Annotated in this window: 112 protein-coding genes and 8 pseudogenes (1 of these 120 running past the window's edge); 46 read left to right on the forward strand and 74 right to left on the reverse strand. The window is 34.1% G+C overall.

Features of this window, described 5'->3' with window-relative positions:
- Window positions 1-915 (forward strand): annotated as a pseudogene (locus LMD38_RS27030) (DinB/UmuC family translesion DNA polymerase); the annotation flags it as partial.
- Window positions 916-1,136: 221 nt separating this feature from the next.
- Here LMD38_RS27030 and asnB read toward each other — a convergent pair.
- The 4 genes from asnB to LMD38_RS27050 all read right to left on the reverse strand — a co-directional run bounded on the left by asnB (window position 1,137) and on the right by LMD38_RS27050 (window position 5,766).
- Entirely contained in the window at window positions 1,137-3,035 is a 1,899-nt protein-coding gene (gene asnB, locus LMD38_RS27035) for an asparagine synthase (glutamine-hydrolyzing) (RefSeq protein WP_000334699.1), read from the reverse strand.
- A gap of 295 nt (window positions 3,036-3,330) precedes the next feature.
- Window positions 3,331-4,278, reverse strand: a complete 948-nt coding sequence (locus LMD38_RS27040) for a LysR family transcriptional regulator (RefSeq protein WP_000423355.1) — start codon at window positions 4,276-4,278, stop codon at window positions 3,331-3,333.
- A 238-nt stretch (window positions 4,279-4,516) separates the two neighbouring features.
- Complete coding sequence (locus LMD38_RS27045) at window positions 4,517-4,837, reverse strand: iron-sulfur cluster biosynthesis family protein (protein WP_001166855.1); 321 nt, start codon at window positions 4,835-4,837, stop codon at window positions 4,517-4,519.
- Window positions 4,838-4,854: 17 nt separating this feature from the next.
- Window positions 4,855-5,766 (reverse strand): pyridoxamine 5'-phosphate oxidase family protein, encoded by a 912-nt coding sequence (locus LMD38_RS27050; protein ID WP_000382294.1) that lies wholly within the window; start codon window positions 5,764-5,766, stop codon window positions 4,855-4,857.
- A gap of 642 nt (window positions 5,767-6,408) precedes the next feature.
- Between LMD38_RS27050 and LMD38_RS27055 the strand changes: the two genes are divergently transcribed.
- Window positions 6,409-7,047: an HD domain-containing protein gene (locus LMD38_RS27055; protein WP_001174224.1), complete on the forward strand. Its 639-nt coding sequence runs from the start codon at window positions 6,409-6,411 to the stop codon at window positions 7,045-7,047.
- Between the two features lie 177 nt (window positions 7,048-7,224).
- On the opposite strand, the gene LMD38_RS27060 is transcribed toward LMD38_RS27055, so the two are convergent.
- Both LMD38_RS27060 and LMD38_RS27065 read right to left on the reverse strand, forming a co-directional pair.
- The gene (locus tag LMD38_RS27060) at window positions 7,225-7,743 is read right to left on the reverse strand and encodes a spermidine/spermine N(1)-acetyltransferase (RefSeq protein ID WP_000154467.1); all 519 of its coding nucleotides are present in this window, start codon (window positions 7,741-7,743) and stop codon (window positions 7,225-7,227) included.
- Window positions 7,744-7,768: 25 nt separating this feature from the next.
- Window positions 7,769-8,221: a MarR family winged helix-turn-helix transcriptional regulator gene (locus tag LMD38_RS27065; RefSeq protein WP_000658979.1), complete on the reverse strand. Its 453-nt coding sequence runs from the start codon at window positions 8,219-8,221 to the stop codon at window positions 7,769-7,771.
- A 114-nt stretch (window positions 8,222-8,335) separates the two neighbouring features.
- Here LMD38_RS27065 and LMD38_RS27070 point away from each other — a divergent pair, with 114 nt between their 5' ends.
- Window positions 8,336-8,980, forward strand: a complete 645-nt coding sequence (locus LMD38_RS27070; RefSeq protein ID WP_016099827.1) for a YczE/YyaS/YitT family protein — start codon at window positions 8,336-8,338, stop codon at window positions 8,978-8,980.
- Window positions 8,981-9,072: 92 nt separating this feature from the next.
- Here the strand turns inward: LMD38_RS27070 and pdxR are convergent, their stop codons facing one another.
- Window positions 9,073-10,455 carry a MocR-like pyridoxine biosynthesis transcription factor PdxR gene (pdxR, locus tag LMD38_RS27075; protein ID WP_000789405.1) on the reverse strand — a complete coding sequence of 461 codons (1,383 nt, stop codon included), beginning with the start codon at window positions 10,453-10,455 and terminating at the stop codon, window positions 9,073-9,075.
- A gap of 105 nt (window positions 10,456-10,560) precedes the next feature.
- On the opposite strand from pdxR, the gene LMD38_RS27080 reads away from it, so the two are divergent.
- Together LMD38_RS27080 and LMD38_RS27085 are read left to right on the forward strand one after the other, a co-directional pair.
- Entirely contained in the window at window positions 10,561-11,172 is a 612-nt protein-coding gene (locus tag LMD38_RS27080; RefSeq protein ID WP_000275816.1) for an FMN-binding negative transcriptional regulator, read from the forward strand.
- A gap of 128 nt (window positions 11,173-11,300) precedes the next feature.
- A complete protein-coding gene (locus LMD38_RS27085) occupies window positions 11,301-12,176 on the forward strand; it encodes a dihydrodipicolinate synthase family protein (RefSeq protein ID WP_000795224.1) in 876 nt (291 codons plus the stop codon).
- 317 nt (window positions 12,177-12,493) lie between these two features.
- Here LMD38_RS27085 and LMD38_RS27090 read toward each other — a convergent pair whose 3' ends face one another.
- The 3 genes from LMD38_RS27090 to LMD38_RS27100 are packed head-to-tail and all read right to left on the reverse strand — an operon-like array spanning window position 12,494 to window position 16,102.
- Window positions 12,494-12,874 carry a DUF6262 family protein gene (locus LMD38_RS27090; RefSeq protein WP_000179341.1) on the reverse strand — a complete coding sequence of 127 codons (381 nt, stop codon included), beginning with the start codon at window positions 12,872-12,874 and terminating at the stop codon, window positions 12,494-12,496.
- The gene (locus LMD38_RS27095; protein WP_000823956.1) at window positions 12,867-14,972 is read right to left on the reverse strand and encodes a tyrosine-type recombinase/integrase; all 2,106 of its coding nucleotides are present in this window, start codon (window positions 14,970-14,972) and stop codon (window positions 12,867-12,869) included. The genes LMD38_RS27090 and LMD38_RS27095 overlap by 8 nt, the downstream gene beginning before the upstream one ends.
- Before the next feature lie 11 nt (window positions 14,973-14,983).
- Window positions 14,984-16,102 carry a tyrosine-type recombinase/integrase gene (locus LMD38_RS27100; RefSeq protein WP_001265876.1) on the reverse strand — a complete coding sequence of 373 codons (1,119 nt, stop codon included), beginning with the start codon at window positions 16,100-16,102 and terminating at the stop codon, window positions 14,984-14,986.
- A gap of 262 nt (window positions 16,103-16,364) precedes the next feature.
- Between LMD38_RS27100 and LMD38_RS27105 the strand changes: the two genes are divergently transcribed.
- Window positions 16,365-16,616: a YolD-like family protein gene (locus LMD38_RS27105; RefSeq protein WP_000588952.1), complete on the forward strand. Its 252-nt coding sequence runs from the start codon at window positions 16,365-16,367 to the stop codon at window positions 16,614-16,616.
- A 395-nt stretch (window positions 16,617-17,011) separates the two neighbouring features.
- Here LMD38_RS27105 and LMD38_RS27110 read toward each other — a convergent pair whose 3' ends face one another.
- The 5 genes from LMD38_RS27110 to tnpB all read right to left on the reverse strand — a co-directional run bounded on the left by LMD38_RS27110 (window position 17,012) and on the right by tnpB (window position 19,987).
- Window positions 17,012-17,290 (reverse strand): AbrB/MazE/SpoVT family DNA-binding domain-containing protein, encoded by a 279-nt coding sequence (locus LMD38_RS27110; RefSeq protein ID WP_000843054.1) that lies wholly within the window; start codon window positions 17,288-17,290, stop codon window positions 17,012-17,014.
- A 25-nt stretch (window positions 17,291-17,315) separates the two neighbouring features.
- The gene (locus tag LMD38_RS27115; protein WP_033679280.1) at window positions 17,316-17,507 is read right to left on the reverse strand and encodes a hypothetical protein; all 192 of its coding nucleotides are present in this window, start codon (window positions 17,505-17,507) and stop codon (window positions 17,316-17,318) included.
- Window positions 17,508-17,533: 26 nt separating this feature from the next.
- Window positions 17,534-17,767, reverse strand: a complete 234-nt coding sequence (locus tag LMD38_RS27120) for a hypothetical protein (RefSeq protein ID WP_000021283.1) — start codon at window positions 17,765-17,767, stop codon at window positions 17,534-17,536.
- A gap of 24 nt (window positions 17,768-17,791) precedes the next feature.
- Entirely contained in the window at window positions 17,792-18,232 is a 441-nt protein-coding gene (locus LMD38_RS27125) for a hypothetical protein (protein WP_000894490.1), read from the reverse strand.
- Window positions 18,233-18,868: 636 nt separating this feature from the next.
- Window positions 18,869-19,987 (reverse strand): IS200/IS605 family element RNA-guided endonuclease TnpB, encoded by a 1,119-nt coding sequence (gene tnpB / locus LMD38_RS27130; RefSeq protein ID WP_195743185.1) that lies wholly within the window; start codon window positions 19,985-19,987, stop codon window positions 18,869-18,871.
- Window positions 19,988-20,238: 251 nt separating this feature from the next.
- Between tnpB and LMD38_RS27135 the strand changes: the two genes are divergently transcribed.
- Complete coding sequence (locus LMD38_RS27135; protein ID WP_001043933.1) at window positions 20,239-20,511, forward strand: HU family DNA-binding protein; 273 nt, start codon at window positions 20,239-20,241, stop codon at window positions 20,509-20,511.
- Between the two features lie 491 nt (window positions 20,512-21,002).
- Here LMD38_RS27135 and ltrA (LMD38_RS27140) read toward each other — a convergent pair whose 3' ends face one another.
- The gene (ltrA, locus tag LMD38_RS27140) at window positions 21,003-22,649 is read right to left on the reverse strand and encodes a group II intron reverse transcriptase/maturase (RefSeq protein ID WP_001097732.1); all 1,647 of its coding nucleotides are present in this window, start codon (window positions 22,647-22,649) and stop codon (window positions 21,003-21,005) included.
- Between the two features lie 1,108 nt (window positions 22,650-23,757).
- Complete coding sequence (locus LMD38_RS27145; RefSeq protein ID WP_002081503.1) at window positions 23,758-24,315, reverse strand: hypothetical protein; 558 nt, start codon at window positions 24,313-24,315, stop codon at window positions 23,758-23,760.
- 1,019 nt (window positions 24,316-25,334) lie between these two features.
- On the opposite strand from LMD38_RS27145, the gene LMD38_RS27150 reads away from it, so the two are divergent.
- Both LMD38_RS27150 and LMD38_RS27155 read left to right on the forward strand, forming a co-directional pair.
- Window positions 25,335-25,817, forward strand: a complete 483-nt coding sequence (locus tag LMD38_RS27150; protein ID WP_001045585.1) for a thioredoxin family protein — start codon at window positions 25,335-25,337, stop codon at window positions 25,815-25,817.
- A 39-nt stretch (window positions 25,818-25,856) separates the two neighbouring features.
- Window positions 25,857-27,002, forward strand: a complete 1,146-nt coding sequence (locus LMD38_RS27155) for a DUF418 domain-containing protein (protein WP_001186865.1) — start codon at window positions 25,857-25,859, stop codon at window positions 27,000-27,002.
- Between the two features lie 258 nt (window positions 27,003-27,260).
- Here LMD38_RS27155 and LMD38_RS27160 read toward each other — a convergent pair whose 3' ends face one another.
- The 4 genes and pseudogenes from LMD38_RS27160 to LMD38_RS27175 form a co-directional block, all read right to left on the reverse strand.
- Window positions 27,261-27,440 carry a DUF8096 family protein gene (locus LMD38_RS27160; RefSeq protein WP_000428650.1) on the reverse strand — a complete coding sequence of 60 codons (180 nt, stop codon included), beginning with the start codon at window positions 27,438-27,440 and terminating at the stop codon, window positions 27,261-27,263.
- A 191-nt stretch (window positions 27,441-27,631) separates the two neighbouring features.
- Entirely contained in the window at window positions 27,632-27,862 is a 231-nt protein-coding gene (locus LMD38_RS27165) for a hypothetical protein (RefSeq protein ID WP_001288775.1), read from the reverse strand.
- 138 nt (window positions 27,863-28,000) lie between these two features.
- Window positions 28,001-28,327: pseudogene (locus LMD38_RS27170) on the reverse strand (HAD-IIIA family hydrolase); the annotation flags it as partial.
- Between the two features lie 365 nt (window positions 28,328-28,692).
- On the reverse strand, window positions 28,693-29,562 hold the full coding sequence (locus LMD38_RS27175) for a LysR family transcriptional regulator (protein ID WP_000405669.1): 870 nt from the start codon (window positions 29,560-29,562) through the stop codon (window positions 28,693-28,695).
- A 138-nt stretch (window positions 29,563-29,700) separates the two neighbouring features.
- Here LMD38_RS27175 and LMD38_RS27180 point away from each other — a divergent pair, with 138 nt between their 5' ends.
- Window positions 29,701-30,276 carry a LysE family transporter gene (locus LMD38_RS27180; RefSeq protein WP_001048818.1) on the forward strand — a complete coding sequence of 192 codons (576 nt, stop codon included), beginning with the start codon at window positions 29,701-29,703 and terminating at the stop codon, window positions 30,274-30,276.
- Between the two features lie 246 nt (window positions 30,277-30,522).
- Here the strand turns inward: LMD38_RS27180 and LMD38_RS27190 are convergent.
- The 23 genes and pseudogenes from LMD38_RS27190 to LMD38_RS27300 all read right to left on the reverse strand — a co-directional run.
- Window positions 30,523-30,747, reverse strand: a pseudogene (locus LMD38_RS27190) (HAD-IIIA family hydrolase); the annotation flags it as partial.
- Between the two features lie 27 nt (window positions 30,748-30,774).
- The gene (locus LMD38_RS27195) at window positions 30,775-31,482 is read right to left on the reverse strand and encodes a CPBP family intramembrane glutamic endopeptidase (RefSeq protein WP_000675655.1); all 708 of its coding nucleotides are present in this window, start codon (window positions 31,480-31,482) and stop codon (window positions 30,775-30,777) included.
- A gap of 49 nt (window positions 31,483-31,531) precedes the next feature.
- Window positions 31,532-31,924 (reverse strand): hypothetical protein, encoded by a 393-nt coding sequence (locus LMD38_RS27200; protein WP_000425107.1) that lies wholly within the window; start codon window positions 31,922-31,924, stop codon window positions 31,532-31,534.
- Window positions 31,925-32,116: 192 nt separating this feature from the next.
- Window positions 32,117-32,371 carry a hypothetical protein gene (locus LMD38_RS27205; RefSeq protein ID WP_001032086.1) on the reverse strand — a complete coding sequence of 85 codons (255 nt, stop codon included), beginning with the start codon at window positions 32,369-32,371 and terminating at the stop codon, window positions 32,117-32,119.
- Between the two features lie 130 nt (window positions 32,372-32,501).
- On the reverse strand, window positions 32,502-33,743 hold the full coding sequence (locus tag LMD38_RS27210; RefSeq protein ID WP_000886561.1) for a glutathionylspermidine synthase family protein: 1,242 nt from the start codon (window positions 33,741-33,743) through the stop codon (window positions 32,502-32,504).
- An 18-nt stretch (window positions 33,744-33,761) separates the two neighbouring features.
- Window positions 33,762-34,430: a hypothetical protein gene (locus LMD38_RS27215; protein ID WP_000784091.1), complete on the reverse strand. Its 669-nt coding sequence runs from the start codon at window positions 34,428-34,430 to the stop codon at window positions 33,762-33,764.
- A gap of 151 nt (window positions 34,431-34,581) precedes the next feature.
- A complete protein-coding gene (locus LMD38_RS27220; protein ID WP_000949089.1) occupies window positions 34,582-34,866 on the reverse strand; it encodes a hypothetical protein in 285 nt (94 codons plus the stop codon).
- A 31-nt stretch (window positions 34,867-34,897) separates the two neighbouring features.
- Window positions 34,898-35,200: a hypothetical protein gene (locus tag LMD38_RS27225; RefSeq protein ID WP_000949087.1), complete on the reverse strand. Its 303-nt coding sequence runs from the start codon at window positions 35,198-35,200 to the stop codon at window positions 34,898-34,900.
- A gap of 85 nt (window positions 35,201-35,285) precedes the next feature.
- On the reverse strand, window positions 35,286-35,591 hold the full coding sequence (locus LMD38_RS27230) for a DUF2325 domain-containing protein (protein WP_000426065.1): 306 nt from the start codon (window positions 35,589-35,591) through the stop codon (window positions 35,286-35,288).
- Window positions 35,582-35,965: a membrane protein gene (locus LMD38_RS27235; RefSeq protein ID WP_001237979.1), complete on the reverse strand. Its 384-nt coding sequence runs from the start codon at window positions 35,963-35,965 to the stop codon at window positions 35,582-35,584. The genes LMD38_RS27230 and LMD38_RS27235 overlap by 10 nt, the downstream gene beginning before the upstream one ends.
- Before the next feature lie 164 nt (window positions 35,966-36,129).
- On the reverse strand, window positions 36,130-36,705 hold the full coding sequence (locus LMD38_RS27240; protein ID WP_000720696.1) for a hypothetical protein: 576 nt from the start codon (window positions 36,703-36,705) through the stop codon (window positions 36,130-36,132).
- Between the two features lie 16 nt (window positions 36,706-36,721).
- Window positions 36,722-38,932: a lysozyme family protein gene (locus LMD38_RS27245; protein WP_000081402.1), complete on the reverse strand. Its 2,211-nt coding sequence runs from the start codon at window positions 38,930-38,932 to the stop codon at window positions 36,722-36,724.
- Window positions 38,929-42,909 (reverse strand): TrbL/VirB6 family protein, encoded by a 3,981-nt coding sequence (locus LMD38_RS27250; RefSeq protein WP_000884602.1) that lies wholly within the window; start codon window positions 42,907-42,909, stop codon window positions 38,929-38,931. Before LMD38_RS27250 ends, LMD38_RS27245 begins: the two co-directional genes overlap by 4 nt.
- A 30-nt stretch (window positions 42,910-42,939) precedes the next feature.
- Window positions 42,940-45,039 (reverse strand): VirB4 family type IV secretion system protein, encoded by a 2,100-nt coding sequence (locus LMD38_RS27255; RefSeq protein WP_000765113.1) that lies wholly within the window; start codon window positions 45,037-45,039, stop codon window positions 42,940-42,942.
- A 2-nt stretch (window positions 45,040-45,041) separates the two neighbouring features.
- The gene (locus LMD38_RS27260; RefSeq protein ID WP_000892015.1) at window positions 45,042-45,956 is read right to left on the reverse strand and encodes a hypothetical protein; all 915 of its coding nucleotides are present in this window, start codon (window positions 45,954-45,956) and stop codon (window positions 45,042-45,044) included.
- Window positions 45,957-46,307, reverse strand: coding sequence for a PrgI family protein (locus LMD38_RS27265; protein WP_001233525.1), 351 nt, complete (start codon window positions 46,305-46,307; stop codon window positions 45,957-45,959).
- A 66-nt stretch (window positions 46,308-46,373) separates the two neighbouring features.
- Window positions 46,374-46,709 carry a hypothetical protein gene (locus LMD38_RS27270; RefSeq protein WP_012477834.1) on the reverse strand — a complete coding sequence of 112 codons (336 nt, stop codon included), beginning with the start codon at window positions 46,707-46,709 and terminating at the stop codon, window positions 46,374-46,376.
- 234 nt (window positions 46,710-46,943) lie between these two features.
- Complete coding sequence (locus LMD38_RS27275) at window positions 46,944-47,132, reverse strand: hypothetical protein (RefSeq protein WP_000727316.1); 189 nt, start codon at window positions 47,130-47,132, stop codon at window positions 46,944-46,946.
- A gap of 208 nt (window positions 47,133-47,340) precedes the next feature.
- Complete coding sequence (locus LMD38_RS27280; RefSeq protein ID WP_000118205.1) at window positions 47,341-48,264, reverse strand: Rpn family recombination-promoting nuclease/putative transposase; 924 nt, start codon at window positions 48,262-48,264, stop codon at window positions 47,341-47,343.
- 106 nt (window positions 48,265-48,370) lie between these two features.
- Window positions 48,371-48,532, reverse strand: coding sequence for a hypothetical protein (locus LMD38_RS27285; RefSeq protein WP_000353863.1), 162 nt, complete (start codon window positions 48,530-48,532; stop codon window positions 48,371-48,373).
- A 160-nt stretch (window positions 48,533-48,692) separates the two neighbouring features.
- On the reverse strand, window positions 48,693-50,006 hold the full coding sequence (locus LMD38_RS27290; RefSeq protein WP_001108764.1) for a DUF3854 domain-containing protein: 1,314 nt from the start codon (window positions 50,004-50,006) through the stop codon (window positions 48,693-48,695).
- On the reverse strand, window positions 49,996-51,771 hold the full coding sequence (locus LMD38_RS27295) for an LPD1 domain-containing protein (protein WP_001048059.1): 1,776 nt from the start codon (window positions 51,769-51,771) through the stop codon (window positions 49,996-49,998). Before LMD38_RS27295 ends, LMD38_RS27290 begins: the two co-directional genes overlap by 11 nt.
- A 112-nt stretch (window positions 51,772-51,883) precedes the next feature.
- Entirely contained in the window at window positions 51,884-52,435 is a 552-nt protein-coding gene (locus tag LMD38_RS27300) for a hypothetical protein (protein WP_001027668.1), read from the reverse strand.
- A gap of 348 nt (window positions 52,436-52,783) precedes the next feature.
- On the opposite strand from LMD38_RS27300, the gene LMD38_RS27305 reads away from it, so the two are divergent.
- Window positions 52,784-53,599, forward strand: coding sequence for a hypothetical protein (locus LMD38_RS27305; protein WP_001165542.1), 816 nt, complete (start codon window positions 52,784-52,786; stop codon window positions 53,597-53,599).
- Window positions 53,600-53,873: 274 nt separating this feature from the next.
- On the opposite strand, the gene LMD38_RS27310 is transcribed toward LMD38_RS27305, so the two are convergent.
- From LMD38_RS27310 to LMD38_RS27420, 23 genes and pseudogenes are all read right to left on the reverse strand, one after another.
- The gene (locus LMD38_RS27310) at window positions 53,874-54,035 is read right to left on the reverse strand and encodes a hypothetical protein (RefSeq protein WP_000130911.1); all 162 of its coding nucleotides are present in this window, start codon (window positions 54,033-54,035) and stop codon (window positions 53,874-53,876) included.
- A gap of 111 nt (window positions 54,036-54,146) precedes the next feature.
- Window positions 54,147-54,770 (reverse strand): hypothetical protein, encoded by a 624-nt coding sequence (locus LMD38_RS27315; RefSeq protein WP_001088469.1) that lies wholly within the window; start codon window positions 54,768-54,770, stop codon window positions 54,147-54,149.
- Window positions 54,767-55,312 carry a hypothetical protein gene (locus LMD38_RS27320; RefSeq protein WP_000029927.1) on the reverse strand — a complete coding sequence of 182 codons (546 nt, stop codon included), beginning with the start codon at window positions 55,310-55,312 and terminating at the stop codon, window positions 54,767-54,769. The genes LMD38_RS27315 and LMD38_RS27320 overlap by 4 nt, the downstream gene beginning before the upstream one ends.
- 34 nt (window positions 55,313-55,346) lie before the next feature.
- A pseudogene (locus LMD38_RS27325) lies at window positions 55,347-57,272 on the reverse strand (WxL domain-containing protein).
- Between the two features lie 31 nt (window positions 57,273-57,303).
- Window positions 57,304-58,389 (reverse strand): DUF916 domain-containing protein, encoded by a 1,086-nt coding sequence (locus LMD38_RS27330; protein WP_000844611.1) that lies wholly within the window; start codon window positions 58,387-58,389, stop codon window positions 57,304-57,306.
- 70 nt (window positions 58,390-58,459) lie between these two features.
- Window positions 58,460-59,065 (reverse strand): WxL domain-containing protein, encoded by a 606-nt coding sequence (locus LMD38_RS27335; RefSeq protein ID WP_001212542.1) that lies wholly within the window; start codon window positions 59,063-59,065, stop codon window positions 58,460-58,462.
- 71 nt (window positions 59,066-59,136) lie between these two features.
- Window positions 59,137-59,343 (reverse strand): hypothetical protein, encoded by a 207-nt coding sequence (locus tag LMD38_RS27340; RefSeq protein WP_000879954.1) that lies wholly within the window; start codon window positions 59,341-59,343, stop codon window positions 59,137-59,139.
- 72 nt (window positions 59,344-59,415) lie between these two features.
- Entirely contained in the window at window positions 59,416-59,619 is a 204-nt protein-coding gene (locus LMD38_RS27345) for a hypothetical protein (protein ID WP_000900859.1), read from the reverse strand.
- 66 nt (window positions 59,620-59,685) lie between these two features.
- Window positions 59,686-59,889, reverse strand: coding sequence for a hypothetical protein (locus LMD38_RS27350; protein WP_000956355.1), 204 nt, complete (start codon window positions 59,887-59,889; stop codon window positions 59,686-59,688).
- A 42-nt stretch (window positions 59,890-59,931) separates the two neighbouring features.
- The gene (locus LMD38_RS27355; protein WP_000201160.1) at window positions 59,932-60,798 is read right to left on the reverse strand and encodes a hypothetical protein; all 867 of its coding nucleotides are present in this window, start codon (window positions 60,796-60,798) and stop codon (window positions 59,932-59,934) included.
- Window position 60,799: 1 nt separating this feature from the next.
- Window positions 60,800-61,732 carry a hypothetical protein gene (locus LMD38_RS27360; protein ID WP_000555803.1) on the reverse strand — a complete coding sequence of 311 codons (933 nt, stop codon included), beginning with the start codon at window positions 61,730-61,732 and terminating at the stop codon, window positions 60,800-60,802.
- Window positions 61,725-63,161, reverse strand: coding sequence for a TadA family conjugal transfer-associated ATPase (locus tag LMD38_RS27365; protein ID WP_000264621.1), 1,437 nt, complete (start codon window positions 63,159-63,161; stop codon window positions 61,725-61,727). The genes LMD38_RS27360 and LMD38_RS27365 overlap by 8 nt, the downstream gene beginning before the upstream one ends.
- Before the next feature lie 15 nt (window positions 63,162-63,176).
- Window positions 63,177-63,998: an AAA family ATPase gene (locus tag LMD38_RS27370; RefSeq protein WP_000442124.1), complete on the reverse strand. Its 822-nt coding sequence runs from the start codon at window positions 63,996-63,998 to the stop codon at window positions 63,177-63,179.
- Window positions 63,999-64,014: 16 nt separating this feature from the next.
- A complete protein-coding gene (gene cpaB / locus LMD38_RS27375) occupies window positions 64,015-64,875 on the reverse strand; it encodes a Flp pilus assembly protein CpaB (RefSeq protein WP_000804794.1) in 861 nt (286 codons plus the stop codon).
- 558 nt (window positions 64,876-65,433) lie between these two features.
- A protein-coding gene (locus LMD38_RS27380; RefSeq protein WP_085963576.1) for an IS3-like element ISBce15 family transposase occupies window positions 65,434-66,794 on the reverse strand; the annotation gives its coding sequence in 2 pieces (ribosomal slippage) (window positions 65,434-66,338 and window positions 66,338-66,794; 1,362 coding nt in all).
- A gap of 278 nt (window positions 66,795-67,072) precedes the next feature.
- Complete coding sequence (locus LMD38_RS27385) at window positions 67,073-67,234, reverse strand: hypothetical protein (RefSeq protein ID WP_000358425.1); 162 nt, start codon at window positions 67,232-67,234, stop codon at window positions 67,073-67,075.
- A gap of 130 nt (window positions 67,235-67,364) precedes the next feature.
- Window positions 67,365-69,716 carry a hypothetical protein gene (locus tag LMD38_RS27390; RefSeq protein WP_000695235.1) on the reverse strand — a complete coding sequence of 784 codons (2,352 nt, stop codon included), beginning with the start codon at window positions 69,714-69,716 and terminating at the stop codon, window positions 67,365-67,367.
- A gap of 117 nt (window positions 69,717-69,833) precedes the next feature.
- Window positions 69,834-71,303, reverse strand: coding sequence for an S-layer homology domain-containing protein (locus LMD38_RS27395; RefSeq protein ID WP_228920444.1), 1,470 nt, complete (start codon window positions 71,301-71,303; stop codon window positions 69,834-69,836).
- A 243-nt stretch (window positions 71,304-71,546) separates the two neighbouring features.
- Window positions 71,547-71,942 (reverse strand): DUF4320 family protein, encoded by a 396-nt coding sequence (locus LMD38_RS27400; RefSeq protein WP_001181745.1) that lies wholly within the window; start codon window positions 71,940-71,942, stop codon window positions 71,547-71,549.
- Window positions 71,943-71,967: 25 nt separating this feature from the next.
- Window positions 71,968-72,417, reverse strand: a complete 450-nt coding sequence (locus LMD38_RS27405; protein ID WP_001168866.1) for a hypothetical protein — start codon at window positions 72,415-72,417, stop codon at window positions 71,968-71,970.
- 16 nt (window positions 72,418-72,433) lie between these two features.
- Window positions 72,434-73,903, reverse strand: coding sequence for a hypothetical protein (locus LMD38_RS27410; RefSeq protein ID WP_000239317.1), 1,470 nt, complete (start codon window positions 73,901-73,903; stop codon window positions 72,434-72,436).
- Between the two features lie 19 nt (window positions 73,904-73,922).
- On the reverse strand, window positions 73,923-74,876 hold the full coding sequence (locus LMD38_RS27415) for a hypothetical protein (RefSeq protein ID WP_001002932.1): 954 nt from the start codon (window positions 74,874-74,876) through the stop codon (window positions 73,923-73,925).
- Between the two features lie 711 nt (window positions 74,877-75,587).
- The gene (locus LMD38_RS27420; protein ID WP_000557427.1) at window positions 75,588-76,724 is read right to left on the reverse strand and encodes a hypothetical protein; all 1,137 of its coding nucleotides are present in this window, start codon (window positions 76,722-76,724) and stop codon (window positions 75,588-75,590) included.
- A 900-nt stretch (window positions 76,725-77,624) separates the two neighbouring features.
- Between LMD38_RS27420 and LMD38_RS27425 the strand changes: the two are divergent.
- A pseudogene (locus LMD38_RS27425) lies at window positions 77,625-77,738 on the forward strand (transposase); the annotation flags it as partial.
- Between the two features lie 11 nt (window positions 77,739-77,749).
- On the forward strand, window positions 77,750-78,862 hold the full coding sequence (locus LMD38_RS27430; protein ID WP_000166221.1) for an RNA-guided endonuclease TnpB family protein: 1,113 nt from the start codon (window positions 77,750-77,752) through the stop codon (window positions 78,860-78,862).
- A gap of 330 nt (window positions 78,863-79,192) precedes the next feature.
- On the opposite strand, the gene LMD38_RS27435 is transcribed toward LMD38_RS27430, so the two are convergent.
- Window positions 79,193-79,798, reverse strand: a complete 606-nt coding sequence (locus LMD38_RS27435) for a MerR family transcriptional regulator (protein WP_000564668.1) — start codon at window positions 79,796-79,798, stop codon at window positions 79,193-79,195.
- A 586-nt stretch (window positions 79,799-80,384) separates the two neighbouring features.
- On the opposite strand from LMD38_RS27435, the gene LMD38_RS27440 reads away from it, so the two are divergent.
- The 5 genes from LMD38_RS27440 to LMD38_RS27460 all read left to right on the forward strand — a co-directional run bounded on the left by LMD38_RS27440 (window position 80,385) and on the right by LMD38_RS27460 (window position 87,818).
- Window positions 80,385-80,720 carry a hypothetical protein gene (locus LMD38_RS27440; RefSeq protein WP_000098927.1) on the forward strand — a complete coding sequence of 112 codons (336 nt, stop codon included), beginning with the start codon at window positions 80,385-80,387 and terminating at the stop codon, window positions 80,718-80,720.
- Between the two features lie 26 nt (window positions 80,721-80,746).
- The gene (gene repX, locus LMD38_RS27445; RefSeq protein WP_000918300.1) at window positions 80,747-82,054 is read left to right on the forward strand and encodes a plasmid replication protein RepX; all 1,308 of its coding nucleotides are present in this window, start codon (window positions 80,747-80,749) and stop codon (window positions 82,052-82,054) included.
- Window positions 82,055-82,490: 436 nt separating this feature from the next.
- Entirely contained in the window at window positions 82,491-83,777 is a 1,287-nt protein-coding gene (locus LMD38_RS27450) for a replication-relaxation family protein (protein ID WP_000843502.1), read from the forward strand.
- Between the two features lie 106 nt (window positions 83,778-83,883).
- Entirely contained in the window at window positions 83,884-84,351 is a 468-nt protein-coding gene (locus tag LMD38_RS27455) for a hypothetical protein (protein WP_076867960.1), read from the forward strand.
- A 17-nt stretch (window positions 84,352-84,368) separates the two neighbouring features.
- Window positions 84,369-87,818: a DNA translocase FtsK gene (locus LMD38_RS27460; protein WP_228920445.1), complete on the forward strand. Its 3,450-nt coding sequence runs from the start codon at window positions 84,369-84,371 to the stop codon at window positions 87,816-87,818.
- A 212-nt stretch (window positions 87,819-88,030) separates the two neighbouring features.
- Here LMD38_RS27460 and ltrA (LMD38_RS27465) read toward each other — a convergent pair whose 3' ends face one another.
- Window positions 88,031-89,677 (reverse strand): group II intron reverse transcriptase/maturase, encoded by a 1,647-nt coding sequence (gene ltrA, locus LMD38_RS27465; protein WP_001097732.1) that lies wholly within the window; start codon window positions 89,675-89,677, stop codon window positions 88,031-88,033.
- 741 nt (window positions 89,678-90,418) lie between these two features.
- On the opposite strand from ltrA (LMD38_RS27465), the gene LMD38_RS27470 reads away from it, so the two are divergent.
- The 27 genes and pseudogenes from LMD38_RS27470 to LMD38_RS27600 all read left to right on the forward strand — a co-directional run bounded on the left by LMD38_RS27470 (window position 90,419) and on the right by LMD38_RS27600 (window position 110,466).
- Complete coding sequence (locus LMD38_RS27470; RefSeq protein ID WP_000791543.1) at window positions 90,419-90,799, forward strand: DUF3796 domain-containing protein; 381 nt, start codon at window positions 90,419-90,421, stop codon at window positions 90,797-90,799.
- Window positions 90,768-90,968 (forward strand): helix-turn-helix transcriptional regulator, encoded by a 201-nt coding sequence (locus LMD38_RS27475; RefSeq protein ID WP_000172689.1) that lies wholly within the window; start codon window positions 90,768-90,770, stop codon window positions 90,966-90,968. The genes LMD38_RS27470 and LMD38_RS27475 overlap by 32 nt, the downstream gene beginning before the upstream one ends.
- Before the next feature lie 478 nt (window positions 90,969-91,446).
- The gene (locus LMD38_RS27480; protein WP_000796701.1) at window positions 91,447-92,430 is read left to right on the forward strand and encodes a hypothetical protein; all 984 of its coding nucleotides are present in this window, start codon (window positions 91,447-91,449) and stop codon (window positions 92,428-92,430) included.
- Window positions 92,431-92,439: 9 nt separating this feature from the next.
- Complete coding sequence (locus LMD38_RS27485; RefSeq protein ID WP_228920447.1) at window positions 92,440-93,366, forward strand: hypothetical protein; 927 nt, start codon at window positions 92,440-92,442, stop codon at window positions 93,364-93,366.
- Between the two features lie 248 nt (window positions 93,367-93,614).
- Window positions 93,615-93,878, forward strand: a complete 264-nt coding sequence (locus LMD38_RS27490) for a hypothetical protein (RefSeq protein ID WP_228920450.1) — start codon at window positions 93,615-93,617, stop codon at window positions 93,876-93,878.
- A gap of 438 nt (window positions 93,879-94,316) precedes the next feature.
- Entirely contained in the window at window positions 94,317-94,583 is a 267-nt protein-coding gene (locus LMD38_RS27495; RefSeq protein WP_228920448.1) for a hypothetical protein, read from the forward strand.
- A gap of 23 nt (window positions 94,584-94,606) precedes the next feature.
- On the forward strand, window positions 94,607-94,831 hold the full coding sequence (locus tag LMD38_RS27500) for a hypothetical protein (protein WP_046647679.1): 225 nt from the start codon (window positions 94,607-94,609) through the stop codon (window positions 94,829-94,831).
- A gap of 260 nt (window positions 94,832-95,091) precedes the next feature.
- Window positions 95,092-95,376 carry a hypothetical protein gene (locus LMD38_RS27505; protein ID WP_046647677.1) on the forward strand — a complete coding sequence of 95 codons (285 nt, stop codon included), beginning with the start codon at window positions 95,092-95,094 and terminating at the stop codon, window positions 95,374-95,376.
- Between the two features lie 68 nt (window positions 95,377-95,444).
- Entirely contained in the window at window positions 95,445-95,696 is a 252-nt protein-coding gene (locus tag LMD38_RS27510) for a hypothetical protein (protein ID WP_046647675.1), read from the forward strand.
- Window positions 95,697-96,026: 330 nt separating this feature from the next.
- Entirely contained in the window at window positions 96,027-96,404 is a 378-nt protein-coding gene (locus LMD38_RS27515) for a hypothetical protein (RefSeq protein WP_046647673.1), read from the forward strand.
- 40 nt (window positions 96,405-96,444) lie between these two features.
- Window positions 96,445-96,795: pseudogene (locus LMD38_RS27520) on the forward strand (Rad52/Rad22 family DNA repair protein); the annotation flags it as partial.
- 767 nt (window positions 96,796-97,562) lie between these two features.
- The gene (gene ltrA, locus LMD38_RS27525; protein WP_002019929.1) at window positions 97,563-99,461 is read left to right on the forward strand and encodes a group II intron reverse transcriptase/maturase; all 1,899 of its coding nucleotides are present in this window, start codon (window positions 97,563-97,565) and stop codon (window positions 99,459-99,461) included.
- Between the two features lie 77 nt (window positions 99,462-99,538).
- A complete protein-coding gene (locus tag LMD38_RS27530; protein WP_046647670.1) occupies window positions 99,539-100,066 on the forward strand; it encodes a hypothetical protein in 528 nt (175 codons plus the stop codon).
- Window positions 100,067-100,146: 80 nt separating this feature from the next.
- On the forward strand, window positions 100,147-101,259 hold the full coding sequence (dnaN, locus tag LMD38_RS27535) for a DNA polymerase III subunit beta (protein WP_046647669.1): 1,113 nt from the start codon (window positions 100,147-100,149) through the stop codon (window positions 101,257-101,259).
- A gap of 12 nt (window positions 101,260-101,271) precedes the next feature.
- Window positions 101,272-101,601, forward strand: coding sequence for a hypothetical protein (locus tag LMD38_RS27540; RefSeq protein WP_000062338.1), 330 nt, complete (start codon window positions 101,272-101,274; stop codon window positions 101,599-101,601).
- A complete protein-coding gene (locus tag LMD38_RS27545; protein WP_001269724.1) occupies window positions 101,585-102,142 on the forward strand; it encodes a hypothetical protein in 558 nt (185 codons plus the stop codon). The genes LMD38_RS27540 and LMD38_RS27545 overlap by 17 nt, the downstream gene beginning before the upstream one ends.
- Window positions 102,139-102,948 (forward strand): hypothetical protein, encoded by an 810-nt coding sequence (locus LMD38_RS27550; protein WP_046647668.1) that lies wholly within the window; start codon window positions 102,139-102,141, stop codon window positions 102,946-102,948. Before LMD38_RS27545 ends, LMD38_RS27550 begins: the two co-directional genes overlap by 4 nt.
- Window positions 102,949-102,964: 16 nt before the next feature.
- A complete protein-coding gene (locus LMD38_RS27555; RefSeq protein ID WP_046647667.1) occupies window positions 102,965-103,786 on the forward strand; it encodes a hypothetical protein in 822 nt (273 codons plus the stop codon).
- Window positions 103,764-104,408, forward strand: coding sequence for a hypothetical protein (locus tag LMD38_RS27560; RefSeq protein ID WP_046647665.1), 645 nt, complete (start codon window positions 103,764-103,766; stop codon window positions 104,406-104,408). Before LMD38_RS27555 ends, LMD38_RS27560 begins: the two co-directional genes overlap by 23 nt.
- 48 nt (window positions 104,409-104,456) lie before the next feature.
- Entirely contained in the window at window positions 104,457-105,419 is a 963-nt protein-coding gene (locus tag LMD38_RS27565; protein WP_046647663.1) for a hypothetical protein, read from the forward strand.
- A gap of 49 nt (window positions 105,420-105,468) precedes the next feature.
- Window positions 105,469-105,779: pseudogene (locus LMD38_RS27570) on the forward strand (hypothetical protein).
- 2 nt (window positions 105,780-105,781) lie between these two features.
- Entirely contained in the window at window positions 105,782-105,964 is a 183-nt protein-coding gene (locus LMD38_RS27575; protein WP_000029266.1) for a ubiquitin-activating E1 family protein, read from the forward strand.
- 631 nt (window positions 105,965-106,595) lie between these two features.
- Complete coding sequence (locus LMD38_RS27580) at window positions 106,596-108,473, forward strand: reverse transcriptase domain-containing protein (RefSeq protein ID WP_033665583.1); 1,878 nt, start codon at window positions 106,596-106,598, stop codon at window positions 108,471-108,473.
- A 116-nt stretch (window positions 108,474-108,589) separates the two neighbouring features.
- A pseudogene (locus LMD38_RS27585) lies at window positions 108,590-109,267 on the forward strand (ThiF family adenylyltransferase); the annotation flags it as partial.
- A 19-nt stretch (window positions 109,268-109,286) separates the two neighbouring features.
- Window positions 109,287-109,658, forward strand: coding sequence for a hypothetical protein (locus LMD38_RS27590; RefSeq protein ID WP_046647660.1), 372 nt, complete (start codon window positions 109,287-109,289; stop codon window positions 109,656-109,658).
- A gap of 21 nt (window positions 109,659-109,679) precedes the next feature.
- Window positions 109,680-110,066 carry a nucleotidyltransferase domain-containing protein gene (locus tag LMD38_RS27595; RefSeq protein ID WP_046647657.1) on the forward strand — a complete coding sequence of 129 codons (387 nt, stop codon included), beginning with the start codon at window positions 109,680-109,682 and terminating at the stop codon, window positions 110,064-110,066.
- Entirely contained in the window at window positions 110,053-110,466 is a 414-nt protein-coding gene (locus tag LMD38_RS27600; protein ID WP_046647655.1) for a HEPN domain-containing protein, read from the forward strand. Before LMD38_RS27595 ends, LMD38_RS27600 begins: the two co-directional genes overlap by 14 nt.
- A 284-nt stretch (window positions 110,467-110,750) precedes the next feature.
- Here LMD38_RS27600 and LMD38_RS27605 read toward each other — a convergent pair whose 3' ends face one another.
- The 3 genes from LMD38_RS27605 to LMD38_RS27615 are packed head-to-tail and all read right to left on the reverse strand — an operon-like array spanning window position 110,751 to window position 113,063.
- Window positions 110,751-111,326: a hypothetical protein gene (locus LMD38_RS27605; RefSeq protein WP_046647653.1), complete on the reverse strand. Its 576-nt coding sequence runs from the start codon at window positions 111,324-111,326 to the stop codon at window positions 110,751-110,753.
- A gap of 26 nt (window positions 111,327-111,352) precedes the next feature.
- Entirely contained in the window at window positions 111,353-112,111 is a 759-nt protein-coding gene (locus LMD38_RS27610) for an SAR2788 family putative toxin (RefSeq protein WP_046647651.1), read from the reverse strand.
- 16 nt (window positions 112,112-112,127) lie between these two features.
- Window positions 112,128-113,063, reverse strand: coding sequence for a S8 family peptidase (locus LMD38_RS27615; RefSeq protein ID WP_046647649.1), 936 nt, complete (start codon window positions 113,061-113,063; stop codon window positions 112,128-112,130).
- A 618-nt stretch (window positions 113,064-113,681) separates the two neighbouring features.
- Between LMD38_RS27615 and LMD38_RS28675 the strand changes: the two genes are divergently transcribed.
- Complete coding sequence (locus tag LMD38_RS28675; protein WP_256490000.1) at window positions 113,682-113,804, forward strand: hypothetical protein; 123 nt, start codon at window positions 113,682-113,684, stop codon at window positions 113,802-113,804.
- 411 nt (window positions 113,805-114,215) lie between these two features.
- Here LMD38_RS28675 and LMD38_RS27620 read toward each other — a convergent pair whose 3' ends face one another.
- Window positions 114,216-115,175, reverse strand: coding sequence for a tyrosine-type recombinase/integrase (locus LMD38_RS27620; protein WP_046647647.1), 960 nt, complete (start codon window positions 115,173-115,175; stop codon window positions 114,216-114,218).
- 131 nt (window positions 115,176-115,306) lie between these two features.
- Window positions 115,307-115,343 carry the 3' portion of a hypothetical protein gene (locus LMD38_RS27625; RefSeq protein ID WP_162837644.1) on the reverse strand. 107 nt of this gene lie beyond the right edge of the window, so only the last 37 of its 144 coding nucleotides appear in the window; the start codon falls outside the window, past its right edge; its stop codon occupies window positions 115,307-115,309.

The raw sequence follows: 115,343 nt of genomic DNA on the forward strand, positions 1-115,343 counted from the left end.
ATGGATATTACCGATAGCATTCATTTATTTGCTAACGACCCATACGAATTCGCTTTGAAATTCAAACGTGAAATATATGAACATACACGCATTGAATGTACGATCGGAATTGGTCCGAACCCTTTAATGAGTAAGGTTGCTTTAGATATTGAAGCAAAGAAGAACAAAGAAGGAATTGCTCATTGGAAGTATGAAGATGTCCCAACTAAATTATGGAGTATACGGCCACTTAATAAGTTTTGGGGTATTTCGTACAAAACAGAAGAAAAGCTGAATCGAAAAGGAATACATTCTATCGGAGATTTAGCGAACTATCCTCTTAAATATTTAAAACATAGTTTTGGCAAGATCGGAGAGGAATTGCACCTACATAGCAACGGGATTGACTTCAGCCGTATTTCGGAAAAATACATTCCTGCTACAACTTCTATTGGGAAAAGCCAAATTCTAATGCGTGACTATACGATAGAAGAGTTTCCGATTGTACTACTGGAACACATTGAAGAAGTTTGTTATCGCCTTAGAAGACAAAACAAACTTGCTCAAACCGTTCATTTTTCTGTTGGTTATAGCAAGAGTTATAACGGTGGTATTAGAAAAACACATACTTTAAGTCGTCCGACTAACTTAACAATGGATATTTATAAGATTTGTACATACTTTTTACATGAACAATATACTGGAGAACCTATCCGCAGCATAAACATCTCTTTAACGAATCTAATGCAAGAAGGGGAGGAACAAATTTCTCTTTTCGATAATGTCACGCAACGAGAAAAAGAAGTAAAACTAACAAAAGTAATGGATGAAATACGCACAAGGTTTGGGAAGAACAGTATTTTGCGGGGGATTTCCTACACGCATAGCGCCACAGCTAGATACAGAAACACACTAATAGGGGGCCACAAATCGTGAACAATGCTAATATGCCAAAAGGAAGAAAAATGGTCAAATGGACTCCATTCGTTATCAAGACCTAAATTCAAAAAACATTTAAAATATCAAGCTTCTAACATATTGTATATGACTAATATGTTAGAAGCTTTAAAAACGAAAAAATTGTCCATTTCCAAGTGGAAATGGACAATTTTTGTTTTAAGGTGTTATATAATTCTTAAATTGATGAGCCTTTAGTTTTAAACTAAATTATACTCTCGACACTCTTCACAAAATAATTTCGTATCGTATTTATGTTCTATATAAACTTGATGCCATACCATAAATGCTAGTACTGTCCAAATTTTACGGCTATAGTCAGCTTTATCTGTACAATGTGCCTCCAGTAAGTTTAATACATATTCTTTATCAATTAAATGTTCGGTTTTACTTTCTTTAATAATGTTTAGAGCCCAGTCATGCATTTCATCTTTTAACCAATGACGGATTGGTACTGGAAAACCAAGTTTCTTACGATCTAGTACATGATCGGGAACAATACCGCGTACAGCTTCACGTAAAATGGCCTTTGTAGTTCTATTGGCAATTTTGAATTCTGTTGGGATTTTAGAAGCGACATCAAAGACTTCTTTATCTAGAAATGGAACACGTAATTCTAATGAGTGAGCTGTAGACATTTTATCCGCTTTTAATAAAATATCTCCACGTAACCATGTGTACATATCAATGTATTGCATTTTACTTACATCATCATAATCCTTAATTTCATTATATAATGGTTTGGTTACATCCTTATAGTTAACACTTTCACTGTAAGATTGCATTAACTTCATTTTCTCTTTTTCACGGAAGATCTTTGCATTACCATAGTAACGTTCTTCAATTGGTGTACATCCACGCTCTAGAAAACTCTTTCCCTTAAAACCTTCTTTAAGCGCTCCACTTAAAGCTTTTAAAACCGTTTTACCTGGGGTTGGGATGTATGAGAACATTTTTAAAGAGTTTGGCTCACGGTAAATATTATATCCTCCAAATAGCTCATCTGAACCTTCACCAGAAAGAACAACTGTTACATGTTTACGCGCTTCTTTTGCAACAAAGTATAATGGCACTGCTGCTGGATCTGCTAATGGGTCATCCATATGCCACATGATTTTTGGGAATTCATCCATAAATTCTTGTGGTTTTACCAATACACTATAGTTTTTTAAATCTAATTTCTCAGCAGTTTCTTTCGCTACATCTATTTCACTAAATCCACGGTGCTCAAAACCAACAGAGAATGTTAAGAGATTTGGATTTATTTCTTTTGCAATGGAAGCAATAATAGACGAGTCAATTCCGCCAGATAAGAATGCACCTACTGGAACATCACTGCGCATATGTACTTTTACTGAATCATATAATACATCGCGAATTGCTTGAATGTGTTGCTCTTTTGGGGTATCTACAGCATTGAAATATGGTTTCCAGTAGCAATGAATCTCTATCTCTTTTCCAATTTCTTTTATGAAATAATGACCAGGTTCAATTTTGTTGATATCATTTGTTAATGTTTCCGGTTCTGGTCCATATTGGTACGTAAAATAATGTTGCAGGGAAGTTGGATTTACCTCTTTATCCTGCATTATATGTAAGATACTTTTCTTTTCAGATGCAAAGAAAGTCGTATCATCCTGTTCTGCAATATAAAGCGGTTTAATACCAAAATGATCACGCGCGCCAAATAATCTTTTCTCTTGACGGTCCCAAATAACAAAAGTATACATTCCACGAAGATGTTTTACACATTCTTCTTTTACATGAGCATATAATGCAACAATAACTTCCGTATCTGACTGAGTTGAAAAATTTGCCCCCTGTTTAATTAACATTTCACGTAATTCTATATAATTATAAATTTCACCATTGAACATAAGTATATAACGTTCATTTTCATATGTTAGCGGTTGATGTCCAGCATCCAAATCAATAATGCTTAAGCGTCTAAACCCAAATTGGACATGTTCGTCACGGAAATATCCTTGATCATCCGGACCGCGATGGTATAGCAGATTTGTCATATTTTCAAATTGTATTTTCTCTGTTTTCGAATAACTTTTTGCAGTATTATACAGGCAACCCACATAACCACACATTTTTTTACCTACTTTCTATTTATCTATTCCTTAAAATTTCAATATTATGATCAACTTCAAGAAAGAAAATTACATTCTTTATTTAAGGCGTAGCATACATTTAGTGCTTATAAATTAATATTTATCTCAAATAGAAATTCTAATAAATTTAGCTAAAAAAAATTAGTATTGATAAGTCTAAATAATTTAAAGCTTATTTAAATTATAAATCTATAATAGTATAGGGCAATGCCGATTTTTCTATCACTACCATAGATATGGTCTATAATTTTTCTACTGGTTATTTCAATTTTTATTATTCTTTAATTAATTTTCTAATCTGTTCTTTACTTTGTTCAGAAATAGGAAATCCCAATTTTATAATTTCATTTGTAAGCAATTCGATAAAATTTCTAGTGCCGAACCCAATAAATTTATCTCTACGCAAGATAAGGTTAACCTCCCTACTAACACTCGGATTTACTATTGGAATAGCTGATAAATCGTTATCTTCCGTAATATCCAATAGAGTTTTAGATACAACTGTTACTCCAAAATCACTTCTAACAAAATCGAATAATGATTCGATACTAGAGGTCTCAATAATTGGATACATATTTATTTTCCGTGCTATGCATGTATAGTCCAATAACTTTCTGCATTCATGATTATCTGGGAACAAAATTAATGGTAATTTATTTAATTCGGAGAACTGTATTTCTTTTTCATTAACTAATGAATGGTTTTTTGATAACACTAAAAATAGCTCATCAGTGTACAATGGTATTTTTATAATTTTTTCTTCTTCGAATACGTAATCAGAAGAATCAATGGTAACAGCAAAATTAACTTGATTCTGATTTATTAATTCTAGTATTTCATCTGAACTTATAATTTTCACTATTACTTCTGGATAATTTTTATGAAAATCTAAAATTAAAGTGGAGACTAAGTTTGTTAGTTCGCCAGGTAAAGTGGCAATTGCAATTTTACCTCCTTTTATCTCCTTTAATTCACTGATTTCTTCTTTTACATTATCAAGTGCATTGAAAATAGTTTTACATTCCTTTGCTAAAATGTATCCCACATCTGTTATAGCAATTTTCTTTCCTAATCGATCAAATAACGGCATACCTATTTCATCCTCGAGAGCTTTAATTTGATGACTTAATGTAGGTTGTGTAATACCTAATTTATCAGCCGCTCGTGTAAAATGCAGTTCCTTACAAAGTGTTATAAAATACTCTAATTGTCTTAATTCCATATAACAATAATCTCCTTACTTAGTTAATTAATTTCTCAAAACCCTTTAATTCTCCCTATACTTTATCATTTCGTTCATTTATAAAAAACGTAATTTCTCCTAATAAAATGTATTAGGAAAAATTACGTTCCTTATTTATGTTATGGTATACATACTTTAAGAAAAGATTATATAGTCTACTATAGAAAATAGACCGCTCATTCTATACTTAGTTCACTTTATTTGTAAATCGTAATACTTATTCTTCAACTTCTAAAGGTATATTATGACTATAAGTTTGATTAGAACTTTTAATCTGAAATCCTTCAAAGAAATCGATCGTTATACTGTCGTCAACAAAAGCTAAAGATGCTTTGTTTATATATAATGGTTTCCAGTTTGTTTGCATTTCTTCATAGCCAATACTTGATTTAATAAGTTTAACTCTCAGAACTCCATCTAATGGAAGTCCACATCCTCCCATTTCATATTGAAGGAATCGAAGGTGATTTGGATATTTAGTCTCTAAATTTTCGAATTGTTTCATAGCAGCTTCTGTAACAGTAATTTGAATTTGCATATTATTTCCCACCTTGTCTATTTTGGATTAAAAGATGAATATGTTACGAACTCCCACTGATTTGTGTTACAATTCATTGTTTGAATGGCTTCAACTAATTGAAATTGAATTAATCGCTGGGATCCGGGAAATTGAGAAATACTACTTTCGTCAATATCCCAAATAATACTTGCTTTCCCAGTTAGTTGTAATGTATCACCAGTAGAAAAATCAAAGAACAATAGCCCTACATTAGGATTTTCAATAATGTTTCCGAGCGTATTGAATAGCATATTACCTGAGTAATCAGGAAATACTATTTTTTGTTCGCTTATAATGTGAATAAACCCTGGCATCCCACCTCGATGGGAAATATCCATTTTCCCATCTGAACTGGAACTCGCAATAATGAAAGTATCAGCTTGACTAATCAGTTCTTGCTGTTTTTCATTTAAAGCATACTGCTTATTAAATCGCTTAGTCTCACCAACAACTGTTTCGTTATAAGTGAAATTTCTCGCCTGAATGTATTTAGGGCAATTCCCAAATACTTGTTCAGTTTTAACTTCAAAACTTCCATCCGAAAATTTGTTTACAACCGAACCATTTATACGAATTCTTATCCTGGAAGCAAAGTCAATTACGATGATTCCAACTTCTTTATTGTGAAGAATATTTGTGAATAATGGATCACCTTCATTTATACCAACATTTATTTTAATTGCATCGCAATCTACTGCTTGAATAATTCCTTCTTTTCCTGCTAAAAATGAACTCCACACTCTCCCTTGTTCATCCATAGAAGATATCATGAATGAGTTTTGTCCATTTAGAAACGCCATAAATTTTTTTGTCATTATTGGCTGAATCATTGTACTAGCAGTATTCGCTATTTGCTGTACACCAAGCCTATTGTGTACAGCACGTTCCCCAGAATGAAAAACATCCATATACATCTCTCCAATTTACTTATCAATAGGACTCATACTAATGGCTGCTCTACAAAACACTATTATTTCGCCTCCTACGGAAACTTTTTCTAGCAAGGTTACTTGCTTTTGTTTTTTTGCTATCTTGTAAAGCACCTTCATTCTAACTCTGACATTTCCTTTTATCAATTCTATCGTTTCTATAATTATCATAGGTGTTATCTATCGTTAAATTAGAACTTAAAAATCTGCACGTAAATTCATGTTATTGAATAAAATTTCATATTGCATAGATATAACTATCATTTATGCTGTATTCTTCAATATATAAAAAAGATATAGAGCTAATTATTACTGAGACTGTTACTTGTGAAACACACTTTAAGTAGACCATTGTCATTATTTATATCTTTTCATAGCCAGTACTACAATAACAACTTCGTTATCGATATTTTTTTAAACTATTCCCTTTATGTCCCTATAAATATATAATTTCAAAAATTTATCTAAAACTACAAAAGGAACAATTAATCATAGATAAGTTCTATTGATTATATAGAAATCATTGCATTGATAAATAATGGAGGCTTTATATAATTAATTTAAGCTCATGAGCTAGCAATAAGATTTAAAAATATCATTTCTTTATAGGAGGACATTTTCATGCAAAAAACAGTTGCAGGTATAGTAATTCCGGATAGTAAGATAGCAGTAGAGGCGCAAGAAATACTTCGTGAATATGGTAATGACTTACTATGGAATCATTCGAATCGTGTTTACTTATTTGGTGCTCTTCAAGGTAAAAAAGCTGGGCTTAAGTATGACGAAGAGTTATTATATGTTAGCGCCCTCTTCCACGATCTTGGCCTTACAAAGAAATTCAGTAGTCCAGATAAGCGTTTTGAGGTAGATGGTGCAAATGCTGCACGTAGTTTTCTTCAACAACATGGTATGGATAATGAGTCAATTAGGTTGGTTTGGGATGCAATTGCACTTCACACAACAATTGGAATTGCTGAATATAAAGAACCTCAAGTTTCATTAATTTATTCTGGAGTAGGATACGATGTTATGGGCGATGGATATAATGAAATTCCAGAGGAAATTCGTGAACAAGTTGTATCTGCTTTCCCTCGAGATAATTTCAAACAAAAAATCCTTCCTGCTTTCCTTGAAGGTTTCGCTCATAAACCTGAAACTACTTTTGGGAACATTAAAGCAGATGTTTGCTCATTGCTTCTTCCAGGCTTTAAACGCAAAAATTTCTGCGATTGCGTATTACATTCACCTTGGAAAGAATAGCCATAGAGATAAAAAAAGCTTGCCATTAATGAAAATGGCAAGCTTTTTTAAGCAAATAACATCTAATAATTTGCAAGAAATTAGAGAGACCAACTAACTAATTTTTGTTTAATAATCAAAAACTTAAATTAATTAAAAAACATAAAGAATAGCTATCTCATAATGACGTACATAAATTTATATAAGCGTTTTGATCATTATAAAGTCAAATTGTTCTTCATCACCCATATAAAAAGAGTGAACTCCAGTTTGGACAAAACCCATTTTCTTATAAAAGGCAATAGCATTTTCATTCTTTTCCCATACACCTAACCAAATTTTCTTTTTATTATGTTCCATTGCAATTTCTATAGATTTATTTAGAAGATATTTACCAAGCCCATGTTTTTGAAACTCACCTTTTATATAAATTCTTTCGATTTCAAGTGATTCATCGCCCATTTCTTCAGACTGTGCATCATTAGTATTTACCTTTAAATATCCAGCAACTTCATTATTAAAATAAACAAAAAAGAATTGCGAAGCGACATTCGATAATTCTTTTTCCAATTGTTTTAAGTTAAATGCTTTTTCCAAATAAGCACTCATATTTTGAGGTGAATTCTGATCCTTAAATGTCTCATTAAATGTTTCATAGCTAATTTCTTGAAGTGTATATAAATCCTCAAGGGTACCCTTTTTTATGTTTATAGTCATTTAAATATGTCACTCCTTTATACAATCAATAATTTCTCTTGTTTCCCTTTTTTACAAATTCCCAATCTTTTTCTATATTTTTTCTTATTTTTTGAAGAAAATTGAAAATGGTATCCACTTCTTTTTCAGAAAACCCTTCTAATGCAACGGTATTGGAATAATCATTTTCTCTCTTTATAAAAGGATAAATATTTTTTCCTTTCTCCGTTGGAAAGAGTTTTTTTATTTTTTTGTTATATTCATCATCCTTTTTTTCAATAAATCCATTTATTTCGAGTTTTTTGATAGCACGAGCTGCTGTTGTTCTATCCACTTTTATCATCTCAGATAACTTTTCTTGAATAATTCCTGGGTTTTCACATATTCGTACAAGGTACAAATACTGCCCTTTTGTAAGTTCATATTCTTTAAATTCTATATTACTTATAGAATCTAATGCCCTTGCTATCATTCCAATTTCACGGAGAATTTCCTTCATAGCTAACTCCTTATCGTATGTTTTTATTGCAAATGCAACATTTTAAGGTTACATTAAATATACATCTTTTTTATTGTAATTGCAACAAAAATAACGGTAAAGAGGTTGATTAAAATGAAATATGTGTTCTATGTATTAGGAATTTTAATATTAACCCTTGGTATTTCTTTCACTATACAATCAGACCTTGGAACTTCACCCTTTGATGCACTCTTGGTAGGACTGTCTTTAAATGTGGGGCTTACTGTGGGGAGTTGGGAAATAATAATAGCTTTATTATTGATATGCTGCAATTCATGTTTAAAAAGACAACGACCAGAAGTTATGGGGTTGTTAACAGCATTCATAACAGGTATTGGTATTGATATGTGGTTATTTTTATTACGTCATTTAATTACACCTGAAATATGGTACAGTAAAATGATTTGTTTTGGAATCGGCTTAGTTATTACAGGATTAGGAACTGCAACATATTTACACACAAATTTTGCACCGATTCCTATTGATCGCTTAACGTTAATCGTACAAGAATTAACTAGAACGAATATATTTTTATCAAGAACGCTCATTTATCTCGTATTCTTGATAATGGCAATATTTTTACATGGACCAATTGGTGTTGGTACTGTGATCACCGTTTGTTTAGGTGGACTAATCCTTAATTACTTTATGCCATTTACTAAAAAATTATTAGACCCCTTAATAATAAAACCTAGTCCTTCATCAAATGATAATAGGAATAAAAAGCATTCAATATAGAATGCTTTTTATTCCTATTATTTTAAGTATATTCCTTCACAACATTTCCAATTTTACTTAACCTAAATTCAAACTTCCCTTTTTATACTCTTTTACGCCATCCATGCTTTTTTTAACAGCTCCACACCGATTTGAATTTCTTCGAAAGAAAGATTTCCAAAACCAAGTTTAATGATTGGGCTGTCAGTTGTATTTTTAACAAAATAACGCGAAGTAGGGTAAACTTGAACACCATAATATGAAGCTTGTTTTATTAGCCATTTTTCTGAACGGTTTAGATATACCTTTACTAATACAAACAAACCAGATTTTTCACCAATGATGAAAATATTTTGATTGAATTGCTCCTTTAATACGGACACTAGGTGTTGCATTTTTCGTTTATAAACTAGACGCATACGTTTAATATGACGATTCCATTCTCCTTCTTCCATAAATTTAGCCATTGTGAGCTGACTAAAAATTGAAGTGGTACTCTCAAAATGAAGAAATTGATCCTTATAATCATTTATAAGTGTCTGGGGCAACACCATATAACTCAAACGAATTCCCGGAAGAAACGATTTTGAGAAGTTTCCTAAATAAATGACTCTTGATGAATCAATTGAAGTTAGGGCTGGAAATGGCTGTTGCGTATAGCGAAATTCACTATCGTAATCGTCTTCAATAATATACCCTTTCATCTTGTTAGCCCAATGAATTAGCATTTGACGTTGTTGGATAGACATACTTACTCCATATGGGCTGTGATGAGAAGGTGTTACATAAATTACTCTTGAGTTCGTTTGATCTAATTGTGAAAAATCAGCACCTGTTTCATAAACTGGTAAAGTTTTAATCCTAAAATGATGAAATTGAAAAGCTTTCCTAGCGCCATCATAACCCGGATCCTCTACTATAACACTTGAAAAATCATTCTTCAGAATATGTCCTAGGTTAATAAGCATTTGTTGGGTACTACTGCCGATAATAATCGCATCTTCATCTGCTTTCACCCCACGGGATTGAAGTAGATATGTGGAAATTTGTTTACGTAAACATACTTCACCAAAAGGTGACCCATATTTAAAACTATCTTGTAATGTTAATACTTGATTGGCAATCCTCCTCCAAATTTTCAAAGGAAAATGTGTTTGATCTACGGCACCTGCTCGGAAATCAATAAGAAGAGGTGTTACTGATTCTTTTTGTTTTTTAGTAAAAGGGTTTAACTTTTCTTCGAATAAGGGGGGCTCTAACTCATTTACGAAATAGCCTTTCCTTCCTTCCCCACAAATATATCCTTCAGCTACAAGTTGTTCATAAGCTGTTAATGTCGTATTACGACTTACTTGAAGAGAATCTGCGAGTTGACGAATGGAGGGTAACTGTTCATTAGGAAGTATATCTCTTCGTTCAATCAAATGTTTAAACTCTTCATAGATTTGTTTGTATTTAGGAGAGTCATTATTTAGAGAAAAAATGATATTTTTCATTTGCAACCCCTGACATGTTTATTTGTTTAAAATTGTACCTTTTGACATGTCTATTTATATAATACTATGTATTACAAATCAAGTTAATTGAGGAGGAGGCTGATTATGTATATTCCTAAATACTTTAAAGTCAAAGATATCGATGAAATTCGAGAATTTATTCAAATGAATCCATTTGGAACAATTGTAACAATAAAACAAGGTAAACCAATTGCTACTCATTTACCATTACAGTTAAATAAAGAAGATGATAATTACTATATAACGGGACACATGGCTTATGGGAACACTCAATGGAGAACATTCGAAATTAGTGAAGATGTATTAGTTATATACCAAGGACCACATGCTTATATCTCTTCTTCCTGGTATGAACAAGAAAATGTACCAACATGGAACTATCAAGCTGTACATGTATATGGTAAAGCCACTATTTTGAAGGAAGAAGAGTTAAAACAAGATCTTACAATGTTACTACAGAAATACGAAAAACACCGTAAGAATCCAGTTTTATGGGACAATCTTTCGCCTCAGTTATTAGAGCAAGAATTAAAAGGCATTGTTGGATTTAAAATTAAAGTGCAAGAAATTCAAGCTGCATATAAATTAAGTCAGAATCGCAATGAAAAAGATTATCTTAACATCATTAATAAATTACAAGAAGAAAAGGATTTTGATTCTCAAAGAATGGCAAAAGTAATGAAAAAGAAAGTTTAAAGTCTCAAAAGAGTACTATACTCAACTTCTGCTCACGTATACATCATTCATTTATATGATGCAATTGTAGAGTGATTTATAAAGATAGTTCTCTAAAATCGAAATATAATTGGGAAGGAATTAGAAAAATGAAAAACCCTTTTATCTCTTTTAGTGTAGCAATGGTCACACCATTTTCTACTAATGGTGATCTGTATTTAGAAGGAATACCATCATTAGTTGATTACTATAAAAAGCACAAAGTTCCTGCATTATTGATTAGTGGTACCACTGGTGAACAACACTCTATGACCGTTGAGGAACGTATGGCTTTATTTCACAAAGTAAAAAAAGAAGCAAAAAATGATTTGATTATATATGGAGGAGTTGCAGCTGTTCAAACCAACGATGCGATAGCATTAGCAATTACCGCAGAAAAAGTAGGACTAGATGGTATTATGTTAGGGTTTCCGCCATATTTACGAATTAATCAGCAAGAAGCATTTAACTATGTCTCAAAGATTTGTTCAGTAACCCATTTACCAATCATGATTTATAATAACCCTCCACGAACCGGGTTTGATTTACATGTTGAAACATTAATAAAATTAGTTGGAAAATTCCCTCAAATCGTAGCATTTAAAGAAGCTGGTGATGTGAGCAGTGTACCAATTGTGAAAAAGAAATTAGGACCGGAATTCATTGTATTATCAGGATCTGATACAAATATATTTGAGGATGCTGAACTTGGATATAACGGTATTACTAGTATTTTGGGGAATATTTTTCCTGAAGAGATACATAATATTATTAAAAACTTACAAGCTGGTGACGAGGAAAAAGGGCTAAACCAATTTTCAAAACTCTTGCCCTATATGCATTCGATTATAGAAATGGGAACACTTCGCACAATTAAATACCTATTAGAAAAGCGTAATATACAGGTTGGAATTTGCCGAGAACCCCTTTCAACATTAAGTATAGCGGAAAAGAAAATTATCGATAATTTTTTTCAATCATTTTGAAGTAGCTTATTCTTATGAAATGAAGATAGGAAATAGTTAATTGAATTTGAACATAAAAAGGGCTAATCCTTTACGGAAATTAGACTTTTTATGTTCAAATTCGCTTAGCGTAAGAAATCTGCAATTTGTTGGTGCTACGCCATGAAGGATTCAGTCTTGATTGCATCTAAGTAGGTATTTGAATGAAAGGAATGCTCAAAATATCAATAAAATACCGTTAATATTTTGAGCATTAGCGCGGGTATATTGATGGTGTTTATTCCCACAAATTTTAAGTGTGTACGATAAATTCCATCTTCTTATTTGCTTATATCCATTTATATCTGTTTATATACGTTTGCATATGCCACTTTTAGTTGATTCCGTAATTGCTTGTTTTCTTCCTCAATTTTCTTGATTCTTCGTTTCAACGATTCAATAATTACATCTTTATTGCTGTCACTCATCTCATGTTTTATCTGTTTTGAGGTAGAGGAGTGTGCTTGCTGTTGACGCAGGGTTTCAATACGTTTACGCAACTTCTGATTGTTGTACAGTGTGGCTTTAGCGATCCTGGCTTCGCTTGCTACACTATTAAAATTGATGTTCTGATTGGCTCGTACGAGCCTTTGGATTGCTTCATCAACTTTTTTAGAGGTGACTGCCTTTCTGGATGCATGAATTGCTTTTAGCTGTTCTATACGATCATAACTAGCCATGTTTCACACCATACTTTCTTTTTATACGATTTTGCCGACCAAAAATAATATTACCTTCTCTAATATTATTTAAAATGCCTTGATATCTGTTTAAATTCTGTACATGTTTCTCAACCATATCCTCACGATTATGCTGTTTAGCTACTTCTACAGCCCTCGTTGTTGTTTTTATGTGCAACTCATATTTTTCGATATCCAGCTCTGAAAATCCAATCGCTAAATCTTTGCAAGGACTACCACTATTACATGTCAAACAAGGTGGAGCTTCCATATGTGGGCAATCTCCTTTCAGTCGTGCATGACATGTTCCGTAAGGATTATCCATTGCATTTAATTTATGCTCTTGCCAGAGTGCTTGTAATATATCATCAGGAATATCTTCACCTACATTAATCTTTTGTACCTCACCGTTCAAATCAAAGCTGAAAACCCCTTGATTAATAACAGATTCGAATGCTTTTCGCTTAGTTTCATCCAATAGTTTGGCATACCGTAAAGTCATCTCAGGAGAAGCATGGGCTAATAATTCTTGTACTGTTAGAATATCTGCACCGCCATTCAATAATTTCACAGCATATGTATGACGAAATTGATGAGTTTTAAAACGAAATATATTACCATCTTCATCTACAATATGTTTCTTTTTTGCTAGTTCATTCAAATGACTTCGAATCCAACCTTGAGTATATGGCTTACCTTTTCGTGTCCCCTGATACCTCACAAAAATATATCCTCCTGGATTATTATCTTGCGTACTATTTTCTTTGGAATATGAAATTAAAACCGAAAGAATTTTCGCGAGATCCTCATCAATTGGAATTCTATGTCCTTGCACTTGTGTTTTTTCAATATCAGTTACAATGGAATATTTACCATTCAATTGTACAAGACAATCTGTTGTGAGTTCTAACACATCTGAAATACGAAGTCCTGTTTTAAAAGCTACCCATACCACTGGTATAATGTCTTCAGGTAGGTCTTTAAGGTGAGCAAATAATTGTTCCAGTACAAAATCAGGAATGTAATCAATTTGCCCAAAGGGCTTTTTTTTCACTTTAGGTTTGTCCCCTGGGAAAATCAATAATCGTACATCTTTATTTGGCGCAATGCCATATTCGTATTTTTGAACATCTCCCAAAAACTTATTTATACATTTCAACTCTTCTGATATATATCTTTCTGAAGGGTCAATACCTTTATTTTTGGTGTATTCATGCAACCATTGAATGTATTGTTCCATATGAGGTCTTTTGAGATTTTTCAAATCATTCCAAGTTGGTTCCAATGAAAATATGAAAGCAAAAAATTTATTCAAAGTCCTTAGGTAAAATCTTGATGTCGCAAACGAAAGATCGCTTCGTCCCATTAAACGTTGTTTAATATACTTTTTTGTACTCTCTCTAATTTTCAACGGTTCTATTTTAGTAAAATCGAGGTAATGCGCAGTTAAACTTTTGCTGTAGTATATCCCATACTTTGTGTGTAATATCCGTACATCCCAACGGTCTTTCTCCCATTCATCACGAGAATCTGCTAACACCAAGAAGTTGGAATAGATGATACGAAAATAAGTTGCTGCGGGGGATTTATGTGTATATCCATCGAATACTGTGGTCTTTGATGTCTTTGTTATTGGAATTCCTTGCTGTTTTAACCAAAACCACCATTCTCGTTCAACCTTATCCATATCTAAATCAAATAAAGAGAAAAGATGGGGGTATTTTGTGTTAAGAAAAAGAGATAATTTGTTTAATAATGCGGCATTCCCATCAAAACTACTGCTTAGTGCCCAATGTTCTTTAAATAATTTTTGATACCACACATATTTTATTTCAAGGTTAACAGTTGGACTATTTATTCGAAAATACACATTTCGTCGTTTTCCTTTGTAGTTATCCGCCATTCTCCGAAATTGAGGGATTCTTTCTAAGAATTCAATGTTCCAACTGTCATTAATTAAAAAATAAGCTTCTTTCACATGTTTAGTGGTAACAAATCCATCAGGTTGAATTGTTTTTTCCATATAACTAGAGAGTTCATATTTTAATCGTTCATGAAAATTGACTTCTCCTATATTTGTTTGCTGTTTTCGCTTCATGTTTACCACCTTCAGCTTTTTTCATCAATTTTGAATGCATCTTGCGCTTTTTCCCAATCCTTACGGATGTCTTCATCCGAAGGGTGGAGATACAAATTCATTGTTGTTTGAATTTGGGCATGTCCCAATCTCTCTTGTACTTGTTTGATGTCTTTTGTTTCCTGATAGTATATAGTCGCATGGGTATGTCGGAGCAGATGGGGGTGGATGTTAATTTTTGTTTTCTTTCGCAAGCGTTTGAAGAGAGATTCTACATCACTATAATTCATAGGTCTACCCACATTTCTCCCACGTAGCTTAACAAAGACAAAGTTTGTTTTAATATCCAGTTCATCCATAATTTCATACAGATAATCATCATACAAATTCATTAGGTGTTGCGATACAAATATCTCTCGTTCTCCTGTTTTGAGCTTTGCACCATTCTCCAATTCTCCTCGATCCATCAAGCGAATCCGATGTCCTTTTCTGTGGTCAAATATAAAGTCTTCCAGGAATAGAGAGAGGGCTTCTCCAATACGCAATCCTGTTTCAAACAGAAGTTGAATAAGGAAAGCATCTCGTATATTTGTAGTAGCTGTGAGAGTTTGTTGCACTTGCTCTTTTGTGAGAACTTGAATCTTTTTACGAGGCTCTTTTACTTTCAAAACATTTCGGATAGAAGGCTTATTCTTATTAATATGATGTAAAAAACTCTTATAGCGTGTTTTTCCACCTGTATAAATCTGGCGCATTAGTTTTTCATTCATGTCCTTAGACAATTCTTCGTTACGGTATAAATAATCATAAAAATTTGTGACAGCAGTGATTGTTAAATTAACTGTTTTTTCAGCCTTTTTAGATTTTACAGGTGAAAAAGACATTACATTTAAACTAGTATACGGATGACGCAACCATCCAACAAAATCTGCTAGATGTTCTAATTTTATTTCTTTGTAATCTTTTTCAGTTTCTCTCAAATATACAAAGTATTGTTTCAGCGCATAACAGTATGTCTTTTGAGTATTCCTACTTTTACCTGTGCTATCCAAATATTTGAGATATTTTACAACGGGAACAATCGGAATCCCTCTTTCATCTACTAACATGTATTTTATACTTTCCTCTAGGATAACCTCTTGTACTCGCATAGAATTCCTCCCCTAGATTCATACTAAAACTAACGATTGTTTTTCCACCACCACTCCTATAGAAATTGTCCTCCCACTATAAAGAATAAAATTCCATCACATTATAAACATAATATACTAGATTATTAGCGTACAGTTAACGATTATATAATGTAACAAAAAAAGAATACTAAGCTCACATATTGAACATAATATTCTCTTTTTATTGTAGTATATTTAACCGTTTGCCGCATTAACATCTCAATTTGATGGGATACGTGAAATGATTAAGGAACAAAACAAAGTTACTCGTCCGATTTTAACACCTGAAGAAAAAGAACGAATTGAAAATATGCTCTTATGTTCATTAGTATCAGAAGAGGAAATAATGATTACATATTATGAGGACGGTTATTTGCTCTCTAGTTATATGACCGTTGTTGATATTGACCCGTCAAATAGCGCTGTTGTATGTACAGATGCTTTTTATAACAAGATGAAATTGCAATTCGTTAATGTAATAGATGTAAAATAGAATGAATTACTATACTCATGCTTGGATTATTTTTATGAAAATACGTTCGTTTTTCAGATTGAATTGTAGTTTTTTATCTTTATATTTAAATTTATGAATAAAAAATAAGAATTAATGTGATAAAATGAAAAGGATATGAAAGATTGCTGATATATGTATTTATTGTAAAAGTAGTGTTAGTAAAGTATTGGTGGTTCAAGTCAAAGAAAAGACATCTGATGGTTTTATTGAATGTCACGCATTATAATACAAAAGATGGGTAGTGAAACAGAAATGATATCTGCTTTACTACCCATCTTTTGTACTACAAATGACCTCTTTTACTACAACAACATTTTAAAATCTTATATAGCTAACGCACTACGTTAGCTGAATTAAAATACTTACTGATAACCTTACTTCACTAAGTACTGCTGAATTTCCTTTATTAAGAGTTCTGCCCCTTCAGGACTAAGAACAATTTGTCCATTAGCTAATGACATGTTTTTTTCTGAAATATCACCAGTTATTGTACAAGCATCATGTGACTTGTATTTTTGTAAAATTATCTTTTCGCCTTCTACAAATATCTCTATAGGATCTTTTTCTACGATTCCTAATGTTCTTCTTAACTCTTTCGGTAGAACAATACGTCCTAATTCATCTATTTTACGTGTAACACCTGTTGATTTCATGCTATACCACCCTTTTATTTGTTTTTTAATCGTTCAATTCTTTTAATAAATCTTCATGTTTCTCACATAATCTATATACATCTAATAATAATTGCCTACCATTTATTCCTCCCCATTGATTAGATATGTTAACACCGTGCAAATATTTGATTAAATCTGGATTCAATACGGCATTTTTTATTTCATCTATACTCATTTTCATTTCTTCTTTAGGTATCTGCCCTCTCCCCTTCGATCTATCAATCACATATGGACAGACGGACACGGACTAAACGATGTGTTTTTTGTATCATTTGCATTTAATACTACAATTTTATCGATAAGATTAATTGCTTTATCTAATGAAATATTTTTTTCATAACATTTATAGCCTAGTTCTAATGTTAGAATTGTAGCTTCACTTAATAGATATTGTTTTTGAATCTCCTCAATTTCTTTTCCTATTTTACGAAGATTAATATACTGCTCTATAGACATATTTTTGTTCTCCTCTCACTACACTTATATATCTGAATTTCTATTGTCATCTTTTATTTCGTTTTCTCTTTCTTCAGCTTCTAACATAAATTTAGTGTAAATCATTATCTTTTCTAGTTCATCTTTCGTCGCATTATAATCTGTGATATAACGTTCTTTTCTTCCGGGACTCATATATTTATTTTTTTTCATTTCATTTATTGTTTCTATATTAAATATTTTCCCTTTTCCTTTTAACTCATGCAAGAGTTTTAAATTAATAGCTAGACCTATACTCCAAAGAATCAAGCCGATAACGAAAGAAAGTAATAGATGTACCGAAAGAGAATTATCAGTGAACATGAAATAGAGAAAATAAATAATTGAGATTATCCACAAAAATGGATTGTAGTATTTCTGTATATTTTTATACTTTCGTATTTTTATTTCGTGTTGCTTTTTTCTTATTTCAAGAGTCTCTAACATGTATAATCTCCTTTTAAATAGTTTACAAAGGTCCATTTGCTAAATGCTCGTTTTTCATACGTTACCTTACTATGCTAGTACGCCACAATTTCGCCTAACAACGTATTAAATTTATTTATGGCCTAATCACTTTAACAATAGCAAACACCAGAAATCATTATAATAAACTTAAAACTATTACATGCAACGAGACCCCTGTATACTGACTAAATATTTCAGTGAATTTGTTATAAGTGACTTTGAATTTATTCTTAAAAATAAGTAAAATTACAGAACTAATTAAACATATAATTGCGCCGGTTAATCTTTTGATGTCAGGAGTATAAAGCTGGTTAGTTTTTAACCATAAGATAATACTCATCACTATGACAGTTGTAGAAAAGATGAAGATAGAAATGATAAGAAATAAAATTCTGATAGTCACAGCATCTTCATTTTATAGTAACAGTTCTAATACATCAATATTAAAAACCTTATATATAAATTTATAGAAATTTATTAAGGTTATTATATAACTATAAATAAGATAAAGGGTGTTCAATATGACTAAAAAGAAACATTTTGAACTACCTCCACATTCACTTCGTTTAGAAGTGGGGGATTCCTAAGTAAAGAGTTCTATCGAACTCTAATTTATTAGGCTATCTCCGCAGTCCTTGCGGTTAGAAGCCTTATCGCTTCATTCTTTAAATTAATACTTGCGTTAATATCCCTATCATGATGTGTACAACAAGAAGGGCAGTCCCATTTACGTAGATTCAGATTTTTAACGTCTTTGTTTTGGTATCCACAACAAGAACATAATTGGCTAGAAGCAAATGTTTTCGATACAACAATGACTTGTTTGCCGTACCATTTTGCTTTATATTCCAACATGGTTCGAAACTGTGACCAGGATACCTCACTAATTGCTTTTGCTAACTTATGATTCTTTAACATATTCGATACTTGCAAATCCTCTATACCGATAACATCGTGGTTTTTGATGATTTCAGTTGAGATTTTGTCCAAGTAATCTTTTCTAGCATTTGATATGTATTCATGAATTCTAGCTACCTTTACTCGTTGTTTATTCCAGCGAGAAGATCCTTTCATTCTTCTAGAAAGAGTACGCTGTGCTTTCACCAATTTATCTTCTAATGATAGGAAAAACTTCGGATTTTTATAGAGTGTTCCATCTGACAAAATGGCGAAATCTTTTAGTCCTACATCTATTCCAATGTAAGAATGTGTTTTCGGAAGTTCTTGTACTTCTATTTCAACTAATAGTGACACAAAATACCTGCCAGAAGGATTCCGTCTAACTGTAGCTTTTAAAATACGTCCCTTTACTTCACGACTTTTGGCAAATCGAATAAGACCTAGTTTCGGCAACTTTATCCTGTTTCCTACAACAGCAATGTTTTCATTTGTTTGTTTTGTGGTGTAAGATTGTACGTTGTTCTTCTTAGATTTAAAGCGGGGGGCGCTGTTTTGTTTTTTGAAAAAGCGTGTATAAGCATCCGCAAGGTTGCGAACAGACGACTGAATCGCAATACTATCCACTTCTTTTAACCAAACAAGCTCTTTCTTCATGGCAGGTAGTTTGGCAGAGCATGTACCATAGGTCAAGCCTTTTCCTGTCTCTTTGTATGCGTGATCCCATAAGGATAGGAAATGATTAAATACAAAGCGAGAACAACCAATCGTTTTGTTGATTAGAATTGTTTGTGCTTGATTTGGATAGATACGAAACTTATAGGCTTTATTAATCATCATTTGTTTCACCTCCATTTTGATATATATCTATTATATACCAAACGTACATTCGTCATATAGTGAAATGATCATGACAAATTGTCAATTAACACTTTACTACCTATCGAACAATTAATATGGATTCCTGCCATCCCTTGTCCGAAGTCAACTTATCTAAATCTGTTCTAAATTTATACGTATTATTAATTGCATCAAGATTATAAGCACGTTATAATGGTCACCTAATCACATATAAAGAGGTGCAGGAAATGAATAAAACAGAATTAACAAAAATAGTAGCAGAAAAAGCAGAACTTACACAAAAAGATGCATCTGCAGCAACACAAGCTGTATTAGATACAATTACAACTGCACTAGCAAGTGAGGAGAAAGTTCAGATTCTTGGATTCGGTACATTTGAAGTACGCGAAAGATCTGCACGTACAGGACGTAACCCACAAACAGGTGAAGAAATGCAAATCGCTGCTTCAAAAGCACCTGCTTTTAAGGCTGGAAAAGAATTAAAAGATGCAGTGAAATAATTACATATAATGAAAAGGGTTTGATATTCATATCAGACCCTAATGAGACTAACTTAGTTTTAGATATAGAAAAATTTAATTTTCCTAATAGTATTTGAGATGACTCTGCTAATTTGATAAAATCATAATATATGTAAATTTGCATGTTTAAATGTTTATTTTAATGTTATACTAGATTTAACCAAGAAGCATCCAACAAATTATGATTAATCACTACATTTTCTTTCATAGTATGTCAACGTAAAAAAGACACTTTCTATAGTGTCTTTTTTACGTTTCTAGATGAATACATTGACCACAACTTATATTATAATACCCCAACAAAAAAACGAATTTTTTACGTTAGGCAAAAAAACATTAAGCTGTCCACATGGACAGCTTAATTAGTCGGGTAAGCGGGGGGCATCGCTGCCCCCAACTCCCCTCAGAACCGTACGTGACAGTTTCCCATCATACGGCTCAAGCCTTCTTTTTATCCGATTTCAGTCCCTTTAGTATAGGCAAGGTAAGTGAACTAATTTTAAGTTTAAATTAGACAATATGAGGTGTTGCGGAACAGGCATGTCTTTTACGACTACCTTTTCCCCGTTTTGTAGTGGAGTTTTGCAGATAGCGCAGCGGTAACCTTGTTTTCTAGCCAGCTTCATTCTATCCATCGTGTTTTCCGTATCAAATACCTTACGGTCTCTTTTTTCCCAGTATTCTTTCAATGTTGGGTCATCAGGACTATTTTTGAATTTCACCATGTTGTGTCTCTCAATCTTAATCCATGACATATGTAAGAGTTGGATATTTGTTTTCGGGCAGGTTGGTGTCCAAGCATTTCCACCATGATGTGGATGCCTGTAATATCTTGCATATATCCATTTCCACGACTTCTTTGGATGGAGCTGTCGAAGATGTTTGCCGATTCTCCAATAGATATAGCTATCCATTGTACCAAAGATTTTCTTAGAAACGACATGTTTCCAGTATTGCCCGTATCCTCTGATAATAGGATTAAGCACTCGGATGATTTCTCCGATGGGTTGACCCCTCATGACACGTAAAGTATCTCCAATTTTCTTCTTCGCTTTCTGTCTACTGCCCTTACTTGGTTTGATGAACAGTTTATTCCCCTGTTCAGTTTGGTACTGCCGAATCAAGAATCCTAGGAACTCAAATCCTTCCTCAATATGTGTAACCTTCGTCTTTTCAGGGCTTAATTCCAATCCCCTGTCCTTTAAGTAGGGACGAAGTCTCATATATACAGAGAGTGCTTGTTCTTTTGTCTCCGTTAAGACCACAAAATCATCTGCGTAACGGATAAGGGTAAATTTGCAAGCAGGATTCATAATATAACTATCATTAGCTTTATAGTTTTTCTTGTAAGTAATTCCCAAGGTTTCTTCCATTCCATGAAGGGCAATGTTAGCGAGAAGTGGCGAGATAATTCCTCCTTGCGGAGTACCTTCTTGCGTTTCCGCGAAAAAGCTTTGCTCCATGTATCCCATCTTGAGCCATCGCTTCAATAGTTTTCTTCCGGGGAAGTAAGAAGTTTGTTTGAGTATCCACTCATGGTTGAGATGATCAAAACAGCCCTGAAAATCTCCTTCAAATATCCATTTCTTCTTTGTGCCCCCGTTGATTCTATTGAAAATGCTTCGTATGGCATCATGGGTACTTCGCTTAGGACGAAACCCGTAAGAAATAGCTTCAAATCTGGCTTCCCACTGTGGTTCAAGGGCATTTCGCACTATATTTTGATATACCCTATCCTTTATAGTTGGGATGCCCAACGGTCGCAATTTTCCGTTTTTCTTCACAATGTATATACGTTTTGCTGGTTTTGGTCGGTGTTGTAGCGTATTTAACTTTTTGAGTTGCTCATAGAGAAGATTTCTTTCTCTGCGACTCAAGGCTGTATGTTCATCAACACCTGCTGTTCGCTTTCCTTTATTCTGCTGTGTTACTCGTCTAATTGATAACAGTAAGTTTGCTTCGCTTCTCATGAGTAAGCGTTGAAGTTTTCTTACCTTTCTTTGTTGCTGTAACTGTTCGGCACGGTAAATTCTTTGTCGTAACTTCGTCACATACATCTGAACTGCTTTCCAGTTTGTATACGAGACGTGCGCCGACGCTCGTTCTGAGGTGTTCATAACTGCACGCTCCTATTCGTCAGAAGATAACTTACAAATGTATTTCCATGTTGAAGACCTATAAGAAGTGGGCTCCCTTTCAGGCTTGTCATGGGTTTGTCCGTAAGGACGACAATATCCGCTCAGTTATACATATTTCTATGCTTTCCTGTTTCCTTTCGGCTAGCGGCTTTTGCTTTCTCTTATATCCTTTACCCTCTGCCACATCGTTTGACTTTACAGTCATCCTACTGCTTGCGCAGATGACATAGGGCTTACCAAGTTTCACATTCCACAGATACGACAGGGTTAGGTGGACTCTTTACTCCGGATAAGTTGCGGGATGCAACGCGGCAGTATTATGAGAATGCCTTTCCTCTTATCAAGACCTGGGTAGAGCTGTACATTATCCCAAGCTAACGATTACGAAGCTTACGAGCCTTCACTCTCGTTCACCGTACCTGTCTTCTCCTAGCGGTATTCCGAGTCATGTACAGACTCTCTGTTTCCACATTTCCTCATGCAACCCACGAGCCCGTTACCAAGTCCGCAGTTTCGGATGGAGATAGACTTTGCATCTAATCTAGTAGCAGAAGCTACCCTGTGGGAATGCGACTTCTTGTCGCACCATAACTCCCGTTATCGGTAGCAAATACTTTGATAGAATCCTTGTAGCTACAGGGATTCTTCTTTTTTGTCTGTTTATTTGGTATACAGGATTTTATACATCGTTGATGTAGCGGGGATTCTAGGGGTTTCCGCTATTCTTTTTTTTTTGTAAACAACCTTGCATACTCTTAGTATGGTTTCTGATGAAGTGAGAACAAAAATAACGAGATATACATTTAAAGGGTCTCTTGGCTCGTCTGAGGGGATTATTTGTTGTGTACGGATAAGAAATTGAAGGTTAGTTAGAGATAAATCTGAAGTGTTTGAGAGGTATATAACAAGTTTGGGTATTGTTGATTTTATAGAAAAAAGATATAAAAGAGTCGTAGCAGTTTTTGAAAGAGCACCAGTAAAAAATTAGTGAAGGAGTAGCATTTGCTACTCCTTTTTATTTTGACAACTTTTTTGGTACTGAAAGAGTATTGAATTTTGAGTGGGGTAAAGACCTCCTAGGTGCAGTTTATTTTACTGGATAAATAACTCCACTTGCTTGACAACCAGTTTCTAATTCCCTTGGGTTTCCACAGTATAATCTCAATGAATATTGCGATAAATCACCAGTCTTTATGGTAGTAGTGAATCTCTTTGTATTATAAAATACATAGGTATCGTAATACTCACCATTACGATATATTATACCAACAATTGTACCTCGCCCTTTTTCATTAAATTTTTTGGGTTCTACGTTCATACCTAAATTGTCGCCACTATAAAGTTGTAGTCTAGATGTAGACTGCGACTTGTCCTGTGTTGAAAGATAAACATTTCTTGGAAGTTGCTCTTTAATTTTAAGGGCTGCAGCATATGGAGGTCTAATTATCGAATCTTCAGAATCTTTGTAATCATCATAATTTTTATCCACTAAAAGTTCAGGGTTTGTTGGGTAATATTTCTCCACCCCTTCTGGAAGAGATTTGATAGTGTCATCATTAATTGTATTAGCGCTAGCATTTTGCGTAGATCCTAAGATGATTGCACCGAACATAAAAGATGTTAATAATAGTTTTTTAATCCCCATAAGTTCCATAATCCTCCGTTCTTAATATTTTTTTCTGTTTACACAATAACCTTAACACGTTTCACAAATATTGTTAGTTTGTTTAACTTGATAAAATAATATTTGAATATTCAAAAATAAAAAATAAAATTGACATATGTCATGTGGCGGTAACTCTTTTAGCACTCTCGGTCATTTCATTATTAAATGCAACAAGTTTGCGCTTTCCTTTCCTAAACACAAAACGCGCATTATAAAACGCCCATTTCAAGCGATTTAACGATAGATTGTACACAAAACAAAAGATAATCGTCTTAAAATTGCAATCTCGGCAATCATTCTATAAATAGTTGTACATATATTCGTCGTTACACGATATGATTTTACTATTAGGGGTCACCATATCATTCCGGGAAAATTATACGCTAAGGATTACAAAACCTTATCATTACAGCATTTTTTTAGGTGAATACATGTTCAGAAAGATAAAAACTTAAGTTTAACTGAACATTGATTTGTTTACATACTTTATGAACACAGTTATAGATAGAAAACGTTGATATTATTAAGTTTTGCTCTCTGTTCATAAACATAAGGTTTTCTGGACAGATGCCTCTTAACGTACAGAAAACGTTTAAGATGTGTCCCAATTGTGTCTAAACGTACAATATTCCCGAAATGGTATGGTGATGCCTATTATATCATTTAGTCTTTTAAGACGTAGATTGTTGCATAGTTTTATGTTTTATGGAGAGGTACATTGTATCTAACAGTTGTAGGGAACACAAAGAATCCCCTTGTTGAAATTTTTATTAATTTTTTAATATATTTTGGTACGTGAAATTATATTCACTAAGGTGTTTCTTTGTTTTTCTTTCGAAAATTCTTATAGCATTCTATATAAATGTTGTGTTATTATATAGATAGAAAATTTGTTTCCATTGTTTATACTCTATTGTACGTAGCGTGAAGGACAAACCTTACGCCCAGTTAACTCGGGCGAGGTTTGTCCTTTTTTTTACTTTAAGGAGGAATTTACTATGAATAAAGTCTACAAAATTGGAGCAATTGTTACTACATTATGCGTTGCTTGTATCGCTATCTTTACTTTAACTAAAAATGAATCTGTTAACCCAGAGACTGTAACACCAAACAAAACAATTGTATCAGCTGCAGAAACAAAAGGATCGCCCGAAAATATTAAAGATATTTCAAAAGAAGAATTAAAGCAAAAAATACAATCCCATGAAGAGTTTATTGCGTACTACTATCAACCAACTTGTCATTATTGTAAAAAAGCAGCACCAGATATCAATAGTATGTCAAAAAAGCATGATAGAACCATCTATCGTATTGATATCTCTACGCCAGAAAATCAAAGTGCCTTTCAAGAGTTCGATATTCCTGGCACTCCAGTTGTTGTAGCTTATAACAGAGGTGAAGAAATTGAACGCCTAGAAGGTGCAGTGTCAGCTGCTACATATGACGGATTCTTTGCGAGACGTAATTCGAGCGCTAGTTAATATAGTGCTCGTTTTTCTTTTTAAGAAAGGGGAATTTACATGCAACAAAACGCCCGTATTTATTCTTTAGACGCAATAAGAGGTATAGCCATACTATGTATCCTGTTTTCTAATCTACCTACTATGACGGGACTAGATCCCTTTAACCAGGCCGGTTATTCCGGTACAGATAAAGGGATTCGTTTTTTAATAGATTTGTTTATACAAGCAAAATTCTATACTATTTTTGCATTCTTATTTGGGGTAGGATTTTATATCTTTATAAAAAACGCGGAAGCAAAAGGATATTCTATATATAAGCTATTTAGCCGTAGATTGTGTATTTTGCTACTCTTTGGTTTACTCCACTTTATCTTTCTATGGTATGGAGATATTCTACACGCATATGCCTTAGCTGGTTTTATCCTATTGTTCTTTTATAAGCGATCTACAAAGCTTATCTTTATAGTTAGCTGCATCTCTCTATTTGTTAGCTATACACTACATGCTATTTTATTTATACAAGCAAGTTCTTCTATTTCTGCCGTACCTAGTTACTATCAATATATGTTTACAGGCAACACTACCAATCACACTGTAAATCTATTTACACATTATTCACAACAAGTAAAAGCTCGTCTGTTCTTTTTAATAATCGAGGAATTTCAACAATTACTAATAGGAATTCCGGAATATATAGGCTTGTTCTTAATTGGTTTATGGGCTGGTAAGAAAGATATTTTTAAAAGGGTACCGGAATTAATAAAGGAAATTAGATTTATCCAGTGGAGTTCGTTATGCATTTCATGTCTTCTCTCTTGTCCTATTATCTACTATTTTATAAAAACGGATGTCTATTACTCTCAGGATATTAAACTATGGATTCTATTTGGAGGGAAAACGCTAGCTATATTCTATGTTTGTACTCTACTTAGGGTTTGTGAGAATAAAAAATATATAGAGCAGCTGCAACCCTTTATGAACGTAGGCAAGTATGCTTTAACGAATTACATTAGCCAAAGTATACTAACTCTTGTCATTCTTTCGTTGTACTTTAAAGATGTCTCACAGGTATATTACTGGCAATTATGTATCTTCGGGATTTTAATTATCTTTGCGCAAATTATATTCAGCAAAATTTGGAGTAAATATTTTCGCTATGGTCCCATTGAATGGATATGGAGAAAAGGAATTTACAAAAAATAACCTATTTTTCACCAGTTCCATGCAATTAACTGAAAAAAATGATAAAATATCATATGAAAGATTAAAGATATATTTGTGATTGTAAAATGATGTTATTAAAATTAAAGTGGTTCAAGTCAGAGGAAGGCACCTTAGGTGTCTTTTCTTTATTAAAATATGTATTTTAACAAAGCTTTAATACTTATGTATTAGATAATAATATTATTTAGTAAAAGGCATTTATGGATATAAGAGCCAATAAAAAAAGCCCTAACAGGGCTAAATAATTTTCTTCATACCACATTGACGACATTCTCTTAGAAAGATGAAATCTTTAACGGAACTCTTGAACGCGGTATTGCCACAGTTATCGCAACGGCCGCTAATCTTATCTGGCAGCTCTTTGTATGTGTATATTTTACTTAGATCGTAGTGTTGTTCAGGTTGTTTATTTTCCATTCGTTTCACCCACATAGCAATTTGAATTAGTATAGCTAAACCATAATAACACGAAGTGTCCGCATAGTGGCAGCTTTTTATTTTTTAAAGGATGTTTGTCCCAGCAGAACCCTATAGAAAAAGCTCCCACAATTAAAATGAGAGCTAACTTCATGCAAAAAATGTTTAAAAATAATATAGTACTTTACGAACTATGAAATAAAACTTTCCTTAATCCTTGCTTTAGAACCGTATAGATTTTTTCTTCTCAATAAATCTAACGTTAAGTTTTCCATTAAAACAAATTCTCCATTGATTAGTAATTCTGCTAATTCTATTGGATACTCGTTTGAACCTTCATCTAAAACCAACCCTTTATTTCCCGAAAGAAATATATAACCATAAATATACCCTTCTCTTTTTCCTGATTGAAATTCACTCATTGTAAAATACCTCCTTATATCTATTTATATATCTAAAATTATTATTTTAATGCATTGCTTTATTTTTCGACCAGTGGAATTAAACATCTTTATTGTTACTAATCACCACTTGTTAAAATTTTACCTTCATAAAAAATATTAAAAAATGTTTTCAAGTGCTACATTAAGCAAAGAAGAAAATTTAAAATTCGCTTGTGTTTCCTCCAAAGAATCAGCAATTCGAATTGTTCTTGTTCCAGCCTTCTTCCCTGCACATATATCGGTTTCTTGGTCACCAATCATATAACTGCTCGCTAAATCAATATCGTGCCTTTGAGCTAACTGCAGCAGCATACCAGCCTCTGGTTTTCTACAGGAACACCCATCTTTTGGCCGATGGATACAGGCAACAAATTCATGTATATGAGCATCGGCGTTTTCATTAATTAATTTTTCTTGCATATGTTCATGTATTTCTAAGAGCTTGTGACTTGAATCATAAATTTGCCACGATAGGAACCATTTACTTGCCGTAAACGGTTGTTATATGGGGAGTATTTTTATAATTTTGGAAGCATAACCTCGCCATAGATTCTATATTGAACCATAAGCTTGCCAAAATAACTAATAAAAATACCCCATTTGATTCCTGATAATAGCCTATTTACTCACTCCTAACGTATATCTCGGATAATTCACGCGAGATATACTACTATTTGAAGAATCATAAAATTGCCGCCAAAAGAAGCATAATTTTGCCGAAAATCAAATATTCTTGATTAATTAAAATAAAGTATACTCTGTTTATTAAGAAATCTAAAGTGAGGTTAAATTAATTTTCATTTGGAAGCTTATTCTAATACTAACTCAATAAACCTCTCGACTGCAGGAGACCGCCATTTATTTGACTTGACTAAGAGATATGAGTACATAAATTCAAATTCTTCATAGTGTTCCATAACATTTAAAGATCCATTCCCAACCTCATTTTTGACGGTTATATAGGGAAGTGCAGCGAATCCTAAACCACTCATTACAGCTTGTTTAATTGCTTCTAGACTCCATAGCTCCATAGTTTGAAAATTGAATATCCTATTATTAGCTAGGTGTCTCTCAAACATAGAACGATAGCTGCATCCCTTTTCATTTGTAATAAAGTAATCAGTAATTTTCTTGTTCTTGTAATCATCAAAATGTTTGTTTTTGTTTGGACCTGTGATTAAAACAATCTCTTCCTTGTGTAATTGATAGCAATCACACTTTTCTAGCTCTAATTTTGTCCAAATCATAAAAGCAACATCGACCTGTCCACTTGTCAGGTCTTTTTGATTTTCCCCACATGTTCCGTTACTCAATATAATTTTTACATCAGGATATTTAATTGAATACTCCCTCAAAATCGGCCCCAATCTAGAAATCGTTAATGATTCGGGTGCCGCAATTCGTAACTCTCCACTTACCTTATTCTTATGATTTCTTAGTTCGGATATACGTTTGTATGAATGGAGCAATTCATCAACTAATGGAATTAATTCTTTTGCCAAAGCGGTTAATTTTAACTCTCGTTTAACGTAAGAGAATAATTGCCCACCAATCTCCTTTTCCAATGCTTGAATATGAGAAGTAATGGTTGATTGCGTATATCCTAATTTTATGGCAGCATTTGTATAACTTCCAACATCAACAATTGTTCGAAATGTAATAAGATGTCTTATTTCCATATATACTATCCTCCTCTTATCTATTCAAAAAAATGATAATGACTATTTATAATTTTAATTTTACTGATAGATAGACCTATATTACAATGAACCATAGAATTTATTCAAATATTATCATTGAAGGGACGAAACAACTAGATGAATCTTATAGCATTCCTTTCTTATTTAATTATTACATCCATTACACCAGGACCAAGTAATATTTTGATGATGAATGAAGCGAGAAAATTTGGGTTCAAGGGATCTATACATTTCCAATTTGGAATTATTTCAGGATTTATTATTCTTGGTTTGATAACATCATTGTTAATAACAAGGATCTACCATTGGATTCCAATGTTAGAATCTTATTTTAAAATAGGCGGGGCTATATATTTGTTGTATCTCGCATGGAAAATTGCTTTTTCTAAAAAAAGTAATAATGATACCAGTTATAGCCAACCTTCTTTTGTTTCAGGGCTACTTTTCCAAATTCTTAATCTAAAAAGTATCTTATACTTCTTAACTGCAATGTCAACTTTCGTACTTCCTTATCATGAGTCAAGTGTAGCTATTTTCTCGTTTATGTCCTTAACAATACTAATAGGTTGTGCAGGATTACTACTGTGGTCCATTTGCGGCTCAGCTTTTAAAAGAGTATTTTTAAAATACGATAAGGTAGTGAATATAATCATGTGTTTGTTACTTATCTATTCTGCAATTACAATCTTTTAGCTGAAAATGTCCGAAAAAATTGATCCTTTTTTTATTTTTATGAAACCTACTAGATTTTATGTAATTGTTGCAATTTAATGTATGTCAGAAAAACGAAGTTTGGACGCTAACTTCGTTTTTGTTTATATAGTGCATGCATCATCTCACTTCCCTTCCATACAGATTATTAGACATAATCTATTTTTGAAACTATAACTTTGCCACAAGGATAAAGAACCATAACCGTGCCTAAACGGCAAATTTATGGTTCAAATCACAGAGCTCTTCTTGAGTCATATAACCCAATCCGACGCCCGCTTGATTTGTTGTTACTAGGACCATATATCCCTTTCTATTAAATATAGCAATTGCGTCAGCTGCACCAGGTAGCAGGTAAATATCTTCTGGTTTATTTACAAATCTAACACGATCTGTAAGTACTTGATTAATGACCCCATCACGGTCTAAAAATATTGCCTTTTTTTTAGCCAAGTTACTCTCTCCTTACCTACAAATTTTCTATTGAAAAATCTGAAGTATAACAATTATTAAGTTCATAGTAGCATGCACAACAAATGATACTAGTAACCTATTAGTACGTACATATATTGCCGCAAGTACAAGTCCAATTAGAAAATATCCAAATACAAAAGGAAAATCAAAATGCATGATAGAGAAAAACAATGCACTAACTAATATACACACAATTTTATTAAATTTACGGCTTAATATATTTATGGCCGCGTAACGAAATACAAGCTCCTCAACTAGTGGAGCAAGAATTACAATTGATAAAAGAGCAAGAGGAGAATTTGCTACAGATTCAATATTACTTGATGTATTTACTGATTGTGTAGTTAAGTGAAATATACTCTTATCCAAAATACTACCAATTGTCTGTGCAAAGAATACTGCAACTATTCCTATTAAAATCCAACCGAATAATACTCTTGATAATTTAATCGATAACTTCGAATCATTCATCGTTTCTTTCTTATATATAAGATAAATGAATATTAATATGAGTGAAAACCCTATTAGTTCCCAATGAACAAGTAGTTGCTGAATTGCTTTCTGTTGATTTCCCTTAATATCATACCAACCTGTCTTAGCTAGCAATTGTACTCCTATAATCCCAACAAGTTGAGTCATTACAAAGTAGATGAGTATAACATAACCTGATTTATGTAAATTACTATGATTCATTTTACTATATTCACCTTTCATTTACCTCCAAATTTTATATTATTCGAATTTTAAATCGAAATAGTATTATCTACTCTTCTTTAAGAATTTTATTTATACCTGTAGGTTTATACATAACAAAATCCCCTTCACTATTGCTGACTCTTTTTGTTTCAAAGTAGATTCGGTATTCTTCCCCATCTTTTTTTATTTCTGATACTAACTCTTTAGTTATCCAGTAATTTCGATTCAGCAGATCTCCTGGTACAGCAGTCATTCGAGAATATTTATTATCTGTATTTAATTTTTTCGCAACCATTTCCTCTGCAACTTTCACGTTACTCCTAGTTTGTTCCATCCTTATCTCATGATTCTTATCTTGTTCCGCCCTAAATTCCTGAGCAAATCTAGCACCGATACTGAGTATTAAGATTATGCCAATAAATATAAAGAATGCTTTTGCATTGAACTTTTCCATTTCCATAACATCAAATCCTTTCACTTCCTAATAATACGAAACCATTTTATTATTGTTTAAGGTGAGATAACCGAGAGAAATAATATATAACTACTGCTATATATAGAAAAATCGTTAAATTACTAATAGCCATTAACGTTTCTTCTACTGTAAAACCTTTAGTCATTGTCATTCTCCCTACCATCTTTAAATGTTTTTTTATTGTAAATTGTTCATTTCCTTAACAATTCGTTTCGTTCTTGCAACTAACCAAAATTCTAATACCATGAAAATAAAAGGAACTACATAACATGCTATAATATATAGCCACACAGAGACATTAGTATCAAACAAATCCTTAGTTACATTACCAAAAATAATACTGATAATTGCACCAATTAAAATAAGAAACGAAGATAAAACATTGCTCCCAAATTCTTCTTTCAAGTCTTTCATAGTTTGAAATTTATTCATAATTCATCCCTCCATTTTTTCTTCTCAAATAATGCTTTTTTAAACTTCTTTTAAATCCTCGTACAGAGGAATATGATCACTTTTCTTCATCTCCCTTTCTACACAAAACTCAAATTGTATTAAATTGAATTTATTCTGTGGAAATTCCAATAAACATTGATAAATTACCGGTAATCCTTTCACCTACTCTTAAAAATAATCCCGCTGGTTCTCCACCAATTAAATGTGACCCTATTAATAATTTACCTGTATAATCTCCATCCCACGTATCTATAGTGCAGTCCGGCATTTCAATATACTTTTGATAAATTTTATGTTGTTGCTCGTAGTAAGGCGTTTTATCTGCAGCTACTTCTTTCCCTTCATTGATGATGGAAACCCCACCGCCTTCCCTTCCAAATGTCGCTTTTTTCACATAATCTATATCATTTTCTTCAAATTTGTCCTTTGAGAAATAAGTTGGCAAAAAGTACTTTTCGATAATTTTATGTTCTTTTTCTGTAAACCATTTATTTTGCTCGTGAAGTTGCCAGATAAGAGCTAGTACACCTTTATTTTGAATTAAGAATGCTGAAGGAGGATTAATAATTTTCACTCTCCCCTGTGCAATATGGTCTAAAAATATAAGGCCGATTGATTTTCCACTATAGTCTTTATCTTCTAATAAGTACTCTAATGGATATAATCGATACAAATATTTAATTTTGACACCATCTGGTGTATATAACCCATCGTCTGCAACTATAATACTCTGTATCCCCACATAATCACTTGGATGCGGACAATATTTTTGAATAAATTTTACTGTTTGATAATCTTCTTCATGCCAATCATAACTAGTGAAATGTATAACATCATGAGGTTTTAATTCATAATCAGAAATGATTTTATGCCACGTTGTTTCTAGCTTCTCTTCTATGCGATTTGGATTTATAACTTGATGATAATCACATAATACTTGATTAGCTACAGATGGCTCCAAATAGCCAGTGGGTGTGTCTGCATTAATTTCTATTAGTTTGATTTCATCGTTTGCAACAATGAAATCAAGCCTAGTGAAATATGAAAATAAAACATCATAATTTGTTCTAGTCACTTCCCATAATTCGGTGGGTAATTTTAATTGTAAAAAACCCTCGTGACTTTCTAGTAAGTATTTATAAACCTTTTGAAAAATGGTTTTTACTAATTCAGTTGCTTCTATAATATTATCATATTCCTCTTTTTTGATTCTTTTAATACCAGTAGACATATACTGACACCATTCATCATTCTCTAATAAGCTTGGCCAAGTAAAACCACGTGAACAAGCTTGCTCAGATAAAGCAAACCATTTTTTCATATAATCTTGTTGCTGTTGATTGTCTAACATTTTTTCTCCTCCTATAAATTAAGATCCAGCTGGAGCTTTTGCATTTCCGATACCACTAGAACCACTGGTAACCTTGCTTGTTGAAGATGATTTTGATGGTTGAGTTGGATTAGTTGTTTTCGGTGTAGATGCGTTACTTTTATTCGTGTCACTTTTATTTAAATTAACTTTATCTTTTGATTCACTTTTATTTGTAGAAGCAGAATTATTTGCACCTCCACTACTTGTAGCAGCACTTGTACTTGTCCCTCTCCCTTTTTCCTTCTCTTTTTCTTTTGGAACTTCTGGTAAAGGTCTTTGTGTCATTGGTGGTCTATATGTATGGTTGGTATTATTATTAATTTGCCCTGGATTTTTCTTATTTAATGAATTAATTAACATCATGCCAGCTGCACCTGCGGCAAACGGAACTAAAGCCGAACTCCAACCATTATCATGCTCTACACTTGGATTATCCTGTTTTTCTTCGTGCTTAACTGGTCCTGTAGTTGGCATCTCTTCAAAACACTCATTTTCATTTATTTGATTAGACGTACATTGTTTTTGCGTTCCTTCATTATCAGTTGTGTCTTGATCAATTGCTAGTGAATTATTTTCTTCGAGATCTCCTACGCATCCCGTTAATAAAGCTGTTGAAATTCCAAGGTTTGCAGCGATTTTCATAAATTTTTTATTACTCATTTTCATAACTAAAGAGCCTCCTATATTTTCCATCCGTATGGTGAGTTCAAAATCAATTACAATAGCACCTTTGCTTTTCAAGGTTCTCTGCTACCATCATTATCACTAACCATATATAGTTATAAATACATTAAATCTTGTCCTATACTTGTTTAACTTATAAAGGATTAATTAAATCCCATTCATGTTGAACTTCCCAAAATTTTTTATCAGGATGTTTCCAATTACAATCACTATAAAACCCCTTTTTTATTACTAAGTATTCGTCAAAAAACTCATCATAAAAGTAGGCTAGTATATTATCTTTATTAACAGGATAGTAAATCCCCTCGACAGAAAACATATAGAGAGCAACTTGTGATTCTTTCGTATCTAATTCTAATTGTCCATTTAAATCAGCATTCAAAAAGCATTTAACACTTTGTTCTGGTATTGATAGCATTTCGATTCCTCCTATGTATACTTTTTTAAACTTATCTTGGATTGATGGAATCCCATGTTTGTTGGACACTAAAAAAACCCTCATCCAGTTCTTTCCAAATGCAATCACTATAAAATCCTTTTTTTATTACTAAGTATTCTTGGTATTCTTCATCGTAAAAGTAAGCTAATATATTGTTTTGATTTACTGGGTAGTAAATCCCCTCGACAGAAAACATGTATACATGTACAAAGTCGTATTCATCAACTTGTGGTTCTTCGGTATCTAATTGTAATTCTCCATTTATATCAGCATTCAAAAAGCATTTAACACTTTGTTCTGGTATTGATAGCATTTCGATTCCTCCAATATTAACTTTATAATTTTATATAAGGATTATATGATTATACAATCTAAATAAATCCCTATACCACTTAAACTTATGCTACTTGCAAATGCTTTAACCCAATCTCTAACGCGCCTGTTCCTCCAAAACCCTGATTAAATAAAAGCGGGACATCATACTTCTTTGCGTATTCTTTTGCTACATCAATAGACACATGACCACATGCACCTTTCTGCACTACAATAACATCACATTTTTTTATAACACTACGAAATGTTTTCTTTACACCACCATGATTTTTTCCATCGTGAAAAATCACCTGACAATCTCTTTTTTTAGCTAACTTCTCTAATGTTCTACCATTTGAACCACCTAAAACTAGAATTGTACTCATTTCCATTCACTCTCCACATCTTTATTTTTTTTATATGTACTTGGTGATACTAATAATACAATTGTACAAATGACAATATTCAGGAATACCACACCCACTATTAATACAATTGCGAAGACTGGTAACAATAGCATGAAAATAAAACCACTTACAAGCAAGCAGATGAATATAAATCCATTGCTCATGTCTTCATAACCATCTAATCCTGTTACAATATCTAAACTGTGCATCCAAACTGTGATACTATCCCAATTTGTTATCAACAGGTATCCACTACCTACTAATAAAGCCCACCCAAATATTGTCCCTAAAAGTCCCGAGCCTCTTCCAGAAGAATATCCTGCAAAATAGTTTGCTGCGGTTCCCAATAATAATCTCATTCTTTTTACCTCCACATCTATATCATTTCACTAATATATACAAATTTCATTTAACCATAACTTTATTATATCAGAAAATTAAGAATATTCAATAAATATTTTTAGGTACTCTTTATATTTTTTAATAAGGGCTGTGATTTTTATTCACAACCCTTATCTTTCAGTTAATCCACAGGAACTTCTTCTTGTCCATGTGGTATTTGTTCAATTGGTGTTACAATTTGCGCATATTGATTTACCTGAATTTTAAATTGTCGTGGTTCCAAGAAGTTTACCTGTTGTATTAAAACCTCTATATGAAATGTATCTACTTTTTTCCCGCGGTCAATTTTGGTAATACGTGCGTTGTAAAACTTATCTCCATTTAGGAAATATCTTTGAACAGCTTCTGTAGCAAGCATACGTTCATTACTTGTCATTTTCATTGGTTCAATACCAAATCCAGCCTTTGTAAACAAATACGGAACATCATAACTACTATTAGAAATTTTTCGTAGTAAATCCTCTACTGTTTTTGTTTTCGCAATATATTCTTCTTCTTTTGTATCAAATCCCTTTGGTTTATCTCCAAGCATTTCGATTTCATCTTGATTTACTTGTTCTTCCTCTTGCACTTGTGATTTCATCATATAATCATGAATAGTATTATAGGTGGCAACACCTGCCACTAGTACGATAATCCCTAATATGACCAAGTACTTACGAGGCATATTGGATAAAATGTTAATTATTTTCTTCATCTACTCTCGTCCCTTATCAGTCTATAACATTACGAATTTGCGTCATATGTTGACCTCTTGCCGTATAGTTAAGACCTGTAATTTGTACACCCTTATTATCACCAATATGAATCATTTTTTGATTCCCCATATAAATCGCAACATGCCCTGGATTTTCATAGAAAATTAGATCCCCTGGTTGCGCATGATTGATGTCTGGCACTTGTTTTCCTTGTCCGACTTGAGCACCAGTCCAATCTCCAAGTTGCACACCTATACTTGTTCTAAATACATACTGAGTAAATCCTGAGCAATCTGAAGTACCTCCTGGCGGATTACGATCCCCTAAGACATATCTCACTTTTCCTTGACCAAGCCATTTTTTCGCTTCTGCTAATACTTTTTGTCGTTTGTCATTCGTCATAATAGGAGAACCACCAGATGATAATCCTGGATCATCATTTTTCTTAAAGAATTTCATTGGATCTGTTGGTTGGTCGTTAATACGAATTTGGAAATCTAAATGGACAGCATATCCATTCATATTAAGTAAACCAGTATCTTTATTATAATTAGAACCACCCATCTCCCCAATTATTTGTCCTTTTGTTACCATGGTCCCTGGTGCAACTGATATTTTACTCAAGTGTAAATAACGAGATACAATGCCATTTCCATGGTCCACATAAACTCCTAAACCGCCACCATTTACATTGCCTGTTTGGTTTGTTACAATCCCTGCTTCCATCGACCACACAGGGTCTCCTGCTTTTCCGGCGGTCATGGCCCCAATATCTACAGCATTATGTTGCTTTCCACCACGAACTGCATCAAATGTATCTGTAATACGCCCTGATTTAGTTGGCCATTTCCAACCTTTATCGGAAATCCATTCTCCATCTCCAGATGCCACACAACCTAAATCTTTATAATATTTCAAAACTTTGGAAACGTACGTGTAATCTCCATAACACGCTCCAACTTTGGTTCGGAAGTTATTAGGGTCAGAACAACCTGCTGGATTTTCACCAGCATGCTCCCTAGAAAACGCAATGGCTGTTTCTTCTGAATATCCACCTTTCGCTAATGCATAACTAATGAATCCAGGACCGTAATTATAACTCTGTAAAGCAAGTGCTATATCTCCATTTGCCTTTGCTAAAACATCTTTAAATTCTTGTACACCTGCTTCAATAGAAATATTGGGGTCTTTAATACACCCTATACGAGCACTTCCTTTAAGACCTATACAATATGAACTTAAGTCTCCATAATGCCCTTCTGCAGCTTGCATCGGGTCACTTCCCTCTCCTTGTGATTCCTGCATCATTTGGGCAGCCAAAATACCAACATATTGAGCTACACCATGTTTTTCTGCCATTTCTTTAATTTTAGGAAGGTATCCTGTAACTTTAGCATTAAGGTTAACAGGTTCTCCGCCAGGGCTCACATTACCTACACACATACCACCAACAAAATTACTAGAAGGTGCCAGATGTCCATACAATCCTTCTAACATTCCTGCTGCTAATATCTCACGCGCACGATCTTTTTGACTCTCACTAAACTTTGCAAGCTCCATCGCTTTTTCTAATCCATGAGAAGAAACTGTTACTTTTTTACTACCACTTGCATTAATTTCATCTATTTTTTTCTTAAAGTCTGTATCTCCCAATATCTTTTTTACATCTGGTCCGGAATAACTTTCAGATTTTGTCTTTTGCATCTCCTTTTTCTTTTTTTCACAAGGTCCATTCGGTCCTGCCTCGCATACCTCTTTTTCCGTATATTCTTCATATTGGATATCCAAGAAATATGATATAGCATCGTGCGGATCTTTTCCAGTCAAATCATTATCATACCGCGCCATATCAAAAGCGACGACCTCTTTCCAGTCTACGTTTAGCGCCATTGAAATTTCCATATACTTTTTCACTTGTTCTTCTGTTTTACTTTCATCATCAGTAAATGGTACAAAAGATGCCAGAATCACACATACAGTAATAATAAGAGCCATAATGAGAGCAACAGGCAAACCTACTGCTCCCACGATAGCTCCGACAATTTTCACTACACCGGCTCTTAGCAGTTTGGCAGCAGCTTTCGCTGCCGCTCTTCCTGCTTTTCCTGCCATTTTTGCCATTTTCCCGCTTGCCTGCATCCCTTTTTTCTTAATAAAGTGAGATGTCGCATCTTTTAAAGGGTTACTTTTCTTCTGGTTATTTGGATCGTTAGGATTTTGACTCATAGACTTGTCACTCCATACTTTCCATTTTCATTATTTCTACTTCTTCGCTGTGCTAAGCGAGGGTTTGGCGCAAATGGAATCAGATTTTGTGGATCATGTTCTGATAAATTCAAATGTGTCTCTGTACGTACAACTTCGTCCTGTGTATAAGTTACTAAGATTTCTTCTCTCGGTTTAATACTGCTATCTTGCACTTCACAAACCCTTTCAATCCTTTGGTTTGCTTGTAATCGTGTATCTCCTTTTCCGAACGGAGAAATACGTGACACTGTACCGTCCGTAGTTGTCGCAACCATATAACTACGATCTCTTTCTACCACCATTTGTACATTCTGGTATCCCCCTTGGTCTAAATCAGACATATAGAAGTGACCATTGTCTACCTTATGGCTTACTGTAAGTGGCGGTTCACTAAATACTGGTTTCTGTTGTAAAGGTCTTTGATTTTGATTTCCTACTAATTGGTTTGGATTAATATTGATAGAACGATTGATACTAATTTTCCCACCACTAGAATCTTGAATATATGCTGGCGTTGCTTTCATACCATTACGGTACTGCGTTAATTGTCCATCCGAAATATTTAAGTCTTGATATACAACTTGTCCCGAACGAATGCTACTATCTCCACTACCATAACGAGATACAACTTGTGTCATTCCACTCGAATCTTTCGCTTCAATCCATGATTTATTATTTGTCGTAACAAGACGTACTGCACCTTGAGCAACTGATTGTCTTCCAGTCGCATCTGTTGTTGTTGGTACCATTTTAAGAATCTCTTGAATTTCTGTTGCCTCTGCTTGGACAGCTTTGTTATAAGGATTATGTTTGCTTACCATACGTGCAGTCGCTTGATAAGCACCTACACCACCAATCACACCTGCTGCATAGCTTAATCCTTTTGTCACATTGTAATGGCGTTCTGCTGCATTACCTCCTAATGAAGTATGAACGGCAGCTGCAGTTCCACTCATCACTCTTTGCACTGCATTTCCACCAGCCTGCTGAACAGCACTAGACGCATTAAAGTATGCTTTTGATACATTTTCCATACCTTTTGTATGCACGAGATGTTTGGCACCTTCCATCATACTTACACCAACCATCTTACTTTGCTGTGTCATACGTCCCACTGCTGAAGTTGGAATCATCATTTTCCCAGCACTTTGCGAAATATTTGCTACACTAGCTGATGCATCCGCATACGAGCGCTCAATTTCAGAAACAGACAGATTTCCAGCACGTGCCATACTCGCTTGCGTTTGCGTAGCTGCAAACACAGCTTTATTGATTGCACCACCTGTCGCAACACCGTGTGAACGAACACCTTGAATCGCACTAGTAATTCCAGAACCTACTTGTTGACTCACTGTTCCAAGACTAGCATGACTTTGTAAACCTTTCGTCAATTGCGAAGCAAAGACATCTTTATTAACATACGATTGATTATGAAGACTCTTTCCACTCGTATCTTTTGCCTGTACAGGCATCGCACCCGCTTGTACCGCCGCTTGCTGAGCGACTGCTTTAAATTCATTCCCTTTATCATTCAAGTGAGACTGCCAAGCTTCTACTTTTTGCGCTTGAGACATAGTTGGAGACAAGTTTTTCATAAAGTTTGCTTTGTTCTCTGCTGCATATCCTTGTTTAAAGGATTCTGTAGATGCTTGTACTAAATTCCCAACATTACTTACACCTTTTTGTTTCTGGTTTCCATATCCATTTGCTAAACTATGTGTTTTCACACCATTTACCGCTTTTTGAATGCCAGATACACTAGATACACCCATTGCATTTATATTTGGATTATTTTGTAATTGTTGTGATAGCTGAGAAGCAAAAGCTTCCTTATTAGCATAGCTAGTCCCATCTTTTTGTTGCACAATCCCTGCTTGTTCGGCAGCTTTCTGTGCATGATTTTTAAACCCTTGCACTTTTTGACTCAAGTGCTTGTTCCATGCAGCCTCTTTTTCTTGTTGTGGTACATCTGCAGGGAATTGCTTCATGAATCCAGCCTTATGATCTGCTGTATATGCCTTTTTAAATGCAGCAGTGGATGCACCCACAAGTGAGTCTACTTGTCCCATATTTTGATGGCCACTCTCTAGTGTTTCTCCTTTTACTCCTTCAACTGCTTTCCCAACTTTTCCAAGTGCAAGTTGAGAAGCAAAGGCATCTTTATTTACATAAGACTTATCAAACAGGTTGTTGCCTTGCTTATCTTTCGCATCAACTGGCATTGCTCCAGCTTTTATTGCCGCTTGTTCTGCATGATTTCTAAATCCCTGAACTTTTGAGTTTAGATGGTCATTCCATTTTTTCTCTTTCTCTTCCGCTGACATGTTTTCTGGTAATTGACTCATAAACGCATCTTTATGGTCTGCCTCATATCCTTTTTGGAATGCGTTAGTTGCAGCGTTAACTAAATCTCTAGCGTTTCCATATGGTGTAGCATTTTTCTTCATATTTTGTAAATCTTGTTTTCGCTGATTTTTGAAATGAGACATTTGATCACTATTTGTTTTTGCTACTTTTTTTGCAATATCTGCATCGGATGCACCAGGGAATGCTTGTTTTAAACGGCTCGCAACTGCAGAATCAGGATTATCAGCTTTCCAATTTTCAAAATCTTTCGTAGCTAAATCTTGTGCAATATCTTCATCTGTTAACTCTGGATATTGTTCTCCATTTAACCCTTTATACGTATCTAAACCTTTCTTCACACTCGAACCAATATGCTTCCCAGCACTAGTAACTCCTTCAAGTCCAGCTGCCAATGTTCTTCCTGTTACTGCACCAGGAACTCCACCTGCTTTACTTCCAGCAAATGTCCCTACTGCCATTCCTTCTGGCCCAAGTCCCGCGCCCATTGCTAACCCCGCGAGTCCGCCTGTTGCTTTTCCAACCATGCTTCCTATTTGACCTGCTTTTAACATACGAGCTGCACGAGATGTTGTACCTACATCTGTCCCTAAATTGGCTCCCAACGCGTTTTTAGGGTTATCAGCATCTTCTTTTTTATCTTCCTCGCCTTCTTTCCTAGCCTTTGTCTTCTCTTTATTACTACGATGGTCATCACGTATCCCTTTAACGATACCTGCCATACTTGCTAAGGCTCCCATTCCAAGCATCGTACCTGCTCTATTTACTGCTCCCGCCGTATTTGTACTTAAACCAATGAACCCTTTTACAATTTCACCTATAGGAATAAACATAGCAAATAAGATTAATTTAATAATGGTATTATCTGATTTGCCTACTAGTACAAAAATCAACCATATAGTAATCGCATGGATACCTTGGATGAGTACTGTACCAACAAATTCACGCATCCAATATAGAGTTTGTTGTTTCTTTTGAGGAAATAACCACATACCAACCATAATCGGTCCCATTAACATCAAGATATAAAGAGATACCGCTCGCATTAAATAGAAGAAGTTTGCCCAAAGTGACAGTCCAACTTCAATCAACATCGCAAAAATTTGAAATAAATAATCATCCTTATTTTTATCCATAGACAATTCAGTAATTGTCTGACCTGGTTTAAAAACATCTAGTGATTGTTCTCCTATTGCTCTTTTAAACTCCGATGCTACCCAAGTATTAATATCAAATATAATGTTATAGAAGAAATCTAAATGCCATATACAAATAGAAACAATCATTAAATCCTTCGCATATTCAATGATATATGTTCGATTTGTTGGATTAATGGCAGCAGCTGAATACTTTGCACCAGCAATTACAGCACTGACTAAGACTAAAAAGGCTGCAAATTTAAACATGACTGGTAATCCCGTATTTAATACATTCCCAGCTGTGTCGTCTTTAAATAAAAAATTTAATTTTGCACTATCCCCACCAAAAATTAAATCGGGGATAGTATCAATTAATTTATAGATTGGAGAAAGAAAGGTCTTGACCATAGAAACAATTAAGCCGCCGACCCATCCTATTATCTTATCAAGCATAATTTCACCTTCCTTTTCAAAGGTACGCTATTATCCTGCGTACCCTTGTACTTTCTTCATATTATTTAAAAGCTCTTGCAGTACAGCTTCATTGGATTCAATGAACATCATTTCTTTATCTGATGGATCTGTTTGAATCCAAACTGAACTATCTCCTATGCGGAAAATCCCTTCACCTTTCCCTGGATTGTTGAGAATAATGTCAAGCTCCCCAGCAGTTAAGTTAAAGTTCTCTTGGATTTTTTTCTTATCAATCTTATTTTGCTCTAAGAAGAAATAAGAGAAAGTAGATTGCAAGATACCACGCGCTTTCACATTTTCTAAAATACGAACAAAGTCCTGACTTGCCCAACACATACCGGCATTTCTTTTACGTGAACGACGTGCTACTTTTTCTAAGAAGTTAACAGTTTGTTCATAGTCGATAAACTGCCACATCTCATCCACATATAACACTTTTCGTTTGATAGCGTGTTCTGGACTTTTAATCCAATGCTCCCAAATATAGTTCAGGATAACGTGGAAGGCGATCGGCTTTAAGAAGCCCTCTTCTAAATGACTAATATTAAAGTTAACAACACGTGATTCATTTAACTGTGTTTCTACACCGCGTCCAAAATTACTTTGTCCATCAAATAATGGTTTTGATCCATCACGTAAAAATGGACGAATCGCAGCAATTAACTCTTCTGCTTTCACATCGTCTCCATGGTTTTCCACTATTACATCATAAATTTCTTTTAACTCTGGCTCCGGCTTTCTCACTTGAGACTGAATTAATTGTCCATCCACCTTCTTCACTTCATCCGTGTATAGAGATGAAGGGTGAGAAGTAATCCCATGTTTACTGAATACTTCACGAATCGCATCTTCTAACATTGTGCGCTGAAATACATTTAATCCTGGTTGATCAAAATCTTGTCCGCGAATAATAATGTCAAAGAATCCTAGTATTTCATTAATTTTCTCTAAAATAGGCACAAATCTCACATACTTCACGCCATCACGCTCTACGAGTTCTTTCTTGTCATATTGTTCAAGCGCTTCTAGCTCTTCATCTTTATCTGTAATCTGAAGTTCTGTTACTGCAATTGCACAAGGATTAATAATGATATTACTTTCAGGTGAAATATTTAAGTTAATACCACCTAATCGTTTGGTGATTTTTACGAATTCCCCCTCTGGATCTATGATCATCGCATGTGTATCTGCAAGTGATGTTTCACGAGCTAGCTTCATTTTTAAAAGTAAACTTTTACCGGAACCTGAAATCCCTGTCACACCAATGTTATAGTTTGGCGGACGATAATCTGCGTTACCAAATGAATTTAAAAATTCTACTTGGCCAGTAATTTTGTTCTTTCCTATTGGTATACCACCGTTAAATCTTCCGGATCCTGATACAAAGGGAGCAAATGTACATAGAGCACGTCTATCGATATTTCGATATGTATCTTGCAGAGTATTTGGTGCACCTAGTGGCATAACCGCTTTCAAACCACTCTTCACACGATTCCAGGTACTCGCTATTTTAAAGTGAGATGCTTGCATTTCATCTTCAATATACTCACATAAAACATCTAATTCTTTCTTTGAGTCAGCATACGCAACGGCCATGGTACTTACCATATAGGAGTCATTCTCATTAAATTGAATTTCATCCATTAGATTGTTTGTATCCTGAATTTTTGCATCTAAGTCTTTTTCTTGGTCAATATTTCCGCGTGTACGTTGGAAAGAAAGGTTCGAACGTAACATCGTCAGCTGCATATCTAACGATCGCATCGCTTTTGCTTTTGGCTCTTTATGAATATCAATCATGACATCAACTTCTCCAGCTGAAGTTAACATGTTCAGCCAATTGGTCTGCATCATACGAGGGTATCCATCACGTGGAATATAAAATGGACGGAAGAAAGTATTACTTCCTAATGACTGCTTAATTACCCCATAGTCTTCTGCATCAATTTTCATTCCTTCTGGGGCAATGACATCAAATACAGTTGTTTGATTGTCTAATTGAGGCGGAACTTCTTCTTGTTCGTACTCTTCCTCATCTAGTTCCAATTCATCATTCTTTTCAGCTTCTAATTTCTTTTTTTCTTTTTTCTTCTTTCCAAACAATTTCATACTTATGCCACCCCATTATTTGATTTTTCAGCTTTTTCTTCCGCTAGAACTTTCTTCATTAACTCTAGTTTTCTCTCATTTGTTTCACCTGTTGAATACAAAGAGAAGTTCTCATTTTCAATTAAATCTTGGAAACGTGCTTTCACCGCTTTACGACGGTTAAACGCTACGTATAAGAGTTCTATTAATTTATCTTTTGTTAACATTTCTACACTAATTTTTGCTTTCGATAGTAGATTTCGGGAAGCATTATAGCGACGATATAATTCGTTAAACGCTTTATCTACAATCTTTTCTTCCAATTCTTCCTCTGTATCAGCTGTAATCGTACTTATATCCACTTTGTATGGATAAATTAAATATCGCTTTTGTTCATATCGAGGCTGCGAACGTTGCCAGTACTCTAAGTTGTCGATAACTTCTTGCCCATAAAGTACTGTCTCTGGTGTAAGGTCCTTCGCACCTTTCATTGTTTCTGTCATTTTTCGTACAGGATCTGTTAAATCTACAAACTTACTTTGGATATATACCTTCGTATTAAACTCTAATGTGGTTAACCATGATTCAATTTTGATATCAATCGCTTCTTGTTCCGCATTAGAAAGCAGGTAATAGTTTACTGGGTGTGCCTCAGCGATTAGAACAAACGTATCATCATGATAACGAATCATATGATTTTCAACTTCCTTAATGTCTTCTACAAAAGCACTAAAGAAATCCACATTATCTTCATCAATTTCCTCTGTAGCAGGCGTATTCTTTTTATTTTTCTTTCCATTTTTTTCAGCAGTACGTTTCTCTACCCCGCCCTGACTTTTCCCCTTTTTCTTAAAACCAAACATTGGTTTTCCATTCATTTTCCGATAAAAGAAAAACCCTACAATGGCTACCACCGCAAAATATATCATTTCTAACATCTATAAATTCTCCTTTACCCATGTAATTGGCTCGTATCCTTTTCTCCACTTACCTTTTTCAGAACGGCTTCGCATTTTGATAAGTAAATATTTATCTAAATACATGTGTTGTTTTTCTTTATAAATAAAGGCAAACGTTATTACAACTACTACTGTTGGTATTGCTAAAATTAAGCAAATAAAAAATGCTACTGCCGCATTAAAAGGTGCAAATAGCCGCCATAAGAATGGCACATATAAATAAAGGGATGCTCCTCCACCCAATAGATAAATCAATTGGCGTTTGCTCAGCACACCTAATAGCGTTTTTTGTTCCGAAGTCATATCAACAGGAACAGTTACTTTTCTCATTTTATTTCCTCCCTTGTATAAGAGAAGCTCTCCCCAAATAGAGGAGAGCTTTTGCAAACTCTTATGTTAAATTTTTGTAACCCAAGAAGCGATGTCGTATGCTTTGATCATGACAAAGCCTCCAATTGCCGCACAAGCTAAACCAATCATAGCTTGTGTACGGTTTTCAGGGTTTTTACCTTGTGCACCAGATAATTTAATAGCTGCAAATACCACGCAAGCTGCTACCCAAATACCCCCAAAACCAATTAGTGTTGTTACAAGGGTATTCATGCTTTTTTGTACAGTGGTAGCATCTGTACCACTGGTGTGCCCTTTAAGACTATTCTCAAAACTAGTTTTTGCCAGTAGAAAATCTCCTACTGGTGTTGTCATAAGTTTTGCAGACAACCAATTCAACATAATTCCTGCACCTCCGGGTGTTTTTTGCTCGCAAAACGCAAAAAGACCCCAATACACGCACACGTCCCCTAAGGACATGGCGCATATTGAGGTCTTCTCTTATATGCGAACTGATTAATTTTTTATTTTATTGTTAAATCTTATTACATTTATATTATAGCAATACGATTTTAAAAAAACAAGCCTTATTTACGCCTAAAAAGTAAAATTGGACTTTTCGTGTTCCGTTTTATTTCATTTTTTTTTATCCTCTTTGTTTGGATCGTACCATACCATTTGAATTTGAAAAATATCACTGTCCTTAAGACCCAAAACATTCATTTCCTCTTTCAATGAGCGCCATGGTTCTATTTTTATAGATTTTATACTTTTGTCTCTAAGCGTATACACATGTACATAATATGCTTCTTTTTTCTTTTTCATAATACAAATAACTTCCCCTTATATTCTTTATATTTTTTTAATAACAGAATAATTGAGTATGTAAAAATTACACACTTCAAATAGCATTTCCTCTTGTTACTTTCATAACTATTCCCCCTTCCTTCACATCTATTCACTTACTTTCATTAAATCAAAAAAACAGGTAATCGTGTGTACCCACAATTACCTGTTTTTTTATCATTTATATCTACCTTTTATTTCTTATAATTTCATTAACCTCTTCAACACTTAATTCTGCAACTTTTGCAATTTTTTCTATAGGTAATCCTATTTTAAACATATTTTCAATCATCTCTATCTTAGTTGCAATTTTAGTTTCTTCTGTAGCTATTTCTGCAGCTTTTTTCGCAGCTCTTTCTTCTGCTGTCTCTATTTCTGATATTCTATCTTTTATTGCTTTTTCTCTAGCCTCATATAAGCGTAAAAAATCCTTATCGCTACTTAAACGCTCCCAATCCTCTATTGCTTTTTTCAAAACTGGATCTTTTTCCATTGCTATCGCCTCCAGGATTGTTGTTAATCTCTCATCCTCATGCGCAGGAAATAATAGTAACCAACGCGCTAAAGAATCTTCCCACGGATCCATTCGTTTTCCTTGCCATTCTTGAATCACTTTTGGAATTTCAAGAAAATGCAACTGCATATTTTCGGTAATGATACGTTTAGATTTTTTGTTCATCACTGTATTAATACTATGAAACTCCTGCTCTTCTGGAAATAGAATGAAATCCACTATATTAATACAAATGGTTGGTCTTAATTCTGTATATTTCATCCCTTGAGTCATTTGAGAATAATACATACCTGACCAATAGAACAAAGAACGTTCTATCATATCTTTTTTGTCTCGAACTTGAATCTCTATATTAATTTTTATACCACTATTTAGCGTAGCTCGCAAATCTAAAATAGACAATTTATCATCCTTCTGCTCTCTTGGAAGATGCGGATCATCTAAGTGCAAAGATGTAATTTCTTCATCAATAGATGATTGTAGTACCGCGTTAAGAAACCCAATTAATATATCTTCATTTCCTTCTACTCCAAACAAACGCTTAAAAGCATAATCAACTCGTAAATTTACTAGATTCTTTTTTACATATACACTCATGTTTTCCCTCTACCTTTCTCGTTTTAAAATTGTATTTAAGAGCATAAAAAAAGATAGAATTATATTCTATCTTTTTCTCCTCTATTCATCTCATCAAATATGGCTACTAGTTACTTACTATATAAGAAATATCCTCTTCACACATATTTGTCGCATTTGCAATTGTCGTGATAGAAACTCCCTCATTATAAAATCGTTGAATGAGTTCCATTCTTTCTTGTTCCCTAGCTTTTTTATCTACGTCCATTAATTGTTGCATAATATCCATAATACTTAATACACACCTTTCTTTTATATAAAGTCCCCTAGCTAAACTGTTAAGTGTTTTGTTAAAAGAAAGTTTTACACTAATACTTCTACTTTGTTGTAAAATGTACGACTTTCTTTTAACGTGTACAATTTTGTTTTAACTTCACAATTATGATTTTTTATATTGTGCGAAAAACTGGTTTGAAAGCAGCTTGCATTGCATCATCCAGTCCTTTCCCTTGTGCTGGGTTCCATGCCGCAATAATTACGTTATAGCCCTCTTTCTTTAACTCTGTCGCAAAAGCAATTAAGGCAGCTCTTACTTTTTCATTCTCTACTAAGTCAGCATCAAATGCTAAGTATACATTTTCTACGCCCATATCTTTTAATACTGGCATAACGATTCTCCATGCATTTACACCTGGAATCGCAAGAACTGTTGTCCCTACTTTAGCTATTTCTTCTTTATTTAGTCTTTGAGGAAGTAAATCGGCAATCAAATCCGCCTTCATCGGCCCTTCTGTAATCATTACTGATTTTGTTTTGTGCAGCATACCAGACTTCCAATGTTTCAAATGTGAGCTTGGTACCGCTACATGTACAGGAAGTGGATTTTCACTACCTCCCGCACCGGTTCCTTCATTTTTATTTGCTGAAGAGATCCATAAGTATTTTTGACCTTTATGTATCTTTACAACAACCTTTTCCCCGTCGATTAATAATTCTTTATTTTTCCCTATTTCTAGTTTTCCTTCATAGATACAATCCTCGTTTTTCGTTATTTTCACAACATTAGGCTGTTGGACTAGTTCGGCTTGTATACCTGTAGGTCCAGATTTCACATGAACAGAGTTCTTTACTTCATCTACACGTACTTGCCAACCAACAATTTGATTATATTGGTTTCGGAATGGAATCATAATTCCTGGAAAACCTGCCATTAAACGAAGAGAAGTTTGTCCTTTCTTCATTTCATAAAATCCAGGTATTCCCTTCCAACAATCTTTTTTGCCAATTTGTTTAAATAACTTTTCCCAAATAGTTGTGTACGTATTATCATCTTCCAACACAATTTGTTGCTTTAAAAACGAACGATATTGACGTACCTGTACTTCTTCTTCAGTCATTTTTCTATCTTGCAGTAAATGTATATGATGCTTCTCCTCTAACGGCAAAAATCCGATTAAATTACGATTAAATACATCTAATTCTTCCTTACTTCGCTTACTATGCCCCTTTACTACATCTACCTCTGGTAATTGGTATTGCTTCTTACCATTTAGATAATGGATATAACTTGGATTACTTGAATTTTTACCGTATACCCACTTACTTTCCACACGGGTACATGCTACTTTCTCCTGTGAAACATGCAGCATACAGTTTCCAATACCATTACAGATTGGGCATGGAACACGATAAAATTCCCACCAACTTCCTCTTGGATGTGCAGTTGTTAAACGAAATTGTCCTTTTTGTATGTTATAATTCATCATTTCCCACTCCTTGTATACTATTTATTATATATGGAACAGCTACTTCCATTAAACTCTTTATACTTCTATTTAGATGTTCTCTTTGTTCTCCTAACGGATAGACAAAAGAATATGTATCACAAACTAAATAATCGTTTCTATGTTCTTGATCTAGCAAAGCTGATTCTACATATGCTTCAAATGCTCTAGCAAACATCTCATGATTTGTAGACCAATACTTTTTGGTTCTCTTCTTATCTAACTTAATGGCTGTATCAAAGTATATAGACCCTTTCACTTGATAGGATATTTCAACAAGTTTTTCGCCAGTTTTTTTATAATGATATGCAGCTAACATTTGTGCGGTTTTCTCGAATTCTTTTTCAATTTTACGCTCCATACGCGTTTTTGTAGCTCCTGATAAAGTATCAAGCTTCCTACACAAACTAGCATGATGTGATTCTAAAATATTTGAAAGATTTCCTTTAAACACATCATAACTATCGATAACACCACCATAGAAATACCACTTTCTACTGTAGGCATTTTCCACGTTGATTACTCTGGCAACTTTTCCTTGTTTACAAGCCTCTAACACAGCTTGCATCTTTTCCTTGATAATAGCAGGCAAGATATTCCCAATACTCTTCCCGCTTGATAAGAAAGCAAGACTACCATTTTGAAAATCGTGACTACAATCATATAAGAAATGATCCAATGCATGTCCCCATTCATGACACAATGCCCCGACTCCATTATCACGAGTTAAATTAATGACTTTGGTAGAAGGTTCATAATGTGCTAATGCATTGCCGCTTCCTCTCGCACCAATAGCAAGTCCTAAGCGTCCTCCTAACCCTATATACTCAGGTGGAATTCCCAATATACGAGCTAAATCCTGCAATGCTTCGGATACATGCCCGATATGTTCTTTTGCATATTGTTCGGTGCAATAATGACCAAATTGCATCCCCTTCAACCCAAACATAGCAACTACGTCTTCAGGTTTGGTAGCAATTTCTACTTCTGGTCCTTTTCTTTGCAGAGTATCTGGCAGTTTCCTACTCCAAGCAGCTGCGGATTTCTTACGAGTCGTAACCTTTTTCGTAAGTAAATCCTTCCATGTTAGTTCATGTGATACACGAAGATACGTAGAATTAATACTTTTTGAATTTGTGCAAAGTGATATGAATTTCTTTCCTAATATTAATAACTCCATACCATCTGCATCAATAAACTCATCAAAATATTCCTCTACCATTCTTTTAAATGTGAATGTTACATTCTTATTTTTTCTAAATGCAGACCAACTATTGTTCATTTCCATTCCATAAGAGACCACAAGATCTACCCATTGTTCTGAGGTATGTACCGACTGTATATCATGCCATATTCTTCTACATGCTTGAACATATAGTTTCCTTGCAGTCGGTGTATCTACAATTGGCTTCTTATTAATTCTGCCCACTAGCAGTTGCTTTAACTTTGCAACACGTGGTGGGACATCATTTTCTTTTTCATGTTCAAAAGAGAATGGAATCAATGTATTTCGATCCAATGCATTTAGCGCCTCTACTGGAGATTCTTTTTCAATTTCAGCTAAAATTTCTAAAGAAAATGATACTAAAAATGATTCTTTTAAAGCTCGTATCTCTTTCTTTGCTCCCACTAATTTCTCACCTACATCATAACTGTATCGATTGCGAACTTGTTTATCTGTTCTCACATCTTGTACCATTACGTCTTCTCCAACCTCTAAACCAAACAGTTCAAATAAATTCATACTAAAATCCTCCTGAATAAAATAAAAGACAGAAATTCATAGTCATTTTGCACTACGGATTTCTGTCATTCCCTCTGTCTGTACACTTCCATATAGTTATGTAAATTACTCATTACGATACACTCACACCTGTTAAAGAGAATAGATCCTCTTTTGTCGGATTTAGTGCTTGTAACCAGCTATCTACCTCTAAGAAGTTTACTTTTTTTAATTGTTCGCCTTTTTCCGCACGCTTAACCACCTCTAAACCTCCATGATGATGCACAATCATTACAAGATCATCTTTCTTGAAAATACAATCTACATCTGCAGAGTTTATGTGGTGGTTACGTAGAATTGGTTTCCATTTCTTAAGTGAATACCCTTCTACATTTAAAAAACCACGGATAGCAGTAAAGCGAAAACTCGTTCCTCTAAAACATCTTTCCAATAAAAAAAGGAAATCCCGTACACATCCATTAAAATGAACATGATACAAATAGATTTCCCCTGCTTGTTTTGCTGCTCGCTGTGACAAGTTTGATGGTTTAATGGAAAACTGATAACAATCTCGTTCCCAAAATGCTCCTTCTTTTGTAACTCTCATTCGTAATGCACGTAAACTTGGAATAAGTTCATCTGGATGTGCAGAACAAAATAAAGATACTTCATAACTGATATTCATAAATAAATCCCCCTAAATAATAATTTTGCCCAGTGTAATAATGGGTTCTAACAATCAAACAGACTTGAAAACAACACAAAAAGGGCTTCTTCAAGTCGATTAAAAATGTGCATAGCAAAATAAGCTATATATACACTAATCGGCTCAAAGAAGCCCTTTCATAAGTGAAACAAGGCGCAACTTGCTTCTACAACTCAACCACAACACAATAAGGTGTGGGAATAAACGGAATCAATTAAACAATAAATATAGTTATATATTATTAAATTTATTAAGTATTATCAAGTATCGTTATATATTTATAGTATTTAGCGGTATAATACAAATATATAAAGGAGGTAGAATATTTTGCAAATAGGGTATGATTCAAATAATCCAAGATTAATTCCTTCAGTTGTATCTTTTATCGATGTATTAGGATTTTCGCAATTGGGCATGAAAGCGATTAATTCCGACGAAGGAGATGTATTTTTAAATCAGATACATACATCATTAAACAAAGCTCGACACGCTATCACCAATCAATTGTCGCTAGCAAAGGTTAAGGTTTTTACTGACAACGTAGTAATTGGATGGCCTATTTATGGAGATGGCGAGGGAGAATTAGGAACTACTTTCCTTAACCTAGCACAATATCAATTCTCTTTAGCGCTTGATGGATTCTTTATACGTGGTGGAGTAAGTGTTGGTCCTCACTTCATGGATGAAGAAACTGTTTTCGGCCCTGAATTGATTACAGCATATAAACTAGAATCTCCAGTAGCTGTTTATCCTAGAATTATTCTAGGTGAAAAAAGTATAGAACAAGTACATAAATATATGGCTTATTACCCATCACAATATGATAACCCTTTTTATTTTGAACTGCTTGAGGATATGGACGGAGAGTGGTTTTTAAATTACCTATATGTTTTATTTGAATTGTACGAGGAAGAAGCGTTTAATGGGGATTTCACACCATTCTTCCCCCATTTAGAAACACATCGTAATCAGATTTTAAGTGCATTACATACCTATGCAAATAATCATAAATTACTAAAAAAATATTCATGGATAGCAAATTATCATAATTATTTTTGTGATGAATTTGTACCTGATGCACCTGATGATCTTAAAATCGATTCTCCAATAAAAATGTCACAACCAAGAAGAATAATTACATAAATCATAAAAGCATTCTTACTAAGTAAGAATGCTTTTATATATCCACCATACTATTTTTAACAATTTAGCATTTCAAATATTTTATAGTTATATCGCGCATATTCTTTTTCATTTTCTTGAAATCATGTATAATTAAAGTATCCTACACGAGATATTGAGTCATATCTCATCGTCATTTTAAAAGACCTCCATTTTATATGGAGATCTTTTTTTAGGGGATAAATAAATAACTACTAATTTTACACGGCAGGAAATTCCCCCTACACATTCTCTATTAATATCCACCCATCTTAATTACTAACATAGTCATAAACATACTAAACATGAGGCTTTTTAAGTACTTATTTTCATCTTTTGCTCTAAAAAGAGCTAAACAGCAGAATAAAGCCCACCCTAACCAAAATAGCATTCCTAAAATCATTGGTAAATCAGTCAATTAAATCTACTCCTTCGAATGTTTTATCTATTACACTATTTAATATATTCATTTTGACTTCATATTTTAAGCCCAAAATAAAAAAGACAGAAGTTTTTCTGTCTTTTTTATTTATCTTAAAGTAATCCATTCATAACTTGCCCACTCTTTTGGTTTTTTATCGTACTTAATACGACCAGTCGTACAGAAGGAAGCAATCATCCATTGTATAATGTTCATCTTGGCATATGGATCAATACAATCCTCTATTTTTTTTAATTGATAGCCTGTACTATTTTTCTGCCAAATTGTATATAAACGAAAATGTGTTGTAGTAACAAGCCTAGCTTTTGTTGTAACTTGCCATTTTGCAATTTTCGTTAAATCCTCTTTGACTTTTCTCTCATACTCTTGTTTTATCACTTTATAAGTCTTGTCTTTATTAATTAATCCATTAGAGAATGTAAAAGGCATTTGATGCACCTCATAAACTGTTCCTTCTTCATCTCCTAAAATATTTGATTCTACTAGGAATATGTTTTTTAGTTTTAACTGTTCCGTTAATTCTTTTCCGCTCCGATAAAACGGTTTTTTTATCTTCTGAAGCAAGACAACCTGTACAATTAATCCGATAAGTAACGGATACGCTAGTATAAACACCATATTAATAAACATATTGGTAATAAGTACCCCTACTAATGCGAATATCGTGAAGTAAATATACGTTTCTCTTTGATGAATGATTCTACTATTCAAGCTAAAATACCTCCGTTTTGATAAATAGTGAAAGCAACATATACAATTGCTCCTAATAAAATAGAACAAGCCCCCGGAAAGCTCTGTATCAGCTGTATTTCTTTCTTTGGTAGTTTTGCCCCAAATATAGAAGCAGCATGCTCCAATTGATCTCTAAACGCTCCCACAAACCCTAAAATTTTAATTAATCGATACACACTAGCAACCCAAAAGAATAGTAAATGGAAAGCAGTTAATGTAATAGCAGTAAGGATTGCTGATTCTTCGACTAAATTACTAACATATATAGCTACCACCACAAGCATTTTTGTATCACCAGGTGAAGAAAATTTAAATGTTTCTAACAACAAACCACACGCTAATGCCATAACTAGTACAATCACAATCTCTTTTCCTGTTCTTATTCCAGCAAAATGCGTGATTCCTATACCTACAATTAAAAATAGCAAATGCCATATATTTTTCGTTTTTCTATATTTCAAATCAGTAAATACATTCAGGGCCATATATCCTAGTAGTATTCCTATTACATAAATACTCATAATTTTTCTCCTTTTTTTCTGTTTTGATAAATTCTTACGGTCCACTCACTAGAGACCAAGTGACCGTAGAAGTATAAGTAGCTTGCCGATTCTTCCCTACATAAGTTGTCCCTGGATCTAACTGCAGTTACAATCCATTTAGACCAAAATCGAGTTGATATTCTCCAATTGCTACATCTTTCGAAGCCCGGATAATAGTGTGTGCTGCCCCATTATCAATAGGTGTATTTGGAATCTGTACAATAGGTTTCCCTGTCTCTGGCCCCTTTAATTTTGTTACACTCACTTGATTCTTTATGAATAGAGAACCCTTTGGCAATTGTTTTGCAATGTTCGACTCTGTAAATGGAGAAATAGTCATATTCAGTTTCCATCCATCCGCTTGATTTCGACTATCATGTATCATGAGTTTCCCTAATGTACCAAATGAATTTTGCTTTTCTCCATTTAGTTGAATAGGAGTAAACTCTACACTTTTAGGAACAGTAAGCATGTCTACTCGTCCTTTTTGTGTTGTAGCAATATGCTTCGTTACACTTTTATTCCCAGCTTTATCTACTGTTCGGATATGTACATATTGTGGATTGGCATAATCAGTTGGAAACTGAATGCTAGTCTGGTTTGTAAATTGAACACCACTCACTTTATCAAGCGATGTATCTGCTTTATCGTTCACTACAAATTCATATCCCTTTACGCCACTTGTTACAGTTGCAGGAACTTCCTTAGAAAAATCCGAAACGCCATTCCTGCCAACTCCACGAATTTTATAATGATAGGTACTCCCTTCATCTTTAGCAGGGGCAAACGTTACTTTAGTTTCTTTCAGTTCTCTATTTTCAAATTGAAAGCTTTCAGGTGTTGTTGGCACTGCCTGATCTTTTGCTTCTTTATCTACATAGTCAGAGAGTCTGCCCTTATATATTTGCTGATTCCCCCTGTATACTTCCGCTTCCGATGCATATCCCACTTTTAACTCATCCACATAGGTAATCCCTTCTGAATAAGCAAGCATATAAAAAGTTACGCCTCGTTGCTCGGTAATATAAAACGGATTATTTGCAACTTGAGTATTCATACTAAACGTAGACCATCCATTTATATCTTTATTAGAATCATTCTTTGTGATCGTACGATTATTTGGTAATTGGATAGGCGCTGCCCATTTTCTTGTTTTTAGGCGATCACCTTGTTTCATCGGGGTCACAATAGGACTATTTAATATTATCTTTCCCTTTCCAGAACCATCCTGATACGGTATTACCTTTTCAATCATAGGGGAATCTTGATACACATCTTTGTTTATATCCGAAGTTATATGTCTTCTATCCCTTGGTATGTTGGTACCCGGTTCCCTCTCTGGAAACAAAGAGATATTACTAATTTCTATTTCTTTTGAACCACCTGGAACATCTTTTAAAACAGTAGCGTTATAATAGTCAAATTCTCTCCCTGTTTCCCAGCTTCCATCACCATAGAAACTAATTCTCCCTAACCCTTGTGACTTCGCTTTAAATGTTGCTGAAATATAAGCATTATTAGGTACGTTTAATCGCTTAAAAACAGCAATGGAACTCTCTCTTACTGTATAAGGATATAAGACACGATTCCCTCCCGATTTTGTATCAAATACCTTGTATCCACTAGTATCTGTACCATTTGGATAAAAGACTTCAGATTGTAAACTTTGATTCCCGTTTCCGTAAAACTCTCCCCAACCACTCATCAAATTAACGTCTTTGGGGTTATTAAAATCAATTTTCCATAAGACGTCCTGCTCTAAGATATCAATCGCCCATTCTAGCTTCACTTCATTTTCTTTTCCACTTGCAGTGAGTGTTGGAATACCACTTTGCTGTTTTACTATTTGATCAGCTAATACATAGTTATCTTTTGAATCACTAATTAAGCACGATACACCTAAAAGTATGATCGAAGTAAGAACCTTCCCCCATTTCACTGTTTCCTCCCCCATTCCATTTTTATGCTATCTATGCTGCCTTATTTTGCTCCTTCTGATTTTCATGTTTCTTTCTCCACCATACAAATACAAACATTGAAATAACTAATATGAAAACACCTGCGGCTATTATATATATTTGATTAGAATATCCAGGCAACACTTTTATTGCACCTGTTTGTTCCGCATACTCTGTCACATTAGAAGCAGTTATGCGTATCTGTTCTGTATATGTTTTTGGTATACCATTCTCTTTTATAGTGACTTTTAGTGTATACTTTCCATCTTTGTATTCTTTCGCTTTCCATGGGATTGCTAATCCTACCTTAGATTTTGGAGCTACATTGAATGCTGGAATATTACCATGAAACAGAACGTTATCCTGGGATATAACTTCATAGTAAACTGCTACATCCCTTACAATATTTGCATTTGTATTTTGAATAAGTGCATGGACTTGTGGTTGTGTTGGATAAGATTCAACAGTTGTGCCATTTAGTTTAAGAGGTGTTTTATTAACTGAATTTTCAGTCTCTTCACTATTCAATTGTATTGCTACCGCATATTCAATGCGATTATGTACAGAAAAGTTCAATCCGTCCTTTTCAAGCTTCTGTCCTTTAGTATCGTGCGCTAACTCAAATAATAATCCACCCAAAAATACTCCAGCTTGATTTGGTGTCGTTAAATGTACCTCTATAGTTTTCGTTTGATTCCCCTCTAAAGTAACAGCGTCAGGAGCTTGTACATACTGATCCATATAGAAATCTGTATCTGTTAATATACTTTGTGAGACTTCACGATTTGGTACATACATAATACCTCCGTTTGTAGAGGTGAGAGCGTTAGCAACTTTTACATTGACTTTGATTGGAGTATTAGCTTTATTGTGTACATCCATTTTTACTGTTTGATTCTGTTTCTTTTTCACCTGTAAATTAAAATAATTTTTTATATCACCTAGTTGATTATCCGGGACATGAATGCTTACATCAAATGGTAAACTATCTTGTTTTTCTTCTGCATAAACTACTTTAAAAGGTTTTAAGCTTATACTTAAAATGAATATAATCACAACCAAAATACTAATTAAAATTTTATATACATAGCTTTTCATTCTGCCCCTTCTTTCTATGTACAGAAGAGAATCATACATACGTGATTCCCTTCTATATGATAAATTTCTTTTAAGGTCCTGTTACAATAGAATATGTCAGTTTTGACTCATATGATGTAGCACCAGCCTTATTCTCAACATACGTACTATGTGGATTTAACGTTAAAGCTAGAGACTTATCATTGAAACTAACATTATATTTCCCCATACCTTCATCTTTTTTCGCACTTAAAATCGTAACTTGATTATCAGTATCTATAATAAAGTTAGTCGTTTTAAACTCCGGATTTGGTGAACTTGTCCCTCCAACTTTCGTTATAGCAGCACCACCACTATTCAAAACTAAGGAACCCTTTGGAAGTGTCCGATTTGACTTTGCATCTCCACTCACTTTAAATTGATCTGCTTTTACATTGATTCTCCAACCATTCCCAGAACCAGTTGCATCTGTCACTGTTAGTACACCAGGATTTGCATGTGTCACTTGTGTTTCTCCACTTAGTGTTACCGCGTTAAAGTTACTAACTGGTGTAACAGCAATATTATGTTCCCCACCTGTTATACTTTGATTTAGTTTTGTATCAGCTGTTGTTGCTGCACTTGCAGGTGTACCCATTAGTGACATACCAAGGGCTAATGTTGCTAATGTGGGAATCATCACTTTACTAAATCTCATCATAGTACCTCCTTATGTTTTAAAAGGAGGGAGCTATATAAAACACGCCCCCTCTTATTTTCAAACAAAATTTATTTTTTGTTCCAAGAATCTACATCCGCATTGCTTGATGCTTTTGTGAATCGAGCTAGAATTGTATCATAACCACCTTGGATTGCTTTCCATACAAATGGCCCAATTACTAATACGATAATGACCGCCAAGGCAATTAACATACCGTTTTCTGATGATAACTGTGAATCCTCATTTTTTAACCAATTTTTCATTTTTGCTAACATTGCATTTCGTCTCCTTTATATATCAATTTTAAGAATTTACTAAAATAAGAACTTAACTATTAAAATCTTTTATTACTTATTCCAAGAATTCACGTCCGCATTGCTTGATGCTTTTGTGAATCTTGCCAGGATCGTATCATAACCACCTTGGATTGCTTTCCATACAAACGGTCCAATTACTAATACGATAATGACCGCCAAGGCAATTAACATACCGTTTTCTGATGATAACTGTGAATCCTCATTTTTTAACCAATTCTTCATTTTTCCTAACATGATTGAATCTCCCTTATCCATTTATTTGATCTATACGTAATAAGCATCATTCATCTAAAACTTCTATTACTTGTTCCATGTATTCACATCTGCATTGCTTGATGCTTTTGTGAATCGAGCTAGAATTGTATCATAGCCACCTTGGATTGCTTTCCATACAAATGGTCCAATTACTAGCACAATAATTACCGCCAAGGCGATTAACATACCATTTTCTGATGATAATTGTGAGTCTTCATTTTTTAACCAATTCTTCATTTTCGTTAACATATATTTTGCTCCTTTACCTATTCCATTTTGAATAATGTTTTTCTATATACTTGCAAATCCTTGCATTAAGGATTGAATAAGAATGACCATCGGAGAAGTAAGCATACATCCAATAAGCGCAACGTTAAATTTATTCATTTCCATTGGCTTATTCTGAATGAGACGGTTATAGTTCTCATGTTTTAACTCACGCATCATTTTAATCTGTGCATCCATAATACGAAGACTTTGTACCTTGTCCGTTTTTTGTGCTTGTTGTAACGCAATCGTAAAAGTATTAACTTCTGGACTATTTAAGGCTGCTGCAAAGTTTCTAAATGGTTGATCCGAACCCGCATACATTTCTAATTCCGCTGTAAGTGTAGATACATACGGTCGAAGATGTCTTCCAGCATATATCTGCGCCTTTTTTACTGCTTCTAATGTTGTATGTGTTTTTAACAACTGCAGCATAGGAATTAAATACTCCGGTAATTCGAACTTCCTTGCTTCTATCGCCTGCTTGATTCTTATCTTTAATAGATAATCTGGATAGAAATAAAGCAGTGGTGAAATCAAAACGCCCACTTTAAATAAGTAGTAATCGTGAAACACTGTACATATCAAGAAAACAGAGGTGAAAATGATGGGATATGCTACCTTCATTTTCAAATATTCTTCTGGTTTCGTATCCAAACCAGCTTCTTCTAATTTTTTCTGGATCAGCTCTTTCTTTTCTTCTGTCAGATACTTATGTGATAGCGACTGGAAGGGAGCGAGCATCATTTGATTTAAATTCTTTTTTTCAATTCGTTTTGCATTTTCTACATAGTTTGTAAGTAGGCTACCGCTGTCTTTTTTACTTTGTAGAAAGGTAGAGAATACCCAGTACATGACAACGAATACCACTAAAGCTAGAATCGTAGCCAATTTATTCCCCTCTTTCTGTTGGATTATAATTTGCAATCTTTTCTACACGGGTCGCTAAGAAAAATACAATGAACATATTTACCGCTAATGCAATTTTCCCCATCATAGAGCCTGCTACAAATCCATATGCTTCTTTTGACATCAACATAATCACAATCGGCATGGCAATCACGATTAAGCAATTCTGTACAAACGCACGTTGTGCTTGTGACAAACTAGAACGTAATCTTGCCAAATATAACTTTTGTTTTTCGAAATCTTCTGCAATATCTAATAAGACTTGTACTGAATTCGATCCGCCTTCTCGACTACACACTTCCAACATTTCATGGAAGAAAACCAATTCTCTAAAATTAAAAGTTTCATTGAATCCTTTAAATGCACGGTGCATTGTAGTTCCACCTTCTAATAAAAGAGAAACTTTTTCTATTTCTTCTTGAATGCTCTCGTGCATCATTGGCTTTACTTGTACTAACACGCGTTTAGCGTTATTACTAATTTGAAGCGCATTCGCTACTGCCTTCATATAAATAGAAAGACGGTCAATGACAACTAAGTAGTAACGTTTTTTTCTTCGATAGAGAAGAAATTTCGGAACTAAAAATCCACATAAAGCAGAAATCAGTGTAAAAGGATCTCTTCCAAAGGAGAAGTAGAATATTGCTGCTATACTCATTCCGGAAAGAATCGTATATACCCAGTACATGCTTTTCGTCAATTTCCACTCGTACTTTTGGGCTTCTTGGATAACAGATTGTGGAAGATACATTCGTATGCCTTTAATATTCCTTAATTCCAAGCGCCTTTCTTCTTTCTCATTTTCTTGTACAAATTGGGAAAGTGCAGAACCTTTAGATTTTGCAAAAAGTAAAACAAGTAATACTACACTAATAAAGATTAATAATATACATCCATAGGCGAACAAACTATGCATACTGCACCTCCTGTTGTGATAGGAACGGTGCATAAAGAGCTGGATTTACAGAAGTAGCAGAACGGAATTTTTTCTCCAATTTAGCTGACATTTTCCCTGTAATAATGTGCTGTCCATGAATTTTTCCTATGTTTTCATTTATCTCATCCTGTTCCTCGTATGTCGGGATAAACTGAGAAAGTTCATTAAACTGTATATCACCTCGATAATCTAATAATTCAATCATCTCTGTAATATAACGATTCCCATCATCTTTCTTTTCTAAAAAGACAATCACATCGAATGTCTGTGAAATTAATTCATATAAATACTGGGCATCAATATTCGCACCACTTTGCAGACACATGAGCATTAAACGTCTGACTGCTTCTATGGCACTTCTTGCATGGACAGAGGTAAAGCCAGGATGGCCTGTTTGGAAAAAGTTAATCATTTTTAATGCTTCTTTACCCCTCGATTCCCCTACAATTAATCGCTTTGGTCCTTGACGTAGTGCATTCGTTAACAATCTATCAAAATCAATTGCATTTTCTTCTACTTCCGATGCCCTACATTGCATCGGAACAAAGTGATGTTCTGGAAAAATTCGATGCAAATATAATTCAGGGTTATCTTCTACTACAAGAGTACGTTCTTTTTTCTTTCCTTTCGGAATATGAGAAGCAAGAAATTTCATAAACTCTGATTTCCCTGTCCCTGTTGCTCCAGCGACTAGAATATTCATTTTGGCTTTCACGGCTGCAGCCAAAAAGCCCAACATCTCTTTTGACGCTTGATTAGTAGATAACATTCGCTCTTCAGAAGCACGAAGATGATCTGCATTCTTACGAATCGTTATTGTTGTCCCGAGTCCCCCAAGTTCATCTAAAGCAATATTGATACGGATATAGGGAAACACGCAGTCCACATATGGTTTTGCTGTATTTAATGACTCTGACGTACTATTTACCATCTTATAGGCTAAAGCCTTTACCTCTTCTTCCGTCTCAAATCGGTAAGGGAATGTTAACTCTCCCTCTCCAATTTTTTCGTAAATAATTTCTTTTGTACCATTGATATAAATATCGGTTACATCCTGATCTTCTTTTAAAGGTTCTATAATTCCAAATCCCACAATATCATCACATACCATATTTAATAATTGTTCAGAAGGTACATCTGAAATGACGACTTGATTACTTAATAGAAAGCTTTTAATGATTTGTTCTACAGCTGCTCTCTTTTCTTTATTCATAAAAGATTCGCTTAAAATATCACGATGGTCTTTTACTAAAAATGCACGAATTTCATCCGTGATATCTTTAATTTGTTGAGCTGTAGTTGTTCCTAACTTTCGAGCTGATTTGGAACGAATCATATAACCAAAATGATATAAATCAACTCGATTTCGCTTTAAGGCGACTTGTTTTCCCTGTAAATAGCCCCACATACTACTGCCTCCCTTTTAATTTCGTAAACCAAAGAGACCCTTTTTCATAGAGGATGTATGCTGGGTTGGAATATCAAGACCAGCTGCTTCCATAATGTGATGGACCTTTGTATTAATTTGCGGGGAACCAAACTGCATCCCCCATTCATAACTCGTACGATCCCTGTCATACGGAATTGTCACCGCAATTTTTTGGGAAGAAAGCTTTTCAATATCTTCTACACAATCCTCATCTCCCATATTTAAAACATGAATCATACGAGGCAATGTTAGCTTTGCTTCTTCTAGTAGTTGTAATTCTCTTTTAATTGCTATTGCACCACGAGGGTTGCCGTTTAACACATGAATTACAAGGTCTGATTGGTATAGGATTGGATAACTCAGAACCTCAGATAATTCAGTTGGTACTGATAGAATGATAGAATCGTATTCTGTATCTACAAGTGATTCTATAAATGTCGTTACAAACAGTTCTTTGTTTTGAATCTCTGGGAATTGAGCTAAGTTATAACCTGATGGAAACACTAGAAAATCCATCTTATCGTGCAATTTTTGCATCAACCTTGGATTCATTTTTCTCTCTAATAAATCTTGCTTGGTACAAATATATTGCGAGAGATTGTATTCATTTTCTTTTCTTACAAGTTCTAAGATGTTTTTACTATCGTGGCTAAGACCAGTTCCAACCGCAAAACTAGGTCTTACTTGGTCTGCTTCAACATAAAGCACCTTTTTCCCTAAATGAGCTAATTCATTTGCCATCGCAATACTTAATGTGCTTTTCCCTACATTTTCGTTTGTTGCATAAAAGGCAATGATTCTTGTTTGCCGCTCCATCTTAATAACCCCTTTCTTACTTAGATTCATTCAGATACTGTGCTACATACTCTTTTACATTTTTAGAAATTGGATTAGTCGAATGCTTCTCTACATAGTCTAAAATGTTCTTTTGATCAGATATTTGTGAGAATCCTTCAGCTGGTTCTAATTCTTTCCCTGTTTGCTCCACCTTTTGTCCAACTGCAACAGGAATGACATCTCCAAGTGTTTTTGCACGATTTAAGTATTGAAGTTGTTCAGGGGAAACAGCCAGTGTGTATAATCGCGTTACTTTAGGCTTTTGTTTTCCTTCTTGTTCCTCTTTTGATTCTTTCTTTTCTAGCACAAATGCATCTTCTGTATTGCTATCTTTTGCAGCCGTCACACGTACACGTTGGAACAGACCACCAAAGACAACCTTCTCATTGTCCCCTTCTTTCACAACTTGTTTGAAATACAAGTCCACATACGTGTTTGGGATAATACTATTCCCTGAACTTGTTTCCAAATCAACGAGTAACGGGAAAGCAACTTCTCCATCGTTCAAATTTAAAATAGCAGAGTCCGGTAACTCCTCTTTCTTTACTACTTTGTTTTTAAAGAGATAGCTATTTTCTGTAATGGGTTGCCCATCATTTGTCCACTTACCTACAACCTCTTTTTTATTTACACGTAATGCATTTGGGGGAATCGCATCACCAGGTAAAGTTCGTTCCACTAGCATGTCTTCTTTAATTTCTGTATGTGCAGGTATATCCTTTGCGGCTACAACAATCTTTGTTGGTTTTACAGCATTTTCTACTGCGAAATGATTGTATCCATAGATACCCGCTACTGTTGCAGCGGCTAGACCTACCGCAACAATCTGCTTCTTTTGAAACTTAGATGGCTTCAATGTTTGTATTCCTCCTTATGTAGCCTTTAAACGCAAAAAAAGGACACACCTATGGCATAATGCGCCTTAGGTGTGTCCTTTTAGCTAATCTAAAGTCTATATGAAAATGTTGGATTTGGTTTCTTTAATATTACAATTTCAATATTATGATATATAGAGTTATATGTCAATCATTTCTAAAAAAAATATTATTTTTACCATTTCAAGCCTCTGATTTCAAACCTCAAAAACCCTTAAAAACATTGTCATATCAAGGTTTTCAAGCTATTAACCCACCCGTAAATATGGTATAATTAATATAACGTAACTGAATATTTCAGGGTGGTTGGTTGCTTTCCTTTCTCTTTCATTTTATGGAGAAAGGAGGTGATCGCATGGAAATACTTTTCACGATAGCAATTGAAATTTTAAAAGTAATTGCTAGAGAAGTCGCTGTATTTTTTGCAAAACGAGTAGGTAAATACCTATCAACGTCTTGGAAGAAAGCACAAAAAAAGCGACGAAAAACGAAAAGAACCACCCACAATGTGAACTGGACCCGAAAAGTTAGACATATATTTAAGCAGCTAATAAGGATTGAATTCTGTATTTTACAGGAGGCAATCCTTTTAATTTTGCCTTAATCCTTTTATTATTGTAATAATAAATATAATTCTCTAGTTCTTCCCTAAAGTGTTCCATACTTTCAAAATCTTTAAGATAAAGTAATTCAGATTTTAATAAGCCAAAGAAATTTTCAATGACTGCATTATCTAAGCAATTTCCCTTACGGGACATACTTTGAGTTATATTATTTTCTCTTAAAATATATTGATATCTATCCATTTGATAGTGCCAACCTTGATCTGAATGAAGGATAGGAGTATCTTCTTTATCCAAGCATTTTAAAGCCTTATCTAACATCCTTTCGACTAGAAGGAATGTAGGGCGTTTCTCAATATTATAGGAAATAATCTCACCATTAAACAAGTCTAGAATAGGAGATAGGTAGAGTTTTTCACCAAACAAATGAACTTCAGTAACATCTGTAACCCACTTTTCATTAGGCTTAGAGGCCTTGAAATCACGCTTCAAGACATTTGGCGCTACCTTCCCAACCTTCCCGCGATAAGAGCGGTATTTAGTGATTCTTACCAACGATTTTAACCCTAATTGATTCATTAAGCGAAGGACGGTTTTGTGGTTAATGGTATAGCCCTGATTACGTAATTCAAGTGTGATACGCCTATAGCCATATCGCCCTTGGTGTTCCTGAAAAATCTGCTTAATACTTTCTTTAACCTCGTTATATTTATCTTCACGACTCATTTGTTTCACCCAGTAATAATATGTACTACGAGCCATTTCAGCCGCTTTAATCAAGTCGATAATTTTATATTCATGCCTTAACTCATATATTATGTGTGCTTTGTCTTTTTCAGAGATTGTTGTTTTTGTTGAATTAAGGCGTGTAACTTTTTTAAATAAGCATTTTCCATGCGTAAGTATTCAATTTCTTTTTGTAAATCATTTTGAGAGTTAATATTTTGTTTTTTCTTAGGTGCAATAGCCTGTTTCTTCTTCACAGTGGAGTACCCCTTACTTGTTTTACGAAGAGCATCTATCCCCTGTGATTCTAGCATTGATCGCCACTTCCTAACGGTACGAGGAGATGGAACGTTGAACATAGCGGCCGCTTGTAGGGGCGAAGCTCCTGTATTGTTCATAAAATTCAATACTTCCATTTTAAACTGAATGTCATACCTTGTACATTTAGAGTTTAAGGACTCTATTCCTTGTTCTCTAGTACGTGCCACCCACTCTTTTAATAACGATATACTGACTTGATATTTTTTGGCAGTCACTTTAAAAGAATCATTTGTATTTAAATAATGTTCAACGGCATTTCTTTTTAATTCGAATTTATATTTTCTAGACATAATAAAACCGCACCTCCAATTGTTAGTTATTTGTCTAACAAATTGGGTGCGGTTCAAATGCCTGCAAGCGTGTGAAGGGCGGTTCTAAGAAAAAATAAACTTTTTTAGTAACTAGCCACCTTGCGGTAACAGTTACATAAGGCGAGATGTTGGAGCATCTCGTCTTCTTTAGTTTATGCAAAAACTATTGTTATAATACTTCTACACTTATTATAACATCAACTATTGTACATGTCATGCAGATTTATCCGCGATAGTTGATAATAAAGACATTATTATTAAAACGAAATCAATTTTGTTCCTGTTTCAAAATACTCTGCAGGAGCATAACTTGTCCCATTCCGATCTTGAAATTCATTTCCAATATATAACGATACAATCATTGCGATTACTCCAAGAAAAATTACTCGTCTCACACGCTGCTTTTTCTTTTTATCCACTCAAATTTCCCCTTTCTATGAAAAAAGGCACACCCCATTAAGGGGTGTGCCTTTGGTTTATCCATTCAGCTACTAGTCAAGAAGGATTATATACTTTTGTCGATTCAAGTCATTATACAATACTATTTAACTAATTTCTATTCTTCATATAGTACCAATTTGATAAATCAGTAATAATATTTTCCTTTCCAACCCAATTCCAACCTGGTGTTTGCACAGGGAATGGAAGATCCGCAAGCACCCTTCTCTTTTTAAAATCATCGTACGCAACACCTTTAATTTCAACTTCATCTGTCAGGCACAAACTCATTTCATTCACACCTGCTGGGTTTGTTTCAACATTGAACGAATATTTTCCATCTTTTGTTTTTAATGGCGCATACCATTTGCGTTGGCCATCAATAATTTTTTCCTTCCCATCCCAATATAAAGACTTAGTTGGTCTTTTACTATCAAAGACATGTCCTGTTACTTCAGACAAATACATATTTTTAGGTAGGAATTTTGATGTTAAGCCATTATTAGAAACACTCTCTAAATCATATGCTGTTTTTAGTCCTTCATCTGCAAATGGATACTGTGCCGTTGCTTTTGTAAATACACCTGGATAATTGGTATTCCAATCATTTTTGTATTTTCCATTAACTTCATAAGAAAAACCATACCCCGAATGGAGCTTAGATGGTTCTAAATTATCAATACTTCCACTTAATGTTTCATAGAACATTTCTCCCACTGTGTCCTCTTTTGACACACGTTCACTTACTGTTTCTACCACACCTTTTACACTCGTTACTCCGCACATCCCCTTTTCATGAGATGGTGCATAGATAGCTGTTTTAATAGGATTATTTTTGTATGTGGTTTCTTCTATATCTAGACGGTTACCAGCAGGGTTAATTTCTGCCTGAATTGTTCCTTTCCCCTTATGTTGCCAGCCAAGGTTCAAGGTTTTCTTTTCTCCCTCAGTTAACCTTACCTGTTGTGACGCTACTTGTTGTCCGTTATGCTTGAGCACGACTACTGTTTCAGGATTTGCATATTTTGCTTCTAATGAATCTAACTTTTTAATTTTATTTTTCTCTTTTTCTAGTTTCTGTCTTGCTGTATCTAGCCTATTTGCAGCATCGTCTAATCTATTTTCTTCCCAAGAACAGTCTCTATCAATGTAGTAATCATTGCCTTTTTCATCTTTCTCATGAATTGGATTACGACGACAATAACTCAAACTAGACTGTGCACTGTCCCTACCTGATTCAGCGCTATATACTTCCTGTTGAGATTTATTAATATTATTATTCACCTTTGCTCTATATTGGTCACGTTCCGGTTTAAAATTATCACGTGATACATCTATTCTTGTTTTTATATTCTTTCCTTCTCTTGCTGTTTCTCCTTCAATTCGGTCAGCAGAGAAATCAATTTTATATTTAAAATCATCTTCATCACCTGGATCTGGATTAGGTGTTACTTCTGTACCACAGTTTCCATCTACAATGAAATCAACTGTTTTCTCATTTGAGTCCCTTTGAACTCCATCAATAATTTTTAATTTTGCCGTATATCGACCACACATCTGAGGTTGCCACCTTATATCTTCTTTCGTAAATCGTCCTGCATCACCTTCATTTGGTTTTTGATTATCTTTTTGTGGCGTTGAGCGCAAGTAATTTTCTTGATGATGCACTTTTTCACCATTTTTAGTGATATCCAACAGCCATTTCACACGATTCCGTTCACCCGCTATCGATGAATAAGGGTTACCTATATCGAGTTTGGGACCACGTTCTGTATATCCTTTATCTTTACTTACGTACTCGAAACCGTAAAATGTAAACTTAACAGGTGTATCCTTCTTACCATTAGAAGCTTTAAAATCTTTTATTTCAGGTTTACTAGATCGTACATACCATAGGTTATATTTATTTATTCCATTTACGCCGCCAGCACCTGCATATCCACCAGAAAGGTAAGCTATATCACGAATCCAGTAAAATGCTCCATAATTCTCAGAACCTGTATTATTAAAAATGACATGACTGTTTATATTATCTAAAACAAATTTAGGATTTCCCCAATATTTATCAGATATAACACCATTATTCACTCTTTCGATTTCTGTAACCATCCGATCTCCCACTGTGACAGCCTTATTCCAATAACCATCGTTTGAAATCCGCACATAAGGCTCACTTAGGTCTTCTCGTTGTACCAAGTTTGCTTGTGGGTTTTCAAAACTAAAAGAACCATTGTAAACAGCCGGATAGTGAAGGTCTCCTTTGTACGCTAAATCTATACCAGGTGGTGCATAATCTCTTCCAAATCGATAGAATTTACCTTGCATTTGTAAATCTTTTGACTTAAGAAACTTATCCTCATTTCCATTCAGAAAAGGTACATCGGCATTTTTTGCCTCGACCATTGTAGGCATCGCTAATAAAACAGAAGTACAAACCAACAGTAGTTTACTTTTTATTTTCATTATTTCCCCCCCTAAAACATAAAAAAGGACAAACCTGTACCATTGGTTAGGTACGTAAGGTTTGTCCTTCACGCATATCATTTGTTTATCTTATTATAATTATAAATTATTATATCATTATTTAGAATGAACGTCTACATACATTGTGTGATCAGCCATAGATTGTCCAATGCGAATTTTATAGTTTCCTTTTTCATAGTTGTTTATTTTTCGTGCATCAACCGTTTCTTGAATTTCCTTATCTAGATTTAAGCCACTTAGTAAAGTAGTCCATTGTTTCGCTAATTCAACAGTCGCTTTGTTGTTATCTAGGAAATATATTTTAAAATCACCTGAACTTCCAACTACAGAAAATTGTGCTCCAATAGAACCTTCTGGTAGATACATATTACTATCTAATAAATCAATAGAACCACCAATCTCTTTATATTTTAAGCTTGTACTATAGGTACTATTAATATCTTTGATGATACTCTGAGCTTCACTAGATACTTGTTTCTGTACTATTGGGTTTTTTAATGCTTCTGGATAATAAACCAATTTCTCATTTGCTAAACTAGCATCTAAGCCTGCTGGTACTTCTGGCTTTGTCTCTGGCTTAGTTTCAGGTTTTTCCTCTGGTTTTGTTTCAGGTTTTGGATCTGGTTTCACTTCTGGTTTTTCCTCTGGTTTTGTTTCAGGTTTTGGATCTGGTTTCACTTCTGGTTTTTCCTCTGGTTTTGTTTCAGGTTTTGGATCTGGTTTCACTTCTGGTTTTTCCTCTGGTTTTGTTTCAGGTTTTGGATCTGGTTTCACTTCTGGTTTTTCCTCTGGTTTTGTTTCAGGTTTTGGATCTGGCTTTACTTCTGGTTTTTCCTCTGGTTTTGTTTCAGGTTTTGGATCTGGTTTCACTTCTGGTTTTTCTTCTGGCTTTGTTTCAGGTTTTGGATCTGGCTTCACTTCTGGCTTAGTCTCTTTTTCTACTGCATTAATAGAGTTATATAAGAACTGGCTATATTGTTCACGAGTTACATGTGCATATGGTGAATACATTTTACCTCCTGTACCAATAGTAACGCCATTTTCTTCTAATGCACTAATTGCTTTTAATGCCCATGAGTTTTTATCAATATCAGTAAAGGAAGTTGTCTTAGTAGCTTTGAACTTGAAAGCATTTGTAAGTACTTGCGCCATTTGTTCACGAGTTAAGACATTATCTGGACCGAATTTCCCTTCACCATAACCATTTACTAGACCTGCTTTAGCAAGTGCTCTAATTTCTTTTTCAAACATGTGTCCTCTAATATCTGTAAATGGATTTTTGAAGCTAGCATCTGCATCTGCTGGTTTAACGTACATATAAATCATACGAGCAACTTGCCCACGAGTTACGTTGTCACCAAAACCAAAGATATTATTTCCGTATCCTTGTACTACTTTACGATTTGTTAAATCATAAATTGCTTTTGTAGACCAGTGATTTGCTGGAACATCACTGAATTTTAATGAGTCTGTGTTATCAGCCTTAGCAGTAAATGCTCCTGCTCCTAGTAATGATGTACCCATAATTGTTAATGCTGTTGCTGTTTTTAAAAATTTGTTAGCCATTGTTTGTTCCTCCAAGTATATTAGTTTTTTTATAGATTCCTTTATTGTACCGAATTTAAATATAAAATCCAGATACTTTAACATATAAATTTATTAATTAGCGTTTTTTTATAACCGCTGTTCTATATGGAAAATATTACCATATTAAAATAGGCTTGTAAAGTATTTTTATATATTTATTTCTAGTAAAAAAACTACACTTTTCAGTATAGTTTTTACCTCTTTTTATACATATTGATATTTTCAACGGAAATAGATTTGTCCCATTCCATCTTTATTAGCCCAAATTGGTGCTTTCACACTATCAATCCCTATCATTTTAAAAATAAAGAAGTGATGTTCAGCTTTTATCTTAAAATTTAATGGCTGATTATGATCTACGCGCCCTTTAGTATATTCATATTTCCATCCATCCATATTCTGCTCTTTCATTTTCTTCTCTATATCAGGAATTAGATTTACGTTTTTCCCTTCATATGTGTACTGAAAACCACCTGTTTGTTCTGCTAACTCTACTGTACTAGAAGCAAAATCATGTGCCTTTACTAACTGCATTCCATACAATACACCTTCTGGTATAAGAGTTATCAATAATAAAGAAAGCGTTAGAAAAAGCGCTGTTGTTACTGTATTTTGCATTTCTTACACACCTACTTTTTCTTATTTATTTCACGTTTCCTCCAGCTTTCTTGTTGTCAGAATCTGCTTCATAAATAAATATGTGTTTTGCGTTACTCTTAATGTTACCTTTCTTTTCATCAAATTGTTTCGTATAACTAGCAGCTTCCGCCTCTCCTTCAACCGCAATCATTGCAGGTTGCTCATGTACAGCGTGTACAGAAAACTCTCGTTTTGATGCCGGATCCTTAAATGTTGCATTTTGTTTATAAGACTTTTCAAATTCTTTCTTTGCGATTTCTGGTTCAATAGCAATTTCTTCTTGCGCTCGTAAAACACCTACTTTTACAGCTTTATCCATTGCTGTACTACCAGCACGTTCTAATGCAGACTTATTATCTGTGTGTGTTGTATCACCAATAATCATATCCGTCATTAAGAATAAACAGCCAACACATAATAATAATGAGGCGGCGCCTATAATAAATTTTTGCATCCCTTTTCACACCCCCTTAATTATCAAACTTTCGGAATCGAAATCCACTTAAAATAGAACTTTTCTTTTGATTCAACAATTGGTTTGGTAGCAATAACCCTGCTATTTCCTTCATTATTCCTTCTATCTCTTTATAATAGTTCCGACTAGATAGTAATGTATTACTATTTAATTGTGATTCAAATACATCTTCTATCACATATGGTGCTAAAGCAGTTAATAACTTATCTCCAAAACATTCTTCTACTACTTCATGCTTTAAAAGTGCAGGAGAAAACTTATTCCCAATGATCCTCGTTTTCTCTAAAGCTAAGTACGAAACAAGCTTTCTCTCCTTTTGTGTAAGAGGATGTGCTATCTTTAGCAATTGATGCAGATCTGGTTCTGCTACAAAGAAGATATAATCTGCCATTTCGCATATTTCATGGTATAAATCTTTATCCCAATCGTACCCCGCATCAATAATAGATATAGGCGCTTCTTGGTTAGCCAATAATACCTTAATAAAATGGTCAAAGTCCTGCTCTGTTTCGTTTTTCAGCTCTTGGTCCACTATAGGATTCTTTACGATATAATTTACTCTTCCTTGCTTCCATTTTGGAATTGATAATATATCAGATTCCTTCTGTAACATCTCTTTATACCGTTGCAACATAAATTCACTACGATAGTTTTCTGGTGCTTCTGTATATCCCTTTAATAAAGGATACGTATAACCATCATCATATAGATTTTCTATATAATTCACATCAATCTGTAGTTCATTTAAATAAGCAGATAAAAGATGAGAAACAAAAGTTGAACCACTTCTTCTGTTCATGCTGGCCACAACAATTGTTCTTCTCGGAATAGCAATACCTATTTGTTTTTCATATACCGGCTCAAAGGCCAACTTATATTGTTTTTTTATAATAGGTGCTTTTGGCGTGTCATCTGGAACTGACTTACGCTTTTGTTTGTTTTTAAATAGTTTTTTAGAATTAGAGGAAGGTTCATTGTTGCCATCTTCCTCATCAACAGGAACTTCGGGCAACTTTGTTTGTTGTGGTGCCTGGCTTGCTCCTACAATTTCCGCTACATTTTTAATATCCGACTCCTGTAGTAGCTGCGGGATAACTTTATTATCAATATCAATTTTACGAGAGTTAAAAATGTCATAGATACCTAGATAAATTAGTTTCGCCAAAAATTCATCATCATTTTCACGCTCTGTAAATACCACAATACGAATATCTCGATTAAAACGAATATCTCTTAATTTCTGTAAGATAATCAACTCACGTTTCTCTTCATGCCCTGCATCAATATTTAATCGTTTGTCATTAATACATAGAATATCGGGTTGTTCTGTATCTAGAATTTCATCTAGATACTTGATATGCATCACATCACTATCAGCTACTTCAAATCCCGCACCAATAAAATCCTCACGTAAATATGCCGTATATACAGTATCGCTAATAGCTAAAACGATTTTTTTCACCATAGTTAACCTCCTACAAAATCTAACGTTGGATTAAAATCATGTTTTCAATTGGAATTTGTGCCTCAAGATGAACCTTCCCAATAATCTCATTCAGAATATACTCAATTTCAACTTGTTCCATTGGACGTGGAGCTCCAAAATCAGAATTTAGTTTTACTCGTATTTCTAATCGTTCTTGTATCTCATGTAAAGGTGTACCAAGATAAAGAATGCTGTAGTATAAAACACCATCTTCAATATTTTTTTGAATCATATCCTTTGTTTGATGAACAAATGTAACCTCAGCAAGCTCAACAAAAGGATTATCGATTGTTACTTTGCTATTCCAATTTAAATTCCAAATCTCGCAATGTTCTTCCGCATGTACAACAACTCCATTAACAGAAGGCGTAATAGCGAAAAGACGATCTACAGGAACTTTGGTTAACGAGGTACTATTACCTTTCTTTAATTCAAGTCCTTTTTCCAATCGCTCATGTTCAAAAGCATATTCAGCACCAGTGAATGCAACTTCACAAAATACTTGTTCTAACAATGGACGGATCCCCTCATATGTTCGGATAGCAAACACACTAAATTCCTGTGTTTCATCTGTACGAATGATTTCATACAATTCATATTCAGATGCATTTGCTAAGGCAAAAGGAATATCTTTTATAAAATTCGGATCAGTATATAGATTCTCAGGAATTTGTGTTTCAGGATGATTTATAAACTCAAGGCATAATTGATATCCTTTTAAAAATGCATTCTTAACAGCTGCAGGGAATAGAGTTTCAAAACGTTTCACATTATTTTTAAACGTTTTTTCTTCAATTTCGTTATTAAATTCTCTTTCCTGTAAGATATTTGCCTTATTCCCTAGTAATAAAAAGTAGTGATTAATAATACGACTAATATCCTCTTCAAATGCTGCATTGTCCTCACAATACTTTGTAAATCGTTCTTTACTCATGTTCACAATTTCATTCATAGCTTCAAATTCTCCCTTTTTATTGTTATTTATACAAAAAAAGACACACCGATGGCAGGTTATGTGCCTTCGGTGTGTCCGTTTAGCTAGAAATTAAATCTATTAATTTGTATATTTCTCTTAGTTAATTGTTGTTCACGTATAAGAATACCTCTATGAATTTTAAAAGTCAATAGATTAATTACCTCCTTGTAAACTTATATTTATTCCTTCTTTCTATTTTTCTATGTATTTAATCTAAAAAAATACAAGTAATTAAATATAAATAATCACAAGTATTTTATATAAAACCAACAAGAAATATATATAACTAAACTCAATTATTAATTATAAAGAGATTCAGCAAATACCTCTAAAGCCTTGTATTACATACGTTCCTGGATATAAAGCTAAATTCACTATCGTAATATCCCCAATACATACAAGCTCTACATCATAGAAATCACAAATTAAGAAGTTAAATACCATATTACTAAGAATTCACAAGGTTAGAATCATATTACTAAGATAACCACAAGTATTGAATCGAATTATAAACATACTGAATCGTAACCAAACATAACGTAAATCGATTATATGCTTCCGTAAAAATGCTAATAGGTATATTTTCCTAAATAAAAAAGCATGTCTTCAAATTAAAGAACATGCCAAATAACCCTTGCTTTTAAGTGATTTTTTAACAAGGGCTGCCGTATATTTTTTTAAAAAAAATTAAATGAATTCCGGATAAACACCATTTTTCTTATGATAATTTATCATTGCATCGTGCCTTTCCCCTGTAGACAAGTTTCTTTCCTTAAAACCTATCCAGGACTCTCTAAACTGTACACGCATAAATGCTGGTATAGAGAATATTTCTTGCTCTTTCATACAACTTTCAACTTGATCTAATGCATAAGTCATTGCGTAAATTAGTAATTCACTTTGTTTTTGTTTTGTTGGTAAATAGATTGCGATATCAACAATCTCTTGTCTAAATGCGGTCATTATATTTTCTTTATCTTTTTTTCGTAAGGCCTGTCCCATGTGTTTTAAACGAGACACCGCTTCTTTTCTGCACTTTGCTACTGGTCTATGTAATTCTTTTTTATCATTCTCAATTACGCAGTTCGAAGAAAATACCACGTTGAACTTCTCAATGATGATTTGTTTTACCTGTTTTCTTACACTTGTAATTCTTGTTTCATTAGATTTCTTCTCTTTAGAATCGATTGCAGTAAATTGCACAATGGGGTTAATAATTTCTATGTATTGTCTTACTTTCTTTGCATTACGATTTAATCTCTTTTTCAAGGAAGACATCTTTCTTGTAATCTGAAACTCCTCAATTTTATGTTTATAATGTTCCATACCCACTTTTCTTGAAAAAGTATTGATTAAATCTAAAAGGAATATAATCCCTCTATTATCACGAGCCTTTACTAGACTACTCATTATCGTTGTTTGAATTAGGTGAAATGGTATACGGAAATACGATAGCGATATACCTGTCATGTTTGCAGTTTCTGCAGTAGTGTGATTATACAACGCATAATCTACAATTTCATATACAGTACGATTTCCAACAGGTGTTTCTTTTACGAGTCTACGCTCCAAACAAACTTGAAACCCTGTATAAATTGTTGTGTAGGGAATCCCACTTTTCTTAGCAAGATCCATTATTTGAAATTCACGTGGTAGCATTCCTATATCATTGCATTCAAAGTGAAGCAAGATATAAGTAGCTAAAGCTGAAGATGGTAACTCTTTTCTTTCATTCTCTAGTTTTACGATGTTTAATAGTCCATTAAAAAATTTAACCCCATGAACTTTAAAGTTCTGTTGGGAAAAAGCCATTTGCGTATGCATAATGTTGCTAACTCCTTTCGAAAGAGCAGAAAAAGGCACTGTCATACCACGGATACAAAGATACTACTCTCTTAAAAGAGTAATACTTGTATAACAACGGTAAACAATGCCTAAAATTACGCAAGAAATCCCCTTTTTAAGTTGCACAAATACATAAGATACAGTAAAATTATCTTATAATTTCATGCAAAATAAAAAGGTTTATTGGCTTTGTTTACCGCAGTCGTTGTTACATTTCTTTTTGGGATTTTGTGCGGTGTACCACAATGAAGTAGTTGGCGCTATTTCATTGGGCTGATGAACCTTTTTTTGCTTTATTATATTTTATTTTTTATTATATAAATATTTTATTATTAATGAATTTGTATCTAAAAAAATACAAAAATATTAAAGTAACTACATCATATATAGTTTTTTCCATGGTTGCAAGGTGATTTTTTCGAAAGCATGATCTTTGCTAACTGACTATGTATAAATAACCACCACTCAAACACCTCGTTGAGCGCCGCTCAATCAAAAGTCAATTCACAATAAGCAAGAATAACTTAAATAGCCTCTGATCAACTGCCTGATTGTCGCTCAATTAACAAAATATCATCGATAAAGCGCATTAATGGCACATTTTCATTATCTACACCTCGAATCACCCAACTAACCACCAGTCACTCGTGTTTTAATACTGTTATTTTCTTATATAAGTTGAGCGGTGATTGATTGGTTGATTCCATTTCATTATGCCGATTTGTAATCAGTCAATTAATCACCAGTCAATCATATTGTTATTTTAGAATAAATGATTAGCGAATGGTTGAGTGATCGAGTGCAGATGTAAGTTTTGAATAAGAATAAACTGTTTTTTTTATGATTAATATAAAAATAGTTTCATACTACTAATTAAGTAGAATGAAACTATTGAAAGAGATGTTTTGGTCAAGAGGTTTTTGCTTACTAACTACTGGTGGTTCATCAATAGACGTAGTAAAAACATATATTGAAAATCAAAGTGAAAAGTGAGGTGAAATGATATGACAAAGCAGAATAAAGCATATAAATTCCGTTTGTATCCAACAGAAGACCAAGCACATCTTATGCGTAAAACCTTCGGTTGTGTACGTTTCGTGTATAACAGAATGTTAGCTGAACGGAAAGAAGCGTATGAAAAACATAAAGATGATAAGGATCAACTAAAGAAACAAAAGCTTCCCACTCCTGCGAAATACAAAGCAGAATTTGAGTGGTTAAAAGAAGTGGATTCATTAGCTTTGGCAAATGCTCAACTAAACTTGCAAACTGCCTATAAAAATTTCTTTCGTGGTCAAAATGACTTCCCAACATTCAAAAGCAAAAAAGACAGAAAGTCTTATACAACGAATGTAGTGAACGGAAATATTATGTTGCTTAACGGTCATATCAAATTGCCAAAACTGAAAATGGTACGTATCAAACAGCATAGAGAAATACCACAAGACCATATAATCAAGTCATGTACGATTTCTATGACACCTACTGGTAAATACTATGTGTCCATTTTGACTGAATACGAAAAAGAGATTCTACAAAAAGAAGTAGAATCAGTTGTTGGATTAGACTTTGCGATGGATCAATTATACGTCAGTTCTGAGGATGAGAGAGCCAATTATCCTAAGTTCTATCATGAAATGTTAGACAGATTAGCAAAGGCGCAACGAGTATTATCAAGAAGAACAAAAGGTTCTATTCGTTGGAATAAACAACGTATCCGTGTAGCTAAGTTACATGAAAAAGTAACGAATCAACGTAAGAACTTCCTTCATCATAAGTCTAAAGAGTTAGCTACTCATTTTGATGTTGTAGCTATTGAAGATCTAAATATGAAGGGAATATCGCAAGCACTTCATTTTGGAAAAAGCGTCGCTGATAATGCTTGGGGTATGTTCACTTCTTTCTTAGCTTATAAACTAAATGAACAAGGCAAACAGCTTGTGAAAATAGACAAATGGTTTCCTTCCACAAAAACATGTAGCAGTTGTGGAAATGTGAAAAATATGTCATTGTCTGAGCGAGTTTATTCTTGTATATGCGGTGTAAATATCGATAGAGATTATAACGCAGCTATCAATATCAAAAATGAAGCAATACGCCTATTGGTGTTAGCATAGATAGCAATAAAAGAACCCTTGGAACAAGGGAGTTAGCTCGGCTGTCTTAGGACGAATTCGTTAGCTATCAAAAGTAACGACTAACCGAGAAGCCACCACTTCAAACAGTCCATTAGGACGTTAAGTGGCGAGTAGTTCACAGATTGGAAGAAATAGAATTAGAAAACTCTTTGTATATTAAAATAACAAAGCAAAATATATCTAAGTGCTATGATTATTATAAGTTTAAAACAATAGTTGTGAATGAATCATATTGATTATCAATGAACTAAGCTTTTGAAATGATATTAAGAATAAGCAAAATAAAAAGACTATCAAATGATAGCCTTTTTATTTTCTTCCAAAAAGCTTAGAGAAAAAGCCGCCTTTTTGTTCAGTATTCTCTTGTCGCTGAGCATTAGCACTTTTTTGTTCTTGAATTAATCGTATAGTACTCATTAACTTTTCGTCACGTTCCTCTAATCGCTTATTGATTCTATCGAAATTATCCTGACTTTGTTTAGCCACCGCAGCGAAGAATTCCATATTTTGTTTTGTTAATTCTTCAGTCACTTTAGCTGTAACTTCCTCAGTAATCTTTTCCGTCAAAGCTTCTATAAAGTCTGGATTGACCTGTTGTGCTTTAACTAATGAAGTTTCTTTTGGTTCACCATCACCGTCAACATCTTCAGCATAAACATTGCGAATAACCGTCGGATCCATATCTAAAAGCCCAACAATTTCGTGCTTTTTCTTTGACTCAGAATAATAATGTTTAATCTTTTTTACTGTATCAATACTATCCTCATGAACATATTTAAGTTGGCGTTCTTTTTTTATGTTCAAGTACTCATCGAAATCATTCAACCATCTACGAAGAGTACTTTCAGGAATATCAAGCATGGTTGCTACTTCAGATACGCGATAATAACCATCGCTTAACTGTTCATCAATCATTTGCTCACCACCTAACTATATGATGCCTGTCCTATAATACATTATATAAAAATTCTATAGAAACTAAAAGAACCCCTTTGTAGATTACATAAAATATCATCAACTTTTATACCTGATCACTCAATCATTCACTGCTCATTTATTTAGCTGCATACCAATAGTACCTATGTTATCGAGCGGTGATTAGTCGGGTGAGCGTGATTAATACTTGATTATGAACAAAACCACCTCGAAATTCTGTGAATCGAACTATAAATTTTATATGGATTTTCATTTATTAAGATGCATCTTTTATAATCATTACGTATTCATTACAGCGTTTATTACCGCAATAAATGCGTAACAATTAAAATATTAATTACGGTAATTATTACGGGAGTATTTAAAGTATTGATTTAATAAGGTTCTTGATTATCATCCGTAGATGTATTATAGTTAGTACATACGATACTTCGGAAATATATGCCGAAGTATCTACGGCTTTTATAACGGTATTAAATTCCGTATGATTATCTTGTCTTTTTGTACATATAGATAAAATTTATTATTTATTAAAGGTGGTGTGAAATTATTGTCTAATATATCAATGAGTAGTAGTGAAATTATTGATGTACTTTGTGAGAATTTAAATGATGGGATTTGGGCTTTACGTGTGCTATACGCCGAGGGCGCAATGAACAAAGAAAAGTTATGGGATTATATCAACCAATATCATAAAGACTATCAAATTGAGAATGAAAAAGATTATGAGGGTAAAAAAATACTTCCATCGCGATATGCTTTAGATATTATGACTGCAAGACTTGAAGGAGCAGGGTTAATATCTTTCAAAGCAATAGGACGTGTTCGAATTTATGACGTAACAGATCTAGGAAATGTTTTAATTAAGGAACTGGAAAAACGAGTTGAGAAAAACAACTAAAATATATATTTGAGGAGGATATACATATGGCAGGCAATTTTTCAGAAATCGAAAGCCTAGGAAATATTAGTTTGAAATTTGGATTCTTAGGACTAGGTATGGGTGGATGTGCAATCGCAGCAGAGTGCGCAAATAAAGAAACACAAATTAAAAATAACAAATACCCATATCGTGCGATTCTTGTTAATACAAATAGTCAAGATTTTAATAAAATTGAGATTAAAAACACAGGGAACGTCCGTAAAATACAGTTAGAAGGATATGAACAGGGTGCAGCTCGTAATCCACAGGTTGGTGAAGAAGCATTTGTAAAGCATGAAACAAAGATTTTCGAAGCGGTAAAACAGGAATTTGAAGATCGTGATTTTATTTGGATTACGTGTGGTCTAGGTGGAGGAACAGGAACTGGAGCTCTATTAAAGGCTATTGAAATGCTATATGAACATGATTACAATTTTGGATTGTTACTGACTTTACCACGTGATGCTGAGGCTTTAAAAGTATTAGAAAACGCAACTTCACGCATTCGTAGTATTGCTATGAACCAAGAAGCTTTTGGCTCAATTGTATTAATAGATAACGCTAAACTATATAGAAAATTTGAAGAGGAAAATCCAAGTGCTTTAGCAAACGAATATACTAGCTATAGTAACAAATATATTGCTGATGCATTACATGAGATTAACCTAGTTACTTCATCATTTACACCGTTTTCAGATACACATTTTGATGCGAGTGAGTTTGCTCAAGTAATTAATACACCAGGCGTTTTATCATTAGCAAAACTAGAACTAAAATCAAATCAATTAGATACTGAAAACCCGCTAGGTTACTTGACTCAATTAGGGAACGCACTAGAAAAAGGTGTTTTATACGATACAGAAAGAGAAGAGCTAGAAAGTGCTAAAAAAAGCGCACTATCTATCGTTACATCGCCGCTACGAGCAGGTCGATTATATAACTTCTCTTTCCTTAACCAAATGGAAAACTTCTTAAAAGAAAGAACTCCATATGTAGATGAACGTCCTATAGCTCCATATGTTAATAAACATACAACAAAAAAAGAAGAGGATATAGTAAAATTCTATTCAGTTGTTGCAGGACTACCACTGCCAAAACGTGTAAGTGATATTATTGATGAGATTACGAGAATTAAAGAAGAACGTGAGCAAGCTAATTCTAAGAAATCCAATGCTGTTTTAAATAAACTTTTTGCATTTGATGATTCAGTACAAGAAGAAAAACCTAAAAAGAAAAAATTGAATTTTGGTGCTGAACCTGAAGTAGAAGTTGCTGATGATTCACAACCAGCAAAGAAGAAATTATCATTCTAAACAAAAGACCGACAAATATAATTTTGTCGGTCTTTTTCTATTTCAATAGCAAAAAGAAACTACAATGCACAAGTGATTAATCTATTATATTTTCTGTATGTGTAACATGTCTTTATATAATGTGATTGTTTAAATAAATTGTTAGGCCGTCCTAACGATTTTATTCCAATACTTGAACCTTAAAAAAAATGTTCGGTTAAAACATGTCTTCCGTCCGAACAAATTTAAAAGAACCGAAAGACTATATAAATCAATGTTTCTAGCGAATTTTTAGGAAGAGAAGTAATCCAAACTTCAGCGTACGAGTTTTAGTATCTAGATTAGCGCAAATTCAGCTTAAACTTTTAATAATTTACAACTAAATTTTGCTGTAATAAGATATATAGAAATGGTTGTTATTTATTGAAAATATATTCGAGTTATGGAGTTGCATATAATGAAAAGTACAACGTATAAATATACAAGCAAAGGTACACAGAAATCTTTTCGTTTAAAAGAGGCCGATATATTTGTATTTACATTTTTATATTACAAAAGGCATCTTACTACACGACAAATTACACAGCTTTATAGTGCATTTGAGGGTAGAGATTTTTCTGAGGATAGTGTGTTTACGAAACTTAATCGTTTTTCAAAATATGGTGCTATCCTGACTAAAAAAATTGATAAAAGAGATGATAGTATAACCAGACGTGCGACATTCTCCTTAAAAGATAGAATGGTTGATTACCTTCAAGAATTAGGAAGGATTCCTGCAGGATCTTCAAAACGTAGATATTCTTCTTCAATCTCACTACATACACTCTGCTCAAGAGAAATATTAGTACGCACACTTTTGGAAGTGTCGAAAAAGACCAATACGAATAAAATATTATGCGAGTTAGATATTCGCTCATATCATCAAAAACAAAAGAAAACAGAAATTGAAGATGCAGGGTTACTTCTAATTCCTGATGAACACATTTCATATAAAGACAAAAATATTTACATTGAAATGGATATGTGCAAAGAAACCAATGCTACCTTAGTTGAAAAGGTGGGGAAGTATATTGAATATGCACAAAAAAACACTAAAAATATAACTGTTGTTTTTGTTATGTATGACAAGTCGATGTTCCTTGCAGAAGATGCAGAACCTCCATACGTACGTATGAAGAATCTCTTATTTTCTATGCGAGAATATCATGAACATTTAATGAATCTACCAAACCTAAATATACACATCTGCTCTTTGAAAGAAGCTGGAGATGTTATTTCAGATATTCTTCTAGGAATAGATGATAATCAAAACTTTGAACAAGATATTCTCTTACCCTTATCTCAACGTACAGTAGGAGATGCCGATTGGCGCTATGCATTTGTTGAAACAGTTCAAACATTTAAAGAGAAAATAGATGGTGGTCTTAGACGAACTTATAAGAGAGATAAAGATGCAATGCAAGATTTCTTCTTTATTTTTGGGAATGAAAATGATTACCGAATGATTGCTAGAGTAGACGATGTTGTGTTTTCAAGAAGAGAAGGTGATGAAGGAGTGCCACTTGTTGTGATTTATCCAAAGCGCAAAAAGGCTAGAGATATACTTTTAATGGACACTTATGACAACGTATTACTGCTATCCCTCCAAAATGAAGACGTTACTATCGAAGCGGATGAACAGATCATGGCACGTACTGCAAATAACGTACATCCGAAAAGACGCAAACTTGTTGAATTATATTAATCGCTAATTTTTTATATACTTTTATACAATTTTATTGATTTTTATTATTTAAGGTGATAGAATTACGTTTGAACTAAACACAAAAACTACAATCAAATCAGAACATATGAAATCAAGGCAAGCGACACACGCTGTTTTTACAGTGGGTGTCGCTTGCCTTTTTTTATATGGAGAAAGGTGGAAAATCAAAATGGATTTACAATATGCAACTACTACTGGGGGAGTGCTCTCTGCTAGAGAAGCATTTAAAAACCCGGAACTAGTCCTTAATCATATTACAGAAGAGGGAGCAACGTTTAGTGTTTCTCTACAAGATATCCAAATTCCAGGGAAACCAAATTTCTATTGGTACGATGTCATAATTGAAACAGCAACGGATAAAAAAATCGAGGTAAATATCGCGGTACTTTCTCAAGAAGAATACAATCAACTCTGTGAAAGAGAGAGTATTGATTTATATTTAAAACAAACTGAAGATGCAGCAAAATTCTTTCTCGAAAAATCAAAGGAACTATTCCAACCAGAATTCAATAATCGATTCCAGTTTAAACATAAAGCTCAACTATATCTGTAAGAAGTAGGTGAGCCTATATGGAGACATTTAAACAACGATTACCGTTATTTACTACAATCGGTTTAATTAGCGGATTTATTCTTTCATTTGGTTTCGGTTTAGTAAACTACATCAAGTTACTCTACTATGCATTTGAACCACCGTCTTATCCTATAGAAATTACATATGTACCGCTTATTTTAATGTTCTTTTCTTTACTGTTAGGAGAATTTAGCTTTAGGTTTTACAGCCGTATTCCAGCTTTACATGTGAATAATGGGAAATTAATAATCTTGGTTGCTTCTCACTTTGCGGTTGATATTCAATTTTTATGGTTTGCAACTGCTCCGATCCATGCAAAGGTTATTCCTTATCTAACGGATAAATCAAAACATCTTAATTTTGGTGAGTATGAAGCCTTAGGTCATGTCTTAACAGGCAATTTTCACACACTCACTATGATTTTTGTATTTTTACCAACAGTATTCATGATTTTGTTTACCCTTTGGTATAGTGGGCATATAGTTCGTTACCGAGAAGAGATATTAAAGTGGGTACAAAAATACGAATATAAAAATCACAAATTACAAAAATGGTTTAATAGCCAAGAAGAACAAATATATCCTGATGTAGAAATTGGTCCGCATATTGAGCATAAAGAGATGGTTCGTATTAAGGGGAAAGATAGAACGTTAAATTGTATTATTATTGGTCCTATTGGTTCTGGTAAAACATCTAGTTTAATTATTCCCATGATTAATCAAGATTTACATTGGATGGCACGTTTTATCAATAAGTTCATAAATGTCTTTAAAAAGAAGGATTATCATACAGAAGAAGTAAAAGGAACATTTTTAAATGGTGTGACTGTTATCGAACCGAGTAATGATTTATGTCAAAAGGTTTTTAAGTTAGTGCAAGCACATAAAATACCTGAAAGTGCAGTTTACTACATTGATCCAACAAATCCTGATACCAAAAATATAAACATTCTACGAGGACCAGTAGATAAAGTAGCAGAGGTTTTTGCAATGGTTATTCAAGGTTTGTCTGAATCTAACAATGCATTCTTTGAACAAGCGCAGCGTAACCACCTCAAGCAACATATTTATTTACTAAAGCTACACAACCCACAAAAAGATGTAACCTTTGACGATTTAATTGAGATGTATGATGATGTAGAACGTGTCCATCGTATGCATAAACTATTAAAAGTACAAGTTGAAAAGTTATATGATTTTGTTCAAAGTGGGGATGCTTCACGTGACCAAAAAAACGAATATAAAATTATAAAAGGTATTGATGAATGGTTTGATAATACTATTCGTGAAAAAATGGATTTTCAAGGTGAACCAGCGGTTTATAAATCAGGAAAATACCGCGGACAACCAATGCATTATGACAGAGAAGAAGAATATGTAAAAGGTTTACGCAACATATTAAAAGATTTAGCTTCAAACGTTTTAATACGACGTGTTTTATTTGGAAAATCCGATTTTGATTTCGATGTTCATTTAGAGCAGGGTGGGATTTTGTTAGTCAATACGGCAAAAGGAGAATTAGCAGACCTTTCAAACGTATTAGGAAAATTTGTATTGTTAAGTATGCAAAATGCAGTATTCCGTAGAGATCCAAACGTCTCACCTTACCATCATATTATTGTCGATGAGTTTCCGGATTACGTTGTGCGGCCGTTTAAAGAATTCCCTGCACAATCTCGTAAATATAAAGTAATTTTAACAATCGCTAGCCAAACACTATCGCAATTAGCTCTCGACTTCACAGAGCAATACATGTTTACTTTACTAGGTTCATTCCGTAACAAAATGATATTTGGAGATGTAACACCATATGATGCAAAAATTTTCTCTGACATGTTTGGTGAGAAAGAGGAATTTAAAGAGGCAGAATCCGAACAGGGCATTTCTCCTATGCAAGAGAATCCAGTAAGTCGACTAGGATCAACCTATCAAAAAACGAAAGAAGTTGTTATGTCACCAGGAGATATCATGGCACAAGGGGCATTCATCTGTGCTGCTCGTATCGTACAAGATAATCATGTGCAACCTGTACAACAAATCACAAGTAACTTTGTACCAAAAGAGGAATTTGCCCAAGCAATTATTCAAGTAGATACAAAAACAGGTGAATATTGGGAAAATGAGCGTCTTCGCCTTATTAATGAATCTATAGAAAAAGCTAATCCTATGAAGCATGTAGATGCAGAAAACATGAAGAAAATACAACCATTACCACCTATCCGAGAAGGTGAGATTGAACAGAATAACTCCATGGAAACAAACGAGGAGCATCAACACATTGTATCATTGGAGGATTATAAGGGAAACAAGTCTCAAAATGAAACCTTACCTAATGATCCCGCAGCAATGAACCAGCAGGGGAATGTTGATGATGAAGTTGAAAATAAGTTGTATGAAGATATTAAGGAATTTATTATCGAATCACAACAAGTCTCGCCATCTCTTCTGCAAAGAAAATTCAAGATTAGCTATATGAAATCTATGCAATATATTGAGAAGTTAGAACAAAATCTAGTTGTAAGTTCTTACACAGGGGATGGTCCTCGTAAAGTATTAATTTCAAATAATAGTAGTACATCAGAAGAAACAAGTGTTATTACTACTCATTCACCTGACAATACTATTTCACCGGAAGTAGCAATTCCAATTGAAGGCGAAGAAATCGAACAAGAGGAAACTAGCTCCTTTAAGGATATTCTATACGAAGATGTTTTAAGTTTTGTGAATGAAGCGGGAAGTATCTCTATATCTGTACTACAAGACACGTTTAAAATTAGTTATACACGTGCATCGAGATTAATAGATGCCTTACAACGAAATGGTGAACTGCCTGTTATAGCAGAAGAAACACATGTAGAAAGTATAAGCTCTGAAATAAAAGAACCGGTCGTGAAAGAAGATATTAAAGAAACCATAGATATAGAATTACCTCCTATGGAAGAATGCTATGAAATAAACATGGAGGTAGCAGAACTAAACAAAGAATTATCTATTACTATGTTAGAGCAAGATTGGAATAAAGATTCCATTATTCATTCCGTGATTCCTGATGAGACCGAAACACTGTTTGAAGAATTCCCATCTGATGGACCTCCCGTTACAATAACAGAGGCAGAAGAAACACATGTAGAAATCAACACGGTTCCAGTTGAAGAAATGCTTAATCATACCGAAGAAAACAAGCTAGATGAAGATGTAGCAAAAGTTTACGAATCTATTAGTATTACGGTACAAGAAAACTTAGAAAAAAATAGAGAAGAGCATTCGAAAAATGATGAGAAGCAACCAGAACATAAACGTATGAGCTACAAAGAGCGTCAAGAGCACTTAAGATCTCAGCAAAAAAATAAGAAAAATACTACGCAGTCGCTGGTTAATAAAATTGAGAAACCTAAGCAAAAAACATCGAACGTAATGAGTAAGGAATTGAACAATTTCTTTGATTAATAGTTTGTAAACCTTAAATTAAATCTATTATTGGTATAGCCAGCATTTCGGAAAAAACCACGCTAAGCCAAAAATAAAATAAGCTGCCCATATAGGCAGCTTATTTAGTCGGGTAAGCGGGGGGCATCGCTGCCCCCAACTCCCCTCAGAACCGTACGTGACAGTTTCCCATCATACGGCTCAAGCCTTCTTTTTATCCGATTTCAGTCCCTTTAGTATAGGCAAGGTAAGTGAACTAATTTTAAGTTTAAATTAGACAATATGAGGTGTTGCGGAACAGGCATGTCTTTTACGACTACCTTTTCCCCGTTTTGTAGTGGAGTTTTGCAGATAGCGCAGCGGTAACCTTGTTTTCTAGCCAGCTTCATTCTATCCATCGTGTTTTCCGTATCAAATACCTTACGGTCTCTTTTTTCCCAGTATTCTTTCAATGTTGGGTCATCAGGACTATTTTTGAATTTCACCATGTTGTGTCTCTCAATCTTAATCCATGACATATGTAAGAGTTGGATATTTGTTTTCGGGCAGGTTGGTGTCCAAGCATTTCCACCATGATGTGGATGCCTGTAATATCTTGCATATATCCATTTCCACGACTTCTTTGGATGGAGCTGTCGAAGATGTTTGCCGATTCTCCAATAGATATAGCTATCCATTGTACCAAAGATTTTCTTAGAAACGACATGTTTCCAGTATTGCCCGTATCCTCTGATAATAGGATTAAGCACTCGGATGATTTCTCCGATGGGTTGACCCCTCATGACACGTAAAGTATCTCCAATTTTCTTCTTCGCTTTCTGTCTACTGCCCTTACTTGGTTTGATGAACAGTTTATTCCCCTGTTCAGTTTGGTACTGCCGAATCAAGAATCCTAGGAACTCAAATCCTTCCTCAATATGTGTAACCTTCGTCTTTTCAGGGCTTAATTCCAATCCCCTGTCCTTTAAGTAGGGACGAAGTCTCATATATACAGAGAGTGCTTGTTCTTTTGTCTCCGTTAAGACCACAAAATCATCTGCGTAACGGATAAGGGTAAATTTGCAAGCAGGATTCATAATATAACTATCATTAGCTTTATAGTTTTTCTTGTAAGTAATTCCCAAGGTTTCTTCCATTCCATGAAGGGCAATGTTAGCGAGAAGTGGCGAGATAATTCCTCCTTGCGGAGTACCTTCTTGCGTTTCCGCGAAAAAGCTTTGCTCCATGTATCCCATCTTGAGCCATCGCTTCAATAGTTTTCTTCCGGGGAAGTAAGAAGTTTGTTTGAGTATCCACTCATGGTTGAGATGATCAAAACAGCCCTGAAAATCTCCTTCAAATATCCATTTCTTCTTTGTGCCCCCGTTGATTCTATTGAAAATGCTTCGTATGGCATCATGGGTACTTCGCTTAGGACGAAACCCGTAAGAAATAGCTTCAAATCTGGCTTCCCACTGTGGTTCAAGGGCATTTCGCACTATATTTTGATATACCCTATCCTTTATAGTTGGGATGCCCAACGGTCGCAATTTTCCGTTTTTCTTCACAATGTATATACGTTTTGCTGGTTTTGGTCGGTGTTGTAGCGTATTTAACTTTTTGAGTTGCTCATAGAGAAGATTTCTTTCTCTGCGACTCAAGGCTGTATGTTCATCAACACCTGCTGTTCGCTTTCCTTTATTCTGCTGTGTTACTCGTCTAATTGATAACAGTAAGTTTGCTTCGCTTCTCATGAGTAAGCGTTGAAGTTTTCTTACCTTTCTTTGTTGCTGTAACTGTTCGGCACGGTAAATTCTTTGTCGTAACTTCGTCACATACATCTGAACTGCTTTCCAGTTTGTATACGAGACGTGCGCCGACGCTCGTTCTGAGGTGTTCATAACTGCACGCTCCTATTCGTCAGAAGATAACTTACAAATGTATTTCCATGTTGAAGACCTATAAGAAGTGGGCTCCCTTTCAGGCTTGTCATGGGTTTGTCCGTAAGGACGACAATATCCGCTCAGTTATACATATTTCTATGCTTTCCTGTTTCCTTTCGGCTAGCGGCTTTTGCTTTCTCTTATATCCTTTACCCTCTGCCACATCGTTTGACTTTACAGTCATCCTACTGCTTGCGCAGATGACATAGGGCTTACCAAGTTTCACATTCCACAGATACGACAGGGTTAGGTGGACTCTTTACTCCGGATAAGTTGCGGGATGCAACGCGGCAGTATTATGAGAATGCCTTTCCTCTTATCAAGACCTGGGTAGAGCTGTACATTATCCCAAGCTAACGATTACGAAGCTTACGAGCCTTCACTCTCGTTCACCGTACCTGTCTTCTCCTAGCGGTATTCCGAGTCATGTACAGACTCTCTGTTTCCACATTTCCTCATGCAACCCACGAGCCCGTTACCAAGTCCGCAGTTTCGGATGGAGATAGACTTTGCATCTAATCTAGTAGCAGAAGCTACCCTGTGGGAATGCGACTTCTTGTCGCACCATAATTATCGAAAACGGAAGTTAAAAGTATTGGTTTGAAACAAAGATATAAAGTTTCAATTCCTTTTTATTTCGCTCTTTATGTGATATATTTATAACATAAAGAGCGAAATATATCACAAAGGAGAATTTATATGAAAAATAAACTAGCTTACTTAGGATTTATTGGATTTCTAGGGTTTTTAGGTCCTCTTTCATTTTTAGGTGAAACTTCATTTACATATTACTTTTTCGCTTTCTTTTCTTTCTTTTTATATGCAAAAGTTATACCAGATGAACTTTTTATTCTACATGTTCGCATTGCTGCCACAAAAGCATTTTTCGTATCATTAGTATCAGGTGTTTTATTAATCTTAAGTATTGTTATTTTTGCAGATATACATGTAATTCGATTATTCGTTGCACTTGCAGTTGGAATACCATTAGTTACTTTTGTAATTAATTTAGAAATATTCGAACGTAGAGAAAAGAAAGGGATGCAGGATGACGTTGATTACTCGGATGAAAGAATATAGGGTAAAGTTAAATATGTCCCAAGGAGATTTAGCTAATAAGGTTGGAGTTAGAAGAGAAACAATTGGTAATCTCGAAAACGGAAAATATAACCCTTCATTAAAATTGGCTTACGATATTGCAAAAGTTTTAAAAGCACCGATTGAAGTGTTATTTTGGTTTGAAGACTAGTTTAATTCTAGTACAAGTGAATACAAGAAAAAAATGATGAATGTTCTATTCATGCTCGGTTAACATAACGTCTCATTATCGGTAACGAAGAAAAAGGTGTCCCCTTACTCTCAGAAGGGATTCGCCTTTTTCTTTTTCTATGACTCTATGCATCTTCTTATACATTCCTATTTTAGAGCGACTTTTGGCTTCCCTATAGTTCCCTATGTCTCCCTATTTTTCGCATAAAATTTTGCATACTCTTAGCGTGGTTTTTTCCGAAATACTAGCGGTCCCCCTAGTAAGGCTGCATTCTAGATTTTGATTTAACCTATAGCAAACTTATGATTTTAAAATTATTCTTGCATTTGAGTAGAAATACCATTATATTTGTATTAACAACTATATAAATAAACCATAATTTACGTGAAGGACACACCTTACGTACCATCCCAACGGTACAGGTGTGTCCTTTTTTACGTTCTAGGAGGAAAATATAATGGCAGAAGATAAGACAAACACTCAAACTGTAGAAGAACTTGGAATGGCTTTTGAAACAGAGAACGCACAAAGTGACACGATGTTTGAAACAAACTTTAATCAATTTGAGCGAGTACGTGATCATGAACTAGAGGAATTAGCCCGTATGAAACGTGAGCGTACTGTAGGAAAAGGCTTGATTACAGTCGTATCCGAAAAGCTATTCCCAACTAAAAACGGAAAGTCTGAGCGTATACAAGTACTTACAATGCAAATTGGTACTCATACAACAGCATATTGCCCCATTACAGAGGCAGGTATAAATGTTCCTAAAAATCCTCAATGGCTAGTTGGTAGAACAAAGCCTTTAATCATTGAACACTTCCAGAAAACGGAGGAAGGCAACTTTGCTGTTGTATCTATCACAGCAGGGGAATTGGCACTTCAAAAAAGATTATATGAAGAAGTGACAGCGCAAGAGGGTAACAAGGTATACACTGGAACCGTTTCAGGACATATCCCATCTGCACAAACTGTTTTAGTTGAAGTGCATGGTGTAACAATAGGTGTAAGGTACTCACACTGGTCCTATACATTCGTTCGTCCGGAGGATATTGTCATTGGTGATGTTGTAGAACTTATCATCGATAAAGTAGGGGAAAAGAATGGCCGTTATGAATTTAGAGGAAATAAAAAGAAACTAGAAACAGATCCAATTGAAAAGTTGTTAGAACTAAAGAAACGCCGTGACCGATTTGTAGGTAAAATTGTAGGGGTAGACGCTATTGCGGGTATTTTCGTAGAGGTTGCACCAGGAATTCAGTTTAAAGGACTTAAGAGCCGTAATCTTGCCAATCCAACTGTAGAAGATGCGAAAAATCAAACGATTGTTACATGTGAGCTGCTTAATATCGACGCGAAAAATAGAAAAGGTACAGTGCGTATCCTAAATTATCCGCAGGGACAAAGTAAAAAAACTAATTCGTCAATTTTCCAATTTTAATGGATGACTATGCGTACAATAGAGAAACAATTGCCCACTTATGTCCCTTCTATTCCTCATTTATCAAGTGAGGATGTACAGGGACTTCAAATATATCGGATACATGAACTGGATAAAACCTATGTATTCCATTCTTTTGACGAATTGGTTAAGTTTAAGCAGCGTTTAACAGAAGAACAGTATGCCTTACTTACTTTCATTGGGGTTCATACATCTGTTCGATTTAATCATTTATTATATTTATTTAAGGATAAATATTCGCGTAAGAAAATAAATGATGCACTTCAAGGATTACTTTACTACCGTCTGATTGAAAAATGGCAAGTGGAGAGTTTTGAAATGGAGATCTTTGAAGAAACATATACGTTATCCGACAATGGTTACAAATTTTTAAAATACTGGGAAGGAAATATGTTCTTCTTTGCCCCAGAACGAATTGATAATCACGGTAAATATGTTCACTTACGTTATTGGCACGATATAGAATTAATCTGCCATCTGCGTTATGCTCCATCATTTTTAGGACATATTATGCATCCATCTATTAGTAAAGGGGTTTTTACCCCTCCTTTAAGTTTTGCAGTGCAAGGCGGAGTAAATCATATATTTAATTTCGTTGTATACTCAACACTACTAACAGATAAAAAAGATCGTTTAAAACGAATTATTGCTCGATGGAAAGATTTCGTAGAATCAGGAAAAGATGTTATTATGCAAGATTTAGGAAACAATCCTACTGTATTAGTTATATATGTTTCTACTGAAAATCAAGCAAAACAAATTAATAAAGAACTATTACTCGACTTGCTCCCTGGTAAAGTATTGTTATGTATAGGAGAAACCTTGCATATAGAAGGATTACAACATGCATTTTACCAGCCCCTTGCAGAAGGGGAGATTAAACAATTAAATACAAAGCTATTCGCAACAAACTAAGCCACCCTTACAAGCTATTGATTCATTTTAAAGGGTGGCTTGTTTGTTATATAAAAAAGCGTGGAATATTTAAAAATAAATTAAGAAAACGAATTATCCTGTATCTCCCTCTATACAAATTACGGATTTTAAGAAATAATATTCTTTGACACCTTTATGCAGAAAAACAATATATACAAATATAAACATTCGTGTAAAGGAATATTTATGAAAGGAGTAACACATTGCTACGTATACAACGAGGGTACATGTATGATCCAGATGATAATGAGGTCATTGTGAACGAAATTTTCTACAACGCTGCATCCGAACAAAAGTTAGGAAGCAAAATGAGTGTGTTTGCTGCAGACAAACTCCCATCTTCCATTTTTAAAAAAGTTCAAGAAAACGAAAGTATGTCTTATATGGAAAGTATGGAAGTAGAAGAACAAACCATTCCAGAAATACTTTGTTATTTAAACCAAAATCAAAAGCCAGAAAAGCTCTATTTTGAAATGCAGTACATGAAGTAACAACAAGAACTGAAATAAGAGGGGATTTATAAACGTTGATACAGGGGTATAATTATATGGTAGATAAAACAACTACATATAAATTCCCTTCTTATTTTTGTTTTCTTAAAACAATTGAATATGATATAAAAATAGATTAATATATAACTATATTTATTGTTTAATTGATTCCGTTTATTCCCACACCTTTTTTGTGTTGTGGTTGAGTTGTAGAAGCAAGTTGCGTCTTGTTTCATTTATGAGAGGGCTTCTTTGAGCCGATTAGTGTATATATAGCTTATTTTGCTATGCACATTTTTAATCGACTTAAAGAAGCCCTTTTTGTGTTGTCTTTAAGTTAGGAAATATTTATATTAGACCATTTAGGCTAAACGAATAATAAGAGTGATTAAAGCACAATTTTAAAGTGCTTTTTTCTATTTTAAGGGGGAAATAGAAATGAAATTTTATAAGGTTAGTTATGGAGAAGAACTTGCTATAAAAATTATTGCAGCCAATAGTCCATATGAAGCAGTAGGATTTTATTTAATGGAAGCGCAAAGTGATTATGGTGAAGTAGAGTACGTTAATATAAAACGATTAGATTTGCATGAGCGAGTAAAGGTAGATTATGGACATATAGCAATCTATGACACCGTAGAAGAAATCTATCATCGTCAAAAGATTGTAAATTTCCCATGTGTTATAGCAAATTTACTACCATAAATTTAATAAAGTAGGTGTATATTATGAATGTTGAAAAAGAATTAAGAGAGATTTTATATTGTAAACAACTTATGAGGGATATGTTCTCTTTGTCAATTGAGAGAATCGAATATTTAGGTAAAGGGACAGTCTATATGTATTTTGCAGTAGTTTCAGAGCATGAACCGAATGTTTTCTATCGTATAGATAAAGATCTTGATACATTCAGGTTTGAAAAAGGCTCCTGGGCCTATGCTATTACACTGTAAAAAAGCTAATTTAGAGAATGTCGAATAATAAAAGCGGTAAGAAATTTCAACCAAATCCAAGGGTTTATCATATCCTACTTTTGTTAAGAATTTCTGAACTCTCCGTTTTTAAGAACATTTCATAAAAGAGACATAGTACAGTAGATATAGAATGGAATGCAACTATAGAAAATATGGGATTTATATATAGGTAAGGAACTTGTTGCAATGCTAAAAGCACAAGGAATTAGAAAATGTAAACCTGAGAGGAGCACTACAATATGATTACAGTTAACCGAGGATATATGTATGATCCAGATGATAATAAGGTCCTAATTACCGAAATTTATTATGAAGCTGCTACAGATACTAAATTAGGAAGTAAAATGGATAGCTTATCTTACTCAGCCATTCCTAATGAGATTAAAGAAAAAATAGAAGCAGCCGCTTCATTATCCTATGTGGAAAGCATTGAGATGTCTCAGCAATTAGCTGTCGTATATCAAAATGAAATTAACATGTATGGAAAACCAGAAAAATTATACTTTGAGTTAACTAGTATATAAGAGGGAAAAAAGACATTGGACGTATTTGTTCAGTGTCTTTTTTATTAATTTATAGAGGAGAATATAAAATGAATAGTGTAACTGAAATAGAAACAAGTCTTTGGACAATTTGTGTAGGGGATATTTTTAGCAATGGTCGTATGCCATACCATCTAAAAGTTGTAAAAATTGAAGTAGAAGATATGATGAAACCAGACGATGCGAAGGTATATAGTATACCTGTTCACCCTAAAAATCATAGAAGACGTATGAAAATAATGGATGTTTCAGAACATGTTTCTTATCGAGCTTGGTATTATAATGAGTTTTGGAGCAAATAATATACTATGGATGAAAGAGTGATACGGTTGTTTCACTCTTTTTTACTTGCATTAAAAATAAAGATAGTTTAATATACAGATATATTTATTATTTAATTGATTCCGTTTATTCCCACACCTTTTTTGTGTTGTGGTTGAGTTGTAGAAGCAAGTTGCGTCTTGTTTCATTTATGAAAGGGCTTCTTTGAGCCGATTAGTGTATTTATAGCTTATTTTGCTATGCACATTTTTAATCGACTTGAAGAAGCCCTTTTTGTGTTGTCTTCAAGTTTGGAGTTATTGTATAGCCAGCACTTTAGGCAATTATTTTATTAATTAGGGGGAAACATCATGAATTTAGCCATGGAAAAATCACAAGGGAAATTACAAAATGATGCTCATTTACATGACATTATTAAAGAAATTAAAGAACTAGCTAATCCTTTATGGATCAGTTCTTTATCAATGTTGCAAGCGCACAATCAAAACTTCAATACGAAAGCTACGACATTTAAGGATATTACCATTTCTGATTTAAGAGATTTGAAAGTAAGTTTAAGTCTCATTTATGCAGCAAGGAATATCAGTTGTAAAAGTATAGAGGATTTGAATAAGCGTCTATCCATTCAGTCAGGAAAAGATATTACTTCCTATGAGGATTGGCTGCTTCATGAAAACAGAGGAATTATATGTGAAATGATTGATGAACTTCGAAAGAAAGAGTGGTAACACCCAGATTCGAAATAACAAGTAATACAGGAGGATTATTATGACGAATATAATGGAAAGTTTACAAGCTGAATTTCCGTTCGAACAATTAGGTTGGAAAATTACACATACATTTGAAAGCCAAGGTCGTTTTTTTGCGTATGTAGCTCCATTTGTTGACGCACGCGCCATTCAGGACCGATTTGATGAAGTCTTTGGTATTGATAAATGGCAAGTGTCTTATGAAAAATGGGGTGAGAAGGCAACGAAATGTACCATATCAGTGTTTTTGAATGAACGTTGGATATCAAAAGAGGATGGAAGTGAAGAATCTGACTACAGTTCTGTAAAAGGTGGCTTTTCGAATAGTTTAAAAAGAGCTGCTGTACTTTGGGGCGTGGGAAGATACCTTGTGTGAACTGTTCTCGCACAAAAAGTTGTGGAAACACACTATATAAAAGCGAGGGAACTATAAAATGTTCTAACTGCATGTTTGACTATCAAGACTCGGAAGTAAGTCTTGCAAGAACATCGTAAACTCTTGAAAAGGTCTAATACTACGGATAGCAATAATAGAGAACCCTATCATTGTTATGAGCCCGTTGAAGGCGGTGAAAATCGAACCTAAATTCCTCAGGGAACATGGTAAGAAAAGTAATCGGGACGCCATAAAATAGCTATGGATAGAATGAATCATAGATTCTGGCGAATCACTGAATGTACGTGTCGATACTATCCGTTCCTTAGAAATATGGAGGAGGTAAAACCATACCTTTTCAGTTGTGGAAATGATAATAAGGTATATCAAATCTGCGGATAGGGACTATACCCTATTCATCTAATGAATCAAATTACGATTAGTTCATTAGTAACTGACGGCATAAAGGTGAGTCCTAAGGCTATATGTAAGGCTAAAACATGTGGAACAGTTGAAGTTGGTGAGAACGTCATACGATGGTTAATTATCGGTTCGTGGATATAAGGTATTACACATACAATACTGAAGTTCCTTAACACCAATGGCAGTAGGGTCATAGTACCAAAGAAGGTTATGTAATATAACTAGAGGGAAGGGCCCAAGTCTAATAATCATGCAAAGGCAAAATTATTCTAGGAATGTGTAACAGTAACCGACTAAACCTTAGAGCAAAATCTCAGCAAAAGAGGTGATGCAATTTGGTGCGAAAACTAGAAAATACTCTTGAATCAGAAACAGAATTAAAGAGAACATTAGACAAGCTGTACTCAAAAACAAAAGAGCATATGGAAAAAAAGACGAGAATCAAACACACATCTCTCCTTGAAATTGCGATGTCAAAACCTAATATTGTCACTGCGATACACTCGCTAAAAAGCAATAAAGGCTCCATGACTCCAGGGGTAGACGGAAAAACAATCCAAGACTACCTCAGACTATCCGAAGAAAAACTTATCGAGTTAATTCGTGGTAGACTCACAAATTTCAAGGCGCACCTAATAAAACGTGTGTTTATTCCAAAGGCTAATGGCGGACAACGACCTCTCGGTATTCCAACCATAGAAGACCGGATAATTCAACAAATGATGAAGCAAGTCTTAGAGCCTGTACTCGAAGCACAATTCTTCAAATACAGCTTTGGGTTTCGACCAGAAAGAACTACCTATCATGCGTTGGAAAGAGTAAAAGTCCTTGTTCATAACACTGGGTATCACTGGATCGTAGAAGGTGATATTCGTCAATTCTTCGACAAAGTAAACCATAGGATTCTTATAAAAAAACTATGGAGCATGGGAATCAAAGATAGACGAATATTGTGCCTAATAACGGAATTCCTCAAAGCTGGAATCTTCAAAAATATCATTAGAAATGACAATGGTACACCCCAAGGTGGCATATTAAGCCCCCTCTTAGCAAATGTATACTTACATTCCTTCGACAAATGGGTTGCCAAGCAATTTGAAGAATTTACAACCAGACATGAGTATTCGAAACACGATCATAAATTACGAGGTTTAAAATCTTCTAACCTTAAGCCAGGCTATCTAATCAGATATGCTGATGACTGGGTTCTAGTCACTAATAACAAATCCCATGCTTATAGATGGAAGACTGTTATCAAGAATTTTCTTCAGAAAGAACTTAAACTTGAACTATCCGAAGAGAAAACAAGAATAACCAACATCAGGCATAAGCCAATAGAATTTCTTGGCTTCAAATACAAGGTAGTCTTAAAAGGTGTAAAAGGAAAAAAGAAGAAGGATAAAAAGACAAGATATATCAGCCAAATAACTCCTTCTGATAAGAAGATTAAAAGAAAAGTAAAAGAACTCAGAGCCACACTCACTTCTCTCGGCAAAAGATTAAGCCACGATAAACTGAGTAATGCACAGCTAATCTTAGCCTATAACTCAAAGGTTAGAGGATTAATAAATTATTATTCATATGCCACCGAATCTCCCATAATGGATAGAGAAGGTTATAAGTTAAGAAAAAAGACTTTTAATCTTCTATCTAGGCGTGGTGGGGTCTTACATCCTATCAACAAGTGTATTAACCTTGCGGACAAATACCCTAAACGGACACAAAAGACTTTAGCTATTAAAACCGAAGTTGGCTACATTGGCATTATGCATTTAAACCTAACCAAGATGAACGAAAACCTATATAAACAAAAGGTTCAAAATGAAACTCCATACTCTCCTTCGGGACGTAAATTAATCGAGCGAAGAAAGGGAACAAAGGAGTTCAGTGTCAGACTAGATGAAATTACAAGCCTCTCTCTCCTTGAGAAAGTCAGGAAAAAACTTGTGAATTCACCCCGATACAATTTTGAGTACTTTATGAATAGAGGATATGCGTTCAACAGAGATAGAGGAAAATGTAGAATTACAGGAGTCCCACTTGGGAAGCACAACCTGCATGTTCATCACATTAATCCTAATCTCCCGTTAGAAGAAGTCAATAAGCTGCCAAATCTAGCCTGTGTAGATAAGGAAATTCACAAGGCAATACACAATGAAGTTGATATGAGCAGCATCTTGAATAATAAGGAAATTAATAAACTGAAACGATTCAGGAACAAAATTCATGCTATTTGATTATTAGATGGAGCGCCGTATGAGGTGAAAGTCTCACGTACGGTGTGGACCGGGGGAAAAGCCACTCTTAACAGGTAATGCTGAAGAATTGGCTTACCTATCGGTATTATAATGTAAAACCTATAAAAGTAGAACTTTCTACACGTAGCAATGGTCCAAATAGTATCTATGTTTCTTATCAAAAGAAAGGGTACCATTTCACACCACCTACTATGTTACAACAAAAACATAAACAAGGAAGTTCAAAGAAGGAACCATCGAATGGCCAAGTAAGTCTAGGAGTATTAATTCAAAACATACAAGAGCTTGCAAAACCATTAAGTATTACATCCAAGGAGATTCTACTTGCCTATAATCACAATTATAACGCACAAGCAAGAACCTTTGAGGATACGACGATTGGTGGTTTAGAAGGAATGCTAACTAGTTTACAGTTGATTCACGAAGCGAAGAATATTCGTCCTGGAAATGAGAAACAGCTTAACCGGTGGTTATCAGCTCTTATTCCTGGTGATGTTACGTCCTTTAGAGAATGGTTACTTCATGATCATACAGAAGCCATTCATCAACTTATAGAACAGTTAAAAAAACAACAAAGCGCGTAAACCTTTGTTTTATAGCAGGAAAACGAATGAACAGGATATGAGGTCTGTTCTTTTTTTATTACTTTTTGGAGGGATTTATTATGCAATTTACTATTAACCGTACATTATTTATCGAAAAATTAGAGAAAGCTAGTGCTACTGTAGACGTTAAAAACCCAATGCCTGCATTACAAGGTGTTTTATTGGATTGTAATTCAAAGGGAATGATTCTAATGGGGTCAGACGGTACAGAAACAGTAACATTAGTAACTCGCTTTAACGTAAACAGTGGGGATTGTACTGAACCGGGGAAGGTGCTTTTTGCAGCTGCTCCGGTACTTAAAACAATTAAGAAATTCAAAAGTGAATTCATCGGTCTTGAACATAAAAACAATGAGCTAAAAATCGTAGAAAGTAAGAAGAAACAATTTAGCTTTTGTACCATGGATCACGAAGAATATCCTGAAATTAAAATTGAAGCAGGGGAAGACTGGATTTCACTTTCACAAGAACAATTTGTATCAATGGCCAACGGAACATTACATGCTATTCCTGCAATGGATACACGTAAAATCCTAACAGGTGTGAACTTAAAATCAGTTGATGATAAGTTCTTTAGTATAGCAACTGATGCTCACCGTTTAGCCCGTTTACATTTTGATTGTACAAAGATCACTATCGCAAAAGATGGTGGAGTCGTGTTACCGATTAAGTCTCTTAAAACAGCTCTTAAGCTCTTTAATCGTGAAACAAATTTACAATTAAAGCTAATTAGTGATACACAGCTGTTGATCCGTGGCGAAAGTATTATTTATCAGTCTAGATTATTAGCTGGTACATATCCTGATACGGCACGTATGGTACCCGGCGAATTTAAAAGTGAAATACAACTATCACGTGAAGAATTTAAAAACACGTTGGAGCAGCTTTCAGCATTTTCTTCCTTAATCGTACTTACGTCAGAAGGAAAAGAAAGCATCCATCTTAAACCACAAAATTCTCAAGTAGGTACTGCAAGTGTAGAAATTCCATGTAATCAAGTAGAAGCATTTACATTGGCTTGTAATGTGGAATATCTGCTGCAAGCACTACAAACGATAACTTCTGAAACAATCGCGATAAAAATGATTAGTAATCAGAGACCTATCGTTGTAGTGGGAGCAGAGGATACAACTCACTCTAATCTGCAGTTAATTCTACCGGTTCGCGTGTAAGGGGGCATCCAAATGAGTATGAATCACAGTGACTTCTTTGACTTTTTACAGTCAAAAGAAGTCCTTCCTAATAATCAAGAACTTCGTCAATCCTTTGAATCGATTATAAATGGATTTATTGCAAACGAAATGCCTGATTTAGAAAACATACCATTAGAACATATAGATGAATTTGAAAAGCAATTTGAACAGCTACGTCATTATGTCACGTTTTATAGTGGTAATTCATTTCGTATAAATGGTCCAGATTGTGAATTAAAAGAAATGCTACATTTACATCTTTTCACTGAACAACTAGAAGATGTAGAAAAGCAAGGGCTAGAAGATGAGATATTTATTTAATCAAGGAAATGAGATGAAAGTATACATTCGGATACTACGCATACAAAAATTAATTCGTAAATATAACATCCCATTCTTAATCAATATCAATGATTTTCACAGGGACAAGTTGCATATCACAAGTGAACTATTATTCGAGTCGCTTGCGCGTTTTAACGAGCAAACAAGTATATTTTGTCACTTTGCCTTTGGAACTGAAGAAGACCTGTTAGATGGGACGTTATTTAGCTCAGAAGACATGTATTCGAATTTCGCTTCGGATATTAGTTCTATGGCTGCGGAAGGATGTTACTTCGATACAGCTGGTTACTATTTATGTATAGGATCGGAACATATAACACAATCTGATTTTCAATTCGTGTTACATGAATTTTCGTTTAACACCTATCAAAGTGAAGCGTATCCCAGTCATATTTTGATTGAATTTCTAGAGGATGGTTATGAACAGTACTCATTTGATGAATGGGTACTTTCTTATTATGAAATTATAATCCGTCTTGCGGCAATGATTCGAGAAAAGACGAAGGGGAACCAGGTATGAAATTATTATTTACATACAATCAGCAGAAAGTAAGAAGGTATCTACTTTCGTTAAAAATACAAAAGAATGCTCACTTACTACATGAATTACTTGCAGATAAGAAACATGAAGAAGAAATCTACATATTAGATTGTTTAGAGCACTCAAGAGAAATAGACTTCAGCAAGATTTCGGAACGAGCCATTCAACAAGTAATGGCTGCCGTTTCTTATTTAGAAGAGGACTCCAATTTCCCTATTAATTTAGATTCGAAAACTTTACTTGAAATAATCATGATTGCGGAAAAATCTTTAGATACTGATCTTTCCTGCTTCTATACATCGCAATTGTATCTTATGGAGATATTTATGCGTATGTATAGATTAGGAATTCCCGTAAAAGATTATTACCCCAATTATTTAGAACAAGATAATTTCGAAGAATACGATTGTGAGGATTCATTTAAAAGCTGGGGGGATGACTTAATTCAAGATATGAAATTACATCATGAAGAGGTAGATAGCGACGATAAAGATACTCTAATCATATATTCGAATCTATTTCATATACCCATGGATGAATTAAACCGCATTATCGAGAATGCATGGAGTCCAATTGGTGAAATGTTCTCTAATATCAAGATAGAGGATCAAAGTTTCTTTCATTCAATCCAGAATCAGTTTGATATACGTATGCTTTACCAAGCTGAAGAGGAAAAACTTTACCTTTTCTATGATGATGATACATATTTTCCAGCAATTAAACGAATTGAGATGTTACTTCGTATCTTTGAAGAGATACAGTTAACAAAAAATATAGCAAGTTAGTACAGAGGGCCTAAAAATGAAGAAATTATTTAGCTATGCATCTAATGTAGCGATGTCAAACTACTTACTATCACTTAAGTTAAACAAAACTTATAGCATTGTATGTTGGGAACAAATTAAACAAAGATATCAAGAGGAAATATATATATTAGAAAGCCTTTCTAAAGATATAGAGATAGATTTCAACAAAATCTCTCATGGGGCAATTGGTAAAATCCTAACTTGTGTGGATTTTCTAGATGAAAACCAATCACTAAGGTGGGAGGACATAGAAACAACAGATACGATTGTAATCTTCTTACTTTCCATGAACCTATTAAACATAAATCTATCTAAATTTTATTCATGTCAATTTCATTTCTTACATTACTTTAAAAGGCTGCATGCGCTTTCGATTGATGTAACACAGTATTCTCCATCGTATTTAGAGCGAGAGAATATCTATGAATTAGACCATGAAGAAGGATTTAAAGAATTGGGTACGGACATGATCGAAGATATGGGCTTAGAAGCTTTTCCAATTGATGAAGAAGAGCATGAAAAGCTCTCCACATTATTCGACATACCATTAAAGGAAATACAGGAAGCTGCAGAGGACACATGGGGTGCTATAGCTGAAACGATAGATGGCATATCACCAAAGCATAAAGAAAAAATTTCAATATTACTAGATTGTTATCCAGTAAGGTATTCTTACCAAATTAATGAGGAATCTCTTTATCTCTATTATGGCGAGGAACCATTATACGGGCCATATAAATTTGAAATGTTACTAGATTTATTGGAAGCAATCTATACGCAGGGGGAAACAACAAATGAAGACAGTAGCAATATTTGATGCTTTAGAGCCAAAAGGAATTGTAACCATACAGCAATTTAACAACGAATTATCACGTGGAGAAACTGCCGTTACTTTTAAGGACTTTTATTTAGCTTTAAAAGAAGTTATGGAGCAGGGTACACAAGATAATACTCATTACTCTAGTGGCGTACTCCCAAAAGGTTGTATAAAACACGAGGTGTTATCTAAGAGTGGAGATAAACAAGCTGTTTGGATTGAAGTACCAAAGGCTCAGTGGGATATTCATTTTTTTGAACGACCGTTTCAACAAGTAGGCTTTCCACGTCTATTATTTCGTTATACGGTGTACCAAAAACGAGTTACGAATATCTCTGTCTTTGCTGTAAAAGAAGATATGGAGTTAGAAGAAGGAATGAAATTATATCAATTTCCATATTCTAATGTTCATCCTAGTGGATCTGTATGTACGGGTAGAGTTGTGATACCTGAATTCCGGACTTTAAAAGATTTAGAAACATTTCATGTTTTATTCTTTGCAAGTTCATTCAACCATGACCTTACACATACTCACACGGAACCAGTAGGAGAGTTATTTAAACGATTTGAAAACCAAAGTTTTGATGATTCTATTCTAATAGAATCAGAAATTACTTTTTAATAAATAGCGGGATTATATACAAGAAAACATACTAGGAGGATTTTTAATATGACTAACTTATTCGATTTTTTTGATATGGAAAAACAAGTAGAGGAAACAACAGTACCAGTGAAAAAAGCTGCTTCAGAGCAAGCCACTGCTAAAAAGGAAGAAAAAAAGGAAAAAACAAAAGATAAGACAAAGAGTAGTAAGAAAGTTAAGGCTACAAAATCTACAGATTGTCTAGATAAAATCAATACAACAACGGTTGTTCGTCACGTAGTATTTGGAGATATACCGTTAGTAGATTGGTTTACAGAAGAAGAAATTACACATGGAATCGCTGTTCAAAATGGAGATTCAACAGATGTAAGAAAAATAGAAGCAGAGGACATCCGCGTAAAATTAGAGCATCGTTATCCCTCATTTGTTAAAGGCTTAACTGTCATTAAATTTGATGAGGATACAAATGCACTACTTCCGATTTTAACTGTCGGCGCAAAAGGAGCAAGTACTGTAGAGGGACAATCTATTTCAGATTGTCCTTTTTCTTTTGGTGCTTGGCGTAAGCATTTTTTACCTGGGGATTTTATTCCGAGGATCTTATTAATGGACTTTATCATTATTGCACAGGCCATTTCTCGTAAACGTGATTGCGAATTACATGCTGATATCTATTTCAATACAGAGCGTGGTTATTTTATGGACTTTCCACGCCAGCAGGTAGCAACTGAAATTGTAATCCCTGAAACGAATATAGAGATGCAGTCTATCGCTATGAAAATTATGGAGATACATAGTCATCATCGTTTCTCTGCTGAACCAAGTGATTTAGATGATCAAAGTGAACGGGCTCCTATTCTTTATGCAATTGTTGGCAGAATAGAGGATGTTTTCCCTGAACTACTTGTACGCACTTGTGTAAATGGGGAATTTCATTCTATTAACCCTAACTTTATATTTGCAGGAGAATATGCAACGAAAGGGATAAGCCAAAATTACGATTTAAGTAGGATCACACTTTTAAAATAGATACACAAGGGGGCGTAAAAGAGACATATTTTATGTCTCTTTCTTTATTATGACAACATTAAAAACAATTCACGGCTCAATGTTTACAAAGATAAAGCACTACATGTTAGTTCTTACAAAGAATAAACATGCAATAGAGGAATCGCATGATGACTATAAGCTATTTCAATTTATGTGCAAGTTAGAGATGAATCACATATATAAAGCATTAGAAGGACAGAGGAAGGAGTCATTTATGCTGCACCGATACTATTGATGCATTCATTTGACTTGTATACCGTGCATAGGATTACAAATTTATCGATTCCATTTCTACGAAATTTAGAGAATACACAATCAAAAGAAAATAGGGGGCTATAAAAATGAGTATTGTTATTGATATTGCAGAAGGAAAGAAGATTGTACCACATATTGTATTAGTAGGTGCTGGAGGAAACGGAGGATTAATTTTACAACATATTGCTCAAATGATGAGTATTTTTCAATTGGATGGCGAAATTGTAGTTGCAGATCCAGACACGGTTGAAGAAAAAGTGCGCCCATAAGGGCCTTGTAAACTCTGATTTAGTAAATCAGCGGGTGAAGTGAAACAAGGTAATAACCCGACACCGGTAGCCTTATCCGTAATCGAAAGTGAGCGGGGAGTGTAGCATGGCTGCAACGGGATAAGTCACTCTAATGTCATGAGTGCGACTGAATTTCTAGGTGTACCGTGGTAAACAAGGTTGAATGCTAAACTGCGTGAAGGATAAATCAAGGGGTCTTATCAACGATCATATCGAAATAGACATTGGAACGATATGTCTCTAGTTCATCTCATCTATTTTTTGTGGAGAGAGATGTGTTTCACACTAGAGAACCAACTAAAGTACATTAGTAAAGATTGAAAGTCCCAACCGATATTACTACAAACTATTTACAAGGTACTAAATGGGGATTACCTAAGTGGAAGCGCCATTTATGGCTATAGAGGATGATTTCAAGGTGAAAACCAAGAAATGTGGCTCTTGAATATTCCATATGGTAACGGAGCCTTCGTAGTAGTCAGAGATAGGGAAAGCCTATCACACTAACGTATGACAAATCACGTTAGGTCATGATTGTGAAATCAAGATGGCGAAGGAAGGCAGTCAATTAGTTCATGATGATAATAAACAGGAAGGAAGCGAGATGCTGATGAGAAATCCAGTTTATGTATTGAACACCTTGTCAAAGAATACTATTAAAGAAAACTATAAGTTCAACAGATTATATAGAAATCTTTATAATCCGGAATTCTACTATAAAGCTTATCAAGAAATATATGCCAATCCAGGTAATATGACTAGAGGAACCATAAATAACACTGTTGATGGTTTTTCAAAAAATAGAGTATCTAAAATCATCAACAATATTAAAAATGGTAACTATAAACCTACCCCTGTTAAGCGAGTATATATTGATAAAAAAGGGAGTAAGAAAAAACGTCCTCTTGGGGTACCGACATTTGACGATAAACTTGTTCAATTAGTAATAAAGTACATCTTAGAAGCTATTTATGAACCAAACTTTTCTGAGAACTCACATGGATTCAGGAAAAATAGGGGTTGTCATACAGCCCTTAAACAAATTAAAAAGAGTGGTAGTGGAACTAAATGGTTTATTGAAGGTGATATTCAAGGTTTCTTTGACAATATTGATCACCATATCCTAATTAACCTACTAAGAAAACGTATCAATGACGAAACACTTATCGGGTTAATATGGAAGTTCCTAAGAGCTGGGTACATGGAGGATTGGCAATTCCACAAAACATTCAGCGGAACACCACAAGGAGGTATTCTGAGTCCACTTCTTGCTAACATATATCTAAACGAACTAGATATATACATGGCAAAATACGCTGAAAGGTTCGGAAAAGGTCAACCAAAAGACAGAGAAGTTGATAAAAGATATCAATACTTACACCTCAAAATAAAAAGAGGTCGTAAGAAAGCTGACTTACTAAGAGAACAAGGTAAACTCAATGAATCTCAAGAGTTAATCCATCAAGTCAACGAATGGATTAAGGAAAGAGGGCAACGCCCTTACTATAATCCAATGTCGGATAAATTCAAGTCCCTAAAATATGTTAGATATGCTGATGACTTCATTGTAATGTTAATCGGCAGTAAAGATGATGCCAAAGCCATTAAATTTGATATAGCTCAATTTCTCAATGAAGAATTGAAATTAACTTTATCAGAAGAAAAGACACTTATCACCCACTCTAGCAAGAAAGCAAAATTTCTTGGATACAATGTCAATATCACTAGAAATGAGCTATTTACCAAATACTCAGTGAAGGGTGCTAAAAGAAGACATCATAATCTAAAAGTAAGACTTGAAATCCCCCATGAAGCATGGCGAAATAAATTACTTGCCCTGAATGTTTTAGAAATGAAGTATGTGAATGGGAAAGAAACTTGGAAACCAAAGCATAGACCAGAAATGGCACACTTAGATGATCTGGAAATACTACATAATTATGTATTACAGATTAGAGGGATGTACAACTACTACAAATATGCAGTTAATTCAACGGTACTCCAAAAATTCAGTTACGTTCTAGAATACAGTATGTATAAAACGTTCGCCAATAAATATAAAAGCTCAATTGGAAAAATCAAGGGGAAATATTGCAAAAACGGTGTATTTGTAGTCAATTACAAAGATAAAAAAGGCAAACAACGCTCTCATTCTTTCTACAAGGAAGGGTTTAGAACGGTTGATATAACTAAGATGAAAACACAAGAAAATAACATCGACAACATGGTAGCCTCAAGAGCTCACATGTCAACAACTAGCCTTATAGATAGATTGTCAGCCAACAAATGTGAACATTGTGGTAAAACCGATTCTAACTTAGTAATGCACCATGTTCGAAAAATGAAAGATGTTGAGAAAGGCAAAGCCAAATGGCAAAAATTAATGATTGCCCGTAGACGCAAAACATTAGCCGTTTGTGAGGATTGCCATAATGAAATTCACTATGACATGAGAGTAGAACTTATAGCGAAAAATAGAAAAAAATAACTCTGACAAGCAATTGATGGAGAGCCGTATACTCTGAGAGGAGTACGTACGGTTCGGTGAGGGGTTTTGAGAAACCTGTCATAGCAATATGACAAGGCGCTCGCTTCCTACTCTACAACCTTGGAAATCAACTCTTTATTCGACCTGATGTTGGTAAATACAAAGCACAAGTACTGGCTCGTCGATATAAAGCTGGCTATAACGTTCCTATCTCTTCCTTTACGTCACAGTACATAGAAGACATAGAAACAATGCAGCAGTTGTTTGGTAATAAATATGATTTATTAAAAAAACAACATAAAGACGACTACTTGTATCTGCCAATTGTAATTGGGGCAGTAGATAATATGTTTTCTCGTGAGGTCTTTCATCAATTCTTCCATCAATCGGATAATCTTCTTTACATCGATGTAGGGAATACAGCTGTAACCGTTCCTGATAATTGGAGAGAAGTAAATAAAAGACATTGGACACCTCAACAAATAGCTGATTATAAAAACAGTGGTTATAACGGACAAGCAGTATGTGGAGTTAAATTGAATGGCGAGGTCATTCTTTCACCGCTTGGCGATTTATTTCCGGATGCTTTTACGAAAAAAGAAACGGCTCCAAGTCAATTAAGTTGTTCCGAATTAGCTGCTTCAGAACCACAGCGCGTTATTACCAATAAGTTCGCTGCCATGACTGTTGCCCAATTCGTTAACGAACTCTTTGATGAAGGTACCGTATCGAATCACTATATCATTTTCCAAGCTCAAAAGGCTTTTATGAAAGCTGCACCAATTGAGAAGTAATGATATAGGAGGGGACAAGATGAGAGTGTATCAATTAGATTCCACTCAATTACAACACAGTTTAACACCAACAAACATGTGTAATGGTGTTCTACAATACTACCAATATAAACAGTATACCGTTGTATCTGTACTTGATTTATCAAAGCAAGATTCCGAAATGATACCATTGCTTCTGGCTTGTTTAGCAGGGGCTTTGATTCATTTCAATCCGGATTCTTTTTTAGCGAAGGATGAATCTAGCATTTTATATTGGTGTAGAAAGAACTTTAAAGGATTTCATAGTATCTCTGACGATGGATTTTTACAAGATTTCAAGCAGATATACGAATGTTATCAAGCATTGCAGAACGTTGGGAAACAAGAGAAAAATATAAAAATAAATATGTAATAGCAAGGAGAAGAGGAACACATGTATAATATACTTAAACGTCAATATAATTACTTTATCCGAGGAGTGATTCGGATTAACGAAGAAGTACAAAGGGAATTGGACCTATTGGTGCAAAAGATTCGTGAAACTGTATCTTCTGTCCAAAAAATCATCCTTTTTGGCTCTCATGCATATGGCACACCAAATGAAGACAGTGATTTTGATCTCTGTATTGTTGTGGAAGGTGTCGGAGAAAGAAAAAGAGAAGTCATTAATCGTATCAATTGGGGTATTTATGATGTTATGGAAACACCAGTTGATATTTTAGTGTATGGGCCAGAAGAGTTTCAAGAACGTGCTAACCGTACCGTAACTATGGAACATAAGATTGCACTAGAAGGGAAGGTCCTATATGAGAAATACTGAGGATCTAAAAGAATGGGTATTCATTGCAAAATCTGATTTAGATTCTGCTGGTTACTTAACTCACATGAAACCTTTCCCTACTGCAATTATTTGTTATCATAGTCAACAATGTGTGGAAAAACTTCTAAAAGGATTTCTTGCACTAAATGGTAGAATAGTCCCAAAAACTCATAACCTTTTAATGCTGCACAAATCTTGTTGTAGATTAGATGAGGAGTTCTCATTGATTTTAGAACAATGTGTGCAGCTGAATGGTTATGCTACAGACATTCGTTATCCGTATTTTGAAGCACTTACTGTTCAAGATGGATTAATCGCTATACAACATGCTCAAAAAGTAATGAGTTTTTATATGGAAAAGTTAAACAAGTTGAATATACATGAAATCACAGTTGATTAAAAATAGAGGATATACATAAAAGAGAGTGCCTATTAGATAGGGACTCTCTTTTTCTATCTAATAAAAAAGGAGGAATGCTCCATGGCAGTATGAAATGATACTTTGCTATGGGGATAACAATATAACTCTGAATATTTATTAAGAAATTAAAGAGGAATCACCAAGTAATAAAGTGGCAATGCAATGTTTCAAACATGGAATATAAATTTAACTAGAATCAAAAACATGAGTTTAGTACTGTACTAAACCCATGTTCTAGAAGTTATTTACTTTTTATACTTATTCTATTTAATATTCTCGTAATCAGATACCCAAATGACACTGTCCTTAATTAAATATTCATTAGAAGTTTCATCTTCGTAGGAGGTAACCTTTCGGACCTCTAGTAAATTATTTAATAATAATTCTTTTTCTGTTGCAGATAGAGTATTTATTTCATCTTCTAGCCAAATAGAAACTAAATGATATGCCTGCCAGTTGAGAGCAATGTTATTTAAAAATAACGGCTTTTCCAATTGAGTTTGATATTCGACGAATTTATTTTTATACTCTACTATTTGTTCATCTAAAGCTATAATTAGCTGAGAATCTAATAAATCATTTCCATTTATCTGTAATCTTAAATAAAAGTGATCAAACTTAGATTCGGCGGTCGACTTCCAACTTTGAAAAACTTCAACTAATGCACAAATCACTTTCTTTTTATACCAAATTGGTAAATCCTGTGTATCTAGATAATTAAAAGTTTTTACATAATCAAAATGGTTAACCTCTAAAAATTTATTATCAAATTGACTATTCTCTACTTTCCATTCATTCAGCTTTCTTACTCTTCTTTTCCAACCTCTAATTTTTTTCAAGAAATAATACACCTCTGTTCAAACTATTATATTTTTATAGATCTACCTTTAACAGGACCTTTTATCATGTCACCAGTAAGTGGATCCATACTTCCTAGATGCTTACCTTTACTATCATAAACCTCAATGTCGTTATGAGTATGATCCCATTCATAGTATTTCTTTTTTGAACCTTTACCACTAGTTTTTGTTTTTCCTTTATGTGATGATAGACCTTTCCACACTGGACTATTTGATTTTGTTAGTTGCTTAGAAACTTGTCTTAAAGCAGTTTTTCCCCATTTTTTTATAGCAGCTTGGATACCTGCTCTGGCTACTAAAGCTAATACCACTGGAACGGCTGGTATTACAGAAGCTTGAAGTTTTGTTGTATCATACTCATATATTTTACCAGTTTTTTGATCTCTAAAGTTGGCGATGAATACTTCTTCATTTGATTCAATGACTTCAACATCAAAATTTACTTTTATTTCTTCTCCATTTTCATCAATAAAGTTTCCATTAACCTGAATATCACCTGTTTCTTTATCTAAAGAAACATCCGTTGATGCGGTAAAATCTTCAGCATTTACTGCACTTTCTACTATAATTTCTGCACTATTATCTGTAACAACCTCAACGTTCAACCCTTCTGAAACGCTACTATCAACTTGTTGTTCTACATTTTGATCAATTAGGTCTGTTTCTTGTGTTGCAGCATTAGCTTCATGAACAATAATCCCTAAATTAGGAATTAAAGTAATAAATAAAGTCAATATCATTATTTTTATTAATAATTTTTGCATCTTTAGTCACTCCTAGTCATTTTTGTATTAAACCATAGCCAAATTCATTATCATAACCCGTACTTCCTAGATCTATTGAACGCTCAATTAAAATTTTTTTAATTTGGTCCAAGTTAAGCGTATTATCGCCCTCAGCTAATAATGCAGCTATAACACCAGTTGCAAATGCAGTTGCAAACGATGTTCCACTATATGTGGAATACCCTCCATCTTGATTAGTTGACAATATATCAACTCCAGGAGCTGCAAAATCTATTTTTCCTTTGGCAGATGAGCTAGCACGTTTAAATTCTTTATTTACTGATGATATAGATATAACATTTTCATACTTAGCGGGATAGTCTACACCCAATCCATAAGTATTACCGGCAGCAGCTACTACAATAATTCCAGAATCTACTGCTTCATCTATTGCTTTTTTTAATTCAGGACTTTCAGATTGTAACCCAAAGCTAATGTTTAATATATTAACTCGTTGTTCTATACACCAACGTATACCTTTAATAAGATGGTCAACATCGCCTTTACCTTGCTTATCAAGGACTTTGACGTCATAGAGTTGAATGTTTGGCATTACACCTAAAATTCCCAAATTATTATTTTCAGCAGCTATGATTCCAGCAATAGCAGTTCCATGGCCAGTTTCATCAATAATAGGATTATTTAAATTAATAGTATTGAATTCTTTTACAACTTTACCTTTTAAATCTTCATGTTCTTTATATATACCATTATCCAAAATAGCAACCTTGATTTTATTTTGAATACCAGTAAATCTATCTTCTATTACAGCCTTTCTTCCCCAAGTTACAGATTGTTCTTCTTTTTTGTAGGGAATGTTAGATTTTGTTTTTGATAACGTAGACTCACTATAAAAAACAAAATAAAAAAGTGAACTACACAAAACTAGTACTGTTAGTATAATAATTAAAATCTTTTTAACCTTATTCACCTCTTTTCTACATGTTTTCAAGGTATGTATTGTAATTAATACTATTTAATCCAAATATAAAGATATCATTCGCGAAAACGCTTTATAAGTCTGCAAATTATTTCTTTTTTATGTTAATATTTACATATGGTAATTGCGATAATTAACGTGGTTTACTATACATGATATTAATGGTGAAGAAGATTTATTTGTCATAATGTCAATGAACGAAAAGCCCGAAATCTTTTTGTTATAAATAGATGTCACTGTAAAAAATGCATTAAAAAACATCTTGAACCAAATTAATTGAACTCGGCAGTTTTTTAGTACCAAGATATATTCATTTTTAACGAATTCCAACTAGAATTCTCCTTCCTCTAAGCGCAACGTAGGTGGGGATAAATTACAAAATCAGCAAAAACTTGATAAAAAGATATGACATTTCCTGAAGAGGTTCCTTCACTAAGGTAATTCTTAATATAATGAGGTTGGATTTAATACGTATGAAAATTTTCTTTAGGTACAACTACATGAATCCGAGGGAGTTTGGGGTGTTCTAAAATCATTTCTACAAATTGAGATGTTATCTGTCTTTGAATTAGAGTAATACTTAAAAGTAAAAGCGAAGAGGAGATTATAATGGAATTTAAGGAACTTATGAAGTACATAGAAGAAAATAAAGAAGAGTACTTCGAGGAATTAATGAAGACCAATGAAAATCTAATTAAAGAAATAGATCTAAAAATAGAGGAGGAAAAGTAAACTGACAAAAAAACAGCAAAGTAAATCAAATGAGTGATTTAGCAATACGGCTTAAAGACTTAGGAGTTAGCAGATGGAGAGTTCTAAAACTAAACTTTAAGTGCTCATTATTACGAAGGAATTGGTTATATAATACATAGTGATGAGAATCATAAATCTTTACTATTACGATTAATTGGTGCAAGATCTGTTACTGTATCTAAAGTTACAATTTACAAAATGCACAATTAATATACCTGTATACGAAATAATTAAACTCCCTCTATTATGATTTAAAGCAGAGGGAGTTTATTGTTTAATAATAAATTCAATTGAGCCAATTAAGATATGAATTAAGGTGAAATATCACCAATAAATCCCTCAGCACGATTAATTGATATAAATATTTTATATCAAATTTCCTTATATGACTTATAAATTCAAATATTGAAAATATCTTTTTAACGATATTTTAGTCTTAAAACCAATTCTAGCAATTAATTCACTTTCAGAAAGTCCTTGCTTAATAAGGCGAAGAATAAATGTGTTCCTCAGCTGCTGTGCAGAAATACGCCTATCTAATTCTGCTCGTTTCACTTCAAGTCGAATCATCTTTTGTATAGCAACCTCAGACAAAGCCTTTGGTGCATCATTTTCGTAAACCCATCGATAAGTACCTCGATTAAAATCAAATGCCACAAATAGGGGATTATCTGTGTGCTGTCGAGGTCTTACAGGTTCAGGGATAGTCGAATAATATTTGTAAAGCTGTTTTGTATCTTCGACTGTTAAGAAGATGGATCTAGTAACTCCGTTTTCTCCTGGAACAATTATAGTGTTCCTAGCAAACTGTATATGGCTCATATTAAGCGATACAAGCTCTTGCAAAGACAAACCATAGTTTATTATTAAATTAATTATACAAGCATTTCTATTCATGATTAGAGGGCGATATTTAGCTTGTCTCTCTGTTAATCCCTTAGTTGATAGAACAGTTTGTTTTAAAAGTGCTTCTTCCAATACAGTAATAAAATCATTGTCATTTAGTGATTGATCCGGAATTAAAGAGAGATGAATATAATCTAATGGACTAACTATACCTAAAAACATGTGTAACTTCTTTAAAACCACCCATATCCTGTGCCTTGTTTTAAGAGAATATTCTCGTTTGTTTTCTAACACGGAGAAATAAGCTTGATAATCATCTACGGATATTTCATTCCATGATTTGATATGTAAAAGCAACTCATTTTCATTCAACCATCTATAAAAATCTTTAATATCGTATGCATAGCGTTGGATTGTAGAATGTTTTCGGCCTTTTTCACTTAAATATGTAGAGAAAGCTTCTAAAGTTTTCTCTAAGTTAATTGTTTCATTCAATATAATCACCTAATTTCATTGGATATATTATAACAGAAAATAAGTGAAAGACCTGCTACCGCCCTTTGCTACGCACGGTTGCTGGCATATCCCAAAAGCAAACGGACAAACAACCCTTTGTTTTTGGGATATGTTGTTTATTAATTATAAATCCAAATAAATAGGGCTATCATAATA

The organism is Bacillus pacificus (genome assembly GCF_020861345.1).
GTDB lineage: Bacteria > Bacillota > Bacilli > Bacillales > Bacillaceae_G > Bacillus_A > Bacillus_A pacificus.

What these genes read in the sequence shown, in the direction of transcription:
- LMD38_RS27515 (WP_046647673.1), top strand. Translation starts at nt 96,027, where the DNA reads ATGAATTTAGCCATGGAAAAATCACAAGGGAAATTACAAAATGATGCT.
- LMD38_RS27610 (WP_046647651.1), bottom strand. Translation starts at nt 112,111, where the DNA reads ATGCAAAAATTATTAATAAAAATAATGATATTGACTTTATTTATTACT.
- LMD38_RS27125 (WP_000894490.1), bottom strand. Translation starts at nt 18,232, where the DNA reads ATGTTAGAGACTCTTGAAATAAGAAAAAAGCAACACGAAATAAAAATA.
- LMD38_RS28675 (WP_256490000.1), top strand. Translation starts at nt 113,682, where the DNA reads ATGGAATTTAAGGAACTTATGAAGTACATAGAAGAAAATAAAGAAGAG.
- tnpB (WP_195743185.1), bottom strand. Translation starts at nt 19,987, where the DNA reads ATGATTAATAAAGCCTATAAGTTTCGTATCTATCCAAATCAAGCACAA.
- LMD38_RS27070 (WP_016099827.1), top strand. Translation starts at nt 8,336, where the DNA reads ATGAAATATGTGTTCTATGTATTAGGAATTTTAATATTAACCCTTGGT.
- LMD38_RS27045 (WP_001166855.1), bottom strand. Translation starts at nt 4,837, where the DNA reads ATGCAAATTCAAATTACTGTTACAGAAGCTGCTATGAAACAATTCGAA.
- LMD38_RS27405 (WP_001168866.1), bottom strand. Translation starts at nt 72,417, where the DNA reads ATGCAAAAATTTATTATAGGCGCCGCCTCATTATTATTATGTGTTGGC.
- LMD38_RS27580 (WP_033665583.1), top strand. Translation starts at nt 106,596, where the DNA reads ATGAGAAATCCAGTTTATGTATTGAACACCTTGTCAAAGAATACTATT.
- LMD38_RS27340 (WP_000879954.1), bottom strand. Translation starts at nt 59,343, where the DNA reads ATGTTAGCAAAAATGAAAAATTGGTTAAAAAATGAGGATTCACAGTTA.
- LMD38_RS27280 (WP_000118205.1), bottom strand. Translation starts at nt 48,264, where the DNA reads ATGAGTGTATATGTAAAAAAGAATCTAGTAAATTTACGAGTTGATTAT.
- LMD38_RS27235 (WP_001237979.1), bottom strand. Translation starts at nt 35,965, where the DNA reads ATGAGATTATTATTGGGAACCGCAGCAAACTATTTTGCAGGATATTCT.
- LMD38_RS27510 (WP_046647675.1), top strand. Translation starts at nt 95,445, where the DNA reads ATGAATAGTGTAACTGAAATAGAAACAAGTCTTTGGACAATTTGTGTA.
- LMD38_RS27275 (WP_000727316.1), bottom strand. Translation starts at nt 47,132, where the DNA reads ATGAAAAAGAAAAAAGAAGCATATTATGTACATGTGTATACGCTTAGA.
- LMD38_RS27420 (WP_000557427.1), bottom strand. Translation starts at nt 76,724, where the DNA reads ATGCATACGCAAATGGCTTTTTCCCAACAGAACTTTAAAGTTCATGGG.
- LMD38_RS27490 (WP_228920450.1), top strand. Translation starts at nt 93,615, where the DNA reads ATGTATGATCCAGATGATAATGAGGTCATTGTGAACGAAATTTTCTAC.
- LMD38_RS27550 (WP_046647668.1), top strand. Translation starts at nt 102,139, where the DNA reads ATGAAATTATTATTTACATACAATCAGCAGAAAGTAAGAAGGTATCTA.
- LMD38_RS27435 (WP_000564668.1), bottom strand. Translation starts at nt 79,798, where the DNA reads ATGATTGATGAACAGTTAAGCGATGGTTATTATCGCGTATCTGAAGTA.
- LMD38_RS27175 (WP_000405669.1), bottom strand. Translation starts at nt 29,562, where the DNA reads ATGGAAATAAGACATCTTATTACATTTCGAACAATTGTTGATGTTGGA.
- LMD38_RS27575 (WP_000029266.1), top strand. Translation starts at nt 105,782, where the DNA reads ATGAGTATTGTTATTGATATTGCAGAAGGAAAGAAGATTGTACCACAT.
- LMD38_RS27595 (WP_046647657.1), top strand. Translation starts at nt 109,680, where the DNA reads ATGTATAATATACTTAAACGTCAATATAATTACTTTATCCGAGGAGTG.
- LMD38_RS27335 (WP_001212542.1), bottom strand. Translation starts at nt 59,065, where the DNA reads ATGAGATTTAGTAAAGTGATGATTCCCACATTAGCAACATTAGCCCTT.
- LMD38_RS27400 (WP_001181745.1), bottom strand. Translation starts at nt 71,942, where the DNA reads ATGCAAAATACAGTAACAACAGCGCTTTTTCTAACGCTTTCTTTATTA.
- LMD38_RS27065 (WP_000658979.1), bottom strand. Translation starts at nt 8,221, where the DNA reads ATGAAGGAAATTCTCCGTGAAATTGGAATGATAGCAAGGGCATTAGAT.
- LMD38_RS27415 (WP_001002932.1), bottom strand. Translation starts at nt 74,876, where the DNA reads ATGAATGAAATTGTGAACATGAGTAAAGAACGATTTACAAAGTATTGT.
- dnaN (WP_046647669.1), top strand. Translation starts at nt 100,147, where the DNA reads ATGCAATTTACTATTAACCGTACATTATTTATCGAAAAATTAGAGAAA.
- LMD38_RS27155 (WP_001186865.1), top strand. Translation starts at nt 25,857, where the DNA reads ATGCAACAAAACGCCCGTATTTATTCTTTAGACGCAATAAGAGGTATA.
- LMD38_RS27150 (WP_001045585.1), top strand. Translation starts at nt 25,335, where the DNA reads ATGAATAAAGTCTACAAAATTGGAGCAATTGTTACTACATTATGCGTT.
- LMD38_RS27470 (WP_000791543.1), top strand. Translation starts at nt 90,419, where the DNA reads ATGAAAAATAAACTAGCTTACTTAGGATTTATTGGATTTCTAGGGTTT.
- LMD38_RS27495 (WP_228920448.1), top strand. Translation starts at nt 94,317, where the DNA reads ATGAAATTTTATAAGGTTAGTTATGGAGAAGAACTTGCTATAAAAATT.
- LMD38_RS27390 (WP_000695235.1), bottom strand. Translation starts at nt 69,716, where the DNA reads ATGAAAATAAAAAGTAAACTACTGTTGGTTTGTACTTCTGTTTTATTA.
- LMD38_RS27110 (WP_000843054.1), bottom strand. Translation starts at nt 17,290, where the DNA reads ATGAAATCAACAGGTGTTACACGTAAAATAGATGAATTAGGACGTATT.
- LMD38_RS27600 (WP_046647655.1), top strand. Translation starts at nt 110,053, where the DNA reads ATGAGAAATACTGAGGATCTAAAAGAATGGGTATTCATTGCAAAATCT.
- LMD38_RS27165 (WP_001288775.1), bottom strand. Translation starts at nt 27,862, where the DNA reads ATGAGTGAATTTCAATCAGGAAAAAGAGAAGGGTATATTTATGGTTAT.
- LMD38_RS27365 (WP_000264621.1), bottom strand. Translation starts at nt 63,161, where the DNA reads ATGTGGGGCTATTTACAGGGAAAACAAGTCGCCTTAAAGCGAAATCGA.
- LMD38_RS27485 (WP_228920447.1), top strand. Translation starts at nt 92,440, where the DNA reads ATGCGTACAATAGAGAAACAATTGCCCACTTATGTCCCTTCTATTCCT.
- LMD38_RS27565 (WP_046647663.1), top strand. Translation starts at nt 104,457, where the DNA reads ATGACTAACTTATTCGATTTTTTTGATATGGAAAAACAAGTAGAGGAA.
- LMD38_RS27100 (WP_001265876.1), bottom strand. Translation starts at nt 16,102, where the DNA reads ATGCGAGTACAAGAGGTTATCCTAGAGGAAAGTATAAAATACATGTTA.
- LMD38_RS27540 (WP_000062338.1), top strand. Translation starts at nt 101,272, where the DNA reads ATGAGTATGAATCACAGTGACTTCTTTGACTTTTTACAGTCAAAAGAA.
- LMD38_RS27200 (WP_000425107.1), bottom strand. Translation starts at nt 31,924, where the DNA reads ATGGAAATGGAAAAGTTCAATGCAAAAGCATTCTTTATATTTATTGGC.
- LMD38_RS27105 (WP_000588952.1), top strand. Translation starts at nt 16,365, where the DNA reads ATGATTAAGGAACAAAACAAAGTTACTCGTCCGATTTTAACACCTGAA.
- LMD38_RS27195 (WP_000675655.1), bottom strand. Translation starts at nt 31,482, where the DNA reads ATGAAAGGTGAATATAGTAAAATGAATCATAGTAATTTACATAAATCA.
- LMD38_RS27085 (WP_000795224.1), top strand. Translation starts at nt 11,301, where the DNA reads ATGAAAAACCCTTTTATCTCTTTTAGTGTAGCAATGGTCACACCATTT.
- LMD38_RS27560 (WP_046647665.1), top strand. Translation starts at nt 103,764, where the DNA reads ATGAAGACAGTAGCAATATTTGATGCTTTAGAGCCAAAAGGAATTGTA.
- LMD38_RS27410 (WP_000239317.1), bottom strand. Translation starts at nt 73,903, where the DNA reads ATGGTGAAAAAAATCGTTTTAGCTATTAGCGATACTGTATATACGGCA.
- LMD38_RS27210 (WP_000886561.1), bottom strand. Translation starts at nt 33,743, where the DNA reads ATGTTAGACAATCAACAGCAACAAGATTATATGAAAAAATGGTTTGCT.
- LMD38_RS27350 (WP_000956355.1), bottom strand. Translation starts at nt 59,889, where the DNA reads ATGTTAACGAAAATGAAGAATTGGTTAAAAAATGAAGACTCACAATTA.
- LMD38_RS27300 (WP_001027668.1), bottom strand. Translation starts at nt 52,435, where the DNA reads ATGAATATCAGTTATGAAGTATCTTTATTTTGTTCTGCACATCCAGAT.
- LMD38_RS27160 (WP_000428650.1), bottom strand. Translation starts at nt 27,440, where the DNA reads ATGGAAAATAAACAACCTGAACAACACTACGATCTAAGTAAAATATAC.
- LMD38_RS27230 (WP_000426065.1), bottom strand. Translation starts at nt 35,591, where the DNA reads ATGGAAATGAGTACAATTCTAGTTTTAGGTGGTTCAAATGGTAGAACA.
- LMD38_RS27090 (WP_000179341.1), bottom strand. Translation starts at nt 12,874, where the DNA reads ATGGCTAGTTATGATCGTATAGAACAGCTAAAAGCAATTCATGCATCC.
- LMD38_RS27255 (WP_000765113.1), bottom strand. Translation starts at nt 45,039, where the DNA reads ATGAAATTGTTTGGAAAGAAGAAAAAAGAAAAAAAGAAATTAGAAGCT.
- LMD38_RS27260 (WP_000892015.1), bottom strand. Translation starts at nt 45,956, where the DNA reads ATGTTAGAAATGATATATTTTGCGGTGGTAGCCATTGTAGGGTTTTTC.
- LMD38_RS27055 (WP_001174224.1), top strand. Translation starts at nt 6,409, where the DNA reads ATGCAAAAAACAGTTGCAGGTATAGTAATTCCGGATAGTAAGATAGCA.
- ltrA (WP_001097732.1), bottom strand. Translation starts at nt 22,649, where the DNA reads ATGAACACCTCAGAACGAGCGTCGGCGCACGTCTCGTATACAAACTGG.
- LMD38_RS27330 (WP_000844611.1), bottom strand. Translation starts at nt 58,389, where the DNA reads ATGAAAAGCTATGTATATAAAATTTTAATTAGTATTTTGGTTGTGATT.
- LMD38_RS27180 (WP_001048818.1), top strand. Translation starts at nt 29,701, where the DNA reads ATGAATCTTATAGCATTCCTTTCTTATTTAATTATTACATCCATTACA.
- LMD38_RS27545 (WP_001269724.1), top strand. Translation starts at nt 101,585, where the DNA reads ATGAGATATTTATTTAATCAAGGAAATGAGATGAAAGTATACATTCGG.
- pdxR (WP_000789405.1), bottom strand. Translation starts at nt 10,455, where the DNA reads ATGAAAAATATCATTTTTTCTCTAAATAATGACTCTCCTAAATACAAA.
- LMD38_RS27455 (WP_076867960.1), top strand. Translation starts at nt 83,884, where the DNA reads ATGAAATCAAGGCAAGCGACACACGCTGTTTTTACAGTGGGTGTCGCT.
- LMD38_RS27500 (WP_046647679.1), top strand. Translation starts at nt 94,607, where the DNA reads ATGAATGTTGAAAAAGAATTAAGAGAGATTTTATATTGTAAACAACTT.
- LMD38_RS27430 (WP_000166221.1), top strand. Translation starts at nt 77,750, where the DNA reads ATGACAAAGCAGAATAAAGCATATAAATTCCGTTTGTATCCAACAGAA.
- ltrA (WP_001097732.1), bottom strand. Translation starts at nt 89,677, where the DNA reads ATGAACACCTCAGAACGAGCGTCGGCGCACGTCTCGTATACAAACTGG.
- LMD38_RS27050 (WP_000382294.1), bottom strand. Translation starts at nt 5,766, where the DNA reads ATGGATGTTTTTCATTCTGGGGAACGTGCTGTACACAATAGGCTTGGT.
- LMD38_RS27040 (WP_000423355.1), bottom strand. Translation starts at nt 4,278, where the DNA reads ATGGAATTAAGACAATTAGAGTATTTTATAACACTTTGTAAGGAACTG.
- LMD38_RS27360 (WP_000555803.1), bottom strand. Translation starts at nt 61,732, where the DNA reads ATGCATAGTTTGTTCGCCTATGGATGTATATTATTAATCTTTATTAGT.
- LMD38_RS27205 (WP_001032086.1), bottom strand. Translation starts at nt 32,371, where the DNA reads ATGAATAAATTTCAAACTATGAAAGACTTGAAAGAAGAATTTGGGAGC.
- LMD38_RS27285 (WP_000353863.1), bottom strand. Translation starts at nt 48,532, where the DNA reads ATGGATATTATGCAACAATTAATGGACGTAGATAAAAAAGCTAGGGAA.
- LMD38_RS27290 (WP_001108764.1), bottom strand. Translation starts at nt 50,006, where the DNA reads ATGAATTATAACATACAAAAAGGACAATTTCGTTTAACAACTGCACAT.
- LMD38_RS27480 (WP_000796701.1), top strand. Translation starts at nt 91,447, where the DNA reads ATGGCAGAAGATAAGACAAACACTCAAACTGTAGAAGAACTTGGAATG.
- LMD38_RS27095 (WP_000823956.1), bottom strand. Translation starts at nt 14,972, where the DNA reads ATGAAGCGAAAACAGCAAACAAATATAGGAGAAGTCAATTTTCATGAA.
- LMD38_RS27135 (WP_001043933.1), top strand. Translation starts at nt 20,239, where the DNA reads ATGAATAAAACAGAATTAACAAAAATAGTAGCAGAAAAAGCAGAACTT.
- LMD38_RS27475 (WP_000172689.1), top strand. Translation starts at nt 90,768, where the DNA reads ATGACGTTGATTACTCGGATGAAAGAATATAGGGTAAAGTTAAATATG.
- LMD38_RS27270 (WP_012477834.1), bottom strand. Translation starts at nt 46,709, where the DNA reads ATGTTGAATTGGTTGTCTGCAAAACTTATGACAACACCAGTAGGAGAT.
- LMD38_RS27505 (WP_046647677.1), top strand. Translation starts at nt 95,092, where the DNA reads ATGATTACAGTTAACCGAGGATATATGTATGATCCAGATGATAATAAG.
- LMD38_RS27120 (WP_000021283.1), bottom strand. Translation starts at nt 17,767, where the DNA reads ATGTCTATAGAGCAGTATATTAATCTTCGTAAAATAGGAAAAGAAATT.
- LMD38_RS27295 (WP_001048059.1), bottom strand. Translation starts at nt 51,771, where the DNA reads ATGAATTTATTTGAACTGTTTGGTTTAGAGGTTGGAGAAGACGTAATG.
- LMD38_RS27345 (WP_000900859.1), bottom strand. Translation starts at nt 59,619, where the DNA reads ATGTTAGGAAAAATGAAGAATTGGTTAAAAAATGAGGATTCACAGTTA.
- LMD38_RS27440 (WP_000098927.1), top strand. Translation starts at nt 80,385, where the DNA reads ATGAGTAGTAGTGAAATTATTGATGTACTTTGTGAGAATTTAAATGAT.
- asnB (WP_000334699.1), bottom strand. Translation starts at nt 3,035, where the DNA reads ATGTGTGGTTATGTGGGTTGCCTGTATAATACTGCAAAAAGTTATTCG.
- LMD38_RS27555 (WP_046647667.1), top strand. Translation starts at nt 102,965, where the DNA reads ATGAAGAAATTATTTAGCTATGCATCTAATGTAGCGATGTCAAACTAC.
- LMD38_RS27320 (WP_000029927.1), bottom strand. Translation starts at nt 55,312, where the DNA reads ATGAGTATTTATGTAATAGGAATACTACTAGGATATATGGCCCTGAAT.
- LMD38_RS27145 (WP_002081503.1), bottom strand. Translation starts at nt 24,315, where the DNA reads ATGGGGATTAAAAAACTATTATTAACATCTTTTATGTTCGGTGCAATC.
- LMD38_RS27225 (WP_000949087.1), bottom strand. Translation starts at nt 35,200, where the DNA reads ATGCTATCAATACCAGAACAAAGTGTTAAATGCTTTTTGAATGCTGAT.
- repX (WP_000918300.1), top strand. Translation starts at nt 80,747, where the DNA reads ATGGCAGGCAATTTTTCAGAAATCGAAAGCCTAGGAAATATTAGTTTG.
- LMD38_RS27370 (WP_000442124.1), bottom strand. Translation starts at nt 63,998, where the DNA reads ATGGAGCGGCAAACAAGAATCATTGCCTTTTATGCAACAAACGAAAAT.
- LMD38_RS27450 (WP_000843502.1), top strand. Translation starts at nt 82,491, where the DNA reads ATGAAAAGTACAACGTATAAATATACAAGCAAAGGTACACAGAAATCT.
- LMD38_RS27220 (WP_000949089.1), bottom strand. Translation starts at nt 34,866, where the DNA reads ATGCTATCAATACCAGAACAAAGTGTTAAATGCTTTTTGAATGCTGAT.
- LMD38_RS27245 (WP_000081402.1), bottom strand. Translation starts at nt 38,932, where the DNA reads ATGAGTCAAAATCCTAACGATCCAAATAACCAGAAGAAAAGTAACCCT.
- LMD38_RS27460 (WP_228920445.1), top strand. Translation starts at nt 84,369, where the DNA reads ATGGAGACATTTAAACAACGATTACCGTTATTTACTACAATCGGTTTA.
- LMD38_RS27250 (WP_000884602.1), bottom strand. Translation starts at nt 42,909, where the DNA reads ATGCTTGATAAGATAATAGGATGGGTCGGCGGCTTAATTGTTTCTATG.
- LMD38_RS27060 (WP_000154467.1), bottom strand. Translation starts at nt 7,743, where the DNA reads ATGACTATAAACATAAAAAAGGGTACCCTTGAGGATTTATATACACTT.
- LMD38_RS27590 (WP_046647660.1), top strand. Translation starts at nt 109,287, where the DNA reads ATGAGAGTGTATCAATTAGATTCCACTCAATTACAACACAGTTTAACA.
- LMD38_RS27530 (WP_046647670.1), top strand. Translation starts at nt 99,539, where the DNA reads ATGCTGAAGAATTGGCTTACCTATCGGTATTATAATGTAAAACCTATA.
- LMD38_RS27215 (WP_000784091.1), bottom strand. Translation starts at nt 34,430, where the DNA reads ATGAAAATGAGTAATAAAAAATTTATGAAAATCGCTGCAAACCTTGGA.
- LMD38_RS27240 (WP_000720696.1), bottom strand. Translation starts at nt 36,705, where the DNA reads ATGAAGAAAATAATTAACATTTTATCCAATATGCCTCGTAAGTACTTG.
- LMD38_RS27080 (WP_000275816.1), top strand. Translation starts at nt 10,561, where the DNA reads ATGTATATTCCTAAATACTTTAAAGTCAAAGATATCGATGAAATTCGA.
- LMD38_RS27395 (WP_228920444.1), bottom strand. Translation starts at nt 71,303, where the DNA reads ATGGCTAACAAATTTTTAAAAACAGCAACAGCATTAACAATTATGGGT.
- LMD38_RS27265 (WP_001233525.1), bottom strand. Translation starts at nt 46,307, where the DNA reads ATGAGAAAAGTAACTGTTCCTGTTGATATGACTTCGGAACAAAAAACG.